The organism is Paenibacillus sp. LC231 (assembly GCF_001860525.1).
Classification (GTDB): Bacteria; Bacillota; Bacilli; order Paenibacillales; family Paenibacillaceae; genus Paenibacillus_AQ.
Genome location: NZ_JFOM01000056.1, coordinates 1 through 115343, shown reverse-complemented (window position 1 = coordinate 115343; position 115343 = coordinate 1). Strand labels below are relative to the sequence as shown.

Below are 115343 nucleotides of genomic sequence, written 5' to 3'. Positions count from 1 at the left end.
ATGATCTCCGTCGCGATCATGACCGTCTGGATGAATCTTGGATTTAATTACATCCTCATGCTGAGCGGCATGCAGGGCGTATCCGAGGATATCTACGACAGCACCAAGATCGACGGCTCCGGTCCGCTGGGAACCTTCTTCCGGATTACGATGCCGCTGATCTCCCCTACGTTATTCTTCACATCCGTCGTGTCGGTCATCGGCGCCTTCCAAGCGTTCGGACAGATCAACATCCTGACCAAGGGAGGTCCGATGAACAGCACCAACGTCATTGTATTCAACATCTATCAGGATGCCTTCGTCAATTTCCGCTTCGGCATCGGCAGTGCGCAAGCGCTCATCCTGTTTGCGATCATTCTGCTGCTGACCATCTTTCAATTTAAATTCGTGGAGAAGAAGGTGCATTATCAATGAACATGCGTCTCATGCCCAAAAGCTTCATCTACACCGCGCTGCTTCTCTGTTCGCTGATCATTGCCTTTCCGCTCCTGTACACCTTGTCGACATCGCTGATGAGCGAGGCTGAATCGGCTGTTTATCCGCCGCCTCTGCTTCCGGAAGCCATCAATCTGTCCAATTTCGCCAAGGTGGTCGATACGATCCCTGTCCTAACCTTTATCGGGAACAGCCTTGTCGTCTCCATTGCCATCATGGCAGGTCAGATCGTGACCGCAAGTCTGGCGGCATACGCCTTCGCCTTCCTGCGGTTCCCGGGAAAAACGCTGCTGTTCAGTCTCTTTCTCGCCACGATGATGATTCCGTGGGAAGTGATCATGATTCCGAACTATTTGACGGTCAAAAGCCTGAACTGGCTGGATACCTACCAAGGACTAATCATTCCATTCCTGGCAACGGCGTTCGGAACCTTCCTGCTCAGACAAGCCTTCCTGCAGCTGCCGAAGGAACTGTTTGAAGCGGCCCGCGTGGACGGCTGCGGACATGTCCGTATTTTCCTCAGCATGGTCCTGCCGTTATCCATCCCCGGAATCGCCACGCTGGGCGTGTACTCGTTCCTGAACCATTGGAACATGTACCTGTGGCCGCTCCTGACAACGAACCGTGTCGAGATGCGAACCGTCCAGATCGGGATCGGGATGCTGCAGTTCGAAGAGATGAATTCATGGAATCTGATTCTGTCCGGAGTACTCCTTCTGCTGCTGCCTTCCCTGCTGCTGCTTGCACTCGGTTTGAAGCCGCTAGTCCGCGGCATTACGGCAGGTGCGTTGAAGGGCTAACTGGCCCATATGCCAGAGCTTTAATGGATCAGCCTTGCGTGCCGGTTATCGGTAAGAAACGGGCCGCGCAATTTCTGATAGATCTAAACCATACTATATTTTCAAAAGGGAGAGATTAACCGATCATGAAACGTTTTGGTAAAAGGTCCTTCGCGCTGCTCCTGCTTTCCTGCTTCATGCTGCTCAGCGCCGCTTGCAGCAATACGCCAGCCGCTGGAGAAACGACCGTTGCCGCCGGCAGCGAGCCAGCCAAAGAGCCCGTTAAGGTTGTATGGTGGCATTCCATGAGCGGTGAGCTCGGGACCGTCGCGGACAAGCTGATCTCCGATTTTAATGCCGCCCACAAGGACATTCAGGTTGAGGGCGTGTTCCAAGGAACGTACGATGAAAGCTTGAACAAGCTGAAGGCCTCCTTGGGATCGAACAGCGGCCCGACCATGATTCAGGTGTACGAGATCGGCAGTCGTTTCATGATGGATACCAAGGCAATCCGTCCGGTCCAGGACTTCATGGATGCTGAAACATACGACATTTCCTCCTTGGAACCGAACATCAAAAATTATTATACATTCGACAACAAATTGTACTCGATGCCATTTAACTCCTCCAACCCGATCCTTTACTACAACAAAGATGCCTTTAAAGCGACGGGACTGGATCCGGAAAATCCTCCAAAAACCTACGAAGAGGTAGCGGAAGCAGCCAAGGCGCTAACGAAAGACGGCCAAACCGGCGCATCCTTTGCGATCTACGGCTGGTTCATGGAGCAATTCCTCGCGAACCAAGGTGTTGAACTGCTGAACAACGGCAACGGACGCACGTCCCCGGCAACCGCTTCGCAAGTCAACCACGCCGCTGCCGTGAAGACGCTGGAATGGTGGAAGCAATTGCTGGACGATAAGGTCCTGCTGAACCTGGGACGTAAAACGGACGATACCAAAAAAGCATTTGCAGCGGGTCAAATCGCCATGACGCTGGACTCGACGGCTTCCCTCCGCGGGATCGTCAGCGCAGCGGAAGGCAAATTCGAAGTTGGTACGGCGTTCCTCCCTAAACCGGCTGACGGCGGTGACGGGGGCGTGATTATCGGCGGTGCTAGCCTGTGGCTGATGAACAACAAATCGGAAGAAGAGCAGCAGGCTGCCTGGGAATTCATGAAGTATTTGGCCGAGCCGCAAACGCAAGCTTACTGGCATGTCAACACCGGTTACTTCCCGGTAACGACCAAAGCTTATGAAGAGTCCCTCGTCAAAGAAAACCTGGAGAAATATCCGCAATTCCAGACGGCCGTTGATCAATTGCATCAAACGACGGCCAATCTGGCAACGCAGGGGGCTGTGATGGGCGTATTCCCTGAAGCCCGCCAGCTGACGGAAACGGCCATCGAGGAAGTGCTGAATGGTCAAAAAACGGCGCAGGAAGCACTGGACAAAGCCGCTCAGGAAATTAGCTCCAAGATCGAGACTTATAATAAGACGGTAAAATAAACGTTCGAGCATGCCGCATAGGCATGCGCTGAATCATAAATCGAATTGCACCTATTTCACACCCTTCATGCTGTATCATGGGGCCTTCTGCGGTCATTCCATGAATCATGCATCAAGGGTGTTTTTCTCTTTGATCCAAAACCTTCCATATTGATCAGCTTGTATAGGGGTTTGCCCAAGTCACTCAGCCGGCTTCTGAATACACTGATACAAAGTGGAGGTGAGCCTATGATGAACAATCTTCCGTCCACCGTAACCATCGTCCCGGTGCCGTTTGACCGGGGTGCTACCCGCCGCGGCGCAGGCCAGGGACCGAACGCGATTTTCGGAGCCGGCCTGAAGCGCAAGCTTGACGCACTCGGAATATCCTATCAGGTTGATGAGCTTGCTGGACTCCCCGAACATAAGGATGGAACGCACCATCCTCAATTGAAACATCTGAAAGAAGTCATAACGATTAACGAGCAGCTCGCCGCTCATGTTTCCGCCCTGGCAGAATCGGGTGTCTTCCCGCTTGTCCTCGGCGGTGACCATAGCATTGCAATCGGTACGCTAGCCGGGCTTACCCGGCACTACCGAAGCCTGGGCGTCATCTGGATCGATGCCCACTCCGATCTCAACACGCCCGATACGACCCCAAGCGGCAATATCCACGGCATGTCGCTGGCTGTCAGCTTGGGAAGAGGCGATGCCCGGCTAACAACGATCGGCGGCGCAAAATCAACGATCAAGCCCGAACATGTAGTGCTCATTGGCGCGCGCTCCCTCGACCAGGGCGAACGGGATTTCATCCGCCGGGAAGGCATTAGCTGCTTCACGATGCAGGACATCGACCGCATGGGCATGTTCCGCGTCATGAAGGAAGCCATCCGCATCGCGTCAACGGGCACGGATGGCGTACACCTCTCCTTCGATATCGATAGTGTCGATCCGAAAATCGCGCCCGGAACGGGAACCCCGGTTCAAGGCGGACTCAGTTACCGGGAAGCGCATCTGGCCATGGAGATGCTGTCGGAATCCGGCATTCTGACCTCGGCCGAATTCGTGGAGAACAACCCGCTGCTGGACCGCGGACAGACAACGTCCCGGCTGCTTGTCGGCTTAATCGGCTCCATGCTGGGCGAGAGCATCTTGTGATGCGTCCTCATGCTTGATGACGAGAGGCCTTTTTGGCGCGATTTACGGTGCCATCCGCCGGTTAGGTTTCTTTAAACTCCCAAGGAGGTAACGCTATGGACCCTTCAAACCCGCATATCGAGAAAGCCGAAAAGTACGGTGCGAGAAACTACCATCCCCTCCCCATCGTAATTGCCGCAGCGGCAGGCATCCATGTGACGGATTCGGACGGCAAGCGGTATATCGACATGTTAAGCGCCTACTCGGCGCTGAACGCAGGACATTGTCACCCCCGAATTATCGGGGCTTTAAAGGATCAAGCAGATAAGGTAACTCTGACCTCGCGCGCATTCCATCATGACCAATTGGGCGAGTTTTACGAGAAGCTGTCTGCTATCACCCGCAAAGATATGATCCTTCCCATGAATACAGGGGCCGAGGCTGTTGAAACGGCGCTCAAGGCAGCACGCCGCTATGCTTACCGGAAGAAAGGTTTACCGGCCAATCAGGCCGAAATTATCGTCTGCGAAGGCAATTTTCACGGACGCACGATCACCATCACCTCCTTCTCCTCATCCAGTGAATATCGGGAAGGCTTCGGCCCGTTCACGCCGGGCTTCAAAGTCATCCCCTATGGCGACCTGGAAGCGCTGAAGCAGGCGATTTCACCGAATACGGCCGCCTTTCTTGTAGAGCCGATCCAGGGAGAATCCGGTATCGTCATCCCTCCTGACGGATACCTGAGCGGCGCAATGGAGCTGTGCAAGCAGCATCGTATCCTTCTGCTCGCGGACGAAATCCAGACCGGCTTCGGCAGGACGGGGAAACGGTTTGCCTGCGACTGGGAGGATGTCGTGCCGGATATGTACATCCTCGGAAAAGCGCTTGGCGGCGGCGTCTTTCCCGTCTCTGCCGTAGCGGCGGACGCCGATATCCTCGGTGTATTCGAGCCGGGATCCCACGGATCTACCTTCGGCGGGAATCCCCTCGGCTGCGCGGTGGCCATTGCCTCCATGGATGTATTCCTGGAAGAAGGGCTGGAATACAACTCCAAGGTGCTCGGCGAATATTTCCTTCAGCAGCTTCGTTCCATCCGGCACCCCGATATCAAGGAAGTGCGCGGCAGAGGCCTATTTATCGGCATGGAGCTTAACGTCCCAGCCAGAACCTACTGCGAGAAATTAAAGGATCTCGGCTTGCTCTGCAAAGAAACCCATGAATCCATTATCCGCTTCGCCCCTCCGCTCATCATCACCAAAGCGGAGCTGGACCAGGGCGTCGAGATCGTAAGGCAGGCGTTTGCATGACGAATCGATACCGATTGCATGTGCACAAAAAAATTTTTTCGGTTTATTCCAAGCCCTGCAGCTTATCCTGACGGTGCTCAGAGCCGCCGCGCAACGTTGATCGTGCGGCTCTGAGCACCGTCAGGTAACCGACTTCTGTTTCATTCTTCTTGTTACTAACAGCAGCTGGGATACAGCGGCAAGCACAGGCAGTTCGATCAGCGGTCCGATGACCAAGGCAAGGGCAATCACCGGCTGGTCCGGAAAGGCCGTAACGGCGATCGCGAGGGCTACCGGGGAATTCCGGGCAATGATCGTTAAATGGAGGCTGACCGAATCCTCATAGGTGAAACGCAGCATGCGGCCTACCGCGCTGCCCAGCATATAATTCATCGTGAAATAAATCAGGATCGGAACAATGAGGATATATACCATGTCCATATTATTCAATAAGTATGACCCTTGAGACGCAAACATCGCAACAATGGCAAGACTCAGAAAGACAATCTGTGCCCTGCCGAAGAACGGCATCACCTTGTGCTCCAGCACCTCTTTCCTGGTTCTCAGAATGAAACGGGTGAGATGCGCAAGCGTGAACGGAACGACGAGCACAAGCAGCACGCTTTCGATCAGCGTTGCCATCGAAATCGTTTCGATCGTGCCGGAGAACAAGAGCAAATACAGCGGAAGCAGCAGCACCTGTAGGATCAGGTTTATAGGAAGCACCGAAGCTCCCAAGGGCACGTTTCCCTTGGCAATCGAGGTAAAGACCAAATACCAGTCTGTACAGGGGGTCACCATCAGCATGATGAATCCGATCCAAAGCGCCGGGTGGTCCGACAGAAAGACAGCACCGAGTCCCCAGGCAAGCAGCGGCGTCCATATAAAATTAATAAGCGTGCTCGCTCCCAGAAACCTGATGTTCTTAAACGCCTCTCGCAGCTGCCGCAGCGGTATCGTCAAAAACAATCCATATAACATCAGCAGCAAAAAAGGAACGATCGTGTATTCCGCATACTCTGCGGCGAACGGCAGCTGTCCCACTACCAGCCCAATCGCCACCGCGCCCATAATGATCAAGGTTTGAAATTTCTCTACAAGTCCCATCCCGCACTCCTTACCCTTTCGAATTATGAACAAACTAAAGAAATATCATCTAATGGTATCATACCGCATTTCCAGTATAATGGATTGTATAATACTGGATTTAGCATCAGGTAAGAAACGCATCCCGGTATCCTTCTCCGCTCATTTCAATCGATGAGGGGCAACGATTCTTAGCCTTGTTTTGTCAGGGTTGATGATAACTTTTACAAGGAGGTTCAACCATGAGAATAGCCATTTGCGGAGGCACCGGTTTCATTGGAGAGGCATTGTGCAAGCGTTGGCAGCAGGGCGGGCATGACATGATCATCGTCACAAGATCGAAACCGGACAATCCCCAACCCAGCAGGCCTATATCCTATCTGACCTGGGATGAGATGAAGTCCCATCCCGAGCGGTTCGAGGGTCTGGATGCCCTCGTTAACCTTGCAGGCTCTTCCCTGAGTCAGCGCTGGACGCAGGAAGGCAAGCAGAGAATCCTTCAGTCAAGACAACGAACCGTCTCCTCCGTAGCCGAGCTAATGGACCGCCTGGAGTTTAAACCTCCGGTGGTCATTCAGGCTTCGGCGATGGCCATTTACGGCACATCCGAGTTTGAAACCTTTGATGAGGAAAGCCCTGCCACGATTATGGATTTCCCGTCCGAGGTTGTGCAGGAATGGGAGCAAGCGGCCGACTGCATCCCGGTTGACCGGTTAATTAAGCTGCGCATCAGCGTTGTTCTGGGCGGTAAAGGTGGAGCCCTTCCCAAAATGCTGCTGCCCTATAAACTAGGCGTTGGCGGTAAGATCGGCAGCGGCAAGCAATGGCTCTCCTGGATACATATCGACGATATCGTGGATTTGATCGATTATTGCATCCAGCACGAGGGCATATCCGGAGCCGTGAATGCGGCTTCCCCGCATGCGGTCACGAACGATGAATTCGGCAGGAGCATCGCCAAGGTCTATCGCCGTCCGCACTGGCTCCCCCTGCCTGCTTTCATGCTTCAAGCCATCCTGGGCGAAATGTCGCTCATTCTGCTAAAGGGCCAGCGTATCCTTCCGGCCAAGGCACTGCGTCACGGCTTCCAGTTTCGATATCCGGAAGTGACGGACGCTCTGAAGCAGATCAAAGAAAGCTGAGCCGTACGGCCATATGCATAAAAAAACAATCGCTCTCATGGTATAGAGAACGATTGTTTTCTTATTTTTCATAAAACTTCTATTGTACGGGGGCCAGCTCGCTTTCCGTCACCCACTTATGATTCTTGACTTCTTCGCCGGTTGTCGTCGTGAAGTCCACCATATAGACCGTCGTTTGTTCGGCGGAATCGATAACGGCGGTGGCTCCCTTCATGCCCTCCATATGATCCGCATTCACGACAGCCTGCGTTCCGGGCTCCAAGGGCTCCTTCCCGGCATCCTTCAGCTCCTCATGAATCACCCATTTATGATCCTTCACTTCGGGTCCGCCGCTCATCGGCGTATACGATATCGTGTACACCGTCGTATCGTACGCCCCGACAATCGTTGCCTTTGCCCCCTTCATTCCGGGCATGTGATCGGATTCAATGATCGCTTGGGTCTGGGGCGCATAGGTCGGATTCTCTGCCGCTTTCAACCCTTCCGGGATCTCGCCCGAGCCGGAATGGTTCATGCTGCCATGATCCATGCCATCCATGTCCCCGGTGGCTTCCGTATTTCCCTTGTTATCGGGGTTTGGACTCTTCGTATTGCCGCAGGCACCCAGTATGAGGATGAGGGATGCCAACGCTACCAGAATAAGCGGCTTCCATCGTTTCTTGGCTGACATATGATGAACTCCTCTCTTATATTGAATGCTCATAGCATAGCAGCTACTTATGAAGAACTTGTGTAGCTGTCTAAACATGACATCACTTACCCATTTATTCAATAAAACCTATCTGTGATATACAATAGAGAGTGACTAGAAGTCCCATTTTGTCCTATATTCTTGGCAGAGATATTAAGCCAATTCCGAGAAGGAGCACCATCTCCCATGCAAATCAATGACGAAACTTTCATCCCGTTATTCAAACGGGCCAATTCCATATTAAACCGAACCCTGAACTCCATTGAACAGCAGGAACTGAGCGTCCGGATCCACTACTGGGGATTTATGCCGCGCCACTACGATAATACGGAGCATAAGCATTCTTTTTTTGAAGCTTGTTACGTATTGACAGGCTGCGGCTCGTATATCGAAAACGAGACAGAGTTCCATCTTCATCCAGGCACCCTGTTCCTCTCAAGGCCGGGCATCCAGCACCAAATTAAGAGCAGGGAGGGCTTGGCCTTATGTTATGTTGCCTTTGAACTGGATGAATCAGCAAACAGCGATCTCCATACGGCTGCTTTCCGCAGGTTAGCCATCCAAGGCATTCCGGTGCTTCAGGAAGATGCCGGGCAAGCGTCCGGACTCTTGTGGCTTTCGCTGCTATCGATGTTTCAGTCGGGCTCTGGCGGTAAGCAGCACCCGCCGCATATGCTGAACAGCTTGGCAGCTTCACTCATATTATCGATTCTGGCTGCCCACGGTCCCGGTTTCTACCAAGAACCTTCCGATCTTGGAGCACGCGAAGAAGGAGCTTCGATGTTTCATCAGGCCGAATTGTTTATCCAGGATAATCTGGGCGAGCCGCTCTCGCTGGAGCGGGTGGCTGGCCATCTTCACGTTACGACCCGTCATTTAACCCGGCTGTTCCGTAAATACGGACATCAATCCTTTGTTCATTATGTGCAGGAGCAGCGCGTGCAGCAAGCGAAACACCTGCTTCTGAATACAGACCGGCAGATCAAAGAAATTGCCGTCTCCTGCGGATTTGAGTCCGTGCACTACTTCACCCGGGTGTTTACGTCCAAGCTCGGCGTAACCCCGGCCCGCTTCCGGCGTTCCCAGTTTTCGGAAGGCCGTTACGACTCCGAGCTTTAGCGACTAGAGACGTCGATGTCCTGATCGTACAAAAACACTTCCTCTTTTTATAAAGACGGATCCTCCCCTTCCTCCTACAATGAAGTCGTAACCGACATTCCGGAAGGGAGGATCCATTTATCCATGAAACCTGCAACGACCTTTCAATCACACCCGATCAACCACTTGGACTTTGGCAGCGAAGCCCAATTTATGAAGAATGGGATCGACGCTTGGTGCTCGTATATCCTGTCGACCTATAAACAAAAAAATTCCCAGCATGAAGCACAGGAAAAACGCAGTATCTTCATTACGCTTGACGGAACACACGGCGCCGATTTCGATAAACTGCTGGCCAAGCTTCAGCAAGCCTGTAAGCAAGAAGGCATCGCCTTCGCATGCGATTCCACCTCCGATTACGTCAAACCCGAAGCCGAGCTCCGGGCTGAAATGGCTCCATATCTTACGGATAACCGGGCATTCGGATATAAAGCAACCGATGTCCGCCCCATTCAATATTTTCAACAGGATGCACGGCCAGCCTTGAATAAAAAAGCGCTTGAATTTGACGCGATGCGCGGCATATACGTCCTGCACGGACCCGGCGCTTCGCTGCTTCAAGGCCGGACCCCAGACCTTCGTTTCTACGCCGATTACTCCCGCGAGAACCAGCAGCGGCGCCATGCCCGGCATATGGGCAGCTTCGGCTTGGGCAGGTCCTTCGACAAGGTTGAGACTTACAAGAATTGTTTATTTCTCGAATGGCCCGTCTGGGAGACCTACCGTCGCGACTGGTTAGCCCATCATACCCATGCCCAACACTCCGACAACCAAGCGTATTACATGGACTTAAATCGTCCGGAAGAGCCGGTGTGGCTGCCGGCTCCCGCCTTGGCAAACGTACTGCACAAAGCAAGTCAGCAGCCGTTTCGGGTCAAGCCTTTTTTTGCCCCGGGAATATGGGGCGGTCAATATCTTAAGGAATTATGCGGTCTTCCCGGCGAATGGCCAAACTGCGCCTGGAGCTTTGAGCCTATCGCTCCCGAGAACACGCTTCTGCTGCGCGTGCAGGATATCACCTTCGAGGTTCCGTTCACATTGCTCATGGAGGCAGCGTCTCAAGAGATTATGGGAGCGCGTAATGTCCGGCTATTCGGCGACTACTTCCCGATCCGGTTTGATTATCTGGATACGATGCAGGGCGGCGAGCTGTCGCTTCAGGTGCATCCGCTGCAGGAATATGCAGAGTCGCAGTTCAATGAGCATATGACGCAGCAAGAATCGTACTACATCATGCACAATGCCCCGGAAGCCAAGGTGTATCTCGGGCTGAAGGAAGGAATAAGCGGCGAACGGCTGCTTGCAGCAGTGGAAGACGCCCAGCTTCGGGAAGAGCCGCTTGAGCTCTCCGACTACGTTAACGAGTACAACTCGCAAACAGGGGATCTCTACCTCATTCCACCGGGCACGGTCCACTGCTCCGGCAGGGATAATCTGGTACTGGAAATTTCCTCGACCACCTGGTGGTTCACGTTCAAGATCTACGATTATCTGCGGCTGGACGCCGATGGCAAACCGCGCCCGATGAACCCTGAGCATGCGCGCCACAATATTAATGACGCCATGAATACGCCTGCGGTAGAAAGCGGGCTTATCGCCCGGCCAACCGTCGTAAGCCGTCAAGGGGGCAGCTCGGAGGAGCTGCTGGGTCAACGGGAAGATCTTCTGTTCCAGGTCAGCAGGCTGAATCTGCAGGAAACGTGGAAAGCGGACACCCAAGGAGAATTCGTCATGTACAATCTCGTGGAAGGCGAACGCGTCCGCCTTGTACCGGCAGCGGACGAGGATGCGGCCGTTGAATGGGGTTATGCGGAATCTTACATTGTTCCGGCATGTTTAGGCGAATACCGTCTGGAGAATCTGTCCGGGTCCCCATGCGCATTGATTGCAGCAAGGGTCAATCCCGATTGGGATTCTCCACTGCTTCCGCCTTCCCGGCCAACAGAAAGCGGGGAATTTGCATGAACCGCAAGGATAGCGCCGATCCAGAAAGCGTGCCCTCCCCTGCCCCCATTACCATCGCGCTTGATGCCGGCGGCACCGCTTTGAAGGGAGCCCTCATCGTGAACGGGCTGCCAATCCCCGGCTCGTTCATAACCCGGCCTTCGGAATCGCACGGAGCCGCGGTGGATACGATTGCCAGCTTCGCCCAAGCCTGTCATGATCTGATCCACTATCACGTCTCGGCCTTCCGGCCGTTGGATTATCATGATTCAATCCGGATCGGCTTTGCTTTTCCGGGGCCCTTCGATTATGCAAAAGGCATTGCGCTTCTTCAAGGCCTAGGCAAGTATGACGCTCTGTTTAAGCAATCGGTTCGGGATCTGCTCCGTACCGAATTTCAGAGACTCAAGTCATCCTTCCCGGGTGTCACGATGAACCGTCTGACCGCCGCTGATATCCGGTTCGGCAATGATGCCTTCATGTTCGGCCTTGGGGCCTCCACCCGGTTCCCATCGGAACGTCTCCTATGCCTTACGCTCGGTACGGGCCTCGGCTCTGCCTTTGTTGAGAATGGTCAAATCGTAGCCGGCAGGCATGGTATCCCAAGCAGCGGAATGCTGTTTGCGGAGCCTTACCGGGATCATATCGTGGACAGCTATTTCGGGAAAAGGAGCATTCTGAACATGGCTTCGGAGCGGGGACTCCTGGCTGACGGGATCGACGTAGCCGACCTCGCTGAAGCTGCCAAGAGCGGTAACGCGCAAGCTCAGGATGTATTCCGCGAATATGGCAGCAAGCTCGGAGAGATGCTCCTGCCTTATTTATCCGAGTTCAAACCGAGCCGCCTAGTGCTGGGCGGGCAAATCTCGGGCAGCTTGCCCTTATGGGAAAAGGATATCCAGCTGGCTTTGGGCAGGCACGCCGTTCCTGTTCACGCTCTCGCAGACGGAACGGCGGCTGTGTTTAACGGCATTGAGAAGCTATTCGAGGATACGGATCATCATGAATCCGCTCCCCATTTTAATCTATAGGAGGTCACTAATAATGAACCTATCCACCCAAGGCGGTCATCGACCCGCCCGTCCCTGGACGATCTATGTCATCCATCATTCCCACACGGATATCGGCTACACGGAACGCCAAGAGAGAATCGAGCAGTATCATGTTGATTTTATCCGCCAGGCACTAGACATCACGGAAGCCGCACAACGCGGGGAGCGCCCGGAATGGGAATCGTTCCGCTGGACTTGTGAGACCTTCTGGGCCGTAGAGAAATTTCTCGAAGCAGCAACTCCTGCAGAAAAAGCAGCTTTTCAACAAGCGGTAAAGCGTGGCGACATCGAACTGTCCGGAACTTATCTCAATATGACCGAGCTCCCGGATTTCGACCTCCTTCTGCGGAATCACGGCAAGGCGCAAAGGTTCGCGGAGTCCTTCGGACATCGGATCGACAGCGCCATGACCGCCGACATTAACGGATACAGCTGGGGGTATGCCGAAAGCCTGCTGCAAAATAACATCGAGCATCTGTTTTCCTGCATCCATACGCATCACGGCATGTATCCGCTGGGACGCAAACAAACCCCGTTCTGGTGGGAAAGTCCGAATGGCGGCAGGCTGCTTGTCTGGAACGGCGAACATTATATGTTTGGCAACGAGCTCGGGTTCTGCCCTGATGCACTGGGCAAATATATCATCAAGGACGAGCTTCAGCATAACCTGATGGAGCCTGAACAACCTCATAACGAGATCGCTGCTTTACGGATTAACCGGTATTTATGGAATCTCGAGCAGGAGTCCTATCCGTATTCCTTCGTTCCGGTCATGGTCTCCGGTCTGGGCACGGACAATGCATCCCCGAATGCGGATATCGCGGAGTGGATTACGAAATGGAATGAACAATACGGCGACCAAATCACCATTAAGATGGCTACGCTGTCCGAATTTTTTGCGGCATTGAAACAGGAGGACCTGTCCGCACTTCCGGTACACCGGGGGGATTGGCCGGACTGGTGGACGGATGGGGTCGCTTCAACAGCAATGCATACCCAGATTTACCGGGATGCCCAGCGCACGCTTCGCAAAGTCAAGCGGCTAGATCCGGTCCATGGTGCGGCAAGCCTGGCCGAGGTCGAGGAAACGTCACAGGCGCTGACCATGTATGCCGAGCATACATGGGGCTATCATTCCTCCGTATATGAGCCATGGCATCCGCAGGTGCAAATGCTCGAGGTGCGGAAGCAGGCCTATGCGGCGGAAGCCAGCAAGCTGGCTTACCGGGCGCTGGATAAAGCGCTCGTGGCCCGTCAAGGCGCGCTGCTCGCTCCCCACCGTCCCCTGCGCTACGAGGTGATCAATACGGAACCGGCCGCGGCGACGCTGCAGGTCGCCATTCCGCTGGATGGCTGGGAACACGTGATCCTGAAGAAAAAGTTCGAGCTCATCGACGAAGCGACCGGGCAGGCGCTGCCGTACCAATTGGCACACACGGGGGCGCTTGTCGCGCAGCTCTCGCTTGAGCAGGATGAGTCCCGGATCTTGTACATCCATCCGCACGAAACACCGGAAGCACTCTCCGCCTCCGGGAACATGGTGACTGCGCGCAACACCGAACCGATTGCGTGCGAAGGAATCGCCGACATCCAGACACAGCCCATAACTCCTTATCCGATTGTGGTGGGCAAGCGTTCAATCGAATCCGAATCTTTCCGGATCGAATGGGAGATGAACGAAGGCATCACGGCCTGGATCGATAAGACGCGTTCAGCAGACCTGCTGGACGGCGCACGCGAGCACGCGCCTTTCACCCCCATCTACGAGGTAACGCCGGCACAGGATGAGCATAATCCGTCCGAAATATGCTCAACCCGCCGCCGCATGGGACGCAACCGGAAGGGCACGAACGTCCAGCGGGATACCGGACGCTTGACCCGAGTCACCGTGCTGGACAACGGACCGCTATTTGCCCTGGTCGAGCTGGTGTTCGACGTGAAGGGACTAAGCTACTATGCCCTCCACATCAAGATGTTTGCCAACCAGCCCCGGGTCGAGGTGTCCGTCCGCTTCCACAAGGACAGCGTCTGGCTGCCGGAAAATGTCTATGTGGCTTTGCCGTTCTCCATGGGCACTGAAGCCGAGTTATACGTGGAAAAAGCCGGTTGTCATTTCCGCCCTTGGAAGGATCAAATTCCCGGAAGCTGCCTGGATTACACCAGCGTGCAAGAGGGAATATTCTGGCACTCGGCTATAGACCGGGAAGCGCTGGCCCTGTCCATGACGGACACGCCGCTTGTACAGCTGGGAACGCTGGAGCACGCGCCTCGTCAGCTCCACACCATGCAGCCGGCGGACAGCCGTCCTTCCACGTATGCCTGGATATTGACCAACTACTGGGAAACCAACTTCAAAGCGACGCTTGGCGGCTTCTATGAGTTCCGTTATGCGGTAGAGCGGCATCGCCAGCTGGACCCGGAGCAGGCTGCGAAGACCCTGCACGCTTCAACCGGACAATTCACGGTACACCGAATTAAATAATTCATGATGAAAAACAGCTGCCCTGGTTTCAAGGCAGCTGTTCTCATTATGAAAGGGAGGATGGCGCTTAAGCCGGTCTCTCTGTCCTTATTATTTTTTTGCTCAACAAAACTACGTCCACGCCCACATGAATCCGTCGCGATCCCAAGCAATCCGTCCGCCATGCAGTTTGCGGAATGCCTTCTTCACGTCTTTGGACAGCGAGGCGTTTCCGTTTTCGTTCACGAAAACAAATTCTTCCCCGAAGTTCTCGCGTACATAGCGGATGGCCTCCGTCTGATACAAATTACCCGTAAACCGGATTTCCTCCACCATCCATTCGGCCACCTGCTGCGCTGTATATGTCATTAACATCGTTCCCTTCTGTATACCTTCACTTATTATAACAGAATGGACGATGGAATCGATTTTTATGAAAACGGCAGACTACATCAAAATCATGGACAGCAATAAAAACTGGACGGAACCTACAATCTCGATGATTCCGACCTTCATCGGTTTCATTATTTTTCCGGAATACAGTAACGTCTTAATGAACGGAAATAGGAATGGCAGACACATCCATGGATTCCCGAAGAAAATCGGCAGAACCAACATCACAGCATGATATAATTTTGCGTATACGGTCCAGCGTCTGTTTTTGCGTTCACGGAAGACCGATTTGACAAAGAACACGGTCCCCGTAAAATAAAGGAAATTATACCCAATGACGGCGGCAAGGATCGGATCGAAACCACCGCCTCCCAGCATATAAGCAGCGGCACCTCCGGTACAGAACAGCAGAATCGCGCAAATATCATTTAACAGCGCACGCTCCGATTTCTGAAGGACATGCCAAACATTCACCATGATCAGGATGAGCAGCACAGGTGCAAACCAGAGCATCATCGGTTTGAAGACAAGCACCGGAATGAGAAACGCAATAGCGATAAGGGCATAAACGATCCCCCAGGATAACCATGTTTTACGTTGGGATGTTTTCTTTAAGGATTGCAGAAACGGATAGGATGCCATATATAAACCTAACCACGCCAAAAATAGCGGAAGGTGCAGAAGCACCGGCTTGGCGGCCGCCATTCCTATGATATAGGGTACGCTGACCATAGCCCAGCCACCATGCTCCCGGGGTATGACAAACCTCGTCTTTTTCATGTGTCTCTCCCTCTCCAATCCATAGACTCATACCCGGTACGATCCATATCTTCAGCCATTCGAACAACGGCCAGGCGGATGATAAGTAATATCGCTGAAGGTGCCCACATACTGAACGATGTCACCTGATTCGTCCTTTACCGCGTTAATCGTTAGCAGCTCCAAGTACTCTTCCCCGTTCTTCCTGCGGTTCCAAATCTCCCCCTGCCAGCTTCCGTGTTCCATGATTTCAGACCACATCGCCTGATAAAACGCCGGTGTTTGTCTTCCGGATTTCAACACGCTCGGATTCTTGCCAAGTACTTCCTCCTCCGAATATCCGGTTAACTTCGTGAATGCCGGATTGACGGCATTGATCTTTCCGCTTCGATCCGTGACCAATATCCCCTGGCCGGTGGAGTTAAACACCTCGGATTGTACGGAGAGTTTGTCCTGATAGTACATCCATACCACAATAACGAAACTGGCAAGCGCTACCTGCGATAAAGCCATGAATCCAATGGAATACTGCCCTGTCGCCGAATGGATAAAGGAAAGCATCAGCGGCGGGAAGAATCCGCCAAGACCGCCCATCATGGACACGATACCGTTCACAATGCCGGCCTGCTTGTTGAAATAAAGGGGCACGAGTTTAAAAATAACCCCGTTTCCAAGTCCGGCACCAACGGCAATGGTTAAGCAGCCGGCCGTATACAAGCCAATGGACGGAGAGAATGCCAACAGGATGGCCGCAGCCGTGAGCCCTATGAATACGCCCATTAACAAGAACAAAGGTTTAAACTTATCTGCAAGCCAGCCGCCTACAGGACGTAATATTGTTGCTACCAAAATGAACCCTGCCGTCCGCATCCCGGCATCCACCTTCGCAAGCTCGAAATGGGTAACCAGAAAGTTCGGCAAGTACACCGTAAAAGCTACGAACGAACCGAATGTAATAAAATAAAAAAGAGAGAAAAACCACAATTTTTCATTTTTATATACACCCTTGATCTGTTCCATAATCGGTGTTTTTACTTTAATTTCTTTACGGTCGCCTAAGATTACATTTAGCACGGCAAAGATCAGCAGCAGAACCAAATACAGCTGGACGGTTTTGGACCATCCGATCTGAGTCGCGATGACCGGTGCAGCAAACGTGGTAATGGCGGTGCCGATGTTGCCCATCCCGTATATCCCATTTACGAGTCCGAGCTTCTCTTTCGCATAATATTTAGGCAGTGAGGTCACGCCGACCGAGAACACGGCCCCCCCGATCCCAAGGAACAAGCCGCCGATTACCAAATGCGTAAAGGAGGTAGCCGAGCTGATAAAATAGACCGGAAACAGCAGCAGGATAAAGCTGGCGATAAAAACAATTCGTGCTCCCACCACATTGGCATAATAGCCAAGCGGAATCCGGAGGACCGAACCCAGCACCACCGGAATAGCCGTCAGAATAGCGAGGCGGTCGGCCGTAATGGAGATATCCTCGCGAATAAACGGCAAGAGCGCGGAGATGATGACCCATACCATAAAGCCAAGCACCAGATTCATTGTTTGCAGCGGAAGCTGCACCTTTTTGATCATTTCCATCACCTTTTCTAAAGCGTAATGAATGGCATATTGATCCCCAGCTCCTATTGTACGTGCACCCATTCACAATGCTAATAGGGAAGTTCCCTGAATCTCTCCGGGGAACTTCCCTATTCCTTTAAGCAATGACCCTTTATTGCGCCCTGTTGTATAGGTAAGACTAAAAATCCAGCAATTTTTTCTTCAGCGCATATTCCACTAACTCCGGGCGGCTTTTCAAATTCAGCTTTTCCATAATTTTGGCCTTGTGAGCCTCCACCGTCTTGACCGATACGAACAGTTTTTCCGCAATCTCCTTATTGCCATAGCCCTTGGCGATTAGAGGCAGGATCTCAATCTCCCTTTTGGACAGGCTGTTAAACGGATCCTGCTCCGCGCTCTCACTATCTTTCTTAATAAACTCCCGAACCAGGGAGGTCGCCATCTGGGGATGAATATAGGTCCCTCCCTTATGCACCATGCGGATGGCGGAGATTAATTCATCATCCGGCGCATTTTTGAGCACATAACCTGAAGCCCCGTTTTTTAAAACATGAAACAGGTAATCGTCATCATCATACATGGTTAGAATCAGAATTTTCGTTTCCGGAAATTCGCTGCTGATCTTGCCGGTCGCAATCAGCCCGCTTTCGCCGGGGGGCATGCTTAAATCCATCAACAGCACATTCGGCCGATGCTTCGCCACCATGGTGTAAGCCTCCATACCGTCTGCCGCCGTCGCGACAACCTCCATGTCTTCCTGGTAATTCAGAATCATGGAAAATCCGCTGCGGACCACGGCATGATCATCCGCAATCACAATTTTCACGTAACCATCACCTCCGGCTTGTCGTCACCATTCGTAAGCGGAACGTTGAGCTGAACCGTCGTACCCTCACCGGGAGCGGACAGCAAAATAAACTGACCCCCGACGAGCTCCGCGCGTTCCCGCATCCCGTACAGCCCCAATCCGGTTCCCTTGGCTTCATCAATGACCATATTAAACCCAACTCCACGGTCACGAACGGTTAGCTGAAGGTAGCCATTCACTTCGCATAATCGTACATGCACCTCGTCCGTTCCTGAATATTTCATGGCATTCAGCACCGCTTCCTGACATACCCGGTACACAACCGTTTCAATCTCGCTGCCGTAGCGGGCTGCCGCTAACTCCGCAGAGAACTCAACAAGCACTCCGTAATTCTTCCCGATCCATTTAAAATGGGAGCGGAATGCAGCCTCAAGCCCCAAATCATCCAATGAAGCAGGTCTGAGTTCAACGGATAAATGCCGGATGTCATCCAGAAGCCTGGTTAAAGACACCTCGGTCTGATGCAGCTTCTTGAGCACATCCTCGCCTACATCCATATATTTAACGACACGCAGGTCGACCAGTGAGCTGAGCAGCTCTTGAGCCACGCTATCATGGAGTTCGCGGGATATCCGCTTACGCTCGTCCTCCTGTGCCTTGATGACATATTTCAGCATATTCGTCCGCTGCAGCATTTCCTGTGTTTTCTGCTGCTTCGTCAGGTCAAGGAGCATCATCACCCGGATGCCGCGGGCTTCATCGATGATATGGTAACTGGCCGCATAGGGAACGATGCCTTCGCCGCGCGTCTTAAGATAGACCTGGAACGATGAAAACTCTCCATCCGGATAGTCCAAATAGCATGTGGAGCAGGTTATGAGATCCTGTTCATCGGTATAGCCTTTGCAGGTTTGGCAGAAGGAACCATCCGCACCGGACTGCATCCTCTCAATCACATCAATGTCAAGGATGTTCTCCGCAGCCGGATTCATAGCCACCACGCTGCCCTTTTCGTCGATAAAAAAAATGGCCTCCATGCTATTCTGATACATGCTTCTAAGCAATTCGCTTAAATGCTCATCCGTCATCTGAATCAAGGCTGTGATACCTCCTTGGCATAAAAAGCACCAAATTCCGTTCCTATTCCTTCCTGAAACGACTCAAAGGACCTTGAATCCAGCACGTTTTCCTTGCGATATCCCACAAGCAAAACTCCCCTGACGCGAGAGCCTTCCCACAGCGGTACTGCGCCAAGGCTTTTCAACTGCTCTGCAACGATTATCGGATAATTATACAAGTCCCTTGATTCAATATCGGCATTCACGTTTTGAATCAGCATCGGTTTTCCGGTCTTAAATACCATGCCCGCGATGCCTTTGCCGGAATGTAAAACGATACGCTTGTACCTCTCGTTTATATTTCCCGAGGCATACTGCCAGGTCAAAACAAATCGGTCTTCAGCCGGCTGCACCAACGCCATGGACACGAAATCGAATTGAAACCGGGCTCGAAGCTTATCCATTTCACTTTGGTAATTAAAGATCGGCTGATTCTTCATTTCCATTACTCCTCTGACGTAGAAAAGAAGGCCACACAGCCTTCTTCCGCTCTACGATTCAAATTTACGGTGCTTTCTATACAGAATATATCTTCTCCCCACATAATTCAACGGAACACTCCACACATGCACCAATCGGGTAAACGGCCATAAGCCAAAAATGCCGAATCCGGCCAGAATGTGAATTTTAAACGACAGCGGCACGTTCACCATCAACGAAGCATCCGGACGAAGCATAAACAATCCACGGAACCACACGGAGACCGTTTCCCGATAATTGAATTCCGGCTGCACCGCGTTCGTGACCAGCGTGCTGTACATCCCCATAAATACGATAAACAGCAGAAGGACATTAACCAGCATATCCGAAGCGGTGCTGAGTTTTCGGACATTACGAATGGTGAACCGCCTGGCGGTTAACAATACCATGCCTCCCAGCGTTAGAAAGCCAAATGCGCTTCCAATATACACCGCCCCGATATGATACATATGGTCGCTGATCCCCAGTGACTCCATCCAGGATTGAGGGATAGCTAAGCCTGCAACATGCCCTCCGATAACAGGAATGATGCCTAAATGAAACATGAGACTGCCCAGCTTGAGATGCTTCTTCTCGATAAACTCGCTGGATTTTGCTGTCCAGTTAAACTGGTCTGTACGGTAACGGTAAATATGACCGACAATAAACACGGCAAGGCAGATATAGGGGGAAATGACCCACAGAAACTGATTAATCATGCTCATGAGCCGCCTCCTCCTGATTGAAACATGCTTTGAACGTCTCGCGAAGGCCTTGAATGAGATAAAGATACGGACTCTTATATTTCTCCAAAGCTTTCAGCAGATGATAGGTGCCGTCCTCCATGACAGCCAGCATCAAATCCAGGCTCTCTCCAGCTTCCTTCTCGTGCCCCTGCCAATTCGCTGCATATAGAAACTCGCACATCAGCGGGAGATAATCCGATAGTTCCGAGCCCGCGATGCCCAGACCAAACATTTCATACGTCTCTTTAAGTTTGGCGAGCATCTGGCCACGTTCCCTGCCATCCTCAAATTTATAAAAGGTCATATACAATGTGGACTTCGACTGAAAGTCGAACGTCTGGACGTACAGCTCTTCAATCTCTTCCATGCTGTATTCATGCATGGTCGTCCAGTACGTTCTGACGGATTCATAGGCCGGGTCAGAGGAGTCAAGCGACTCCTCCATAACCGACGGGTGGAAATCCAGCTTTTCCGGGTACGTGAGCTGCTGGGCGAAAAAACCGAAAACATGTTTATAATCATGCAGCTTTCCGAGATTAATCACGCCAGATCCCCCCGTAGAAGTTTTCTTCGTACAGCTCTTTGCCCGTTTTGCCCTGCAGTCCTTCCGGTCCGCAACCGCCGCAGCTTGCGCTAAAACCTTCGGAACCCTGCGAACGGTAAACATCCATATGGCTTTCCTTATGCGAAGTCGGGACAACAAACCGGTCATCGTATTTCGCGATGGCAAGCAGACGGTACATCTGCTTCATTTGGTAGGCGGTCAAGCCAACCCGTGCTAACCGTGTCTCATCAAACTCAGCCCCCGACGATTGCGCGCGCATATAAGAACGCATCATCGCCATTTTTTGCAGGGCATCCTTCACCGTCACCGTGTCCCCTGCCGTGAGCAGATTCGCGAGGTACTGAATCGGTGTGCGCATCTCCTCAATTGCCGGGAAAATCATGTCCGGATTCTCGATCGAATCTCTGCCTTCAAAATAGTTCATGATTGGACTGAGCGGCGGTACGTACCAAACCATCGGCAGCGTCCGGTACTCCGGATGGAGCGGAAAGGCCAGCTTGTATTCAATGGCTAGTTTATAGACAGGCGAATTTTGGGCAGCTTCGATCCATTCTTCGGTTAATCCGTCCTTCCGCGCCTGCTCGATCACTGCCGGATCATGCGGATCCAGGAACAGATCGCACTGGGCCTGATAAAGATCCTTCTCATCCGGCGTGGAAGCTGCCTCCTGTACCTTGTCGGCATCGTACAGCAGCACGCCCAAATACCGGATACGTCCTGTACAGGTTTCGGAGCATACCGTAGGCAGACCGGCTTCAATTCTTGGGAAGCAGAAGGTGCATTTCTCGGCCTTGTTCGTTTTCCAGTTGAAATACACCTTTTTGTATGGACAGCCCGTCATGCAGTACCGCCAGCCGCGGCAGGCTTCCTGATCCACCAAGACGATGCCGTCTTCATCCCGCTTGTACATCGCACCGGAAGGACAGGACGCTACGCAGCTCGGGTTCAAGCAATGCTCGCACAGGCGGGGCAAATACATCATGAACGCCTGCTCGAAGTTGAATTTAATCTCTTCCTCGATTTTTTCGATATTCGGATCCTTCGGGCCGGTGACATGGGCTCCCGCCAGGTCGTCTTCCCAGTTCGGACCCCATTCCAGATTCATCGTCTCGCCGGTTACTGCCGATTTCGGACGGGCCACCGGCTGATGCTTCTTCTCCCCGGCATTCGTCAGATGCTCATAGTTATACGTCCACGGCTCATAGTAATCTTTCATTTCCGGCATATCCGGATTGTAGAAAATTTTGCCGAGCGCGATTTTGGACAGCTTGCTGCCGGATTTCAGCTGCAGCTTGCCTTTTTTCAGCGTCCAGCCTCCCTTGTATTTCTCCTGGTCTTCCCAGCGGATCGGATAGCCTATGCCCGGCTTCGTTTCCACGTTGTTGAACCACATGTATTCCGCGCCCGGACGGTTGGTCCAGGTGCTCTTGCAGGTGACGCTGCACGTATGGCAGCCGATGCATTTATCCAAATTCATGACCATGGCGACCTGCGCTTTAATCTTCAAGCCAATCCACCTCTTTCATTTTGCGGACAGCCACGTACACATCCCGCTGGTTGCCGATCGGTCCGTAGTAGTTAAAACCATAGCTGAGCTGGGCATAGCCCCCGACCATCTGGGTCGGCTTTACATGGATTCTCGTCGGCGCGTTGTGGCTGCCGCCGCGATCCTTCGTAATCTCCGAGCCCGGCACGTTGATGTGTTTATCCTGCGCGTGATACATGTACATCGTGCCTTTCGGCATCCGGTGGCTGACGACGGCGCGGGCGGTGACAACGCCGTTGCGGTTGTACACTTCCAGCCAATCGTTGTCCTGGATATCGTTTGCCGCCGCATCGTCATTGTTAATCCATACCGTCGGACCTCCGCGGAACAGCGTCAGCATGTGCAGATTATCCTGATAGGTGCTGTGAATGTTCCATTTGCCATGCGGCGTCAGATATCGGAGCACGAGTGTATCCTTCCCCCCGGTAATCTGCTTGTCGCGCGGTCCGAATACCATTGGCGGAAGCGTCGGTTTATACACCGGCAGCGCCTCTCCGAACTGCAGGAAAATTTCGTGGTCGATATAAAAATGCTGTCTGCCGGTCAGCGTACGGAAAGGTACGAGCCGTTCAATATTCGTCGTGAACGGGGAATATCGTCTTCCCATTTTGTTCGATCCGCTGAATACCGGCGTCGGAATGACTTCCCGCGGCTGGGCCGTAATGCTCTGGAACGTGATGCGCTCTGCAGCGCGGTCCGCGGAAATGTCTTTCAGCTGCACGCCGGTGTCCTGCTCCGCGGATTCCCAGGCTCGCTGCGATACCTTGCCATTCGTGGCCGAAGACAGATTCAAAATGGCGTCCGCCGCATTTCTTGCCGTATGAAGTTTAGGCAGGCCGTTTTTGATGGTGTCGTCGTAATACGTTCCGTTCAAACGCTTCAGCTCTTCATACTCTTCGGCGACCGAGAAGCTGACGCCGTGCGCTCCGACTTTGCCTGTAGCCAGGTTCGGACCGAGCGTAATATATTTGTCGTGAATTTTCGTATAGTCCCGCTCAACCACCGTCAGATTGGGCATTGTTTTGCCAGGTACGGCCTCAATTTCACCCTTGCGCCAATCCTTCACCTCACCGTATGGCTGGGCGATCTCGCTTATGGAGTCATGAGAGAGCGGAGTGGTGACCAGGTCCTTATATATTCCCGGAAGATGGGTCTTTGCCATGTCGGAGAAGACCTCGGCAATCGTTCTGTATATATCCCAGTCCGACCGTGATTCCCAGAGCGGATCTACTGCCGGGTTAAACGGATGCACGAAAGGATGCATATCGGTTGAAGACAAGTCCGTTTTTTCATACCAGGTCGCTGCAGGAAGGACTACATCTGCGTACATTGGCGTTGATGTCATCCGGAAGTCCAGCGCAACTAGCAGATCCAGCTTGCCTTCGACTTCTTCGCGCCACACCATTTCTTCCGGCTTATCCTCTTCATTCGGCGTCGAGAGCAGGCTGTCCGAAGCGCCCAATAAATGCTTCATGAAATATTCCTGACCCTTGGCCGAGCTTGAGATCAGATTCGAGCGCCATACGAACAAGGATCTTGGGAAGTTTTCAGGCGCATCGGGATCTTCGGCCGCAAACTTGGTATCTCCAGAGACGATTTGCGCAAGCGTATGCTTCACAATGTCCTCATGGGTGGTTTTCCCCAGCTGTGCTGCCTCCTCCGCAAACTTCAAGCTGTTTTTGTTAAACTGCGGGTAAGATGGAAGCCACCCAAGTCTCGCGGCAAGCACGTTGTAATCCGCCGGATGCTGGTAACGGATTTCCCCGCCCGTTGGCGATTTCAGCGAATCGGCCCCCAGTTCTTCGTATTTCCATTGGTCGGTCGCAAAATAAAAGAACGAGGTCGCATTTTGCTGACGCGGCGGTCCCTGCCAATCTTTCGCGAAGGCGACCGTGGACCAGCCCTCGATCGGGCGGCATTTCTCCTGGCCGACGTAATGCGCCCAGCCGCCACCGTTTACGCCTTGAGACGCCGTTAGAATGACCAGATTCAAAATGGAACGGTAGATCGTGTCACTGTTAAACCAGTGGTTAATCCCGGCGCCCATGATGATCATCGAGCGTCCCCCGGTCTCCAACGAATTCTGCGCAAACTCCCGGGCAATCTGGACGACGACCGATGGTTTCACACCCGTGATTTTTTCCTGCCAGGCCGGGGTATAGAAGGAATCCGCATCCTTGTATCCGTCTGCATCGAGCTCGCTGTCTGCCCGCCCTATTCCATACTGGCTCAGCATCAGATCGTATACCGTTGCCGCCAGACGCTTCGTTCCATCCGCCAGCTGAATGGTCTTCGCCGGAATTAGGCGTTTGAAGGTACCGTTGGCGTTGTTGTCAAAGAACGGGAAGGAAATCGTCTGCCATTCCCCACCCTGAGACTCCACGGACAGCGCCGGCGCAATAACCGAGCCGTCCTCGCGCTCCAGGATCAGGTTCCATTTCTTATCCTGCTCCCAGCGCTGCCCCATCGTTCCGTTCGGAACCGTGATTTCATTGGTGTTCTCGTCGATGACCACCGGCTTCCACTCGGCATGCTGCGTAATATCGCCCAGATCGCTTGCCCGCAGGAAGCGTCCTGCCTTGTACCCCCCCTCAAACTCATCCAATAGAATCAGGAAAGGCATATCCGTATATTGTTTCGCATAATTCAGGAACATCGGTTCCTGACGCTCATGATAGAATTCTTTTAAAATGACATGCGTCATGGCCTGCGCAATGGCCGCATCCGTTCCGGGATTCGGAGCCAGCCAGTTATCGGCAAATTTGACGTTCTCGGCATAGTCCGGCGCGACCGACACAACCTTGGTGCCTTTATATCGCACTTCCGTCATGAAGTGGGCATCCGGCGTCCGCGTTAACGGTACGTTCGAGCCCCACATAATCAGGTAACCGGCATTGTACCAATCGCTGGATTCCGGCACGTCGGTCTGCTCTCCCCAGATTTGTGGAGATGCCGGCGGCAAGTCCGCATACCAGTCATAGAAGCTGAGCATTTCGCCGCCGAGCAGAGAGATGAATCTGGCCCCTGAAGCATAACTGATCATCGACATGGCCGGAATCGGGGTGAAACCGGCAATGCGGTCCGGCCCGTATTTGCGGATCGTATAAATGAGCTGCGCGGAGATCAGCTTCGTGGCCTTCTGCCAGGACACACGGACATGACCGCCTTTACCCCGTGCTTGTTTATAGGACTTCGATTTCTCCGGATCTTCGACGATGCTGGCCCAAGCGGCGATCGGATCGCTGTGTTGGCTTAAGGCTTCTTTCCACATATGCCATAGCCGGCCGCGCATATAAGGGTATTTCACTCGCAGCGGACTGTATTCATACCAGGAAAAGGAAGCTCCGCGCGGGCATCCGCGCGGTTCGAATTCCGGCATATCCGGCCCGCAGGAAGGATAATCAATCTGCTGGTTTTCCCAAGTGATGATCCCGTTCTTCACAAAAACCTTCCAGCTGCAGGAACCTGTACAGTTCACGCCATGCGTCGTCCGCACCACTTTGTCATGCGACCAGCGCTTGCGGTACATATCCTCCCATTCCCTGCTTTTCTCCTCCAGAACGGACCAATTGTCAGAATAGCTTTCGATCCTCTTGAAGAACTTCAGCCCCGACTTTCGTTTCATAGGACAGTTCAACTCCTTCTGCTTGAATGACAATGATTGGGGAATCAATGTGCCGTCCTTCGTATAGCTTTATTATGGGTGGCTTCTTCCCCGGTTCCTATTAGGGAAACACCTATATTCCTAAGAGAATTCCCTTGTTGATGGCTTGTCGCCCGGCAACCCCATCGAAGGAACGATTCGTGCACGGAGCGCTTTTTGAACATAAAAAGGGATGTCCCATAAGACCTCAAGATCTTTTGGGACATCCCTAAGGCAATCATTATGAATCTGGTTGACGAACATAAGAAAAACGTCGATCGTTTTCAGACAGACCGCGGTGAGGGGTTGATGATCATTCCCCAACCTTTACCGGTACTCCCGTTTCGGCTGATCGCAAAGCCGCATAGGTAATTTCCATCGTTTTGACGGCATCCTCATAGGTCGATAAGATTCTGGAAGCATCGCCTGTGCGCAGCGCATGGATGAAAGCTTCATTCTCTCGAAGATAAGGATTAGCTGCATTGCGGATTTCCGTCATTCTTCCTTTATCCTTGACGATGAGTTTATCGGATTGAATGCCGATGACCCCCTGCTCCGTATAGATATCCAGGCCAACCTTATCCGACTCCGGCAGCAGGCAGGTATTGGATATCGTTGCCACCGCCCCGCTCCTTAATTTCAGCGTCGCGGTACCCACGTCGTGTACCGTTACTCCCTCATGAATGTCCTGCATGGCTCTATGGGCAAAAGCCGCATACACTTCATCGGCTTCACCCAGCAGGCAGCGAAGCAGATCAACCATATGGGTGGTTTGCTCGATGAATTGTCCCCCGGAGCCTTCCTGCTGTCTCCACCAGGCCACCTGCGGCATGTCCCCCATCCAGTAGCCAAGCGCCATCCCGATCTTCCGGCCTTCCAGCAGCTCGGCAGCCTTGATGGCTGCATCCGAATAACGGAAATGATACCCGGCGGACGTAATCAAACCGGCCTTCTTCACCTCATGCAGAATCTGCCTTGGCGTATCAAGGTTAGTACCCAGCGGCTTCTCAACCAGAAAAGGAATGCCCCTCTGCACGAGCTGTAATTCGATCTCGCCATGCGCAAACGGCGGAACGCAGATGTAAACCGCATCGGGCTTGGTTTCATCCAGCATTTGCTCAACGTTGCCATAAGCCTTGGCCGCAGCATAGCCTCGAACCGCTTGTGCCGCTTTCTCCAAACTTGTCCCGACAAAAGCCGTTACGTCCACTCCGTCCATGTTGGATAAAATATCTGCGTGGACCTTGCTAAACCAGCCTGTGCCAATGATTCCAATTCGTAGTGTCATGTAATCCTATGACCTCCCCTTCGATTAGAGACGCTATGGCTTTCTTCTCCGCCATTGATACATAAATCCTGCAGCAATTACAACCAGCCTCAGGGATGTAGGCTTTGTGACGATCTCCGTGGAGCTGATGTCTCCAGATTACATCAAATGGCCCTGAGTTCCAATGATAATCATGAATAACACATAGGCTCCAACTTCTTCACCCCTTGCTTCTTGATTCAACTCTATAATAGAGGATGTCTGCGACCGGCGCTGAAAGATCAGGATCATGTGTGCGGGTATGGAACCCGGAAATCTCCGTTTCCGCTGATTTAAAATTCGCCTTCGCCGTGATGACCGTATTCGATCGCGACCATTGGACATCCGCCTGGGCCTTTGCCCTAATAAAAAAGGCTGCTTCCCGTACATAGTACTGGAAACAACCTGTTCAGTTATTTAAAGATCATCCATATTACAATAAATGCAATCAATGATACCACATAAATGATGAGCAGCTTCGTGAGGTTGGTCCTCGTTTTCCGCTCGTAATTCGGATTTGCCTTCTTATTCTCCTGGGATAAACCTACAAGAAGCGTCGAAACTCCTCCAATTAATGCCAGTGCGATGACGATAATATACATAACCAACCACAAACAACCCCATTCGATATTCATTATATACATTCTATTATAGAAGCTGAGGCTTCAGGATCAATCTATTTCACCATGAAATGGTCATTTCTGCCTCATTATAATGAACAATCGGCTAATGCACACCATCCAATTGCACGGCAGTTGTGACCATCCAATTGGATGGTCAGTCACCATCCACTATTCTCCCTCAATTCGACGCAACCCATTGAAACATCCGTTCCAATGCGTCTTCGGCTTCAGGCATAGGGAACAGGGGCCACACATGCATCATATTCTCGTATTCCCAGTATTCGGTATCAACACCTTCACGGACCATTTTGTCCTGCAGCCGACGGGCGTCCGGCAGAAGGCAATCATCGGTTCCGACGAGAATGACCGTACGGGGCAGGCCTCTCATCTCGCCAAACAATGGACTTACTGCTGGGTCGTCCAGGAGAAGGCTTCCCCCATACATCCTTCCTACCTCGCCCAGCCCGGCCGGCTGCAGAAAGATGTCACGGCGCGGTATATTAAGACCGGCAATCAGCGGATTGTCCGTGGCTGCATCCGCCCAAGGCGAGAGCAGAATTAATCCTTTTGGCGTAAGTGGCGATTCTTTGACCGATTGGGCCATATCGAGCGCCAGCGCACCGCCGGCCGAATCGCCCATTAGAAATACCGGACTCTTAACCAAAGCGAAGACGTACTTGTAAAATTCGCGCATCAGCCCCGTCAGCTTCTTCGCATCAATAGCTGGGACCGTAGGATAATTGGGTGTGATTACGGTAAATCCGGTCCGCTTCGTCCACTGTTTGGCAAAAGCGAAATGGGGCGGAAGGATCTCCTCGATATAAGCTCCGCCGTGCAAATATATGACGGTTCCCTGTTCCAACGCACCATGCGATACATAATAATTCATACTCATTCCGGATTCACTCTGGAAACAGCGGGTTTCAAACCCCTCCTGTTCCTGTGAAAGTGCAGGATAAGAAGGCAGTGCTTCGATATATTGCTGAATCGTTCCGGCATTCTCCCATTTTAGATTAAATCCCTCAGCGGTCAGCAGCTCTTTTATAGCCATGCTTTCTTTACTCGGCATATGGTTTAATCCCCTTTGCTGGACGTTATCAATACATGACAGGTTAAGTAGGTCACAGCTTCAATATATCACCGCGCGCGCCGTGGGCGCTGTGGCAATTGATACAGAGGCCGGCATATAAAAGAGACCTCACTCTGTCACGACATACAGGTGAAGTCTCTTTATCGCTATTCCAGCTCCTTGATCTGACCAAAACCCGCACATGTTCCTACACTTCAGCTTCAATAGGCGGGTCTACATGAATGTCGCTATCCGGTTCAGTCCTCACCCAATGCGTGAATGTTACGTTCAGTCCGGTACGGGTCGGCGAGCAAACAAAAGGTCCGGCCTGACTTTCAGTCCCGGCGGGGAATGGGGCAACACGAACGGTTCGCCAAGGATGCTTGCCGGTTCTTGCCCTGATGATAACTGCATCATTCAGCCTCGAGGCACGGATCGTGACACGCTCGCCAACCCACTCCGGCACCGGCGCGAGCGACCAATCCGAATATCCATCTGTGACGACCGTGGCAAGCTGCGGGATTCCGTCATTAATCTCGATCCCTGCTTTGATCCACTGTCCCGGAGCGTTCATAAGCATAATCCCAGCCTGATCGTAAAGTTCTGTAAAGGAATCCAATTCAAAAGTGACCTCCATGGCCGCATCCTGATCCCATAAGGTAAGCAGTGAATGCCCGCTGTCGCGTTGAAAACCGTACAAGGTTTTCTCCCAATAGTCACTGCCTTCTCTCGACTCTACCTTCAGATGCAACCCTTCCTTTGTAACGGATACCGGTTTGGTTGTCCATTCGCCTGAATCCCAATCCATGATTCTTCTCGTCATTCGACCACGACTCCTTATATTAGTAACTGATCCGCACTGTGCTGCAGAAGCAGGCAGAAGGAACGGTTATGTCCGATAAAAAACGACGACACGTCATAGCGGTTACGGGCAGGCTCATAGGTAATCAGCGCGCGATGCCTCATGTTCCCCAGAAGAATGTCAGCGAACCGCTCTGCAGGCCCGTTCGAGAAAAAAGTAAGGTAGGCGTAAAGGGAATGATCAACGGGTTCATCTAGAGGGCTTACACCGGCGCAGGAAAACTCGGTTACCAATCCCGCTTGCTGCAGCAGGATCAATATCGGATATAACTGCTCATCGACAGGGGCATTACCGAATAACCGGGTCCGTTTAGGCTGTTGACGCACCTTGGGTCTGCTGATCCATTCGTTTAGCTCCTGTCTTCTCCGCCTCCACTGTTCCGGGGTATGTGTGCTTAGGAGCAGCTCACCGCTGGAATCGTTTCGTTCCTGGTTCATATACGTCCCCCTCGCTCGCATGGCAGCATTCTGCTACTTTTAAGTGTAGTCTCATTTCGCTTGAAGTCAAATAAGCTGGACGATAAGTCCGGCTTAGGATACTTTTTTAACGGGTTTCCCGATGAAGTGTCACTCGCTTCAAGCGCGGACAAGATTGTCATCGTAATGATGAAATTATGAAAACCCTTAATTTGTACATAATGCTATGATTAAGATTACGGACAGGAACTTCCTGAATATGTCGCGAAAGGATGAGGAAGATGTGGAAGCCGGATCGTAACAGCACACAACCTCTATATCAGCAAATCGCTGATAATCTGGAGCAAAGAATATCTTATGGTGAGTTTCCACCAGACAGCTTACTCCCATCCGAACGAAAACTCGCAGAGTTGTTAGGGGTTAATCGAAGTACCGTGGTTCTGGCATACTCGGAGCTTCGGGCGCTTGGAATTATAGAGAGCCGTTCCGGAAGCGGAACACGGGTCAGCAACTCCAAATGGGGAGCCACGCCCAAGCATACGCCGAACTGGCACCGCTATGCGGAGGGAGGGAACTTCCTGCCTAACCTCCCTTTTCTCCGTCGAATTCGGGAAGCGTTGACGCATGATCCCTCTTTGATTGATTTTGCCAGCGGAGAGCTTGCGGGCGATTTGGCGCCGATCAAAGAAATGAATACATTGATGAGTCAAAAACCGAACACGTCCTATCTCGGTTATGATAATCCGCAAGGATATGGTCCACTCCGAGAAGCGTTGGTTACATATCTAAAAAAGTATCGTGGAATCCATACAACCGAATCGTCCATATTGATCACGTCAGGATCTCAGCAATCGCTGTATCTCATCACGCAGTGCTTGTTGTCACCTGGTGATGCAGTGGCTATTGAGGACCCGTCGTATTGCTACTCCCTGCCTATGTTTCAATCCGCGGGACTTCGATTGTTCAGGCTCCCTGTTGATGAACGAGGGGTACAGCCGGAGGACCTTCGCTCTCTGTACAAGAAACACCGGATTAAGATGATCTTCATTAATCCGAATTATCAGAACCCGACAGGCACCGTGATGGCCCAAGAACGAAGGTCGCAGCTGCTTGATGTTGCAAGTGAACTCGGGCTCCCCATCGTGGAGGATGACCCCTACAGTTTAACCGCCTACGAATGTCCGCCGCCTGCCCCTTTGAAATCCGTCGATTCCGTCGGGTCGGTGCTGTACATCGGGTCACTTTCGAAAATAGCTGCATCCGGCCTCCGAGTAGGCTGGATGGTTGCCCCGAACACGGTTGTGGAGCGGCTCGCAGACGCCAGGCAGCAAATGGATTTCGGACTGAGCGTGGTGCCCCAAAGCCTGGCCGGTCACTTTCTCAACTCATCCTATTTTGCTCCCCACCTGGACAGGCTGAGAGCGAGCCTGCTATATAAGCGGGATTTACTGATAGAGGCCCTTCAGAAAGAACTGCAAGGCCTGGTTCATTTTCATGTACCGGAGGGCGGCTTGCATCTCTGGTGCAAAATCGTACCGGAAGTGAATGACAGCAAGCTGCTGGAAACCTCCATTCACAATGGCGTTATTTTCGCGCCGGGAAGCGTGTACGGTTCAGCTTCCGGATATGTGCGATTCACATACGGCCGTGCCAGAGCTGAGGATATCCCATTCGGAATATCCAAGTTCGCTCAAGCTCTGCGCTCCGTGATTCAATAGGCCTTCAAAGAGCCTTCATGGAAAAAAGCCGGGAAAGCTCCCGGCTCAAAATCCTGTTATATTACTCGCCGGTTTCAGCGAATGTTTGAATACGCTCGCCGATTTGATCGCGAACACGCTGAAAAACAGCCCATTTTTCTTCATCGGTGCCCTGTGCCTTGGCAGGATCGTCAAATCCCCAATGCTCGCGGCGAACATGCGGAGGTGTCACTGGACAACGATCGGCAGCATCACCGCATAAGGTGACCACTAGGTCGGCTTGATTTAGCAATGCCGGATCAATGACATCGGACGTTTGTTTCGAAATATCAATACCTACCTCATTCATCGCTTTCACAGCATTAGGGTTCAGGCCGTGTGCTTCAATGCCGGCGCTGTATACATTCCAATCATCACCCAGATGCTGCTTGGCCCATCCCTCCGCCATTTGGCTGCGGCAAGAGTTGCCTGTGCACAAGAAATAAAGTGTCTTTTTTTCCATATTTGTGTCTCTCCCCTATCGTTTGAATTAAAGTATGGTCAACCAGATATATAAACCTAGGAGGGTTATAAATAACGTTGGGATGGTTAATATGATCCCTGTCTTAAAGTAGGTTCCCCAGCTGATCTTCACGCCTTTGGTCGAAAGGACATGCAGCCACAGAAGGGTAGCCAGCGAACCGATCGGCGTGATTTTGGGACCTAAATCGGCGCCAATAACATTCGCATAAATTAATGCCTCTTTGATAGCAGCCGACGTGTTTGTCGCATCGATGGCGAGTGCATCAATCATCACCGTTGGCATATTGTTCATGATGGAGGAAATTATCGCAGCGATAAATCCCATCCCCATCGTTGCCGCAAACAGTCCCTGGTCCGCTATGCTCTGAATGACACTGGCCAGAAGATCCGTAAGACCCGCGTTACGTAAGCTATATACGACCACATACATGCCGATGGAGAAAAACACGATGGCCCAAGGAGCACCTTGGAGTACTTCCTTTGTTTGCACAGCCGGACTTTTTCTTGCCATCAGGAGGAAGAAAATCGCAATCACGCCAGCTACGATCGATACCGGAATACCAACAAATTCACACACAAAGTAACCGATAAGGAGCACACTCAACACGATCCAGGATAAACGGAACATGGCAGGGTCTTGAATTGCCGTTGATGGATGCTTAAGCTGGGTGTCGTCAAACTTTCGTGGAATGCTTTTGCGGAAAAACAGATACAGCACCAGGACACTCGCTGCTAAAGAGAACAGATTGGGAACCAACATACGACTCGCATATTCGGTAAACGTAATTCCGAAGAAATCGGCCGATACGATATTCACCAGGTTGCTGACCACAAGCGGAAGAGAGGTCGTGTCCGCAATAAAGCCGCTTGCGATGATAAAGGGGAATACCTTCTTTTCGTCGAAATTCAGCGCTCGGACCATAGCCAGCACAATCGGAGTTAAGATCAGAGCCGCACCGTCGTTTGCGAAAAAAGCGGCGACAACAGCTCCAAGAACGGATACGTATACAAACATCCGGATCCCGTTTCCTCGAGCAGCATTCGCCATATGTAAGGCAGCCCACTCGAATAAACCGATCTTATCCAAGATCAATGAAATGATAATAATCGCGACAAAGGCGAGCGTTGCATTCCATACGATCTGAGTGACATCCCATACATCCTGAAAGTCGACTACTCCAACGAGCAGTGCCGATACTGCCCCCCCGCATGCCGACCATCCAATGGATAGATTTTTAGGCTGCCAAATGACAAAAACTAATGTGACCAGAAAAATGATGCTAGACAGAACAACAGAAACCAATGTTCAAACCCTCCAATTACACACTGAACTAGAATAAATGTTTTTTCAAGAATCAATATATAACTATATTCTTATATGATGAGCAGAGATAATCGTTTACATCCCTCAATTTTATGCTAAATATCCCTATTAGCATGATTAATCACAAGCACACTTAATTTCCCTATTTAAGGATGACAGTATTTCTTGAGAGCTTGGCATCTCATTCAACACCGCTTGGATATATGGCTTATCCGCAACATGCAGTGAATAATAAACCCATTGGCCTCGTCTGGCTTCAGTCACGATCCCTTGAGACTTAAGCTTTCTTAGGTGCTGGCTGATAGCAGGCTGCGACATATCAAAAATATCGACAAACTCGCAAACGCACCATTCTCTTTCCTTAAGGAGCGTCAACATGGTAAGCCTAGTTTTATCTCCAAGCAATTTGAGTTTCTCGGCCATTTCGTACATTTGCTCCAATAAGGCTCACTCCTTTCTTGATAGATCACTTCGACAGAAGCATAACCATATAACTTAATGCTTATATACTAATCGAAAGCGCACTTGATTTCAAGTGTGTAAACTCAACTCCCAATAATTTCTCATTCAAAAACACCAGCGTGCATCCTGGTTTCCTGCGACACATTTCCCGATGGAATCAACTTACATCGCCCTAATCGAAACTAACCAAACAATAAATCCAGAATTTTTTCATCTGCCTTTCTATTTTTTCCGATGTAAGGATAACAGTGGATATGGATCGCTGGATTGAAGTTGATTTCAATAATGCTGTAATTGGTATCGGTGGCTTCTTCCTCTAAAGAATCAATCATCATATCCACACCACATAGGACCGCTCCTGCAGCTTTAGCTGATTGAACGGCAAGTTCCTTATAGCTATTTGGCATTTCATCCGTAAAATCGATACTGTCTCCACCCGTGCTAATGTTCGAATTTTCTCTTAGATAGATAACCTCCCCTTGTTGGGGAATATCGTTCCAACTCATAGCATGATTTTTCAAAAACATCGCTTCTGCTTCCCCTAACTGAATTTTCTCAAGGGGAGTCTTATACCCTTTACCTCGAAGTGGGTCTTTATTCTTCTCATGAACAAGCTGTTCGATCGTGTGAACACCGTCACCGACGACATTTGCAGGAACACGATGCAGGACCCCTACAACTTGATCACCCATGACCAGAAAGCGATATTCTTTTCCTGTCATAAATTCCTCAAGAAGAACCGTTTGATCGTGAGTAAATGCGATTTCAAACGCTTTTTCCATATCCTCTCTCGAATAATCTTGATTGAAGATCGTAATGCCCAACCCAAAATTGGTTGATTTGGGCTTTATCACTATGGGATTACCGCGATAGGTTTCATAGGTGGACATTGCTTCATCCAAGCTCTGAAATGCTTCTCCTGACGGTACACGAATTCCATGTTGTTTGAGAACTTTTTTCGTAACCACCTTATTTTCCATCATTAACACCGTACTATAGGAGTCCAATGAAGTTTTCGTAGCTTGCTTCACATACTCTTGATGATTACCTTTTGAAAGTAATACAAAATTCTCGTCCCGATCCATCCACGTAAAGCGTATGCCGCGTTTAACCGCTGCCTTTAAGAGCAGTTGGGTTGATAATTCGAGATCCTCATACCCTGCAAAACGGTATCCGTTTTGCATACTGTCCTGGGCATATTTTTTCGCCTTTTCCAAATGGTATGTCAGATAGGATGATTTTTGAATGTCAGACTTCACCCTGGATGCAACATTCAGCTCCGTATGAAGAATCTTTTGCTTTTCATCGTCCAGAATGTGCTGAAAATCCTCATTTTTAGGAAACAAAAGCTGCACCATATCCTTCATTTCATCGATAACAGCAAGTGCCATTTCCTCCATCGTGAACTGACTATACTCCGGCTCGTTTAAATAACCTTTAATACCTTCCATAATCACCTGATCTTGGTTTTCTTCAGCTATCCTTTGATCTTCCTCATGGAAGGATTCATCTACTTTAAGCAGCATAAAGAGAATAAACAAATGTATAAAGTGCATGATTTCTTTACTTATTCCAATCTTGTGAAGTGGATTGATATCCATAAATCGAAGCTCTAAGTATGCTACCCCATCTTCCACAAGCTCCTGGCAGGGGTTGATCCCCTTAGCGGTTTTTAAGCGAACGGGGCTGTAAAATTCCTTTACGCTCAGTAATTCATTCTGTTGAATCAGCCTGTTTAAGTCATGAACGTACTCTTTGGCCGAATTAAAAGAAACATAATACGATTTTTCATTCCGATAGCCGCACATACTATTCCGAAGTGAGTTCATGATCGGAAAATAATAACTTTTATTGTCATGGGTATTCGCTAATTTAACACATTGCTCAATATAGGTATTGTCAAAAACAGGACTTGCCCCTGTTAAATAAATAAGCAGCCAACGGTACCTCATCAAGTTACGGGCTACTTTAAAGTAAATTGCATCTTTGAACTCCTTAAAGTCTTTGTGCAGCACCTGGGTATTATATAGTTTTGTAAGAAATTTCTCATCAAACGAGAAATTATAATGAATTCCGCTTAACAACTGTCTTTTACGACCATACTTATCCGCCAGTTCACTTCGATAATCGTCCGCAATGGGATCGCTCATGTTGGCAATAGGAATTTCTTTCTCTTCGGGCAGCATAGGAGGATTGCTGCTTGGCCACAAATATTCCCCTTCTAATTCCACAGAAACAATGTCTTGCAAGGCTTCCATGAAATGATAAGTCTCTTCAATCGACTCAAACGCGGGGGTTATTAGCTCGATTTGACTCTCTGAAAAATCAGTTTGAATATAAGGGTTATCCGTCTTATTCCCAAAGGCTTCTGGATGGGGTGTCAATGCAAGTTTTCCATCTTGATCGACCCGTACATTTTCTTTTTCTAAACCGAAATGACCCCGAAGTAGATCCTTTTGAAGTGTATGGTCTATTACAACCTGTATAAGTTCACGATTCAATAAATTCATCATGTATATGACCCCTTCATATTAATTGCATTCCGAAGTAGATGAGGCAGCAGGCATACAACAATCGTTGGCATTCGGAGCACTGCTAATTCCACACACGCCGGTCTCGGGCAGCTCTAATTCAACTTTTAGCGCGGATTCCATATCTCCATCGAGATATGCCGCAATGGATCTAACCTGTTCGTAGCCTGTTGCCATAAGGAAGGTTGGTGCCCGGCCATAACTTTTCATTCCAACGAGATAAAAGTTCTTGTCTACATGACGCAGCTCTTTTTCGCCATGGGGTCTTACGGTTCCGCAGCTGTGCACGTTGGGATCGATTAGGGGCGCAAGCGCTTCAACACTCTCCGTAGCAGGATCAATGCTAAGTCTAATCTCACTCAAGAATGAGAAATCCGGTCGGCTTCCTGTATTTACGATCATTTCGTCGATTTCTTGGATATCCTTAGTTTCGCCATTTACATTCCCCTTGATTGTCATTCTTCCATCGTTTTTGGAAAGCCCTTCGATCATGAATGGAGTAACCACTTGGATTTGGCCGGCATCAATCAGCTGGTGAATGTGGCTTCCAAGTGCTCCTCGTGCCTCTAATTGGTCATTCTCTTCCCCACCGTAAGCTTCTTCCACCGATTTCTTTCTCATCACCCAAATGATTTCCGTATCCGAATCCGTCTCTTTAAGCTTGGCTAGATCCAGTAATGTGTTGATCGCCGAATGCCCGCCTCCTACAACTGCTACACGTTTCCCTGTATACTTCTGCCTTTGTTCTCCTGATAAATCCGGAATTCCATAATAAATGCGATCTTTCAGATCACGCTCTTCACGTGTCCATATCCCGTCTGCATGCAGCGGATTCGAATGACCCCAAGTCCCGGAGGCATCGATCACCGCCCGTGCTTCAAACCGCTCGGTGGAGACGCTTGTTTCAACATATAGTACAAATGGCGCAGCTTCACGATTTGCGGATTTCATTTTATCTGTGTTCTTCTTCGTTATGGAGATGACTTTGGAATTCAACCTAATGTAAGGCTCTAATTCAGGCAATTTTGCCACAGGCTCCAAATACTGATGAACCAACTCTTGACCAAGAGGCAAATCCGTTAGAACGGGAGGCTTCCACCCATGATTGCGTAAAAGACGCTCAGCGGCTTTATCGAGGTTATACTTCCATGGTGAAAAAAGACGTACATGTCCCCATTGCAGGATGTTTTGACCAATGCTGGGCCCGGCTTCAAAAAGGATGAATTTTTGTCCTCTCTCCGCCAAGTGCGCTGCGGCTGCCAAGCCAATCGGACCGGCACCGATAATCGCGACCGGCAGATTATTGTTGTAGGAAGCATGCTCCTCCTTGACCGTTTCTTTAGTTTTAGTTGTTACCAGGGGTGTACAGCAAGATGTTGGAGCTACCTTAAATTCAATGTTTTTCATACATAAATCCTCCTGCATTTCTACTTATCAATTTTTTTTGATTTATTGACTAAATAAAGAAGAAATCTGTTTTAAACTATAAACAAAACTTAATAACTTGTATTTTGCAAGTATAAGTTAAATTAGGAGTACAGTAAAAAACCAACAGTTCTTGCGGATCTTATGAGCAGCATCCACTCTGCTTGGCATCCATTGTACGGAAAATGCAGCACAAATCCAGTGAAAGCAGCCGGTTGACTACAGCATGATTTAATTCATAATAGCTCCAGGTTCCTCTGGTCTCGAGAGTGACCAATTGGGCATCGAGTAGGACTCTGAGGTGATAGGATAGCTTAGACTGAGGCATTTCCATAATTTCCATCAGGTCACAGACGCAGACGCTTCCTTTTTGGCTGAGTTCATGCATGATTTTCAGTCTTTTCTGATCCGCCAATGCTTTGAACTTAGCCTCGTATTGGGTAAAATCAACAGTCTCGCTGGATCCCTGGATAACATTCAGTTCTTTGATCATAACCGTAACCTCCATTTAGCAGCAGCAACAAACAGCGGCTGGTTGTACAGTGATATGGGCCGAAGACTTCATCGTCGTCATTGGACATTCCACCATCCATCAATTAATTTTGATGAATGAAGCATATCATGATGTAATTTCATATTCAAGGACTAAATCAAAATATTTTGATTTAATAATTATTCACCCAGCTTATTGAACTGCAAATCATTATATTATATGGATTAATATTTATTTGCATACTGCAAGTGTATGTTGTATAACTATGACAAGAGGTGATTTAGCAATGGAAAATGCTCGCGAGTTGTTTCAGATCATGACCCGAAGATTTGGTCTACTTAATAAAAACTGCTGCAGTGTTGGAGGAAACGATGTCACATTAGTACAAAGCCACATCCTATACGAAGTGGATCGGCAGCACAACCCTTCCATGCAACAGATTGCAGTTACGCTTGGAACCGACATTACGACGTTTAGCAGACAGGTACAATCCCTAATCAAAATGAATTTAGTGAAAAAAACTCAGGATCCGCAGGACCGAAGAGTTTATACGCTGGCTCTTACGACGGAGGGAAAGTTTATAGCGACTACCATTGATCAACAAATGAATGACTACCTGAACGAAGTATTTTCGTATATGACCGAGTTCGAAAAAGAAACCGTGCTTCACTCCGTTAAGATTTTCAACGATGCAATGGCCAAATCCAGTAAATGCTGTGGCCCAATATCTGAATAAATAATTATGATTTATAGGGGGAACCAACAGTGAACAACACTTTGATTAGAGCAGCGGTCAATGACGATATGGAACGAATATTGAACATTTATAATCAAGGAATCGAGGATCGGATTGCAACCCTTGAAACGGATGTAAAGGATATTGCATATATGAATAACTGGTTCCAACAACACCAAGATCGTTACGCTGTCATTGTAGCCGAGTTCGCTGGCGATGTGATCGGCTGGGCTTCCCTCAACCCTTACTCGCAGCGATGTGCTTATGACGGTGTTGCCGACCTGTCCATATACATCGATCGGGCATTCAGAGGCCAAGGAATCGGAGGTTTGCTGCTTCAGCATCTTGAGGTAATTGCAAAGGAACAAAGGTTTTATAAAATCGTGTTGTTCACCTTTCCATTTAATCAAAACGGTCAAGGCCTATATCATAAACTGGGATACCGCGACGTCGGTGTTCTTGAAAACCAAGGCATCTTAGATGGAGAGTTCGTAGACGTCAAGATTATGGAGAAGTTATTGAACAAGGGGACAAATCCCTCGCTTTCTTTCATCAGCAAAAATATTTGAATTTAATAAAAGGAGGCTGTCCCATAGAGACATCCCTCCTTGCTGATACAACACATACGTTTGTTTTTACACCGATAATCCTGCCGCGACCGTCCGGTTCCGCCCTTCCCCCTTCGCCCGGTATAACGCCATATCCGCCGCCTGGAATACGTCCTCTCGGTTCCCGCCATGTTCAGGATATAAGGATACGCCGATCGAGACGGTAAGCGTTCCGGAATAAGGGATCGGGGAAATCAGGATCGTGCTGCGTATCCGCTCAGCGGTGAGGTATGCCTCGTCCTGGCTCCGCTCGCGAAGAAGAACGACAAATTCCTCCCCGCCAAAACGGGAGCATACCGCATCCGCTGGAACGCATTCCATCATGACGGCTGCCACCAGCTTCAGGACCCGGTCGCCGGTTTGATGGCCATAAGTATCGTTTACGCTTTTAAAATGGTCAATGTCCAGCATTATAACGGCATATGGATCCCCGAGCGCTTCCCATGAATCAAGGCAGCGTTCCAGCTCTCGGCGATTGGACAGCCCCGTCAATGGATCCGTGATGGCTTCCTGCTGTAACGAAAGGGTCTGCTTGGCCAACGATTCGGCAGCAGCCCGCATAATCTGATTTAATTGATCCGCTTCCCGATTCCAATGCGGCCGGAATTCCTCGGAAGACACCGTTTGGCCAGCTGCTACCGATTTCGTTAATTTATACAGCCGGGTAAACGGAGCGGCAATTCTTGCAGCCGTATAGGCGGCTATGACCAGCATAAGCACGATCGGAAAAAGCATGCTTCTCAATTGGTCTTCCAAGTTGCGATTGACATCGGCCAGGATGGAACTTACCGACGTCTGCATGACAATCCCCCAGCCATTCATCGTAACGCTGGCATAACCGGCCAAATAATCGTCACCATGCGTATTCATGACGCGTTGCATGCCGCTCTCGCCGCCCATGAGCCGCTTCACCACGACATTAGAACTGACATCCTCACCTACCCGGCTTTTATCCAGATGATAGAGCAGAATCCCACCGGAATCCACGATGTAGGAGTAGGATTCTTCTTCATTCCCCGCACCGGAACCGAAGATCCGATGCAATATATTGTTTTCTTCCAAGTAGATTGTGCCGCCAATCATACCGTGATACTTGCCGGAGCTGTCAAAAATCGGCTCGCTCGCAAGGACAATCCAGCGTCCGGCAGGAGTTCTATACGGTGCAGATATATAGGACTTTCTATCCTGTAGCGCCTCCGTAGTCCCCTCCGTTTTTAATCGGGCCTGATTCAAATTATTCCCCACAGGAGAAACCACGCGAATGGTACCCGCTTGATCGGCCCAAAATACGGAGTTGAAGTAAGGGCTGCTCTGCAGCATCAGATCAAAAATGACCTGCAGCTCCTTCTGATCGGATGCCGCGCTGGCCTCAATAGCCGGATTGTTGGCAGAGGCGCGAAGACTTTGGCGCATCCCTGAGAAAAGAGCTTCAATGGTAACCGCCATTTTTTGTGCGGAGGATAAATTAAGGGACATGGTGTTGTTGTATAAGGATCGTTTCTCGTTTTTATACTGGATATAGAACATAATCGACATCGTCATGAGAATGGATAATGAAACCAGCGCAGGCATAACCATGGCTAGACTGATTTTGATGCGTTGTTTAGGTATGTTCACGGCGGCTGCTCCCCTACTCTTGATGAAAAATATTGCCGGATGATTATACGATCTTTACATATTACTTCACAATCGTTTATGCGTCCATATATGGATGAAGCGTTTTGTGTTAAAGGCTGCGACTTGTCATGGAGTAACACGTACTTTATTTATCGCTTATCGCTTTATAACAAACATATGTTCGTTATACAATGTAGAGGAACAGTCTCCATTTTTGATAAGGATGTGATCTCACTTTGAACGACAACATATATGCAGAGGCAGACAACCATCTCCTCGGACAAAAAACCACCATCCCTGGCCAGCTTCTGCAGTCGATGCTCTGGAACAGGCACGATCTCCCCTCTCTGGAGCATGGCCGGCTCTATCGCCACCATACCGGGTTCACGCTCACCGGAATGGTCGTAGCCGGTCTGGATGGCCGGCCGCTCCATTGCTCCTATGAGGTTGAAACCACCCGCAGTTGGCAGACCCGGAAGGTAAAGATTAAGCTCTCAAGCGGCACGGAAGTTCAGTCCCTTCACCTGGAGCGGGATGATGACGGCCGCTGGTGGAACGGCGATACTGAGCTCACCGGATTTGCCGGCCTGACCGACATTGATCTCGGGATTACCCCTTCAACCAACACCCTGCCGATCCGACGCTTGAAGCTGAAGCCTGGAGAGAGCACGTCCATGACGGCCGTCTGGATTCAGTTCCCGAGTCTAACCATTGCCCCCCTTCCCCAGCAATATACGCGTACGGGCGAGTATACCTACCGTTATGAGAGTAACCATGGTGCCTATCAAGCGGATTTGGAGGTTGACGAGCACGGCCTCGTCACGAGGTACGCCGACGTATGGAGCCGAGCTCGCTGAGCCCTGTGCGTCCATGTCCACCAGAAGGAGGATCCCTGTAACCGGACGAAAACAACAACCCGGAACCGTTCATTGCAGCATCATCTCGACCGTTACAAGCAAGCCTCACGCTCATTTTCGGTGAAAGTATCCATCGGCGAGAATTCGGTGATCGGCTACAATACTTATCGGCATGCCAAAAATCCCCTGCCGGGTCTGCTTAGACCTTGTAGGGGATTTTCATGCGCCTAATGCTCCTGAATCAATGAGGGACAAAGACTAGCTGCAGTACGAACAGCACCGCAAAAATATACATCAACGGGTGAACCGCCTTCCACTTGCCCTTGACGATTTTCATCAGTGGGTAAGAAATAAAACCGAGCGCGATCCCGGTCGCGATGCTGGACGTAAGCGGCATGGTCAGGATGACGAGAAACGCGGGGAACGCTTCATCAAAATCATTCCACCGGATGTGCTGAACGCTGCTCAGCATCAGGCAGCCCACTACGATGAGCGAGGGTGCCGTAATGGCGGACAATCCGGCAACTGCGCCGATCAGCGGACTGAAAAAGGCGGCAACCACGAACAACGCGGCAACGACGACCGCCGTCAATCCAGTCCGACCGCCTGCGCCAACGCCGGCTGCTGATTCAACATAAGCGGTGGTCGGGCTTGTCCCGACCATGGATCCGGCCACGGTTGCCACCGAATCGGAGAACATGGCACGTTCTGCACGAGGCAGCTTGTTATCCTTCATCAGCCCCGCCTGCTCCGCCACACCAACTACCGTACCTGTGGTATCGAACAGCGTCACCAGGAGGAACGAGAACACAACGGCATAGAGCCCATGCCTGATCACATCCGAGGCAGCGGTAATCGGGTTCCATACCAGAATGCCTTCCGGCAGCGTAGGAACCGACATAATTCCGCCCGAAAAGGACAGCATATCGGCAAAATAAGCAATAATGCCGGTAATAATCATACCGATAAACAAGGCACCCTTCACATCGCGGGCCAGCAGCACAAGCGTAACCGCTAGTCCTACCAAGGCGAGCACAACCGATGGCTGGTGTAGATCGCCGAGCGCTACCAGATTGTCCGGATGCGCTGTAATAATGCCGCTCATCCGCAAACCGATAAAAGCAATAAACAGGCCGATACCGACCGTGATCGCATGTTTCAGATTCGCCGGGATCATCTCAATCAGCCTGCGCCGCAGGGAAGTCATCGATAACACCAGAAACAGAATACCGGCTATAAAGACGGCCGAGAAAGCTTCAATATACCCAAGTCCGGCATGTCCTTGAACAACGGAATAGGTGAAGTAGGCATTCAAGCCCATCCCCGGCGCCACAGCGATCGGGTAGCGGGCTACGAGCCCCATCAGCAGTGTACCAATCACAGCGGCAATAATCGTAGCCGTGAAGCTCTGCTCAAAAGGCACACCCGCTTGCGATAGAATCAGCGGATTCACAACGGTCACATACGCCATCGTGAAAAACGTCGTGGCCCCGGCAACAACTTCTGTCTTAACCGAGGTACCGTTAGCTTTTAAATCAAACACGAAAAATCCTCCATTCATGATGCTTGGCCTGGCTACGCGCCAGCCCCTTTTGGTAAGTTACGCATTATTTGATATACTCAAACACAAATGTATTGTAAATCTCTACATAGCATTTCGTCCTGAACTCGATAAAAATCTTGATTAGACAATCTATTCAAATCTTAAGGGACAGCAAATGACAGGAGGCTTGAAACGATGTGCGGACGCTTTACCCTCACGGTCACTTGGGAAGAACTGATGACCAGGTATCTCATTGATCCCGAATCGGTATCTCCCTTTCACATTCCCCGGTACAACATCGCTCCTACGCAGATGGTCACGGCGATTATTAACGACGGCAGCACCAACCGAATCGGTCAGCTGCAATGGGGGCTTGTCCCATCCTGGGCCAAGGATTCCTCGGCCGGAGCCAAAATGATCAATGCGCGCAGTGAAACGCTGGAAGACAAGCCTGCCTTTAGGATGCCCTTTTATCGGAAAAGATGCCTGATTCCTGCAGACGGCTTTTACGAATGGCAAAAAAACGACAATGGCAAGCAGCCCTTTCGCATCGGTTTGAGGAACGGTGAAATATTCAGCATGGCCGGTCTGTACGATACCTGGATCACCCCTAGCGGAGATAAGCTCAGCACTTGCACCGTCATCACCACCGCACCCAATCAACTTATGGAGCCGATCCATAACCGAATGCCGGTCATTCTGAGACCCGCAGACGAAGCCCTATGGCTTGAACGACAGACGTCTTCCCATACCAATGATAGCAGCCCTTCCTTCCTGCAATCCCTCAAAGAGCTTCTGAGGCCTTACCCCGCGGAGGAAATGCAGGCCGTACCGGTCAGCACCACCGTGAACTCCGTTAAAAATGACACGGAAGATTGCATCCGCTCCATTACGGGCGGCTAAAACTGTTGGAAAGGTTCGGGATTCCTCTTCAAATTCAGCTTTTTCTCAACTTGCCGGTTGCTTTTCTATCGATTGGAACATAAATCAAAAACTCCATTTGCGGAAAAACGTCAGGAACGTTTCATCCCTGCACATCCCAAATCAAAAGCCCCTGCTCATAAGGAGAATACACTCCCGAGAGGGGCTTCTTCTATGCAAAGTCAATCCTTGATGTCATCCAATTGTTATCGAAACATCCCCCACAGCTTGATCAAATGGAAGGTGTTGTTCGGATCGATGCGCTGTGCAAGCACGAATTGAACCATTTGCTGCTCCTGCGTGGAGCTCAGCTTTTCATTCAAGATGCCGCTGGCAGTCCGGATCAATTGATGGACTTTTGCGCTATTTTGAAGATCTGCCTTGGTCAACCCCTGAGTCAGCCCTTTAATTCTGTCCTTGACCGCCGGGTTTTTCATTTTTAGCTTGATTCGTTCTACCAGCTGCGGACTAATCCCGTACTGCTGATAACTCAATGTTGAAGCACCTCCAGTCATAAATGCTGCTACCTTTTTTGAGTATATGACGAAGGTCTGTCCATTGTGCCAACAGATTCATGTCATTAATCCATGATATCGCCCTGAAAGATCTTCTCCTGCTGCAAAAAGTCGCGCAATGGCTCATATTCAGGAGACGTCCAGAAGGAACTGTCGCTGACAAGAGCCGCTGCATCGCCCCTGGCCTCCTCCACTACTTTGAAGTCGGCGACCATGTCGGCCAGCCGGAATTCCGGCAGTCCGCTCTGCTTCGTACCGAAAAAGTCGCCAGGGCCCCGAAGCTCCAAATCCCTCCGGGATACCTCGAAGCCGTCCTCGGTTTCGGTCATAACCTGCATCCGCTCCTGACCCACTTCCGATTTCGGATCGGCCACAAGCACGCAATAGGATGCATGCTGCCCACGGCCAACGCGGCCCCGAAGCTGGTGCAGCTGGGACAGACCGAAGCGATCGGCATCCATAATGATCATCAGGGTTGCGTTCGGCACATCGACGCCAACCTCAACGACCGTCGTGGAAATCAACAGCTGGACCTCATTGCTGTAGAATTGGCGCATGACCTCATCCTTCTCGGCAGGCGTCATACGGCCGTGCAGCAGCCCCACAGCATATGCAGGAAAGGCCTGCTGCATCTGGACATGCAAATCGATCGCATTCTGAACGTCCAGCTTGTCCGATTCTTCAATCAAAGGAGCAATCAGATATGCCTGACGTCCTTGATTTACTTCCCGGGAAATAAATCCGAGCACACGGTCCATGAGTTCATGTTTGACCCAATAGGTCGTAATGGGAATACGACCTTTCGGACGCTCTGACAGCGTGGATACATCCATATCGCCAAAGGCGGTAATTGCCAGCGTCCGTGGAATCGGCGTCGCCGTCATCGTGAGCACATCCGGGTTATAGCCTTTACGGCGGAGTACGCTTCGCTGATTCACGCCAAAACGGTGCTGCTCGTCCGTCACGACGAGTCCCAGCTCCCGGAAGTACACATCATCCTGGATGAGAGCATGGGTACCCACGACAACGTCCGTCAACCCCATCTGTAAGGAAGCCAGCAGGTCTTTACGCTTCTTCCCCGTTACGCTGCCTGTCAACAGGCCCACAGTAATGCCAAAAGGCTCAAACAGCTTCTGCAAGGAACGCATATGCTGTTCGGCAAGAATCTCTGTCGGCACCATCAAGGCCCCTTGAAAGCCTGAGCGTACCGTTGTAAACAGAGCGATGGCGGCAACAATCGTTTTTCCCGAACCGACGTCTCCTTGAAGCAAGCGGTTCATGCAGTAAGGGGAGCGCATATCATGCAAAATCTCCAGCTCCACCTTCTTCTGCGCATCGGTAAGCTCAAACGGGAAGCTGCGCACGAACTCCCGGATAGTTGCATTGTCAGCCGTATGTACAACACCGTCCATCCGACTCCGGTTCAGCGCGCGGAACGCCTGCATTTTCAATTGGAACAAGAAGAGCTCCTCGTACACCATCCGGCGCCGCCCTTCCTGACCTTCCCGGGAATCGACAGGCTGATGAATCGTCATAATCGCCGCTTTACGGGGCATTAGATCATATTTCCTGAGCAGGGATTGCGGCAAAATCTCGGGAATCATCTCCCCGTATTGCTCCAATGCCTGTCCCATCGTTTTTCGGATCCAGGATTGCGTGATCTTCCCGCCGATGGAATACACCGGCTGCAGCGTTCCGCTGCGAAAGGCTCCCTTATCCGGGAACTCGGATTCGGACACCGTAAGCTGCATTCTGCGCTGATCCCATTTGCCCGTCAGCACGATCTCCCGGCCGGCCGTAAGCTGGTCCTTCAGAAAATGCCGGTTAAACCAGGTCGCGGTGAACATCCAGTTTTCGGCCAGCATTTTGCAGGTGAGACGGGATTTACGCCCGTAGCGCTGCAGTACCGGCACGCTGGCGATCTTGGCTTGAATGGTAATTTTGTCTCCGTCCTTGACTTCACTCAGGGAACGGAGCCGGTAATCCTCATACCGGAAAGGGTAATACTCCAAAAGATCCTTGACCGTAGAGACGCCAAAGGCGTGAAGCTCCCCCTCTTTCAGGGCGCTCACGCCGTTGATCTGTCTGACGGATATTTGATCGAGTTTGAGACTCATATCATCTACCTCACTTAAGCAGGCCATATATATGCTGCAATGGTTCCCGGTCCAACGTGCGTGCCGATAACCGGACCGATCTCGGAGAACACCGTTTCCTCGATCGTAAACACAGCGGACAGCTGCTGCAGAAAATCCTCAACCTGAGCAGGGTCAGCTGTATGACCCACAGCCACTTTAATATTTTTCACACCGGATAGATCCTGTTGAAACAGCTCAATGATTTTGGCCGTCGCTTTCTTGCGACCGCGCACCTTGTCTACCGGAAAGATAATCCCTTCGCCGTCAATGGACAGGATCGGCTTAATGTTAAGCAGGGTTCCAAGCACAGCCGAAGCCTTGCCAATTCGCCCACCCTTCTGCAAATACTCCAGCGTGTCTACCAGGAAGTAGAGACGGCGCTTGGAGCGAAGATCCTCAAGCGACGAAATAATATCTGGAACAGCCGCACCTGCTTGTGCGAGCTTCGCTGCATGAACCACGAATAGTCCGAAACCGTAGGACGCCGATTTGGAATCCCATACGGTGATATCCGCTTCTCCTTCGATTAGAGAGGTTGCAAGCAATGCGGACTGATACGTTCCACTCAAGCCGGATGAGATGTGAATGGACACAATGGAGCAGCCGGGGTGCTGTTCCAGAATGGACTCATACACAGCTACAAAATCTGCGGGTGAAGGCTGGGAGGTCGTTGGAAGCTGGGGCGATTGCACCAGCTTTTTGTAGAACTCTCCCGGGGTAATTTCGACTCCGTCCAAATACGTATCTTCCCCGAACATAAGTCTCAGCGGCACAATATGAATGTTGTGTTGCTTCGCCAGGTCTGCCGGAATATCCGCTGTGCTGTCTGTCACAATAACGGTCTTATTCACCGGAACCCCTCCTAAAATGTACCTTGCATAATGTCAAAGCGTTGTTTATCAAGACTCAACGGAGAACAGATAGGAATAGATCGGCTGTCCGCCGTAGTGTACCTCAACCTCTGCGTTAGGGTACTGCTCGCCGAGCCACTCCGTGAGTGCGTTGGTCGATTCTTCGCTTGCGTCCGCCCCTGTAAGCAGAGTCACGATTTCATCGCCGGACTCCAGCATTTTACCCAGCAAATCTTGGGAGGTCGTAATCAAATCCTCATTCGCTGCAACGATATTGGAATTGCGAATGCCGATGAATTGACCGGCCTTGATCTCCAGATCATCAATCGTTGTGTCCCGAACAGCATAGGTTACCTGACCTGATTGCACACGAGTGATCGCATCCAGCATGTTGTCGGTATTCATATCCGCATTCTCATCTTCCTGGAAAGCAAATGCAGCCGCGATCCCCTGCGGAATCGTCTTGCTCGGAATGACCGTTACACTGCGCTCGCCTTCGAGAAGCTCTCTCGCCTGCTGGGCAGCCAGCACGATGTTGGAGTTGTTCGGCAGAATGTAAATCTGCTGAGCCGAGATCGAAGAAATCGCATTGACAAAATCCTCGGTGCTCGGGTTCATCGTCTGTCCTCCGGAGAGAACGACGTCAACGCCCAGACTTTTGAATATGTCAGAGATGCCTTCCCCTGACGATACTGCAATGAACCCGTACGGTGCGATCTCGTCTGCCGGAGGAACAGCCGGAGCTTCCGGTGTTACGGTCTCTGCCGGAATATCCGCAAACAACTCGGGCATCGGTGCGATGTCCATTCCCGTTGTGAGCAAATCACGGTGCTGCTCGCGCATATTCAATATATGAATCTGGGTGATTTCTCCATACAGTAATGCCAGGTTCAACACTTCGCCCGGAGCTTTGGAATGCACATGAACTTTGATGGTCTCGTCATCGGCGATAACAATGATGGAATCACCATTCACTGCAAGCGCTTTCCGGAACTTATCTTCATCAAAGTCTGCACCCGTTCCTTCCCCGAGCTGCCTATTAATAAAGAATTCCATGTCATATAAAAATTCAATGTCCTCTGTGGATAGTCTGGACTGGGCTGAGGCCGGAGCTTGAACCGCCGAGAAGTCAGGAACCGCTTGGAAGGCTGGTGCCTTGCTGCTCTGTTCAGCTTGTCCTTCCGCAACAGCAAACGATCCGGACGGAGCGTCTTTTCTTAGCACCTGCAAGAAACCTTCATAAATGTAAACCAGGCCCTGGCCACCCGAATCCACAACGCCAACCTGCTTCAGAACAGGGAGCATATCAGGCGTCTGGGACAGTGTTTCTTTGGCTTTGGCCAACACCTGCTCCATCAATTCCACGATATCGTTGTTGCGGCGGGAGAAATAGACCGCATGCTTGGCCGCTTCTTTAGCTACGGTAAGGATGGTGCCTTCAACAGGCTTTACAACAGCTTTATACGCAGCTTCTACGCCTGTCTGCAGCGCTGCGGCGAATTGATGAGAATTTAGTTCTGTATAAGGTGCCGCATATCGGCTGAAACCGCGGAACAGCTGGGACAGAATAACCCCCGAGTTCCCTCTGGCTCCCATCAGAAGCCCCTTGGATAGCACACCGGCACTATGCCCGACGGACTCCGAGTACTTACTCTTCAGTTCTGCCACACCTGCAGTCATCGTCAAATTCATGTTGGTCCCCGTATCGCCGTCCGGCACCGGGAACACATTCAGGGAATTGACGTGTTCTGCATGCTGCTGCAGCTGCTCCGCTCCGGCTAGGACCATCGCGGTAAATTCTGTTCCATTCAAAGAACGCTTACTCAATGAGAATTCCCCTTCCTGGCTTGATACCCATAACACTTCTTGTCGTAAATTTCATATCTATTTCATAGCTTATAGCTGACGAAATGCCCAAGCAGTAAATAAAAGACTTATCATGATTAATGGATCATAAATCTATGATGGGCTATCCTCTCGTCCTCTACGCTTTGCGGCGGTTCCCAAGCTTCTTGAGAGCCATGCCGACCAGCCCACGAACTATTTGTTCGGAAATATTATGGACTAATCAACATTGTACTATAATGGCAAAGAGAAATAAATGTTTTTAGGACAGTTGACGGAGCAATTTTTACTGTGATATTATATTTAAGTATTGTTTCATGCAGGGTTAGGAACAAGGAGGTGTAATGAATGGCTCGCAAATGTTATGTAACTGGCAAGAAACCAAGCAGTGGTAACCATGTTTCTCACGCTAACAATCACAACAAGCGTTCTTGGGGTGTCAACGTTCAAAAGGTTCGCATTTTGGTGGATGGCAAGCCAAAACGTGTATACGTCAGCACTCGCGCTTTGAAATCCGGTAAAGTGACTCGCGTATAATCATCTTGTGTTATATGAAGAAAAACTTCTTAATCTCCAGGCACCATTTGTGGGCGATCCGGGACAAGGAAGTTTTTCTTGCGTTTAGATACATATTCTCCTTCTAAACAAAAAGCACCCTTAGCAGTTAGCAGGTGCTTTTTTTATTTAGATATAAGAAAGATGAAAGAGCATAACTTCCGCTTTCTTATATCGCAAGAAAAACTTCCGGTCGAACGCGGTCTGTCCTCGATAAGTACGTCGCTAGACACTCTTCTTTTGATATAAGAAAGCGAAGGAGAACTATCGCGCATTTTGGCTTTCTTATACCGCAAGAAAAACCTCCGCATGCAGCTGCGGTATGTCCTCCATGCGCTCTATCGGAGTGTTCTTGCCTCTTTCCCCAGAACCGGCTAGGCGGCGTCAGTCCCAGGCGGAGGTTTTGTTACGCCGGGACAAGCTGTCAGCTCTTGTGAAACGTATTTAAGATGGCCTTCACAAAACCTCCCAAAAACTTCGGCAGCTTGAACGTATAGAATTTCATGTCTCACCCTCCCCATCATTCTCATGCCTTCCTAGATTATGTTATGCACCAAGCCCATAGATGTGAACACAGACAAAAAAGGCTACATGAGAACCCAGCTCATGTAACCATATTTATGCGGGAAACCCGCGCCCTATGCATCCCGTTGTTCACGTACTGGTCAAGATGTTACGCTGTCGCGGATTTTTGCAATAGCTGCCGCGCGATCCGGCTTGCCGAATACGGCGCTGCCCGCAACCAGGACATCCGCTCCCGCTTCCACCACAAGCGGCGCTGTCTCCGCTGTAATGCCGCCATCCACTTCAATATGGATGCTCGGGTTGTCGGAGTTTGAAATCCATTCACGCAGCTGCGAGATCTTGTTTATGGTCCGCTCGATGAAAGCCTGTCCGCCAAATCCAGGATTCACGGTCATTACCAGGACCAAGTCCAAGTCAGGGAGCACTTCCTGAAGGACATGGGCCGGCGTAGCCGGATTGATCGCGACGCCTGCCTTCACGCCAAACTCTTTGATCAGATGGATGACCCGATGAAGATGCGGGCAGGTCTCGGCATGAACGGTGATCAGGTCAGCTCCAGCCTTGACGAAGTCCGCAATATACAGCTCCGGCTGTTCAATCATCAGATGCACGTCAAGCGTCAGGCTCGTATGAGGCCTGATGGCTTGGACGATCGGTGGGCCCAGCGTAATATTAGGTACAAAGTGTCCGTCCATGACATCCACATGAATCCAATCGGCTCCGCCGGCCTCGGCTTCCTTAATTTCTTGTCCCAGCTTCGCAAAATCCGCTGACAATATGGATGGGGCAATTTTTATCATCATTCAGTACCTCCGTTTCTTCTCTTTCATCTCCGTATAAAACTCCACATAATGCTCATAACGGCTAGCCAGGATGATTCCATCCTCTTTGGCTTGGAGCACCCGGCAGCCCGGCTCATGCAGATGACTGCAGCCTCTGAATTTGCATTCGGCAGCATAAGGAGCAAATTCTCTAAAACAGGTCGATAACTCCTCGACACCCAACTCCAGAAAATCCAGTTGGCTAAAACCGGGGGTATCGGCGACATACCCCCCGTTATCAAGCTCAATCAGCTCTACATGGCGTGTCGTATGCCGACCGCGGCCAAGACGCAGGCTGATTTCGCTCGTCTCCAGCGAGAGGCCTGGCATTAACGCATTCAGCAGGGACGATTTCCCGACACCGGATTGACCGGAGAAGACACTGATTCGGCCGGCCAGCCGTTTCTTTACCTCTTCGGTCCCGATCCCTTGCAGAGAGCTGGTAATCAGCACTTCGTAACCAATCTCTTCATACTGACGCTTCACCTGCTCCAGCACATCGTCGGAGGCGTCCACAAGATCCTGCTTCGTCAGACAGATCAATGCCTCAAGGCCCTCATGCTCTATATGTACCAGAAACTTGTCCAGCAGATGCAGGCTCAGATCCGGTTCTTTGACCGAAAACAACAGCACCGCCAAGTCGACGTTTGCGACAGGCGGGCGAATTAATTGGGAAGACCGTGGAAGAATTTCGTCCACGGTCCCTTCCCCATTTTCAGTCAATGAATACATAACGTGATCTCCAACGAGCGGAGAGATGCCTTTCTTTTTGAAAATGCCGCGGGCTCTGCATTGAACCGCTGGGTCCTCCCCGGATATAATGTTGCCATCCTGCATGGGTTTGACATAATAATATCCGCTTAGTGCCTTCACGATCAGTCCCTCTAGCATATAATAGGCCTCACCTTTCTTGTTGAAATTTAGTATTCTCACGACTTGTTTCTAATCGTTATCATTACCTTTGCCATTACCCTTGCCGTTTCCATTGTTACCATTGTCCCAATGGTAAGCAGCATCATCTTCCTCATTCGAACCTTCCTCGCCATTTCCTTCATCCGGATTAGTGTCCACCGGTACATCAGGTTCAACAGGCGGTTGTTCAAAGGTCGGCTGCGGCACGGTGCCGTTCTTGACGTCGCTGTAACTTACGCTGTACGTATCCACCTGGCGACCGTCACGGAAGATCATGACCGTTGCATGCTTGTCGGGAGCCAGCAGCAGCTTAACAGGTACCATTTCCGAGGTCGTAATGGTCTTGTTCACGGCTTCCTGGTTTTCTCCCAGCGCGTCCGTGAAGACGACCCGTATTTTGCTTTCTTGGCCTTCCGTACTTGGTGAGACCGGTACACTGTAATTATACTCAAGCGCATCCGAAGGATAGCCTGAGCTGACGAACAGCGTGATTTTGGAGCCTGGAGCAACCTGTTCATTGGCCTCATGCGGCCACTGCTCTACTACGATACCTTTCTTCACTTCATAACTGGATCTCTCTTTGATTGCCTCAACCGTAAAGCCATTGGACTCCAATATATTGACGGCATTCTCCTGCTCTAAGCCAACCACGCCAGGCATAGGAACAAAATTCTTGCCCTCGCTTACCGTTACGTTGATTACTTCCGTTTCCGGATCGATTTTTGTAGCGGCTTCTGGACTTTGTTTAAAGATCTTGCCTTGAGGAACTTCATCATTTTTTTCGGACGATCGTTTAATGGAGGTTTCCTTAACGCCAATTTTTTTTAACGCAGCAACAGCCTCATCAAACGTCATCCCATTAAGGTCCGGCATTTCCGGAAGCGGCTTCGCATCCCCAACCGACAATTGAACTGGAGACCCCTTCTTCAGCATGGTCTCAGCTTCCTTGTCCTGTGCAAACACGATGCCTTCGTCCACATTCGGTTTATATTCACGAATGACTTCCTCATTCACCGTCAAGCCTTTGGCCTCAAGCTCGCGGATCGCATCCTCCTCCGTCATGCCTACAACTGGCGGCACCTTAACCTCCGGTACCTCCAGCATATTGTTCACATACATGACGACGCCGAACATAAGGCCGAGGAACAGGAGTACCGAGCCGATGATGATGGTCGGCTTGACCCATTTTTTCTTCGGTTTGCCGGTCGGCTTTTCCTCAAACTCGTCGTCATCCGAGTCGTCGTCATCGTCTTGATGATGCTGACTGCTGCGCTGCATCGTTTTGAGTGCGGGCATGACCAGGGTAGAATCGGCATCGTCCTCAAACTCCATCTTCGGTTCGTTGAGTCGCATCGGCATCAAGCACGTCTCAAGATCGTCCATCATCTCTTCCGCGGACTGATAACGCTCCTCCGGGTTTTTGCGCATGGACTTCAGGATGATGTTCTCCACGCTTTGAGGAATGAGCGGGTTTACTTCTCTAGGCTCATCAAATTCCTCCTGGAGATGCTTCAGAGCAACACTAATCGGGCTCTCGCCCAGAAAAGGAAGACGGGCCGTGAGCATTTGATATAACACAATACCAAGGGAGTATAAATCCGATTTCTCGCCCGTCACGACGCCCTTGGCGTGCTCCGGCGAGAAGTAATGCACAGAGCCCACAACAGAGCCTGTCTGCGTAATGGTTGTCGACGTGACCGCCCTGGCAATGCCAAAGTCCGTTACTTTGACCCTCCCATTACGGCCAATCAGAATATTATGCGGTTTAATATCCCGGTGAATGATCTGGTTATGATGAGCGTGTCCCAGCGCATCGCAAATCTGGGTAGCAATCCGCACAGCTTCTTCTACCTGCAGCGGTGCCCGTTCTTTTATGATTTCATTCAAGTTCTGACCTTCGATATATTCCATGACGATGTAATGCACATCTTCCTCTTGGCCCACATCATAGATGCTGACCACGTTGGAATGCGACAACGAAGCCGCTGATTGTGCCTCACGCCGGAAACGGCGGATAAATTCCTCGTCGTGCACAAACTGCTGGCGCAGCACTTTGATCGCTACATTCCGGTTCAGCAAAATATCCTGAGCCTTGTAGACCAGCGCCATGCCACCGCCACCGATGCGTTCTATAATCTTATAACGACCAGCCAATTCATGTCCGATCATGAATCCCACCCCTTTATACGTTGCCCGACAACTTCCTCTTGATGTTCAAACATTGCGACCGTGATGTTGTCCTCACCGCCAGCAAGAAGTGCCAGTTGAAGCAGGCGATCCGCTCTTTCTTCCAGAGGAAGGTCAAGTGAACCGGAAATTTGTCCGATCAGCTCGCGGCTGACCCGGTTGCTGAGCCCGTCACTGCAGAGCAGCAGCACTTCGCCTTCTCCGATCGTAACCGGTGTAAGCTCAACCGTCACATCCACATCCGTTCCAAGTGCCCGGCTTAATACGTTTTTCCGGGGATGGGTTTCCAGTTGATCTTCCGTAATCTGACCACTCTTAAAAAGCTCATTAACCAATGTGTGATCATCTGTGAGTCGAATCACTTGTCCGGGAACGACTTTGTAAGCCCTGCTGTCCCCGATATGTCCGATATAACCTTCGGAACCCCGCAGCAGCACCGCTACAATCGTCGTGCCCATATTGTGAAGCCGCTCATCAGCCGAGGCTTCCCGATAGATAACTGCATTGGCATGCAATATGGCATCACCAAGCGCAGCCCGAATACTTTCCATGGACATGTCCTCCTCCAAAGAGGACAGATCCTCGGCCACGGTATCTACCGCAAGCCTGCTGGCGGTGTCACCTGCAAGGTGACCTCCCATACCGTCAGCAACCACACCCAAGGTATAGCCATGCTCCAGTGTGCTAACAAATACCGAATCTTCATTAACAGGACGAACGCGTCCCACATGGCTTACATGAACCGTCTTGATCAAATCTTCTCACCTCAACTCCATATGCTTGGCCCGCAGCTGACCGCAAGCGGCAGCGATATCATGGCCTTGTTCACGACGGATGGTCACATTGACCCCCTTGTCTGCTAACGCACGTTGAAATTTGAAAATATCGTTACGCGATGTGCGAACATATTTCCGTTCCGGCACATGGTTAACCGGAATCAGATTGACGAAGCAGTTCATATCCTTAATGACGTCCGCAAGCTCTTCGGCATGCTCAACCTGATCATTTACGCCGCCGATCAAGGCGTATTCAAACGTAATGCGGCGTCCGGTTTTTGCTTGATAATAACGAAGAGACTCAATCACGTCGTCAAACGGGAACCGACGGTTCACAGGCATCAGCTTGGAACGCAGCTTATCGTTCGGTGCATGAATGGAGATGGCCAGATTAATCTGGGTATCCTCTTCCGTGAATTTATAGATGTTAGGCACAATGCCACTCGTCGAAACGGTAATGTGGCGCTGGCCGATATTCAATCCTTTTTCATGGATCATCGTGCGCAGGAACTTCATGGTCGCTTCATAATTCTCAAACGGTTCACCTGAGCCCATGATCACGATGCTGCTAACACGTTCTCCCGTCTTATCGAGAATCTTCTGCGCCTGGACCACTTGGGCAACAATTTCGCCGGAGGTCAAATTTCGCTTCAGGCCACCCAGTGTGGATGCGCAGAACGTACATCCGATACGGCAGCCAACCTGCGTTGTAACGCAGATGCTGTTGCCGTAATTGTGCCTCATGATGACGGTCTCGATTGCATGGTCATCATGCAGGCCGAACAGAAACTTGACCGTTCCGTCCTTCGACTCCAGCTTGGTGATTTCCGTCAAGGTAACGAAACTGAATTCCTGCTCCAGCTTGGTCCGAAACTCCTTGGACAGATTCGTCATTTCTGCGAAGTCGTTCACCCGCTTCACGTACAGCCAGTCATAAATCTGGGTTCCCCGAAACGCGGGCTCCCCGTTCTCTTGAGCCCATGCTTGAAGCTCTTCCAGTGAATAATCATATATAAAAGGTTTCATTCTCACCACACCTGTCTAATTTAGAGGATGTCCAGCCAGTATTCTTCCGAACGCTCCCTATTACATTCATATGCATCTCTTTTTTCATTCTTCCTATTCTAACATAAATAAAAGAGACGGTAAAAGAGGAAAACCCGCCGGCATTGGCGGGATACGACTATAGTCATGGCGGCGGGGCCCTTAAGAGGGACGTCTGCCGAGTCTTGCAATGTAAAATCCGTCACTATGGTAATGCTGGGGCAGAATTTGAATCCCGCCTCCCCGCTGAAGCGATATCCCTTCCAGCCGGCTTAAGTCTCCAAGACCATCTTCCGCGATTCCAAACCCGGAATGGCTATCCAGAAAAGCAGATACAACCCCTTCATTCTCCAGCGGCTCAATCGTGCACGTGCTGTACACCAAGAGCCCTCCGGGACGAAGCAACGTGGAGACCGACTCCAGCAGCCTGAGCTGCAGCGCCGCTATTTCATGGATGTCCTCCTGTGACTTGCCCCACTTCAGATCGGGCTTGCGGCGGATGACGCCAAGACCCGAACACGGAGCATCCAGCAAAATTCGATCAAAAGACGCAGGCTCGAAGCGGTCAACCAAATCCAGCGCGTCCCCGGTCACGATCGAAATGCTGTCCAGTCCCAGACGGCCTGCCTGATCCGATATCAGCTTGCCTTTATGAGCATGAATGTCGTTGGCAACAATGCTGCCCACATCCTTCATCAGCTCGCCCATGTGGGCACTCTTCCCGCCCGGGGCTGCGCAGCAATCCAGCACCCGCATTCCCGGCTCAGGGTTAACAGCCTCAGCGACCAGCATGGAGCTTTCATCCTGGATCGAGATCATTCCATCCCGGTACCAATCGGTCAAGGCCATATTACCAGCTCCCCTTACAACAATCCCGTAGGGACTAAGAGGCGATGGGGCAGCTTCAAAGCCTTGGCTGCTCATTAATTCCAGCATATCGTCGCGGCTGATCATCGTAGTGTTCACTCTCACGCTGACAGCCGGCGGTTCGTTGTTTGCGGCACAGATTGCCTCTGCCGTCTCGATCCCGTACTGGGATATCCAGCGCTCCACCAGCCACAACGGATGGGAATGCTGCAGGGAAATGCGCTGGGCCGGCGGCATATTCTCAGGGATCGCCAAACTTTCCTTCTGGCGCAAAATATTCCGAAGCACCCCGTTTACCATGCCGGAGATCCCTTGATGCCCGCGGCGCTTCGCCAGATTAACGGCCTCGCTGACAACCGCGTGATCCGGAATCCGATCCAGATATATGACCTGATACAGACTGATGCGAAGCAGTGCTCTTACCCACGGCTGAAGCTTCTGTACCCCTTTGTTGACAAACTTGTCCAAAAAATAATCGAGCGTGTTGAGTCTTGAGATCGTGCCATAGATCAGCTCTGTGGCAAGTCCCGCGTCGCTCTTTGCAAGCGAGGACTTCTGCAGAGCGGAGTTGAGCAGGAGATTGCTGTACGCCCCCTCCTGCTCAACCTGAGTCAATACATCCATCGCCAGCTCCCGAGGAGAGTCCAGGCGTCCCTTCGGCCTGCGGTTCCCGCTCACGTCAACACCGTCCCGACCGTCAGGCTCGTCCCGCGCACGAATTGCGCCGCATCCATTGCCTTTTTGCCGCTGGGCTGGACGGTTAACAGCGTTAGCGTGCCATCGCCTGTTTTCACGACGATCCCCTTCTCATGGAGCTTAAGCACGGTTCCTGGCTGTGCATCGTTAGATGGGGTTTGTGCGCTGTCCGGCTTAGCCGCTGCCCATACTTTAAACACATCCCCGTTCCACAGCGTAAATCCGCCGGAGTAAGGAACCAGACCGCGAATTTGATTGTAAATTTCGCGGGATGTGCGAGTCCAGTCGATTCTTTCGTCATCGCGGGTCAGGTTCGGTGCATACGTTGCCTTTGTGTCATCCTGGGGCTCGGCATCCACCTTGCCCTTCACAAGCCGCGGCAGCTCTGATCGCAGCAGCTCCGCGCCGGCTTGGCTCAGCTTCTCAAACATGGTTCCTGCCGTATCGTCATCCTCAATGGGAACCTCGGTGCGGGCGATCATGTCGCCCGTGTCGAGCCCCTCCGCCATATACATCAGCGTGATGCCTGTTACGGATTCTCCGTTGATGATACTGCGCTGAATCGGAGCTCCTCCCCGGTAAGCGGGGAGCAGCGAGCCGTGGACATTGAGACAGCCCAGTGACGGCATATCCAGCACCGATTTCGGCAGAATTTGGCCATAGGCGGCGGTGACAATCATATCAGGCTTATACTCGGCCAGCTCGGCCACAGCTTCCGGATTCCGCAGGCGCTGAGGCTGCAGAACAGGAATGCCGTGACGAAGAGCGGCTTCCTTAACCGGCGTTGGGGTCAGCACCTTTTTACGCCCTTGCGGGCGGTCAGGCTGCGTAACGACGGCGACAATGGAATAACCTTCGCTAATCAACATTTCAAGACTGGGTACTGCAAAGGCCGGGGTGCCCATAAATACGATATTCATCGGTTCTCCAGCTCTTTTCTCGGCTGTTCCGGAACATACTCATACACCCGGTCAGCGATCTCCGTAAACAGCACCCCGTTCAGATGATCGATTTCATGCTGAAACGCTCGCGCAAGCAGCCCGGTACCTGTAATGACAAGCTCGTTGCCTTCGCGGTCAAGCCCCTTAACGGTCACTTTCTCCGCACGGCGCACATCTCCGTTCCATCCTGGAATGCTCAGGCAGCCTTCCGGCCCGAATTGCTCGCCTTCGCTCTCCACGATCTCCGGATTGATCATTTTGATCAAGCCGTGCTCGTCACCGGCGTCGATCACGATCAGACGCTTCAGAATGCCGACCTGCGGCGCAGCCAGCCCGACGCCTTCCGCATCGTACATGGTATCCGCCATATCGTCCAGGAGCTTTTGAACGTTCGGCGTAATTTTGGTAACTTCCTTTGCCTTTTTATGAAGAACCTCATCCGGTTCTTTAACGATAATACGAATCGCCATGTCTATGACACCATCCTTGTGCTTTTCATCATTGTATGCTGTATTACATTAACATTTGCGGATCTACGTCAATACTGATCTGGAGCTTGCTGTCCCGCGCCGAATCCTGCAGCTTCTCGGCAACCGAGCGTACCAGCGTGACAGCATCCATCGTTCCCCGCCATTTTATCATACATTGAAATCTGTATCTATTTTTTAGCCGCGGAATAGGGGAGGCTACCGGACCCAATATATCAAGCGCGCTTGCGTCGAATCGGTCCAGGCTTCCAAACCATCCCCGGCGGTCGGATTCACTTTTAATGGTCGCAGCAAAATTCTCCGCCATTCTTACCAGCAGCGGCAGCTGCTCATGCGACAGCGTCACCAGGATCAGCCTGCAATACGGCGGATAATGGAGCGCTTTGCGGTGCTTCAGCTCGTCCTTGACGAAGGATAAATAATCATGGCTGCTTGCATGGATAATCGAATAATGCTCCGGCGTATAGGATTGGATAACCACTTCACCCGGCAGCTGATGGCGGCCAGCTCTTCCGGCAACCTGAGTGAGCAGCTGAAACGTCTTCTCGGCCGCCCGGAAATCGGGCAGGTTCAACGCCGAATCGGCCGTTATGACGCCGACCAAGGTGACATCAGGGAAATCCAGGCCCTTGGCGACCATCTGGGTGCCTAGCAGCACGTCCCCTTTTTTATCCCGAAACTGCTTCAGCAGCCTCTCGTGAGAGCCCTTCTCGGTCGTGGTATCCACGTCCATCCGAATGACGCGAATGCCGGGAAACAGCTTGGCCAATTCTTCCTCGACACGCTGTGTGCCTGTGCCGAAATAACGTATATGCTCGCTTCCGCAATCCGGGCAAACCTCCGGAGCCTGTGCCGCATAACCGCAATAGTGGCAGCGTAAGTTATTCGATTTCTGATGGTAGGTCAGCGAAATGTCGCATTCCGGACAGCCTGCAACATATCCGCAGCTCCGGCACATGACAAACGTGGAGTAGCCCCGCCGATTCAACAGCAGCACCGTCTGTTCCCCGCGTTCCAGCCGCGCCGAAATCGCGGCATGCAGAGAGCGGCTGAACATGGAGCGATTGCCTTCACGTAGCTCCTCCCGCATATCCACGACCTGGACCTCGGGCAGCTTGTTGCCCAGCGCACGGCTCGGCATCTCCAGCAGGTGAGGCGCAAAATCATCCTGAGCTTGCGATCTCGCCGCATGGTAACTCTCCAGCGAAGGCGTTGCCGAACCCAGAATGACGGCTGCGCCGGTCAGCTGGGCTCGGTGAATCGCAACATCCCGGGCATGGTACTTCGGTGTTTCTTCCTGCTTATAAGAGCCTTCATGCTCTTCATCCATAATGATCAATCCCAGACGGTTAAACGGCGCGAATACCGCCGATCGAGCGCCCACGACAACGGACGCCCGGCCTTCTCTTATTTTCCGCCATTCATCGTAACGCTCTCCATCTGAAAGCCGGCTGTGCATGACAGCCACACGATCGCCGAAACGGGCTTTGAACCGTTCCACCATTTGCGGTGTCAGCGATATTTCGGGCACCAGCACAATCGCCTGACGCTCCTGTTCGAGGCATCGCTGAATCGTCTGCAGGTAGATTTCGGTCTTACCGCTGCCCGTCACTCCGTGCAGGAGAAACACGCCATGCTTGCGTTCATCCAGCTTGTGCACGATGCTGCGATACACCGCTTGCTGCTCCGGTGTGAGCGCCAATGGGGTGCTAGGCGTGAAATGCCGCCCTCGATACGGATCGCGGAACACTTCGATATCCTCAAGGGTAATCAGCCCTTTGTCAGCCAGTCCCTTCACGGTGCCTGCGGTGACACCCAGCGTCTGGAGCAGATCCTTCTGCGATATCGGCAGAAATGCTTCCATCTCCAAAATATATTGGAGCACTTCCTTCTGACGCTGAGCCTTGGCCGGAAATGAAGCCAGCGCCTGATGCGCTTCCTCACTCGATACGGCAAGCTCTACCGCTTTTATCGTTTTTTTCTGCAGTTTATCCTTGATTTGCTGAAATTCGCTAAGCCGTCCTCGGCCGATCAGCGCTTTAATGGTCGCAGCGCCATCCGGAAATGCCCGCGTTAACTGCTGGAGCGAAACCTCGCCTTTCTGACTGACAAAGCGGATGATCTCCTCCTCCGACTCACTTTCGGGCAGGAGCGCAAATAATCCGTCGGTTTGATCCGTCTGCAACGTGTCTGAATCGCCAATGGAAATGTACCGCTCCGCCTTCCCTTTCAGCGCCGTAGGCAGCATCGACTGCAGGACCGATATATATCGGCATGCGTAACGCTCCTTCATCCATTCACCAAGCTCAATCAGCTCAGGTGAAAGCGGCGGCATCACATCGAGGACTTCCTGAATCGGCTTCATTTTCGCCGTATCCATCTCGGGCCGGGGATGCAGAGAGATCACGAATCCCTGGAGCGTTCGGTGCCCGAACGGCACGCCGACCCGGCTGCCTACCTCGACCCAGGGCCGAAGTTCCTCAGGAATCAAATAATCAAAAGGCCGGTCCGTATCCTTGGACGGCACGTCCACAATCACTCGTGCCATTTCCATCAGGATGACCTCCCGGATAACCGATCAGCCGCCAGTGTTAACAACCTCTGGGCCACTTCCTCCTTGGACATCACTGGAAGCTGCAGGACCAGCCCTTCTGCATCAAAGATATGAACGCTGTTCGTATCCGTGCCAAAGCCCGCTCCTGCCTGTGTAACATCGTTAGCAACGATCAGATCGCAATTTTTGCGTTTCAGCTTTTCTCTGGCGAACTGCTCCACTGTATCGGTCTCCGCGGCAAATCCGATTAAGAACTGGGAGGTTTTTTGGCGTCCCAGGCTCTCCAGAATGTCGGTTGTTTTGACAAGATCCAGCGTCATGGTCTCCCCTCGCTTTTTGATCTTAGACGTCGCTACTTCAGCTGGGCGATAATCGGCAACAGCGGCCGCCTTGACCACGATATCACTATGCTCGAATACGCGCTGCACCGCATCGTACATATCTTGGGCCGATTCCACTCTTTCCACCTTGATTCCCACTGGTGGAGCTTCATCGGTATGAGCGGCAATGAGGTGAACATCCGCTCCCAGCTGCTTGGCCGCTTTTGCAATCGCAAATCCCATTTTCCCGGAAGAATCATTCGTTATATACCGGACAGGATCAATGCGCTCAATGGTGCCGCCGGCCGTGACAACCACCTTTTTGCCGTGCAATATGCCTGTGGAGCTGCTCTCTTTATCCTCATTCAACGCCACAGGTTGTGCCCCGCGATCTCGGAAAAACCGTTCAACCACGTCAACAATCGTATCAGGCTCTTCCATTCGTCCCTTTCCAACATATCCGCAAGCCAGAAGCCCCTCTCCGGGTTCAATCATGGACACCCCGCGGGAAACCAGCGTCTCCATATTGGCCATGACGGCCGGATGCGTGTACATATGCACGTTCATTGCCGGCGAGATCATGACGGGAGCCGTCGTCGCGAGCAGCGTCGTGGTCAGCATGTCATCCGCCAGGCCATGTGCCATCTTGCCGATAACATTGGCTGTGGCCGGAGCGATCAATACCAAATCGGCCAGATCGGCCAAGTGGATATGCGAGACGACCGAGGGATCCCGTTCATCAAAGGTATCGCTATAAACCGGGTTTTTGGTCAGCGTTTGAAGCGTTAATTCCGGAATGAACTGCTTCGCGGATTCCGTCATAATGACATGCACATCCGCTCCCCTCTGGACAAGCCTGCTGCATAAAGTCGCTGCTTTATACGCGGCAATGCCACCTGTAACGCCAAGCACAATGACTTTTCCGTTCAACATGACAATCCCCCGCTTTCCATTGTATAAAGGCTACATTCTCATATCTTCTCAAAAAAATAACAACCTTTCGGTTGTCACATTTTCGCGCGCTAACGCATGATATTCAAATATTGAAAAAAAAGCCTTAGTCCTGTCCCTTCTCGATTTTCACGTAATCGCCATAGATTTCTTCCAGAGCGACACCGACAAACTTATGGGATTTTGGATGTTTCAACTCGCTGACTCCGCCTTCACGCAATTGGCGTGCACGGCGGGAAGCCGCAACCACAAGAGAATATTTACTGTCTACTTTATTCATCATTTCATCAATGGATGGATATAACATGGTCGAATCACCTCTTCTTCTTTTACTTGAAAGTTAGCACCGTCTATGAAAAGACAGCTTACTTTCTCACCTTACAATGTTCGGCAATAATGATAGATTGTATTCTCTCACAAGCGAGATTGATTTCATCGTTCACTACCGCATAATCATAATGCTGCAGCAAATTGATTTCGTCAACCGCTACGGACATGCGGTGGTCGATGGTCGCTTGGCTCTCTGTTCCCCGGCCCTGGATCCGATCCTTCAGTTCATCCAGCGACGGCGGCATCAGAAACACAAAGATACCCTCCGGAAACTTCTCCTTGACCTTCAGTGCGCCCTGCACTTCGATCTCCAGTATAATATCCTTACCGGAGGCTAAAGTTTCTTCCACAAAATCACGCGGGGTTCCATAATAGTTCCCGACGTATTCCGCATATTCGAGAAGCTGGTCGTTCTCAATCATATCCATGAATTGTTCCCGACTTTTGAAAAAATAGTTCACACCATGTACCTCACCGAGCCGTGGCGAACGCGTCGTTGCCGACACCGAATACACCAGCTCCGGAACCCGGCTGCGAAGTGCCGTACAGACGGTTCCCTTACCCACCCCGGAAGGACCGGACAATACAATCAATAATCCTCTAGACATAGTACTCCTCATCTTATTCGTCGTTGTCGTCATCTTTGCTGGACAGACGGTGAGCCACCGTTTCTGGCTGCACAGCCGATAAAATCACATGATCGCTATCCGTAATGATAACAGCCCGTGTCCTTCGGCCATATGTAGCATCAATCAGCATATGACGGTCCCGTGCTTCTTGAATGATCCTCTTGATCGGAGCCGATTCAGGACTCACGATTGAGATGATCCGATTGGCCGATACGATGTTTCCGAAGCCAATATTAATAAGTTTGATTGCCATAGTGCGGTTGCTCCCCCTATACATTTGACTCTTACTTGCCGATGAAGCTGCGGTCATTCCACATTAGCGGCTTGTTCACGAATCTTCTCCAGTTCCGCTTTCATTTCGACAACACGGTTTACCAGAGTCAGATGATTGGCTTTCGATCCAATCGTATTGACTTCTCTGTTCATTTCCTGAATCAGAAAATCCAGTTTACGGCCTACAGGGCTTTTCTGATGAAGCAGCTCTCTGCATTGTTCCAAATGGCTGTGAAGGCGAATCAACTCCTCGTCCACATTGGAACGTTCAGCAAACAGAGCGACTTCCATTCCGAATATATGTTCATCAACAGCAAGCGACCCGTCATCAAGAGATTCTATGCGCTGCCTCAGACGCTTCCGGTACTCTTCCGGAACTTCAGGAGCAAGTTCAGTCATTTCTCGGTGAAGCAGCTGTAATCGGTCAAGCCTCTGCTCGATATCCTTCACGAGAAAAGAACCTTCCCTGCTGCGCATCTGGATCAGACCCTCCAGCGCTTGTTCAAGACCTTGAAGAAGCGCATCATTCCATAACTTCTGCTGCGCTTCATCCATGGGAAGTCCGCTCGGACTAACAAGAACATCTGGCAGCGACAAAATATCCCGCACCGCCAGATCTCCCTTGATTCCATATGACTTCAAATCCTCGGCTGCCTGTAAATACGCCTGAACCATGGTGTGGTTCAGCACGGCACCCTGGGACTCGCCGTTGTTTTCCTTGTTAATATAAACATCAATCCGTCCGCGTCCGATTCGGCTCTGTACCGTCCGTCGAAGTGAATCCTCGAAGCACGCCCATTCACGGGGCATACGAAAGACGATTTCACAATACCGATGATTGACCGACTTCACTTCGAAAGAGACACTGTAACCTTGAAAATCGACAACGGATTGCCCATATCCGGTCATGCTCAATGACATCGGAATCACATCCATTACACTATTGTAATTGATAATTATTAATGAAACAAGGGGGTCAATCGACGGCCCGATTTCTCCCAGACATACTCCATTAATTGTACGCTCATTTCATAGAACATAAACGGCGTCATCAAATATATGCCGTTAAAGTGCCCTGTTGCAACATCCAACAGCTCCTTGCCGATCTTGACACCCATTGCCCGGCCCGCTTCGCCTTCAAGCCCTGCCATGCGGCTGCGGACTTCATCCGAGAGCTGAATGCCCGGCACCTCGTTATGCAGATACTCCGCGTTCCGTCCGCTTGCCAGCGGCATGATGCCGATAAAGATCGGGATATCCAGATGTGCCGTCGCTTCTCTCAGCCTAACCATTAACTCGGGATCGTACACGGGCTGCGTCATCACATAATCCGCACCGGAGGCAATCTTCTTCTCCAAGCGAGCAACCGCCTTGTCAAGATGCCTTACATTGGGATTGAACGCTGCGCCGACAACGAATTTGGCCTTCTGCTTCAGCGGCTTTCCGGAAAAAGCAATGCCGTCGTTCAGCTGTTTGATCATGCGGATGATTTCAAATGAGGTCATGTCGTAAACCGAGCTGGAATCCGGCAAATCCCCGAAGCGTGCCGGATCCCCGGTCACCGCAAGCACATGGTCGATGCCGAGCGCATCAAAGCCCATCATATGCGACTGCGTGCCGATCAGGTTTCGGTCACGGCAAGCGATGTGGATCAAAGGCCGAAGTCCCGTGCGTGCTTGTACCAGATGTCCGAGGGCCATGTTGCTCATGCGGGTTACGGCCAGCGAGTTATCTGCAAGGGTCAGCGCATCGGCCCCCGCTTTTTTCAAAGCTTCCGCGCCTTTCATGAACTTGGTAATATCCAAATCCCTTGGAGGGTCCAGCTCCACGATAACGGTATGCCGCTCCTTCACGATATCAACAATCGTCGGCTCCCCGCTGCGCTCGTAAAATTGCTCTTGGGCCGTCTCGTGAATCACGATCCGGTTGACTTCAGCCTCCTCGACGATCGGAAGCGGCGCAGGCACGTAACCGGACAACGCCGATGAAATTTCAGCAATATGCTCCGGCGTCGTTCCACAGCACCCGCCGACAATCCGGGCGCCACGATCCGCAAACTCCAGTGCCGTCTTTCCGAAATACTCGGGACTCGCACCATACCGGTATTCCCCGTCCACATAATCGGCGATCCCTGCATTCGGATAGACCGAAGCCGGAAGATTCATAATACCGTTCAAGGTTTCCAGCGCGCGCATGATGCCGTTTGGACCTGTCCGGCAGTTAAAGCCGATCACGTCCGCGCCTTCTTGACTCAGGATGCGGTAAGCATCCGGCATTGTGAAGCCGTCCAGCGTGCGGGCAATATCCTCCACCGCAAACTGGCAGATCACCGGCAGGTCGCTTAGCATCCGGGCCTGCGCCAAAGCCAATTGAATTTCATCCACGTCATAGAACGTTTCGAGCAGAATGCCGTCAACGCCTTCCGATATGAGAACCGACAGCTGCTCTTCGAAATAACGCTTGAGTTCGCTCGTGGAAATGTTGCTTCTTTTGCCCGCGCGGATGGAGCCTACCGCACCCACAACATATCCGCTATCGCCAGCGGCTTCACGCGCAATTCTTACGCCTGCGCGGTTGATCTCTCCTACCTTCGCCTCCAAGCCGTATTTGGACAGCTTGTCATAATTGGCAGAGAACGTGTTCGTCTCAATGACCTGCGCACCAGCCTCAACATACTGGCGATGAACGTTCCCGATGACCTCCGGGGAGGTTAAATTCAGTTCTTCATATGATATGCCCACAGGAAATCCTTTTTGATATAAATAAGTACCCATCGCGCCGTCACCGACCAGTACCTGATTCTCCCATGCCTTCCGAAGATTCGGTTTCATCGCGTTTCTCCTCCACCCGACGTTTATTTTCAACTAATGTATCATAAAACCTCTCTAAAGATAAAGAGACAAAAGGGAGGCCTTCAGAAGGCCTCCCTACCGTGTCCACCCCTACAGGACAAACTTTACAACATACCGTTTTTTTGCTTTTGCGGGTGGGGATTGTCATGGCTGGCGGATCCTCTATCAGGCGAGCGTTCCTGCGTACACGACCTCGGCCGGCCCTGTCATGTACACATGATTGTCGGACTCCTCCCACTCGATGAACAAGTCTCCGCCTTTAAGAGAGATTGTCGCGCTGCGATCTGTCAATCCGTTCAGCACCGAGGACACCAATGTTGCGCAAGCGCCGGTGCCGCAGGCCAAAGTCGGCCCTGCACCGCGCTCCCATACCCGCATATCTGCTTGCCCCCGTGAGTTGACCGTCGCAAACTCCACGTTGATCTTTCTCGGGAAGAGCGGATGCACCTCAAGTTTGGGCCCCCATACGCCGAGATCGAAGTTAATGGCATCGTCCACATAAATGACGCAGTGCGGATTCCCCATGGATACCGCGGTGAATCGGAATTCCCGGCCGTCCACTTCAATGGGATGATTCACCACCGGATGGAGATCGATCAATGTAGGCACGCTCAGTCCATCCAGGACCGGTTCACCCATATCGACCCGCACGCTGCTTACTTGACCGTCCTGAACCGTAAGGCGCACTTGCTGTACTCCGGCGCCGATGGTTTCAATGGTAATCTCCTCTCGGTCAATATGACCGTGATCATACACATACTTCGCGACACAACGAATGGCGTTGCCGCATTGTTCGGCTTCGGAACCGTCTGAGTTCATGATCCGCATCATAAAATCAGCCTTCGTGGAAGGCAAAATATATACAAGTCCGTCTGCACCGATGCCGAAAAAGCGATTGCACAGCTTCACGGCCTGTTCGGATGCATTGGATGGAAGTTCCTGTTCGCCGTATACGACAACGAAGTCGTTGCCAAGTCCATGCATTTTCGTAAATTCCATCATAAAACCCATCTCCTCTGCAATTGCTATTCTCGTGCTTAGCATATCGCAGAGGTGATGGGCTATCCATTCAATTTATGCCGAAATATTTGCACTCTTCGTCATCATGTTGCGGCGGTTCCGGTTGCGGTTCCGTCTGCCACCCCACACGCTTCCCGCTCCCATCAGGAAGGTAGGAATGCCGGCAGCCACGAGTGTCAGTGCCCATTCTTTCAAATCCAATGGAACGGTCTTAAAGATCGGCTGAAACGCCTCGATGTACATGACGCCGAGCATCAGCAATACCGAGGACAGCACAGCAAGCACCAACGCTTTGTTCTGAAGCGGATTGCGGTGGAAAATCGAACGCGAGCTGCGGCAGTCAAACACATGGATCAGCTGCGCCATGACGAGTGTGGCAAAGGCAACGGACTGCGCTTTGGCCAACTGATCCGGATCATTCGGCGCGATGCGAAGCGTAATCCAAAATGCGCCAAGTGTACACAGGCCGATCAATATGCCGCGGCTGATGATTTTCCAACCAAGCCGTCTGGCAAAAATATTTTCCTTGGCCCCGCGCGGCTTGTGCTCCATCAGATCCTTCTCCGGCTGGTCCACCCCAAGCGCCATGGCCGGGAGCCCGTCGGTGACCAGGTTTACCCACAGAATCTGGATCGGAACGAGCGGAAGCGGCAGTCCCATCATCATCGCAAAAAACATCGTCAAAATCTCGCCGACATTGGAGGCCAGCAAATAGCGGATGAATTTGCGGATATTTTCATAAATGCTCCGCCCCTCCTCAATCGCCGAAACAATCGTGGAGAAATTATCGTCACTGAGCACCAGCGACGACGCTTCCTTCGTTACGTCTGTACCGGTAATCCCCATGGCTATTCCGATATCCGCCGCTTTAATGGCTGGGGCGTCGTTCACGCCATCCCCCGTCATGGCAACCACATGCCCCTTACGCTGAAGCGACTTCACGATGCGGAGCTTATGCTCAGGGGATACGCGGGCATACACAAAGGTCTGATCCACTCTCGCATCCAGCTCTTTGTCATCCATCCGGGATAACTCCTGGCCTGATAACGACAGGCCGTTCCTTGGCAGGATGCCCAGCTGGGCGGCGATCGCTTCCGCCGTCGTCCGGTGGTCGCCCGTGATCATGACGGTCTTGATGCCCGCGCGGCGGCATGTAGCAATCGCTTCGCGCACTTCACGGCGCGGCGGATCGATCATCCCCGCCAGCCCGACAAAAATAAGCTGGCTCTCGGCCTCTTTCTCCGTTTCCGGCTTGTCATAGGAACGCAAATCCCGATAAGCCAAACCAAGCACGCGCAGCGCGTCAGAAGCCATGCCTTCATTGGCGGCAAGCACCTTTTGACGGAGCGTAGCGGTAAGCGGCACAACGTTTCCGTCCCACATGATATAAGTGCATGCATCCAGCAGGACATCGGGTGCGCCTTTCGTGCAGAGCAAGCGCCCGCCCTGATGGCTGACGATGACGGACATCAGCTTTCGCTCCGAATCAAACGGAAACTCCTTGTCTCTCTGATAGATGGAGTTCAGGCTTCCCTTTGTCAATCCCATCTTGGACGATAGCGTCAGCAGCGCTCCTTCCGTCGGGTCCCCTTTTAATTCCCAGGCAGCGGCTGCCGGTTCTTCCTTGCTCTTGCGCTTGCTGCGCGATTCTTCCTGCACGTTCTCATAAATTTCGGCATTGTTGCACAGCCCGCTGATTTGCAGTAATCTGCGCAGTCCCTGGTCGGACCGAAGCTCCACGGGTTTGCCCCTATGAAGGATCTGACCCGTCGGGTCATACCCCTGCCCCGTCACTTCCAATGAGCGACCACCCAGCCAAACTTGGGTTACGGTCATTTTATTCTGCGTGAGCGTCCCGGTTTTGTCCGAACAGATTACGGATGCACAGCCCAGCGTCTCCACGGAAGGCAGCTTGCGTACGATCGCTTTGCGCTTAATCATGCGCTGCACGCCGAGGGCGAGCGCAATCGTAACGATGGCCGGAAGCCCTTCGGGGATGGCCGCAACGGCAAGGCTGACTCCAGCGAGGAACATGCCTGCGGCAGGCTGTCCATGCAGAATGCCTGCTACGACAACCAGAATCGTAAGCCCCAGTGAAACGGCGATCAGGATTTTACCCAGCTGTTCGAGGCGATGCTGCAGCGGCGTCTCCTGCGACTCCGTGTTCTGGATCAAATCGGCGATCTTGCCCATCTCCGTATCCATGCCGGTTCGGATGACAACGCCTTTGCCCGTACCGCGAGCCACCATCGTGCCCATAAAGCCGATGTTCTTGCGGTCGCCCAGCGGAACGTCCGCATCGCGAATCGGCTCGGCATGTTTGTTCACCGGCAGGGACTCACCGGTCAAGGCCGACTCCTCGACGCTGCAGCTGTTGATCTCGAGCCAGCGAACATCGGCCGGAATGCGGTCTCCGCTCTCCACGAGCACGACATCGCCAGGTACGAGTTCTCTAGCAGCAACTTGTACCACTTTGCCGTCCCGGATGACCCTGGACGTCGGCGCGGACAGCTGCTTCAAAGCCCGAAGCGACCGTTCCGCCCTGAATTCCTGGACGAAACCGAGGATCCCGTTGATCAGGATGATGGCCACAATCGTTACGGCATCCAGATACTCGCCCAGCAGACCGGATACCAGGGTGGCTCCAAGGAGGACCAGCACCATGAAATCCTTAAATTGATTCAAGAACAGAACAAATGGAGAAATTTTAACGCCCTCGGAGAGCTCATTATAGCCGCTTTGTTTTCGTCTCTCCCCGGCTTCCTCTTCCGTGAGGCCCTGCTCCGGATGCATTTGCAGCACTTGCTGCAATTCATCCGTATCCATCTGATGCCATTGCTTTTGTTCCATGCTTCCTTTCCCTCCCGGTTGTTTTGCTCCGGCGGATGACAGCTTTTCCACCCTTTCTACGTAAATGTATTCGGACAGGTCCTGAATTATCACAGAAGGGGCCTTAAGTTTTTGAAGGAAATATGGCATCATAGAGAAGTACGATAGGAAGGGTAACAGACAGATAGGAGAATGAAGGATGGCATTAGACGGCATTGTCACGCGTGCGATCGTGCATGAGCTTCAATCATGCCGGGGCGCACGGATCAATAAAATATATCAACCGAACGATCGGGACATCGTGTTTCATATACGCACCCAGCAGGGAAACGCCAAGCTGCTGCTATCCGCAAACCCCACGTATCCCAGGGTGCACCTGACGCAGGAGACCTTTCTGAATCCGGCCGAAGCCCCTATGTTTTGCATGATTCTGCGCAAGCATTGCGAGAGCGGCATCATCGAGGACATCCAGCAGGTGGGGATGGAACGAATTATCCATATTACGATCCGGCAGCGTGACGAACTCGGGGATATTTCCTCCAAGAAAATCATCGTCGAGCTCATGGGCAGACACAGCAACATCATTCTGCTCGATCCCGCAAGCGGCACCATTCTGGACGGCATCAACCATGTGACGCCCGCCATCAGCAGCTACCGCGTGGTTATGCCGGGATTCTCCTATACGAATCCGCCGGAGCAGCACAAGCTGAATCCACTCGAAACCTTGCAGGAAACCTTCCGGGAATCCTGTCTGATGAACGAGGAGCAGGCCGTTCCATGGCTGGTCGGCGCGTTCAGCGGCCTCAGTCCGCTCGCGGCCCAGGAAATTGCCAACCGCGCAGGGGAAGGGAGTCCAGGTGAGCTTGAAGGGGAAAAAGATTGCGGAAGTCTGTGGAGCGCATTTGATGAGGTCATGGAACAAGTACGCAACCATCAATATACGCCGGTTACAGGCGTCAATGCCAAAGGAAAGTCGGTGTTCTCCGTCATTCCGCTGACCTTGCTGGTGGACGAGACTACAACGTACGAGTCGGTCAGTCGATGCATGGAGGATTATTACGGGGATAAGGCGCAGCGGGATACGGTAAAACAGAAGGTCAGCGACCTCCTCCGATTCCTGCAGAATGAACGGACGAAGAACATCAAGAAGCTGGATAATCTGAACAAGGACTTGGAAGAAGCCGGGGATGCCGACCGGTATCGCATCTTTGGCGAGCTTCTCTTCGCCTCACTCCACCAGATTCAGAAGGGCGACCGTGAAGTACAGCTTGTCAACTTCTATGATGAAGAGCAGGCGACCGTCACCATTCCGCTCGATCCGCTCCTGACTCCGTCGGACAATGCGCAGCGCTATTTCAAAAAATATAATAAATACAAGAACAGCCTCGCGGTCATCGACGAACAGTTAATCAAAACCCGCGAAGAGATCAACTATATCGAGAATCTTCTGCAGCAGCTGTCGCATGCTTCCTTGAGCGACATCGATGAAATCCGGGACGAGCTGATCCAGCAGGGATATTTGAGAGACCGCAATCGTAAAGCGAAGAAAAAGAAGAAAAACGACAAGCCGACGCTGCATGTCTATACTTCATCCGAAGGCATCGAGCTTTATGTTGGAAAAAACAACCTCCAAAACGAATACGTAACCAACCGTCTCGCTTCCTCAAATGATACATGGCTGCACACCAAGGATATCCCGGGCTCTCACGTGGTCATCCGAAGCAGCGAGTACGGGGAGGCAACGCTGCAGGAAGCGGCACAGCTGGCGGCTTATTACAGCCAGGCCAAAGAATCCAGCAGCGTGCCTGTCGACTACACGCTCATTCGCCATGTACGCAAGCCGAATGGAGCCAAGCCCGGGTTTGTCATTTATGACAATCAAAAAACGCTGTTCGTCACGCCGGACGAGCAGCGGATCAAGGCGATGCCCAGTTCGGTAAAAAACAATCGCAATTAAGATGAGCAACGAACTCGATATATCGTTAATTAAACCACAAAACGGGTATCCGAAAGGTCGTATGACCTGCCGGAGGACCCGTTTTTTCTTACTGTCATGCCCCGACTCTCCTATACGAATCCGCCGGAGCAGCACAAACGGATTCCGCTCGAAACCCGCGCCGTGTTGTCGAGCTTAGCTCCTTGCCCGCGCCTGTTGAAGCTCATCCAACACCTGGATGGATACCTGGCGGCTGCCGATATCCCCATGGAACACCTGGCCCTGCCTCTCGCCATGGTAATCGGATCCGGCGGTCACAATCAAACCGTATGCCTCGGCCATCTCCAAATACCGTTTCTCCTCTGCTGCCCCATGGTCCGAATGATAGACTTCAATCCCCTTGAAAGCAGCCTCTTCAATGACCGCTCTCACCAATGCATCATCGCCGTAGAGTCCAGGGTGCGCAAGCACCGGCACCCCCCCGGCTTCGCGTATCCATTCGCAGGCTTCCTTGGGATGAATCCGCGGCTGTGGCACATATGCAGCTGCGCCCTGTGCGAGATACCGGTCGAAGGCATCCCTTAGATCGAGGGCATGACCCTTAAGAACCAGGGCATCCGCAATATGCGGGCGGCCGATGCTCTCATCGGGTTCCAGCGGCCGCCCCAAGCCTCTGATCACTTCCTCCATCGTCAGCTCGATGCCAAGCCCTCTCAGCTTCGCCATGATCTTCTCATTGCGCTCCACTCTCGTACGACGGAGCTCTGCCAGCCGCTCCAGAAACACGGGGTCCCGGTAATCTATGTAATAGCCCAGGACGTGAATATCCGTCCCGCCTGCCATGGTGCTGATTTCTACGCCAGGGACCACGATCATGTTGAGGCTTTCTCCGGCTTGCAGTGCCTCCTCGACACCGGCCACCGTGTCATGGTCCGTTATAGCTAGAGCCCCAAGTCCCCGCTCGAAAGCAAGCTGCACGTTCTCCGAAGGCGTGTTCATCCCGTCCGAAGCCTGGGTGTGGGAATGGAGGTCGCAGCCTGTCCGATTCATCGATTTATCTATGTCAATCAATCCCCTTTCGTTGTAAGTTCGGGTGTGCTTTATCGCTGGTTTTGCTGACGTTCCTTTAAATAGGCCAAAAACGTCATCGCCGACATCGGCAGCAGCGCGGACCGCAACTGAATGGAATAAAAATTCCGTTTAAACGAGGCATCCGCAATATCAATCATTTTGACTAAACCGAGCGCGGTTTCATGCTTGACCGTTGAGGTCGATAGCATCGTGATGCCGAGCCCTTCCTCTACCGCCGATTTCACCGCTCCCGTGCTCCCAAGCTCCATGACCGTTTGGATGCTTTCGGGATCATACCCCCGCATAAGCAGCACATCCTCCATCACCTTCCGTGTGCCAGACCCCTTCTCGCGAAGCACAAACGGATACTTCAGCACATCCTCCAAATATATCGCATCTTTCCTTATTGCTAAAGGATGGCCGGAAGGAACGATCAGTTTCAACTCATCCTCCATGACCGAATCGAGGACCATATCCGGATGCTCCACAGGTGCCTCGATCAGCCCAAAATTCAGTTGATGGCCGGCGATTTCCTCGAGGATCTGCGTGGTGTTCATCACTTTCAGCATAATGGATATATCCGGATACTCCCGGCCGAAGGGCCCCAGCAATCGGGGCAGCACGTATTCCCCGATGGTCAGGCTTGCCCCCAACTGCAGCCTTCCCTGAAGCTTATTAGAGAAAGCCGCCATCGCCGCGTCCGTTTCCTGCGACAGCTCCAGGCTCTTCCGGGCAAAAGGAAGCAGCGTCCTCCCGGCCTCGGATAATTCCATGCGCTTGGTGGAACGAATGAGGAGCTTTGTCCCAAAATACTCCTCGAGCGATTGTACCTGCATCGTCACAGCCGGCTGGCTCATATGAAGCGCCTGGGCAGCAGCGGAAAAACTCCCGCGCTCTGCTACCGTGTAAAAAATATGTAGCTGATGAAAGTTCATAACATTGGTTCCCCTCTCGCTGCCGCTTTTGTATTTATCATTGTAACGGATCGCGGCGGAGCATACAAAAAAGACATCCGCGCTTACGCTCGCATGCCATATGAAAACTCTATTTCTTTATTTACGTTTACGGCTGTTCTTAATCAGTGTCATGCGACGTGAATGGCGAAGCCATGAGTAATAAGACTTCAGGTCTCGAAGCTCAATGGTTTCTGACATACGTCCCAAAAAAGTTACAATAATCATCCGATGCAGCGGGTTGCCAATCAGATCACGTTCATGCTCCAGCTCCGAGAACTCCGCCACTACAACCAGGTCGTCGTCAATCAGATAGACATCCTGCTCGTTGCGGTAATACGGCACGATCCGGTCCTGCTTCAGGCACTCCCACATCCAAGTCCCGATTTCCTCATGGGACGTGTCGTTACCTTGAACCCGGTCCGTATAACGGCTCTTCGCATGATTGGTAATGACGATGTCGGCGACCTTTTTATCATTTAACGTAATATAAAACGGCTCATAGGTGCTCCACCGCTCAGTCCCTTTGTCGCGCATGGAATATCACTCTCCACCAAATGGGTCTTTGTATCTATGTATATATACCCAACATATTACATCATTCCACTGGCATTCACAAGATTGAAACCTCGCTTCTTGTGAACAATCACCGAAAATTTAGAAATATCTCTAGTTGTATCCTGTGCGTTGAGGCGCAGACGCCCGAATGGAATGATGGGTTTGATTAAAATGTAAATTGTACCTTACTTATACTATTTTATCAAACAAGATTCCGAATTATGCCAATCTATCGTCATCAATCCCTAATAAACTTTATAAGACCATGCCAACGCTCCAATTTTATACTTTCCGATAGCTTAAAAAAAGCGGCCCTGAGGGGGCCGCTTTACGCTCTTCTCGCTAACTTATGCGATTTGCGTTAGATTCTCGATCAGGACATCATGCTAAGGTCCGTAAAACTTCGCTTTATCCGGCCCTTTGCTGCTGTACTCCGTCTTAATCTCATTCCGGTAGGAGCGCTCGATCTTACGAACGTAGGACAATCTCCGGATGTTCTTCATTGTTTCCTCGGCGCGGTCAGCATTGACGTACATGACAACATAATGCATGCGGCGTGATATATAGTGCACACTGCCGTATTTCTCCAAATTCCTTGCTGCCTTTACATCGCTGACCCATATAATAAAACCGGTCCGTTCAGCCAACATCCTAAGCTCCTCGCCTCACTTTCGTCTCTATCTCTAGTCTATGCCTATTATCCGCACGAACAAGCTCCGCCGCTACCGCACCCCTTCTTGGGAAGAGGATCGTTGCCCGGAACCTTGATGCTCTCCGAAACCGAAAAAGCAATCTTCTCCGACATCGAATGCAGCAGATCGTCCAGATTCTTCTCCGCCTGCTTGAACCGGGCTACAGGCTCGAAAGCCTCAAGCTCGGCTTCCACTGCGGCTACTTCATCCTTGGCCGAATGGTAGTTCGGGTGAAAGTGACCGAACCGCTGAGTCTCTTCAAACAGCTCTTTCTTGGACTCAAGCTTTTTGATCAAAGCCTGAATCATAGGATCACCCTCAACTGCCTGCTTCCAATATAGATAATCCGCCACTTCGACGGAAGCATTAATCATGTCGCCTATTTCATAGGCATAGGTGAGCACCTCGGCCATATCGACCGTATTTATTTCCGATACGCTCATGAACTCATCCCGCTTTTCTATTAGTTTGGCCCACGCTTTGTTCGTGGACTCTTTCATCATAGCATAACGCTCGTATCTTAAGAAGGGGGAATTCATACGCTTTTACGGAATCACAAGCCGCATTTCCTTCCATTCCCCTTCGCCTAACTTCACCACGGTTTCCGTCATTTCGGAATCAGATTCGGAGTCCGGATCGTATAACGCCCCCGAAATTTTCCATGGCTGCCGCTCGAGCTGGAATGGAATAAACTCCATCCGGCTGCCATCGACCGCAATCTCTAATTTAGCTGACAATTCAAGCGCCTGCTCCATCATTTGCTTGGCCGTCGAACCGTGATAAGAGCGCCAATCCCGTGTCCACATGATGGGAATCCGGTTCAAATCCGGAACGATTGACGTTATATCCGGAAGGCTGTGGTCCAATTCAAGAGCAAGCTCGCTGCGCGCAGGGCGAATCAAACTGCTGGATGGGCTGCCAGGATAACCCGGCATGACGTAACGGTTATCTTCTTCATCACAGGCCCCGGGTACCGCTTTATCTTTCGGAGCTGCGCCGATAAATCGTAAAAGCTCATCCTTACCCGTTCTTTCAAGCTCTTTGCCCCACTGATATAAGGCAGCCTGCACGTTCTCCGGGATTCCCGCCGCAGCATGCTCCGTAAAAAATGCCGTCATCGCTTCCAGACCCATTCCTGCTGTCGCTGCCTGAGCTACCGAATCCCTGGTCAGACGATAGACCGTCATTACGTCATCCGAGATGCGCTCCGTGCACAGGGCAGCCGTAAACTTGACCGTGTAAGACACGTCAGGCGGAATCAATATGTCAAAATCCGGCTGGATAAACAGCCCCGAAGATCCGGTGTTAGACTGGCTGCTTCCACTCAGCAAGGAGCAGGGATCCATACGCCACCGGAACAGGAATTGGCCATCGTGATCCATGCCAAGATCGGTGTAACCGCAGCCGGTTAATAAACGGAGCCATGAAGCTGCGTCCTCCGCGGACAATTCCCTTCCGCTACTTGGCTCCAAGTTCTGGGGCTCCTCGCCATATGCCAATGTGTGCTGAGCATAGTACCACATCCCGCCGATTCGTGATGAGTGACAAATCCTCCATGTGAAATGCTGATACTCGGCCGAACTCGGAACATAGCGTTCCATCATGCGCAACAGAACCAATCGGTCCATCGCTTCGCGCGTGAGTGTAAGCCAGTGGCGCAATGCGGTCATGTTCAGTCTAAGCTCCCCTTGCTCCAGGGCGACCAGATCAAACGAAAACAGCAAATCCAATACAACCGCAATATGTGGTGGGTAAACATCAGCGTGATCATATTGAAGTGCGAGCCCCTCAACATCGGATGGCGATAATCCCACCACGCTTCCCAGCTTCTGAATAAATTTTTTATGCAGAACCCCTTTGGCGGTCACAGCCCCACGATTCTTGGCGACATATACGAGAACGTTGAACATATCGACTGCTATCCCGCTTCTTCCCTCCTGCTGGAGCTTCACGGCAGCTGCCGGAACGGAACCCGCCTCGAGATCGGCAAAGGCCTCCTGGAGAATCTGAAGCTTATCAAAAGGGATGAAATACAGCCTCTCGCCCCAGCCCTGCTTCACCGCATGAACCCATCGCTGCTGCCTCAAGGATAAGAAAGCGAGCTGCACTTCCACGCCGCTCAAGCGCCGAACGCGCAGCGAGCGAAGTTTGTCGTCATCAAATCGCTGCCCGGCAAAACGGCTCCAGATATGATGAAGGACCGACCGCTCCTTCGGAAGAAGCCGTTCTAAACTTATGGCATCCGCCACGTCCTGCTGTTCCATCATCTCCACGAGGCCTCCTTCCCGTCAGGAATCTGCAGGCGATGCCTATGCCGCATCGATGCCAGGTCAAGGAAGGCCGGGGGGTTCGCTTGAAGCGCGTGATATTCATAACCCTGCTCAATCAGGAACAGCTGACGCCGGATCGCAAACATCTCCTCCCGGCTCTCCTCCGTTACCAATGCATAAAAATAAGCCCGGTTCTCCCCCTGCTTCGGCCGCAGCAAGCGTCCGAGACGCTGCGCCTCCTCCTGCCTAGAGCCGTAACTTCCCGATACCTCGATCGCCACGGAGGCATCAGGCAGGTCAACGGCGAAGTTAGCCACTTTCGAAACGACAAGTACACGGACGGTTCCTTCACGGAAAGCCTTATACCATTCATTGCGCTGATCCTGCGTCATCTGCCCCGTAATGAGAGGGGCCTGCAGCTCTTCGGCAATGGCATGAAGCTGATCCAGGTATTGCCCAATGATCAGCGTCTGTGCATCCTTGTGGAAATCCACGAGCTGCCGAATCACGCGGAGCTTGGACGGATTCTCGGCAGCCAGCCGATACTGATCCCTTTTGCCCGCCGTCTCGCAGGCTGCTCTGATCTCATCCGGCAGCGGCACCTTAATCTCCGTACAGTCCACCGAAGCAATCCAGCCCTGCTCCTCCAGCCTTTTCCACGGCATTTCATATCGTTTGGGGCCGATCAACGAGAACACGTCATGCTCCCTTCCATCCTCTCGAACCAGGGTGGCGGTCAGTCCAAGCCTGCGGGTCGCCTGAATATCAGCTGTCGCACGAAATACCGGTGCCGGAAGAAGATGGACCTCGTCATAGATGATTAAGCCCCAGCGACGTTCATTAAACAGCTTCATATGCTGCTGTTCATCCCCCTTGCCTTGTCGATGGGTCAGGATGTGATAGGTGGCGACCGTTACCGGCCTCACCTCTTTGCGCTGACCGGAGTATTCACCGATCTCCTCCGCGGTCAGCGAGGTTTTCTGCACCAGCTCGGCGATCCACTGCCTTACAGACGTTGTGTTGGAGGTGAGGATCAGAGTCTCGCACTGCAGATCGCGCATCGCAGCGATGCCAATGACCGTTTTCCCGGCACCGCAAGGCAGGACAAGCACCCCGTTGCCGCCTTCACCGCCGACATCCCTGAAGGAATCGGCAGCCTTCCGCTGATAGTCGCGGAGCTGAAAGCGCTGATCGTTGGATCCGCCGTTGGAGTCTTCAAGACCCCCACTGTCCGATTTTTCACCACGCCAAAGAATGTTCAGATATTGCCCGTCCATATATCCCGCGTGGTCCAGCACTGGATAGCCGAGCCGGGTCAGCTCCTGCTTCAATAGGCCACGTCGGTCTGAAGGCACTTCTGCTTCCATCGGCGAAATCAATCGAACGCCGATTTCCTTCAGGGAGCGATGGGACATCAGCTCCTGCATCAAGGCTTCCTCATGACTAGATAGCAGCAATGAACGGTCAAGCGTGGGATGCGGGAGCAGCGAGAGCTGTCCGTAACGCCCAACGAGCTGGCGAACCTCTTCGAGCAGAGCTGCCGGCACATCCCATCGTGACAGCGACCGAAGGCTCGAACAAATCGACTCAGCCGTCATTCCTCCGGCAGCGGCGTTCCATAAGGATAACGGGGTGAGGCGATATGTATGAAAAGACGTAGGACTTTTGATCAAATCCGCATACTGGGCCAGTTGTTTGCGTGCGGCCTCAGCATCCGCATGAGCGGTTTCAAGCAATATGGTCCGATCCCGCTGGACGATGCATGGCTTGTTATGCACCCTATTCCCTCCTCGTAACGTTTGGTCATCTAAAAAAAAAGAAGCCCACATCCATGTCCATGGATCTGAACTTCCCCTATGATCTATAGGATTTCCAAATTACGAGCGTTCATGCGCGATGATTGCGATTTTCTTAAAGTCTAGCCCCCGTTCTGATAGCTCGACACCAACTCGACCAGCAGCTTCGCCCCATAACGCATGGCATCTTCATCAAAGTCGAACATCGGATGGTGGTGCGGATAGATTGCCGCCTTATCCGGGTTACCGGCTCCAACGAAAATGAAGCAGCCCGGGATTTCCTTCAAGTAGTATGCAAAATCCTCTGCCGGCATCAGTTTGGGTGACACCTTGACCTGATCCGCTTCGAATACCTTAGGGGCCGTACGGAAGAAGCGAGCGGTTTCGGTCTCATCATTCACCAAGGGTGGATAACCGACGAGATATCGGACCGCTGCTTTCGTGCCGTAGGTTTCCGAAACCGTCCGGGTCATATGCTCGATCCGCTCCCGTATTAGCGTCCGGGTAGGTTCGTCAAAGGTGCGTACCGTTCCCGTGATCCGGCAAGCGGAAGCAATGACGTTTTGCGCCGTTCCGGCTTGCATCGTTCCTACCGTAACCACGGCAGGCTGCAGCGGATCTACCGTGCGGCTTACAATGGTTTGAAGCTGCATGACCAGCGCTGCTCCCGCTACCAGGGCATCGGCTGTCACATGCGGCATACCGCCGTGTCCCCCGCGTCCCGTAATATCAATGAAAAACTCATCCGCAGCAGCCATCAGCGGACCGGGCGCGCTCGCCGCGGTACCTACTGGAAACGGCGTCCATAAGTGGAGACCATAGACAACGTCGGCTCCGTCAAGCGCTCCATCCTTGATCATCTCTACCGCACCGCCGGGGCAGACTTCCTCCGCTGGCTGAAACATGAACCGAATCTCGCCCTGGACTTCTTCCGGGTACGTGCTGTAGTAAGCCGCAGCTCCCAGCAGCATGGAGGCATGCCCGTCATGCCCGCAAGCATGCATCACTCCTTGCACCTGCGATTTGTAATCGCAGCTCTTGCCGTCTTCAATCGGCAGGGCATCCATGTCGGAGCGCAGCACAACGGTCTTGCCGGGTTTATCTCCTCTTAGAATTCCTATCACTCCATGACCGCCCACGCCTGTCTTGACCTCCAGACCAAGCTCCTGCAGCCGGGTTGCTATAAATGTCGAAGTTTCCTTCTCCTGGAACGAAAGTTCCGGGTGCATATGTAAATGACGCCGCCACTCCACCATCCGTGGATACCATTGTTCCCAAAATGCTTCCTTCATCAAGTTCCATCATCCTTCCCCGCTATATGCGGCTCAATCGATCGCAAGAAATCCGTGAAGCTTGCTCAGCAGCAGCCCGTGCCCAACCATGGCATCCATTCGGCCGCTTTCCTTCATCTTGCGATACACATCCCTGAGCGGGACCCACATAGCTCTAACATCTTCGTCCTCATCTTGATTCGACTCTTGGCTAACGGACACCTTCAAATCGTCGGTGAAATAATAATGAACGTTCCGGTTGGCCAGAGAAGCCATCGGATAAGCGCTGCCCATGTAGGACAAGTCCTTGCACAGCACACCTGCCTCTTCCTCAAGCTCCCGCTTCACGGCAAGCTTCCGTTCCTCACCGGGTTTCACCGTTCCGCCAGGAAGCTCCCAAGTGATCTCATCCACCGCTTCCCGGTGCTGGCATACCAAGAGCAGACATCCTTGATAAACGGCCACAACCGCTGCCGATTCCGGAATCCGGTCGATCACGACAATTTCCTTCTGCCCGTTCTCTTCCACTACATAATAATCCGTGCGGTAAACGACGCGGTTCATCGGCCATATCCACCCTTCGCTTGAATTGAAGTCCTATGAATATATAACCACCTGAATGGAAAGCGTACATTTCACAGCGTTTTCACTTGCTTTTATTTTAGCAGAAAAGAAGAATGCCTGTCGTTATCAAAAACTCATCTGGATAAAAGGTCTCAATTGAAGCGTGACGGGCGGTACAGGCTTGCACAAGTTCCTGAAACATACTATCATATTAAAGAACTTTGCAAGGACTATTAAGGGGGTTACGACCACATGATTTTCGAAAATACAGGCTTGGACGGATTGCACAGCGATTTAGCTTACCTCGATGAATGTGCCGAAAAAGTAGGCTTCATTCGTTGGCAGTGGGAATACTACCGCGCTACATATGACTTGAAAATCGAAGATAAAAAAAATCAGGCTGAATACTTCCTGCGCATTAACACCCGCGCTGTTGAAGGCAAGCTGGAAAAACCGGACACCATCCTCAAAATCGAAGCGGTATACCTGGGCAAAGCCACGTTCCCGCACGGTCTCGAGTATGAATCCATGGCTCCACAGCCCGTTATGAATGTGGCCACCAAGAAGCTTCAAGAGCTCAAAGCTCTTCTGGAAGCGTAAGGTCGAACATTATGAATACGACCAAACCTCAGCCGAAGAGAGGGACGCCTGATTTTCAACTGCTGATCCTTACCTTGCTGTTGGTGGGATTCGGACTGATCATGGTGTTCAGTTCCAGCTCCAGCTTGGCCGTTTTCAATGAAAAATTCAATAACGATCCGCTGCATTTCACGAAGCGGCAAGTCGCGTTTGCCGTCCTTGGCACATTGGTTATGTTTGTTGCCATGAACATCAACTATAAAAAGTACAAGAAGCTATTCATACCGGTGTTTTTTCTAACCTTAATGCTGCTGATTCTTGTGGTGATCATCGGTTCCGCAACCAACGGAGCCACAAGCTGGTTTAACCTGGGGAAATTCGGCATCCAGCCGACCGAACTGGCCAAAATAGCGACCATTGTCTATCTGGCAGCGTTGATCACCAAAAAAGGGGAACGAATCCGTCAATGGAAGGGCGGTTTCTTCCCCGTACTCATTATTGTAGGGATCGTAGCGGGACTGATCATGCTTCAGCCGGACCTGGGCTCCTGTTTCATCCTCGTGGCTACCAGCGGACTGCTGATCTATGCCGGCGGCGCCAGCCTCAAGCATATCCTCGGATGTATCTCGCTTGTCGCGCTTGGCCTGGTGCTCACACTGGGCGTCGGATCGCTCTTTAACTCCGGCGGAGATCAGGAAGAGGCTTCCAAGAACTATAAGATGGGCCGGATCGAGGCTTTCATGGACCCGTTCCACGATGAGTCGGACACGGGCTACAATTTGGTTCAATCGCTGATTGCCATCGGCCAGGGCGGTGTCACCGGAGCAGGTTACGGGGAGAGCGTGCAGAAGCTGCATTACCTGCCGAATCCTTATAACGACTTTATCTTTTCGGTCATCGGCGAAGAATTCGGTTTTATCGGAACCGCGATATTCCTCCTGCTCTACTTATATTTTATCCTGCGAGGGATCATTGTTTCGCTTCGCTGCTCGGATCCCTTCGGTACCTTGACCGGCGTCGGCATCATGGGACTGATCGCCATTCAGGCCTTCATCAATATCGGCGGGGTGACCAATACCATCCCGATAACGGGCGTTACCCTCCCGTTCATCAGTTATGGCGGATCCTCGCTGCTGGTCATGATGCTGAGTATGGGAATCGTGCTTAGCATATCCAGGGACAGCAACCGTCCGATGAAAGAGGAGCAGGTTAAATCCGTAATTAAAAAAGACTACCGGGCAACCCGGTAGTCTTTTTTTTCGATTTTTTTCATAATTAGCGGGGCACGATCCCCTAGGGTTCGTCTTATTTGGCTCGAAGCTGAATATCGTCGATTTCATCGTCTTTAAACGCTACGCCTTCGACCTTCACGTTGACCTCAACCACACGAAGCCCTGTCATGCTCTCGACAGCTTCGCGGACATTCTGTTGAAGCATGCGGCACACTTCATGTATTGGTGTCTCATAGAGCACGATAATCCGCAGGTCGATCGCCGCTTCCAGCTGACCTACTTCCACGGTAACACCTTTTTGCACATTTTTGCCGCTCAGTCTCTTAGCCCAGCCCTCGGACAATCCACCGGACATGGCTGCAATACCTGGGGTTTCCAAGGCAGCCAATCCGGCAATTTTCGAGACGACATCATCCGATATTCGAATCAAACCGTTATCCAGTTGAAGTTGTTCCGTCATGCCATATCCTCCTTCACCTCATTATCCGTTATTGTAAATCGTAACGGACCCAAAAAGCAAATGCTCCCTTCAGAAAACAAGGATAATTTTTCGAAAAATTTGGGTATATTGTAGAAAGCGATGCGAGAATCGTCGTTTCCACTCGCAAGAACTCATCAGTACATAAACCATAAGGTAGGTGTCGGTTATGAAAAAATGGCTAAATCCCGCGCTTCTCATCTTCACTTTTTTACTCAGCGCGCTGGGACACTTTGCGAACTGGAACTTCACGCTCCAATTCATTTTGTCTTCTATCTCGGTTATTTTTGTCGCCGGTTTTCTAGGCAAAGCAACCGAAAGCGTTGCGCATTACGCGGGTCAACGACTCGGGGGATTCCTCAACGCTACCTTCGGTAACGCGGCAGAGCTGATCATCGCCATCCTGCTGATCAAGGAAGGCTTGTACGATATGGTGAAGGCAAGCATCACCGGCTCCATTATCGGCAACTTGCTGCTCGTTCTCGGGCTCAGCCTGTTTGCCGGGGGCCTCAAGTTTAAAATCCAGAAATACAATGTGACGCTGGCAGGTCTGAACGGATCCCTGATGACGCTGGCCATTATCGCGCTGTTCATCCCTGCGGTCTTTCTGAATACCCACTCCATAACGGAGGGTGAGACCAAGACGCTCAGCCTCATTGTAGCGGGAATTCTTATCGTGTCCTACATCGCATGGCTTGGATTCTCAATGATTACTCACAAAAATTATTTGGCGGATGTCAGCGACGATCACGACCAGGATGCACTGCCGCACGAGCACGGCCCCACCTGGTCCAAGAAACGCTCGATTCTGTATCTTGTCGTCGCCACCGTCATGGTCGCGTTTGTCAGCGAATGGCTTGTTGGGGTCCTTGAGCCTATCAGTCACGAGTATGGCCTCAGCGAGCTGTTTATCGGGGCCTTCCTGGTAGCGATTATCGGTAACGCCGCCGAACACAGTGCAGCCATCATGCTGGCGATGAAGAACAAAATCGGCGCCGCCGTTGAAATTGCCGTTGGCAGCAGCCTGCAGATCGCCCTGTTCGTCGCTCCCGTGCTTGTGTTCATCAGCTTCTTTCTCGGAGATACGATGGATCTCGTGTTCACCACGCTGGAGCTGGTCGCCATCGGCGTCGCCGTATTCATTGCCAGATCCATCACGCAGGACGGTGCTTCCAACTGGTATGAAGGCCTTCTGCTGCTCGCCGTATACGTCATACTAGGCGTCTCGTTCTTCCTCGTCTAAGCTTAGGAACGGTCCGCCCGCACAGCTGCATTCATCGAACGCGTTCCATCCTATCCACAAGAAAAAAACGCATGCCGCCTGAGTGCGACATGCGTTTCTCTATGTATGCGCCTGTACGAGTACAGGCTATTTGGATTGATTCATGGCTTCGTACAGGACCGCCAGATTGCGTTCAAGCTTGCTGATCAGCTGCTTTCCCGTACTTTCCGGAAGAAGCCCGGCCCGCACCGCGAAATCAACCTCTTTTGAAAAACCGTACATTTGGGTATCCAGCACTTCCTCATAGAGAGGGCAATAACGGGTCGCCAGATTCTCCATCTGTACTTCAATAAGCTTTAGGATTTTATCTGCATCTTCATGAAGAAGACTGATCGCTTTGAGATTCAGCTGTTCCTGTAAATCAGATGAAGTCATGATCTTCCCCCCTATGTCAAAAATCACAGCACAGTTACTATCTTTAATATTAGTCGAAATCGTTTCTCAATACAAGGACCTGAACAAAATAGACCCTTTCTCTACAAAAAAACACCCTTCCATTCTATGGAAGGGTATTTTTGGCGACTGTTATTCAGCCACGACGGATACATTCAAACCATGCTTGGTGAATACGTCGATCATTGCCTTTTTAGCTGCATCAGCATCAGGTCCGTGTACATGCAGTTCATAGCTTTGGCTGTTGACAAGCGTTGTGAACAGACCCAAGATGCTCTTAACATCAATGTACTTGTTCTCCGCCTGTAAAACGATGGAGGATGAGAATTGGCTGGCGGTTTGCGAAATTTCTACGATAGATTGATTGTTATTGGACATACGAATCCCTCCGTAACTTTAGGATCTGAATAAAGCTCATCACTGCACCTTCATGATACATTGAATCCGTTTTCTTATGCAACATTTTTTCCAATCTATTTAAGATTTTCCGGATTTAACGCTGCCAGTTCTGGAATAACAAATATACCATCCTTGCGAATGAGACGGTCATCAAAGTAGATTTCCCCGCCGCCGTACTCCGGACGCTGGATCAGCACGAGATCCCAGTGAATCGAGGAACGATTGCCGTTGTCTGTTACATCATATGCTTGACCTGGCGTAAAATGCAGGCTTCCCGCGATTTTCTCGTCAAACAGAATATCTTTCATCGGTGTCAAAATGTACGGGTTGAAGCCGATGGCAAACTCGCCGATATATCTTGCACCTTCGTCCGCATCAAGGATCTCGTTCAGCCGCTTCGTGTCGCTGCCTGTTGCTTCGACGATTTTTCCGTTTTCAAAGCGGAATTTAATATTTTCGAAAGTGACGCCATTGTAAAGAGTCGGTGTATTGTAAGCGATCGTTCCGTTAACCGAATCACGAACAGGCGCTGTGTATACCTCGCCATCCGGAATGTTTTTCTGGCCGGAGCATTTCTCCGCGCCGATGTTCTTGATCGAGAAGCTGAGGTCCGTTCCCGGTCCCACGATGCGAACCTTGTCGGTATTCCTCATCAGCTCGGCCAAAGGATCCTGCGCGCGGTCCATTTTGGAGTAGTCCAGATTGCACACATCGAAGTAGAAATCCTCAAACGCCTCCGTGCTGGTGTTGGCAAGCTGCGCCATGCTGGCGTTCGGATAGCGGAGAACCACCCATTTCGTACGCTTGACACGCTCTTCGCTATGTACGGGATGCGAGTAAAGTGCATTGTACAGCTTCATGTTTTCCTCAGGCACGTCAGCCATATCGTTGACGTTCTCGCCTGCGCGGATACCGATGTAACAATCCATTTTCTTCATGCGCTCAAGATCCAGCTCAGCCCACAGCTCAAGCTGCTCCTTGTTTGCGTTCTTCAGCATTGCCCGTTGAACCGTGCGATCTGTCAATTGCACGAACGGGCGGCCGCCTTGATTCGAAACCTCCTCAATGATGGCATTCAGCAGATCGCGCTCCGATCCGATCATTTCAATGAGCACATTTTCGCCTGGCTGCATATCTACCGAATAGTTCACGAGATTTTGAGCCAGTTTTTGAATTCTGGGATCACGCATATGTCATATCCTCCTTATGATGACTGTTCCCCTACATATGAATTGAACAGCGGTAAATTTATAAATTATTGTAGCATGCAACCAACACGAAGTCAGCGTTCATCGTTAAAAAAATTTTCATGGCTGATCTTTCAATAACCGGTAAAAGTAACATCGGACAGCAGCGTTTCCGTGCGGGTTCTGCCCTGCTCGTCAACAAAAAACAACGTTCGTTCCATAGTCAGTTTGGTAGGAAGCTGTTTTTTTTTGTTAATCGTTACATGAGAGACCGAAACGGCATCCGCCTTGCTGAGCATGTTCTTCATTTCATTATAGTCTCGCTCCCAGACGGCCTTCAGTCGTTTACGAACCTTAGGATCTGCACTGTATAGCGGATCCCCTTTGCGTTCAATCCGCGCAGCCAGCGCCTTCATCTGCTCATCCAGCGATCCATAGACCATATTGGCTGCCGCCTCGGGTGACAGCTCGATTCGCAGCACCTTGGTTCCTCTTGCCGCCCCCAGTTCCTGGGTCACCGTCTTCTCCGACTTTCCGATATACTCCAGCAGTTCCAGCGGATTCAGGCGGGTGATCCACATTTCTTCGGCATGTTCCGATGACAGCGTGCTCCACTTGCCTTCTTTGCGCTTCAGTGCCACTGTAAGTCCATCTGATTTATATACCGAATCCGCTGATACCTTATCCTTCTGTATTGTTGTCCCTTTGTCCCTTGATGATAGTGTCAAATCCGTATGATGCTGCAGATTGCCTTCAAATGCCAAACTTTGCTGAAACGGTCCGTTTTCTCCGGTCCGAATCGCTGCTTCTCCCCGAAAAGAGAAATTATCAACGCCCGACAGCCCCGACAGGGCACGGTTAAACGACTCTTCGGCAGACAACTGCTCCTGCCAGGCACATCCGGTTAGGCAAAAGACGAATAAAACCATTCCGATGACGCTCCGTGATCTTCTCATTCTCATAATCATCAGCCTCTCGTTGATCTTGCTCTTAGGCTATCCGCGGCCCCTTACATTATGCAGATTACAGAAAAAACCCTGCAGCCACTAAATAGCTGCAGGGTATTTAATCCAGTCCGATTTCAGCTTCCGCCCTCTCCACGACAATCCGGTTGCGGCCGCCATTCTTCGCTTCGTAAAGGGCCATATCCGCTCGATAGAAGAGAGACTCTACGCTGATCTTGTCATTGGTCCAGTTCCATTCGGAAATTCCGCAGGACACCGTTACGCGGGGATCGGTCTCTTCCGATACCCTTATGCGAATCCGTTCGGCGACCTGCATCGCCTGTTGAATGCCGAGTCCCGGCAAATACACGGCAAGCTCTTCACCGCCCCAACGGGCTGGAATATCGCTGTGCCGTATCGTTGTCTTCACGATGCTGCTGACCTGCTTCAGAATTTTGTCCCCCCGCTGGTGACCGAACGTATCATTGACCTGCTTGAATTCATCGATATCCACAACGATGAGAGAACCGCAAAAATCACGGTTCTGACATTCATGGATCATTTCGTCAAGATAATGTCTCGCATACAGTTCAGTCAGCATATCCCGGTTAGCCATTCTCCTCACTTCCGCATGCAGAAAAGCATTGCCGATAGCCAGACCAATATGGCTGGTCAGAGCTTGAAGCAGCCGATAGCTGTCATAGGAAAAATAATGCGGCTTCGCATGGGTGAGAAGAACAACGCCCCGTACTTCACCGTTAACGGTTAGCGGAGTAGCAATCATCGAGCTGGAATGGGTACTCTCCATCAGTCTGGATTCCGCCGGACGTTCTTCGTGATAGTCTGACAGGATGAGGGGCTCCTTCGAATGATAGACTAGGCCGCCCAAACCATAATCCTTCTCAAAGACCTCCTTGGAAAGCCACTCAGCGTTGCAGGATACCACTTCAAGACCGCCAAGCTCCTCGTTATAAATCAAAATGCAGCAGTAATCGGCTTCAAGAATCTTTAGCAGCTCATGGTTGGCAAATTGAAATATCTCCGCCAAATGCAGGCTTTTGTTCAACCGCTGTGTCAATTCATTAATCATACGGAGCTCATGAATCATCAGATTGGACTGCTCGTACAATTTGGCATTCTCAAACGCGGTGCCGGCAGCGTCGGCCATCATCCCGAGCAGCTCCAGATCCATATCGGGCAGCTCGGACTTGTCCACTTCCACATGGAGTACGCCATAAACGCCCTGCTTGCCTCCCATGGGAATCCCGATTTCCACGATCGAATCGGATTCCTCATGTTCATCAATCGTGAGGGTACCCTCCATGAATGTCCGCACATAAACCTCTTTCTGCCAATGATGAAGCAGCAGAGGACGTACAAGCGGATGTCCACTCTCATGGTCCTGAGACATAAACAATTCGACTTTGGCCTTGGGATACAGCGCCAGGACACTGTCGATAGCCTCCACCAGCACGCTGTCCACATCAATCTGGACATGCATCCGTTTGACATACTGAAACATGATGGAACGCCTGTGCACCTCACGCTCAGCTTGGGTGTGGACTTTCTCCAGATCATCAGCAAACACGTACTCCAGCTTCCGATAGAAGCAGGAACGAAACAATAAGGCGTATGTTTCTGTCAGCATAAGTGATTGTTCCGGCTCCATTGCCTGCGAGGAAACACTGACCATCACCGCAAATACATCACCATGAATCCGAGTGAAGAGCGGGACAGCGCACAGCACGCTTCCCTCAAACGAACCCCTTCCCATTCCTTGGGCCGCTTCCTTGGAGTTCAAAGCAAGCGATAATGTCTCATCTTCACTTCCATTAAGGTATTCCGTTATATCGGAAGCCCCTGTCAGCCAAGCTCCCTCATGAGAAAGAAGGGCCCAGCTGAATTTCTTCATCGCCTGTGTGCCTGCGCTTTCTCTTAGCCACTCCAGATAGCTGTCTGATATGAGAGGCTGAATATAAGGGAAATCATGAGGTGTAATATCCAAGCTCTGAAGCCAAAAGCAAGGCTCGTTTCCAGGAATTGGCCCGGCATCATGAAACATAACTGCAGAACCGGGAGAGCTTTCATACACTTTCCGTTGATCTTCTGACATATTGGGCGCTCCTTTGCACCATTATAAAAGGCCTATCCAAGACTGGCGTTCCGATTCATAATGTAAGGATCCATTGGCTGCCGCATAAATGGCGGTAACCCAGCTGTTCAACATGTTGGGAAGGTGCTACTTAAACACCAGATAGGTGTTACAATATGTAACTAGATAAATGAGACTACTTAATCCAATACCATCTTACTCTTTTCTACCCATTTTTGCATTAAAATTTATGCGTTTTTCACAATAATTTTAGGTCCATGGACCTATCGACAAAATTAGACAAAATCCAAGTTATAGTAAGTTGCAGGTTGAACTTGACTTTATATCATTACTTCATATAATATTTATTGTTGAGTAAGAATGCAATGCATTCCATGAATTTGGGCGGGTTGTGTCACCCTCACGTTATTTGTTACTGACAGGACAGCGGCTGAACTTTCCTGGCAGATCTTCCGGCGATTTCGGTAGAGCAAACAAATACGGCGCAAATAGAGCCCTAATGAAACTTTAATTAAAAAGGAGTCTATATAACATGGCACGTTACACCGGTCCTAAATTTAAATTAAGCCGTCGTCTGGGAATCTCCCTGAGCGGTACAGGTAAAGAATTGGCTAAACGCCCTTTCCCTCCAGGTCAGCATGGTCCTAACCAACGGAGAAAAGTCAGCAACTATGGTATGCAGCTTCAAGAAAAGCAAAAGCTGCGTCATATGTACGGCTTGGGCGAGAAGCAATTTAAAACCCTGTTTAACAAAGCAACTGGCATGAAAGGTATCGCTGGTGAGAACTTTATGTTCCTGCTTGAGAGCCGTCTGGACAACCTGGTTTACCGTCTTGGCTTCAGCAACTCCCGTGCGGGTGCTCGCCAATTGGTAGCTCACGGCCACGTGACTGTGAACGGCAAGAAAGTCGATATCGCTTCTTACGCTGTAAGCACTGGCGATGTAATCGGTCTTCGTGAAAGAAGCCGCGGCCTTTCCTCCATCAAGGAAGCTTTGGCTAACCGTGTACATCTTCCAGCTTACCTCGAGTTTGATGAAGCAGCAATGGAAGGGAAATACATCCGTCTTCCAGAACGTTCCGAACTTTCCCAAGATATCGATGAGAAGCAAATCGTCGAATTCTACAACCGTTAAGATTAACTCGGAACCCAAAACCCTGAAGGCCTCGGCCTTCAGGGTTTTTTTATGGTGAATCCTCTGAATTTTAAAATAACCTCAAAAAAGCTTCAGTCTGGCAAATTTACGCCTGCCCACTTGAACCACATCCCCATCTAGAGGAACGATCTCACCGTAAATGTCGCTGCATTTCTCTCCGTTCCATTTTACGGCCCCCTGCTGAATGCTCCGTCTGGCCTCGCCATTGGAAGCGGCAAAACCGAGCAGTGTCAGCAGATGGATAAGCATCATCTTTCCTTCCTTCAATTCTCCTTTGGGTACCATGTAAACCTCAATGTCTTCAGGAAGTGCCTTCTGCTGGAATACGGTCACAAAATGCTGCTGTGCAGCATCCGCAGCCTCCCGCCCATGATACATGCGAACGAGTCTGTGCGAGAGACTCATCTTGGCATCCCGGGGATGGACGATTCCGTCCCGGAGCCCCTTCTCCAAGCTGGTTACCTCCTCACTTGCCATATCCGTGGCCAAGCTGAAGTATTTGAGCAAGAGCTCATCCGGAACGGACATGGTTTTACCGTACATCTCATTCGGCTCTTCATCGATACCGATGTAATTGCCCAAGCTCTTACTCATCTTCTGTACGCCGTCAAGCCCTTCAATAAGCGGCATCGTGATTGCAACTTGAGGCTCTGAGCCATACTCCTTTTGCAGGGTGCGTCCCATCAGCAAGTTAAACTTCTGATCCGTCCCGCCAAGCTCGACATCGGTCTTAAGCGCCACGGAATCCATCCCCTGCATCAATGGGTAAAAAAATTCATGGATGCTGATCGGAAGCCCGCTCTGATAACGTTTTGTAAAATCATCGCGTTCCAGCATCCGTGCCACCGTCACCTTTGCCGATAAGCTGACCACATCGGCAAAAGTCATCGGCGCAAGCCACTCGGAGTTGTAATATACCTTCGTTTTTTCAGGAGCCAATACCTTGTATATTTGTTTTTTGTACGTTTCCGCATGCCGTCTAACATCTTCTTCCGACAGCTGCTTACGCGTTTCGGATTTGCCTGTCGGATCTCCGATTCTGCCGGTAAAGTCCCCAATGATGAGCTGTACTTCATGTCCGAGTTCCTGGAATTGACGCAGCTTCTGCAGCACGACGGTATGCCCGACGTGAAGATCGGGCGCTGACGGGTCCATCCCCAGCTTCACGCGCAGCGGCTCGCCGGTTACAACCGATTTTATCACCTTCTGCCTCATCGCTTCTTCCGGGATGATCTCCACCGCGCCACGGGAGATCACCTCCATCTGCCGTTCCACCTCTTGCTGCTGAACGTTCGATAAAACATCCCATTTCATGTTTCCGCACGCCTCCCTCTATTTATGAACGCAAAAAAGCTCCTACTCATCCCAAGGGACGAGTAGGAGCGCTCGCGTTACCACCCTAATTAGAACCCGTTACCTCAGGAACGGATTCTCACTTCATTGCCATAACGGGTTGTCATCCCGGAACCGGACTACTGTAACAGCCGCTCAGGTGTACGGCTCTTTTTCCCCCGGTCAGCTCCGGACGGTAATTCAAAGGGGCTCGTTATCGGTTTGCACCACCCACCGACTCTCTGGAAACGAAAGGCTCCGCCTTCTACTGGGGTCCTTCAAAGCTTTTCACGATATGAACTTTCCATTATTTGTATCACATGCTTTCCGCAAAAGTCAATCTTCCTCAAAAAAGGACACGCTATATAGGGACACATGATTCAAAACCTTCGATTTATGCTATAATAGGTGCGTTAAAAGGAGGAGTATACATTCATGGTTGAGGAGAAAAAACAAGAGCCTGAAAAACAGAAGAAACCGCGTAAACGGTCCTTTCTGCGGGTGCTCGGATCCGTCATCGGATGGCTCTTTGTGGTGGGTCTGATGGGCGTTTTGTTCGCTGGAGGAGCCGTAGCAGGCTACGTGACCTCTATTGTTGAGAATGAGCCGGTAAGATCCAGGGCTCTCATCGAGAATACGGTGAACGACAATGCCATAACGGGCTTCGCCTACTTCGCGGATGGCTCACCGATCGGGCAGCTTAGAACCGAAGAAGACAGACGACCTGTGGAATTCAAGGATATTCCCCAGCTTGTTAAGGATGCCGTCGTATCCATAGAAGACAACCGTTTTTATACACATAAGGGTGTTGACATAAAAGGTACCGCTCGCGCCGTAAAGGAACGCGTGCTGAACGAACCGGTTCAAACCGGCGGCAGCACGTTGACGCAACAGCTGGCCAGGCTCACTTTTTTAAGTCGCGACAAAACCGATAACCGCAAGGTAAAAGAAATGCTGCTTGCCATGCGGATGGAACGCTTTTTGAGTAAAGACCAAATTTTAACAGCCTACTTGAACAAGGTTCCTTACGGCAACGGTTCCAGCGGATACCAGCTGTTCGGGATCAAGGCTGCCGCAAAAGGAATATTCAACATTAACAAGCTGGATGATCTGAACGTGGCTCAAGCTGCATATTTGGCAGGTCTGCCGCAGCTTCCATCCTCCTACTCGGCCTTCAACGGCAAAGGAGAATTTGACGAGAAAGCATTTAACCGGGCAGTAAACCGGCAACACCGCGTGCTGGCAAGCATGCTGGAAGAAGGCAAAATAACGCAAGCCGAATATGAAGAGGCCAAAGCATTCGATATCAAAAAATCGCTTGCTCCTCGCACACAGAAGGCCTATGTGACTTATCCTTATCTCATGATGGAAGTAGAACGTCAAGCATCGAATATTCTGATGCAGCTGAGCGAGGAAGCGGAAGAGAACGCAAAAGGCACGCAAGCGAACTCCGATCTGATGGATGCTTCCCGGGCCCAGCTCAGCACCGGCGGTTACCGTGTTTACACCACCATCGACCGGACATTATACAAGACCATGCGATCCATTGCTGAGGATGACAGCAATTACTTGCCTGACAGCCAGGAAAAAGGAATGGAACAGACCGCCGCGATGATGATCGACAACAAAACCGGCGCCATTCTCAGCATGATTGAGGGCAGGGATTTTAACACAGAACAAATGAACTACGCCACACAAATGAAACGACAACCTGGATCTGCCATGAAGCCTATTGCCGCCTATTTACCGGCACTCGATTCGGGAGGGATTCAACCTGCCAGTGTGGTGGACGATTCACCGATCATCTTAAAGGACTACAGCAAAGTGTTCCATATTCCCAAAAACTCGTACAGCGGGTACAGAGGATTGATGACGGCACGACAGGCATTGAACGATTCGACCAATACGGTGGCCCTGAAACTGTTTAACAACACGGTCGGAATCGAGAAGGCTTGGGAGTTTTCCAAGAAGCTGGGTATCACGACCTTGGAGGAGGACGATTATAACGCTTCAACAGGTGTACTCGGCGGGCTTCATTATGGCGTGACAGTTGAAGAACTCACCAATGCATACAGTTCCATCGGCAATCAAGGCAAATTCACGGATGCTTTCATGATTGAGAAAATCGTGGATTCCAAAGGCAATATTGTCTATAAACATGAAGTAAAACCGGAGCAGGTATTCTCCGAGCAGACAGCGTATCTTATGACGGATATGCTCCGTACCGTCATCACGAACGGAACAGGCAGCAAGGTCAGAGACACGTACAAGAAATTCAATGAGGTTCCGGTCGTTGGTAAAACCGGATCTACCCAGAACTACGGGGATGTCTGGTTCATGGGATACTCGCCGGATGTGACGCTTGGCGTATGGGTCGGATACAAAGAACAAAAAAATACGCTCGTTGGAGACCAGCGCAAGCACGCCCAGGCCATTTGGGCAAGAATCATGAACGAAGCAACCGACGTTAAGCCGGATCTGTTCCCAACCAAAACGTTTGAGAAGCCTGAAGGCATAACCTCCAAAACGGTTTCGGCGTACAGCGGCAAACTGCCGACCGCCTTAACGGACAGATTCGTAACGGATCTGTTTAATGTGAAGTTTGTGCCTACCGAAAGCGATGATGGCATCGCAAAAGCGAAATATATCACCTATCGGGGTGTAAATTACATTCCACATGAAGCAACGCCTCTGGATATGTTGAGAGAACAAATCGTAATCAAGCGTGAGAAACCCATTGATGAGCTGATTATAGAGCTGCAGAACGCCCTGAAGGTCATGAAAGGTGAAAAGAGATCACTGGAATCTTATCTGCCGCAGGACGCGAAGAAAGGGATGCCAAGCAGGCTCGACCCTAGAACGGATGATGGCAAAGCCCCTACTCCACCGAAAAACGTACATTATTCGATGGGCAGCGGCTCGATCAGCTTTAATGCCAGCGGATCTCCTGATGTTGTCGGATACCGGCTCTTTAAGTCCGTTAACGGAAGTCCGTATACACACCAAGGGCAGGTCGTGCTTGGCGATGAGAGTCTTGTCTTCTCGGGACTTGGAGCTGACGGAATGTTTACTTCCTATTACGTTGTCGCCGTTGACGTTGCCGGCAAAGTATCTGAGCCAAGCGCTATTGTGGGCGGCACAGCGCCTGGATTCGAAGTACCGGGCGACAACGATGCGAATCCGGATGACGACATCGATAATCCGGATGACGGCTTGACTGAGGGAGATCCCAATATCGACCTGGAACTTGGGAATGAAGGTGCTGCTACCGTACCGTCTGCACCAGGTCAGCCGACCCTTGTAGCTACCCCTGAGGGCTTTCAGGCCACCTGGAGCGGCAATGCTCCAGAGGAAGAGGTTATGGTCTACAACATCTACATCAGTCCAAATAGTGACGGCAATTACCAGATTCTTGGCTCAAGTAAGAGCACGGAGTTCTATTACTCCTCTGGTAACCCAATCGGCGGTACCTTTAGAGTAACTGCCGTAAATCCAATCGGTGAATCTGCTGCTTCACCGGCCGTATATTTTGAGAAAAAATAGATTGAAATATTAAAAAGCCAGCCCCTCTACAGAGATCATCTGTTGGAAGGGCTGGTTTTATTTTTGCTTAAGCAGAGGCTTCTGGTTTAGTTCATCTTTTTAGGTAGAAGAAAAAAACGCCCGTCTATAAAAAAACTGACAATGAAAATGGTGGTCACCATCTTCATTGTCAGCCCTGTCTTGATCACGCTTTTTAATCTTCAATCGTGGACAGATCACCTGTCGGAAGATCCAGCTCCCACGCTTTCAGTACGCGGCGCATGATCTTACCGGAGCGCGTCTTCGGAAGTTTATCCTTAAACTCAATTTCACGAGGCGCGGCATGAGCGGAGAGTCCTTCCTTCACAAATCGGTAGATTTCATCCTTGAGCTCCTGAGTGGGTGTATACCCCTCGCGTAAGGAGATAAAGGCTTTAATGATCTCGCCACGAGTAACATCAGGCTTACCGATCACGCCTGCTTCAGCAACAGCCGGATGTTCAACCAGCTTGCTCTCGACTTCGAACGGCCCGATTCGCTCACCGGACGAATTAATCACATCGTCGATTCTGCCCTGGAACCAGAAGTATCCTTCTTCATCCATATATGCCGAATCACCTGAAATGTACCAGCCCGGAATTCGGAAGTATTCTTCATACTTCGCCTCGTTATTCCAAATTTTTCTCATCATGGACGGCCAAGGTGTCTTGATTGCCAAATTCCCCATCGTGTACGGAGCCACTTCTTTCCCCTGATCGTCCAGGATAGCCGCTGTAATGCCCGGCACCGGGCGCCCCATGGATCCTGGCTTGATCGCCATGCCCGGGTAATTACAGATCAACTGTCCGCCAGTCTCTGTCATCCACCATGTGTCATGGATACGCTGCTTGTAAGCCTTGTGTCCCCAACGCACCACCTCGGGATTAAGCGGCTCGCCAACGGATAAAATATGCCGTACATGGCTCAGATCATATTGGTCGATAAGCTCGGAGCCGGCACCCATTAACATGCGGAAGGCGGTCGGAGCGCTGTACCATACCGTTACCTTATTGTTCACCAAAGTGCTGTACCAATCCTGCGGACTGAAACGGCCTCCGCGAATGACATTGGTAACCCCGTTCAACCACGGTGCAAAAATACCGTAGGACGTACCGGTAACCCAGCCCGGGTCCGCCGTGCACCAATATATATCATCTTCCCTTAAATCCAAAACAACCTTGCCCGTATAATAATGCTGAATCATGGCATTCTGCACGTGATACACGCCCTTCGGTTTCCCGGTAGAGCCTGACGTATAGTGCATGATCAATCCATCTTCCCGTTCAAGCCATTCAATCTCCAGCTCACTTGATGCAGCTTCAACTTCCTCGTGGTAGCTTACTAGCCGCGGGTCCTCCTCTTCAATCTCGCCCACGACAAAAATATGCTTCAGTTCAGGCAACTCGTCTCGCTTCACGCGTGACAACAGTGCAGGCGTCGTAATCAGTGCAATCGCTCCACTGTCCTCCAGACGATCCTTTACAGCCGTCTCCATAAACGCCTCGAACAATGGGCCGACCACGGCGCCAACCTTCAGAATGCCCAGCAAACCGGCATAGAGCTCAGGACCGCGCGGCATAAAGATAAATACCCGATCACCTTTGCCAACGCCATATTTACGAAGTACATTACCGAACTTGTCGGATTTTTCTTTCAACTGCGCATAAGTAATAGATTCCTCACGATTGGCGTCACTATACAAGAGAGCTACCTTATCTCCTCGCCCCTCTGCCACATGACGATCTATAGCTTCATAGGCCATATTCACTTTGCCCGTCTCATACCAAGTAAAATGTCTCTCGATTTCGTCCCATGAAAACTCGGAGCGTGCCTGCTCGTAACTCTTCATATTGGAATGTGAAACTTCACTTGGCAATATTTCGCTATGCGTTTGATTCATGATAACATCCTCCTCATTCTCAAATCGGTCTCCTCATAGTCGACAGCGCTTACAAAATGATTGAATGAAACATACTTTTTACACATTGCGGTGGGTCGTCACGTTGTCGCAGTCATCGAGTCATTAACCCCTGAATTCGCAAGGAAACATATCGTTAAGTACGACACAAATGTGAAGATTTTATGTCGAAAAGATTATATCATAGCTCTCGTTTGCCTGTCATTGCTTTTCATTTTTTTATTTTTTTGCTATAAGTAGGGTATGGAATTGAAAGGAGCGTAACGGATGGAACACTGCAAGGTATACCAGTCTCATGTTTTGTTCCCTGAAGACCGCCGCCTGATCATCGAAGGACCTGTACCTCCCGAGCAACTATCCGAGCTAACCATGCACCCTGATCTCAAGGCTTTTCGTCGTCCTGCGGAGCAGCATGAGGCATTGGTGGAAATTGCAGGCCTGCCCGAAGGCAGAATCATTATCACGAGAGACCAAGATATGATCGTTGGATATGTAACGTTTCATCACCCGGATGAGCAGGAACGCTGGTCTGAGGGCAATATGGAAGATTTGATTGAACTTGGAGCCATCGAGGTAGCGAAAGATTACCGTTCTCTGGGACTTGGGCAGCAGATGATAAAGACTGCATTTGAAGAAGAGCAGATGGAGCGTTACATCGTGTTTACGACCGAGTACTACTGGCATTGGGATCTTAAAGGAAGCGGCCTTAACGTATGGGATTACCGCAAAATGATGGAACGGTTAATGAAAATCGTAGATATGGAGTGGTACGCAACCGACGATCCGGAAATCTGCTCCCATCCTGCCAACTGTCTCATGGTCAGAATCGGACGGCACGTACCGCTTTCATCACAAGAACAATTCGATCGTATCCGTTTCAGACAGCGGTTTATGTATTAAGTCGATACCCAATAAATAAAAAACAAACTCCCCAAGGGCTTGTCCTTGGGGAGTTTGTCTGTAGAGGTGCATACTGGATATGTATGCCTGCCACTTACACAAAGTTTTTACTAGAGTTTGCCGAGCATGTAGCTCACGATTTCGTGTGAACGCTTGGAAGCTTTCACGGTAAACTCAGGGAAGTTGACATGCGCAGATCCGTCAGCCTTATCCGACATGGATCTGATCACCACATAAGGCACACGGTTCATATAACATACCTGGGCAACGGCAGATCCTTCCATTTCCGCGCAAACCCCGTTCAGATCCTCGTGAAGCGTCCGTACTGTATCACGACTGGCAATGAACTGATCACCCGAAAGAACCTTTCCGATGACGTAATGATTCGCTTCCTGCTCTTTGCACGCTTCCTCCGCCAGCTCGATCAACGAAGGATCAGCAGGAAAATCAGACACTGCCTGATACGGAATCACGCCGCGCGCAAAGCCGAGCGGCGTCACGTCCATATCGTGCTGCATGCAGGAGGAAGAAATGACGATATCGCCAATGTTCAGCTCCGGATGCAGCGCGCCCGCTACGCCGGTAAACAATATTTTGGAAACGCCATAGGCATCAATCAAGATTTGCGTGGTAACCGCGGCATTCACCTTACCCACTCCGCTCTTGCATACAACGACGCGCTTGCCATGAATCGTTCCCGAAGCATATGTAACCCCTGCACGAACTGCCGTTTCTTTATTCTCCAGTTGACTGAGCAGCATTTCCACTTCTTCGTCCATGGCCCCGATTAGGCCGATAACCTGTGTTGTCATACCGATATCCCTCCTGAATTCAAGACCACAAAATAATCCCACCAGAAAAAAGCCCCTTTAAAACCAGGAGCTTTCTTCAAAATGGTAAATTGCTTTCATTCACACTTCTTACTCGTTCACATGACTAACCGAAAGCCGAAGAATCGTTTCATGCGGCAGAATCACGCGAGGATTCTCCACATTCTCCTTCTTCATCAGCTTGGTAAGCAAGCGCATAGCTACGGCTCCCAAATCATACATCGGTTGAGCTACCGTTGTCAGCTGTGGACGAACCATCGAAGCCATCCGAATATTATCTACGCTGATAATAGAGAAATCATCCGGCACTTTGTAGCCTTCATCCTGAATGCTATGAATAGCGCCAATTGCCATCTCATCGGTAGCAGCAAAAATAGCCGTCGGTTTCTTCTTAAGTCCCAGGAAGTATTTCATCGCTTCCACGCCGGACTCATAGCGATAGTTACCAATACGCACCAGATCCTCTTGATATTCGATGCCGGCAGTTTCCAGTGCCTTCTTGTAGCCTTGGAAACGTGCATAGCCATTCGCCGGATCCTGAAGCGTGCCGCTGATCATGGCAATCTCACGGTGCCCATGCCGGATCAGAGTGTTCACTGCATCAAACGCAGCCTGTTCATGATCAATGTCAACGGAAGGATAAGAACCTCTCTCGTCACTTGTCGCACATAGAACAATCGGCACAGCCGATGTCTGGAACGCCTGGATATGCTCGTCCGTCACCGTTCCACCCATAAACAACAAACCGTCCACTTGCTTCTCAAGCAATGTGTTGATAACGCGGATTTCTTTTTCCTTACGTTTGTCGGCATTACACAAAATTATATTATAGTGGTACATGTTAGCAATATCCTCAATACCACGGGCAATCTCCGCAAAGATCGAGTTCGAAATGTCAGGGATCACAACGCCGACGGTTGTGGTCTTCTTGCTGGCCAAACCTCTGGCTACCGCATTCGGACGATACCCTAAACGTTCAATCGCTTCGTATACTTTTTTCCGGGTCTGAGGCTTAACGTTCGGGTTATTGTTTACAACCCGTGATACCGTCGCCATGGAAACGCCTGCTTCGCGCGCAACATCGTAAATGGTTACCGTCAAATTCCTTCTCTCCATTGCCAATAGATTTTCATTCGTTCAATACCAATTGAATTTATGATACGACAAATTACTGCTTTGTGCAACGACACGGCATTAGATGCCGTCCAATTGAGCTTTCAGCGCTTCAGTCGTAATATGGGAATGGGATGTATGCCAGACTGGCGCTCCTTCTTTTACAAGAATAACTTGTGGCGATTCGTGCTGTATGCTTAGAGTTTCCGCAGCTTGACTCGACACCGGACGGTCCGCAATGACATCGATCCATACATAGTCGATCCGCTCGTTCGGCTGGTCCTCCAGGTAAGCTTGCACTTCCTCATAGGCTCCGGCGCTAATTGGGCATCTGGTACTATGTTTGAACAGCAGCAAGGGCCTCTGCTCCGAAGATTCAAGGGTGCTGCGCAACTCTTCTATAGTAGTCATTTTCGTCAACGTCGCCATAGGATATACATTCCCTTCATTGTATTGAAGTTCCTATCCTCTATCCTAACAAAAAGTGCGTGAAAAATCCAACAACCGCGAAAATTTTCTGAAAATTATCTTGCATAATTTCCCGAATTTTCAGGAACGAGAGATTTAATCGTGCTTAACTGCTCGAGCCGTCCCTCAATTTGTCTCATCCAGTCACCGTCGCCCAAGCTCTGGGCATAACGAAATAGATCCAACAGCATATTGATCCGCTCATCAAAAACTTCCATGCAGCGTGTCTGCCATTCTACCGACGAATCATCATCGTATGTACGGAACACTTCTCGAAGTACGTATGCTGACTCATTAACATCTGCGAACGAAACGTGTATTCGTCCGGTCTCATTGCTCATCGATGCGAGATAGCGAAGTAAATCCGGTTTAATAAGAGGCAGAAGCTCATACTTCTTGCAAGCCTGACAGGCATAAACAGGAACATGATATATTCGAGTCCTTCTTTCATGAATCAGCTTTCTTAATTCCAACTTCATCCATTGTCCGCAGTTGCAGGTTTTGAACAAAATGCCCACCCCAAATCCTATCACGTAATCTAATCCCAACAGCCTATGTCACAAATCTGTCACCTAAACTAGTTCTATTCGACTATCATACCAAAGAATCCTGCTAATTTGTGATAATGCTTTATTTACCAGATATGTTTCCAAATGTTTGTTCTTTGCTCGTTCCTATGAAACTGCCCTCCATATTTGTTACAATAAGTACAGTCATACGGACACATGAGGAAATCTGCGAGAAAGGGGTTATATCAATCATGAGATTGGCTGGAAAAAAGGTAATAGCGCTTGTAGACGAAGAATTTGAGGATCTGGAACTCTGGTATCCCGTTTACCGGGTCCGTGAGGAAGGGGCGGAAGTCCATCTTGCCGGGTTGGAAAAAGGAAAAACTTACACGGGCAAATATGGTGTTCCCGCTCAAGCCGAATATTCATTTGAAGAGCTGAACAGCAAGGATTATGATGGAATTCTCGTTCCGGGCGGCTGGGCTCCGGATAAGCTGCGCCGTTATGATAAAGTGCTGCAACTGGTTAAAGAAATGAATGCGGACAAAAAACCGATCGGACAGATCTGCCACGCCGGATGGGTACTCATCTCCGCCAAAATCCTGGACGGAGTCACGGTTACTTCCACACCGGGAATCCGCGACGATATGGAAAATGCCGGTGCAATCTGGAAGGATGAAGCGGTCGTGACCGACGGTCATATTATTTCCGCCCGCCGTCCACCGGATCTGCCGCCGTACGGCAAAGCCTTTTGCGATGCGCTGGCACATCAAGGCTAAAAGCTCCCCTGCACCACACAAAAACAGCCGCTCATTTCACCAAGAAGGACTCCTGGTGAGATAGGCAGCTGTTTTTGATTTGAGTATATGTTAGCTTGTCCACTCAAAAAAGAAACATAAAAATTGTAAAGTTATCCTTCTTCTTGAGGTTGTCTTGTTAAGAGGCCGTGCTGTCCGTACCGTTAGTTCCGTTCAGATAACTGCTGCGTTCGGCAAACGCGCTGAGACGCTCTTCGACAGCGGAGCTGGTACGCAATTTGAAGCAGGCCGCTGCCTCCCCCTTCGCTTCTGCCGCATTGGTATTCAAGATGCGATGCTTCACGCGAAGCAAGGATTGCGGCGACATGCTTAAATCCTTAACGCCAAGCTCCAGCCATATCGGAATCGCCCGCTCGTCCCCGGCCATTTCTCCGCACACGCTGACCGGTATGCCTGCCGCATGCGCAGCCTCCACCGTCGTCCGAAGCATGCGCAAGACCGCAGGATGAAATGGATGGTACATATGCGCGATCTGCTCGTTCATCCGATCCACCGCCAGCACATACTGTACCAGATCGTTCGTCCCGATGCTGAAGAAATCGGCTTCCTCTGCCAACATATCCGAGATGGTAACTGCTGCCGGCACTTCAATCATGATGCCAACCTTAATGTTTGGATCGTATGCGATGCCGCGTTGGTCCAAATCGGCCATCGCACGCCGCAGCACGGCATTAGCCTGCTTGACTTCCTCTATCGAGGATATCATCGGATACATGATTTTGACGTTACCAAAAGCGCTGGCCCTCAGAATGGCGGACAGCTGGGTCTGGAACGGTTCTGTGCGATCCAGGCTGATACGGATGGCGCGATAACCCAGGAAAGGGTTCTCTTCTTCCGGCAGCCCGAAATAATCCAGCTGTTTATCGCCGCCAATGTCCAGCGTACGGATCACGACCGAGGACTCACCTGCGTTCTCGGCAACCAGTTTATACACTTCAAACTGCTCTTCTTCCGAAGGAAAGTTGTGGCGATCCATATATAAAAATTCCGTCCGGAACAATCCGACTCCCTGTGCGCCGTTCTTCAGCGCAATCTCCATTTCTTTAACGGAGTTCATATTCGCGGCCAGATTAAAATAGGTTCCATCTTTCGTAACCGCATCAACGGTTGCCAGGAGCTGCAGCTGCTCTTTCTTTTTCCGTTGCAACTCGCGGATCCCTTCGTAACGCTCTACAACCAGCGTGTCGGGCTCCAAATACAGCAAGCCTTCATCCCCATCCACAACCAGATGCTGTCCGGTCTGGATCGGATGATCCAGCTTGTTCTCAATCCCGGATACAAGTGGTATGCCGAGAGCGCGGGCCATTATCGCCGAGTGAGAGGTCTTGCCACCCGTCATCGTCACGATGCCAAGAACGTGGGAAGGGTTAAGGTGCACAAGCTGAGACGGAGAAAGCTCCTTTGCAACCAAAATATAAGGCTGCGTATCAGCCGGAAGCTTGACTTCCGGAGCACCGAGAAGATGCTTGAGCAGCCGATTACCAACATCCTTAATATCCAGCGCCCGCTCCTTCATATACTCGTCGTCCAGCAAATCGAACATGGATACGAAATGATCGATCGCCTCTTTAACCGCCACTTCGGCAGCCTTGTACTGGCGCTCGATGATCCCTTGAATTTCGTTCATGAATACGGGATCCTCCAGTATGGCCAGATGCGCATCAAAGATCTGCGACTCCTCGTGCCCCACCATTTCCTTGAATTCGTTCTTGATATATTCAATTTCATTCTTGGAGGTTCGTATGCCTTCATATAAGCGCTCGAACTCTTTGGCTAAATCGACAGCATCCATTTCGGAATCCGGAAGGTCCAGCTCCCAATGCGGCAGTACGAAAGCCTTACCGATCGCTACGCCTGTTGCTGCGCCAATGCCTTGTATCATGATTCTCTACCCCCAGCATTACTCTCATTTAATACGACGGACATGACAGATGACTGTCCTCTCTTAACGGACTTGAATGGAGCAAAGCTCCAAGATCTTACTTTATCGGGATTGGTGATCACCATCGGTGTTGCCAGTGATGCGGCATGTGTCTTTAAATATGCCAGATCGAACTTGACCAGCAGTTGCCCCGGCTCAACGGTATCCCCTTCGCTTACCACAGCTGAAAACGGTCCTTTCAGTTGAGAGGTATCGATCCCGATATGAATCAACACCTCGAGTCCATCCGGCGTTGAAATGCCAATGGCATGCATCGTCGGATAGACATGCATCACGGTTCCGTATACCGGAGATACAAGTTCGCCTTTTTCCGGAATGAACGCCACGCCGTTGCCGACAAGCTTGGCGGCAAAAATATCATCCGGCACTTCATCAATCGGAAGCATGCGTCCCTGTACGGGCGCGCTGAACAGAACGCGCGGTAAATCTTGCTGCATCAGCTTATTTATCTCTTCGCGGATGAGCTCGGAATACGTCCCGAATACCACCTGGACATTCCCGCCGCCCAGCTTGATGATGCCGGCTGAACCGAGCAATTTCAATGCGTCCGAATCAATCTGGCGGTCATTGTATACGGTCAGTCGAAGACGCGTCATGCAGGATTGGACCTGAACGATGTTGTCTTTCCCACCAAGCGCTTCCAGAATAAGCGGTGCCTGATAGGGGATGTCTCCTGCCCGGCCTTCCAGCGCCGAGCCTTCTTCACGCCCGGGTGTCGGGATTTCGAAGGTGCGAATGGCCCAGCGGAACAGAAAATAGTAAACGATGCCGTATACAGCCCCGATGGGTATGATGATCCAGGCGTTCTGCGACAAGTGAAAATTGAGTACGTAATCGATAAATCCGGCCGAGTATGAAAACCCGTGATGGATATCAAATGCATAGGTAAGCACCATCGCGAAACCGGCCATCAGGGCGTGGAGTACATACAGATAAGGAGACGCAAATAAGAATGCGAATTCAATCTGCTCCGATACCCCGGTCAAAAAACAGACGAGCGCGGACCGCATAAACGTTTTTTTCACCTTCGGCTTCAAATCTTCCCGTGCCTCTTGAATAATGGCAAATGCAATCGCCGGCAGGGCAAACATCATAATCGGGAATAAGCCGGCCATGAAGTCGCCCGCTGTCGGATCACCCGCGAAGAATCGGGGCAGATCCCCCTGAACAACGGTACCGTCTTCCGTCTCGTACGAGCCCAGCTGAAACCAATAGACGTTATTCAACAAGTGATGCAGACCAAATGCCGTCAGTACCCTGTACAAAATTCCGTAGAGAAATAATCCGAATGCCCCCATATGTACGGTCAGATCATAAAAAGCATCTAAGCCGCGCTGTACCATGGGAGCCATCCCCAGCATGATCCATGCAAATATCGTGGAGAACAGTCCCATGAACAAAAGCACAAATCGGGAGCCCCCAAAAAACTGTATAGCTTCTGGAAGCTTAATATGTTTGAACCGGTTATAAACGTAACCGGACATTACCCCAAAAATAATACCAATCAAGGTCGAGGGCTGTACACTCCCGTCTCCGAGACGGGATATTACCTGATCGTAGATGAACATGCCAGCCAGAGCGGCAAGCCCTGCGGGTCCTCCCTGGTTCGAGAGCCCCCATGCGACACCGATGGCAAATAAATACGGCATATAATAAAACACACCGTGCCCCGCTGCCTGGGCAATCTCGCCCAAGGTTCCGAAGCCCCACGCCGACCATGGCAGACTCCCCACGCTAAGCAGGAGAGCTGCCGCCGGAAGCGCCATTGTAGGGAGCATAACTGCTCTGCCCAGCTGTTGTAATGATCCCAACCAATTCAAGGCGAGCCCTCCTTTCTATCCTTGATGGTAAGCGCTGCGCCTGTTTTTGTCAAAAAGAAATCAGGGCAAATGCCACATAGAAAAGCAAGCCTCACGAGCAGTGCCTCGGCAGGCCCGGATCGTGTCCAGTCTGCCAGCGGCTGCTTCAACATAAGGCTTGCTCCTAATTCCAACTCACCAATTCAAATCTTAACGCCCGCCCAAAGCGATGGAATCCTCCACCTTAATGCAGCGGTCCATGATGGCAATCATGCCGCTCTTCTCCGCGATGGCCGCCGCCTCTTCACTGATAATGCCCTGCTGAAGCCAGAGCACCTTGGCTCCAATCTCGGCAGCTTCCCGCGCCACATCGGCACAATATTCACTGCGTCTGAACACATTGACGATATGGATCGGCTCCGGAATGTCCTTCAGGGATGGATAACTCTTCTCCCCAAGTATTTCTGTTGCACCAGGGTTAACCGGGATAATCCGGTATCCGCGCATTTGCATCGCAGCAGAAACCATATGGGAAGTACGATCCGGCCGGTCAGACAGACCGACAACAGCGATATTGCCTGCGTTTCGCAAAATATCCGCGATTTCTTCGCGCGTAGGATTTTCAAATGCCATGCTTCATGACCACCTTTCCATTCGTAATAGACGAGCCTCTTGGCTATTCCTTTATTTTACCCATTCTACATTGGCTCCAAGCGCCTTCATGTGATCAAAATATTGCGGGTACGACTTGGCCACATGATGCGCATCCTTAATCCGGATCGGCTGATGTGCGCGAAGTCCGACCACAGTCAGGGCCATAATGACCCGATGATCATAATGGGCATTGATCTCCACACCGCCCTCGACGCCTTCCGGACGGCCGTGAACGATGATCTCGGCCTGGCGTTCCTCAACGTTGGCTCCGGCTTTGCGCAATTCATTCAAATAATCCGTAATCCGGTCGCATTCTTTATAGCGGAGATTCTCCACATTGTAGAATCGAGAGGTTCCTTCCGCAAACACAGCTGCCGCTACCATCGCAAGTACCGCATCCGTCGCCGCATCTCCGTCGAAATCCAAAGCCTTCAGGGTTCGGTTTCCCTGGACATGGACATTACCGTCCTTGTGCGTGAGGGGAACATCCATCATCCGCAGGACGTCAATAATAGCCCGCTCTCCCTGCTTGCTGTCCTCTGACAGATTGCGGATGGTTACATCCGACTGCGTGACAGCAGCCGCCGCCAGGACGGCAGCAGAGCCCGGATAATCGCCTTGAACGGTATAGGTCTTCGCTTCGTAGGATTGACCGCCAGGAACCCGGAAGAATGTATAATCATCCGCTGCGTGAATCGTAATGCCCGCTTGCTCCAGCACTTCCAGGGTCTGACCGATAACGACCTTGGATTTCAAATCACCGGTAACGGTAATCTCGCTGTCCTCGGCAAGCAGTGGCGTTAAGAACAACAGTGCGCTTAAGTACTGCGAACTTACTTCGCCAGATACGGTGAGCTTTCCGCCTTTCGGCTGACCGCCACGAATCGTGATCGGCAGTTTGCCTTCATTATGCTCGACTTCCACGCCCAATTGACCAAGCGTCTCAATGAGATCATCATGAGGACGTTTGCCCAGTGATTCCGGATAAGTATTGACAAAGGTAACCTCTTTAGACAACGCCGTGACGCCCATCAGGAAGCGCAAAACGGCGCCGGCGTTACCGACGTTCAGTTCCTTCACATCCCGCGGCGATTTGCCAAAGCCCGTAATGACCGCCTTCTCCTCGTCCTCCTCGATCACGGCCCCGAGATCCCGGATACAGCGTCTCATGGCGTCGCTATCCTCGCTATGAGCTGGGTAATAGATCGTGCTCGTTCCTTCGGCAAGTGCAGCTACCAGCAAGTAACGAGTTGTATAGTTCTTGGAGGATAGCGCTCCAATCTCTCCGTTTAATATAGGCGTAGGCTTGACGATTACATCCATCGTATGTATCTCTCCTTGTAATTATTAGGTTATGAATAACAACCTTGAAATCTCCCTTAGTATAAATTGACAGGGAAAGAACCGCTTGGTTATCATAGTTCATGTGAACTGGAAATTCAGATCGTTACGATCTTAATCATTTATTATCAGAAAAGAGGTCTATATGATGAAACCGATCCCTCAAATGGAAACATCGGAGCTTAGAAGCCGGCTTCAAAACGGCGAAAATGTGTACATGATTGATGTCCGCGAGGACGAGGAAGTTGCAGCAGGCATGATCAGCGGTGCCAAGCATATTCCTATGGGCGAGATTCCGAATCGTCTGGACGAAATTCCGCGCGATCAGGAGGTCGTCTTCATCTGCCGCAGCGGTGGTCGCAGTCAACACGTATGCGAATTTTTGAATCACCAGGGCTTGACTAATGTAATCAACATGAAGGGCGGCATGCTTCAGTGGCATGACGATGAAGAATAGACAGGCCATGAAGAAGGTGCGGGATGATCGTGATTCCCGCCTTTTTTGCATGCTCCGACCCAAGTACAATCTACAGATGCACCTTAGAGACTGATTCATGATCATCGCCTCAAGGCCGTTCGCTGACCATCTTAGCCGCGGTAATGCGTTAAAATGTCAGCCGCTACTTCCCCCGCGGGTCGGCCAACCGTATCCACTATGACATCCGCAAACTGGTATTTGTCCTTTCGTTCATCCAGGATACGCCGAACTCTATCTTCGACATCCCCCGCAAGCAGCGGCCGATTGGCATCACCACGTACCCGTTCAACAATGCTGGAAGCATCCGCTGTAAGAGCAACGACCCAGCCACCGCGTTTCATTACATCACAGTTCTCGGAACGAAGCACAGCTCCTCCGCCGGACGCTACGACAATGCCTTTCCGTTCTAAAACGCTGCGCAGTGCAACAGATTCTGCCTCACGAAAATACGGCTCTCCATCCGCTTCAAACATCTCGGAAATCGTTCTGCCTTCCACCCTCTCAATTTCCGCATCCAGATCGATCAGGGTGTAGCCGAGCGTGTCTGCCAGGAGACGCCCAACGGTTGACTTGCCCGTACCCATCATCCCGATCAGAATGATGTTCCTACCTATCTTATCCAATTTGACACCCCATTTGCTGCTTCACTGTAAAGGTTGCTCATATCATACCACAGCCCCAAATCTTTCGACAATGGACCTGACTCTCTAAATTGTTCTTATACGAGTAACCCCCAAGTAAAGCTCCAATTTTATCGAGTCTATCTGGTTCCCTATTGTCATATACTAATTACAAGAATACAAGATTAGAAGAAAGGAGTGAATATATTATGTCTTTTCGTCCAACCGGTCTCTCTTCCGCTGCCAAGCGCATCCGCCGGATTCTCGACCCCGCCTACCCGCTATGCCGCGAAGATGTGATCTGGGTGCTTCATTTTGTCCAAAAAAAAGTGGCTCTGAAGGATCCTGCACTGCTGGATCTTTCAAAGCCACGTTTGCTGCAAAATTTCAACAGTTACTGCGAAGCCGCGCTGCTCTTGCTCGGAAGCGGAAACCACATCCATACAAAGAACCACGACATCCGCACCTGTCTCTTAGAAGCCATGCACGGACTTCCTGAGCTGGCGGAGGCGCACTCCCCTTCTCAAGCCCGTACGGTTGAATCTCTGATCTCTCCCCCGGCGAACGGAAATCATTCTAGCTCCCCAGAGTGAAATGGCTCCATCAGGGATGGCATTCATGCTGCCATAGAGAGCAGAATTAATCCATCCAGGGAGGATGGCATTCATGCTGCTAGAAAAAGCAGAATTAATCCATCCAGGGAGGATGGCATTCATGCTGCTAGAAAAAGCAGAATTAATCCATCCAGTTATAGTGGAAGGTGCCTTCTTTGTCCACGCGTTTAAACGTGTGAGCTCCAAAGTAGTCACGCTGAGCCTGCAGGAGGTTTGCCGGCAGGTTTGCGGTGCGATAGCTGTCGTAGTATGCAAGCGCGCTGGAGAACCCAGGAACCGGGATGCCCAAGGATACCGCGGAAGCAACAACCTTACGCCATGCATCTTGATAGGATTCAATAATATCGGTAAAGAACGGATCCAGCAGCAGGTTCTTCAGCTCAGGATTGTTCTCATAAGCATCCGTGATGTTCTGCAAGAAACGGGAACGGATAATGCAGCCGCCGCGCCAAATTTTAGCGAGGTTGCCGTATTGCAGGTTCCAGCCGTACTCATCGGATGCCACGCGAAGCTGTGCAAAGCCTTGAGCATAGGATACGATTTTGCTTGCAAACAGCGCTTTGCGCACATTTTCAATGAATTCGGCCTTGTCGCCGTCAAATGCAGCTGCTTTTGGACCATTCAGGATTTTGCTTGCTGCCACACGCTCTTCTTTCATTGCGGACAAGAAACGGGAGAATACGGATTCGGTGATCATGGACAGCGGCACGCCCAGATCCAGGGAGCTTTGGCTTGTCCATTTACCTGTTCCTTTTTGGCCTGCCGTATCCAGAATCACGTCAACCATCGGCTTGCCGGTTTCTTCGTCATATTTGGAGAAAATGTCAGCCGTGATCTCGATCAGGTAGCTATCGAGTTCGCCTTGGTTCCACTCTGTGAAGATTCCGTGCAGATCCTTCGCATCGAGGCCGAGTACGTCCTTCAGCAATTGGTAAGCTTCGCAAATAAGCTGCATATCGCCATACTCGATACCGTTGTGAACCATTTTTACATAATGGCCGGCACCGTCTGGTCCGATATATGTACAGCAAGGCTCTTCGTTAACTTTAGCGGAAATGGCCGTCAAAATAGGCTCAACCAGCTTGTAGGCACTTTCTTGTCCGCCAGGCATGATCGATGGACCTTTCAATGCGCCTTCTTCGCCGCCGGAAACCCCAGCACCGATAAAGTTAAAGCCTTTTTCAGCCAGTTCTTTGCTGCGGCGCTGTGTATCAGGGAAATAAGCGTTACCGCCGTCGATGATGATATCGCCTTTGTCCAAATGTGGAATCAGCTGTTCAATCGTAGCATCCGTAGCTTGTCCCGCTTGTACCATGATCAGGATTTTACGAGGAGTTTCAAGGGAATCCACGAATTCTTCGATCGAGAACGTCCCCTTCACTTGCTTGCCTTCGGTTTCCTTCAGCATATCTTCCGTTTTTTGCGGAGAGCGGTTATATACGGAAACGGTGAAGCCTTTGCTTTCGATGTTCAGGGCCAGGTTTTTTCCCATTACAGCAAGGCCAATCACACCGATTTGTTGTTTTGACATCTGGTTCTCCATCCTTTGCTCCAATATATTTTTAAACAAACCTATCCCTATCCGAGATGATTTGCAATAATCTTATATTAACGTTTTTCATTTGACAAGTGAACCCCTGTCACAAAATCAGAACACGCGCGAAAACACCCCTTCTGTTTCGGAGTGTTGTTCGTGCTTTAAACTTGTATCCGGGTTGAAGTCATTACCACTCCAGCCTCATCAGCTCCAAGGAAAGCTCACGGAGTCTATGCTTGCAAGCCGAAATTTTGTCTTCGTCCCCCTCTTGCAGCGCCGCATGGAGCTTCTCAAGCTCATCATCGGTTTCCAGTCTCGACAGCAGCAATCGCTGTTCCCCTACATCCGATTCAAACAGCCGCAGCATTTCCTGCTCCGTCATCGGCGTTCCCTTCTGAAACAGCACCCGCTGCCGGTAACCGGATATTTCCACGAGCCTTATGACCTCACCAAACAAAATATTCTCGATCAAAATTTGCCGATCCTTGAAACGTTTGACGACAGCATGGCCACGGGTATTCTCGATCAATTTCTCCATCCATTCCGCGAGTTTGGGATCACGAATCATATAATCGCCTACCAGTTTAAAACCGCTTCCTGTTCGTTGAAACCGCAGCTTTACCAGCTTGCGACCTGTTCGGATTGAAATGACAAACTGCGTATCATTCTCGCTCCAATAAAGCGAATATCCTTCCTGGATCAATTCCTTGATTAGGTCCTGGATATGCCGGCGATCAAACCGGAGCTCCAGGTTGCAATACTCCACTTCCTCGCTCTTATTCACGGCACTCCCTCCTCCGGTTTACTACCGATCATTAAACGGCGGTGAAGATTTCCCCCATGGCTGCTTTTGATGTTGTCTTATCTATATCTTATACTCCATCTTATGTAACGGTAACTTGGTTTATTGACTATTTTTAACCCACATGAACATACGGTGAAGCTTTTCTGGGCAATGCGTGATGTCCGTTTGCCTTATGGTATAATAAGTTATCCAAAAACCGAGTTTAGTAACGATATCATCAACAACAGGGAGGCCATCACATCCTATGACGGTTACCGGATTTACAGATCAAGATTTCGACGTATTCTCCGTTCCCGGGCTTGAGGCCCGTATGGAGGTTCTCATTGAACGTGTAAGACCCAAGCTGGAGGCGTTAGGGGCTGAGTTGTCACCTTATGTATCGGCATTGGCTGGGGAAGAAATGTTTGTGCATGTGGCGAAGCATGCAAGACGCACTGTCAATCCTCCCATTGACACCTGGGTCGCTTGGGCTGCCAGCAAACGCGGCTACAAAGCACTGCCTCATTTTGAGGTGGGCATGTTCGGAACCCATCTGTTTGTCATCTTCGCGATTATTTACGAGAGTCCCAACAAGACCGTGTTTGCCGGCAACCTGGAAGCCAAGCTGAAGAAAACCGCGAAGGCACTGCCTAAACATTTCTACTGGTCCATGGATCACATGAACCCTTCTGGCACCTCTCATCAGGATATGAGTGAAGAGGATTTCACGCGTCTGATTGAGAAGCTGAAGCAGGTGAAAAAGGCTGAGGTCATGTGCGGACTGCGCATCCCGCGCGAGGAAGCCGTCAAGCTTGAAGGGGACAAGCTGGTGCAAAAAGTGCAGGAGACGTTTGAGACGCTGCTGCCGCTTTATAAAATGGCGTTTTAATGAGCATGATATATTGATGTAAAGGGCTGCTGTTGTGGTCATAGCCCCGTCAAGTAGACAATAAAAAAAGAGAAATTTTATTAAGCGGCGACTTTCTCCCGAAACTCAATCGGGGAGAGGTCGCCCAGTTTGTTTTGGAAACGTTCCTTGTTGTAAAACAA

The 115343-nt window shown here is 51.0% G+C and carries 103 protein-coding genes and 1 other annotated feature (1 of these 104 running past the window's edge); of the genes, 27 read left to right on the top strand and 76 right to left on the bottom strand.

All coding sequences use genetic code 11. The features are described 5' to 3' along the window. The 5 genes from AK95_RS30930 to AK95_RS30910 all read left to right on the top strand — a co-directional run. On the top strand, positions 1-414 hold the end of the coding sequence (locus AK95_RS30930; protein WP_071223745.1) for a carbohydrate ABC transporter permease. Its footprint begins 567 nt before the window's first position; only the last 414 of its 981 coding nucleotides appear in the window; its start codon lies beyond the left edge, outside the window; the stop codon is at positions 412-414. After that, entirely contained in the window at positions 411-1235 is an 825-nt protein-coding gene (locus tag AK95_RS30925; protein WP_071223744.1) for a carbohydrate ABC transporter permease, read from the top strand. Before AK95_RS30930 ends, AK95_RS30925 begins: the two co-directional genes overlap by 4 nt. 125 nt (positions 1236-1360) lie before the next feature. Next, positions 1361-2722, top strand: a complete 1362-nt coding sequence (locus AK95_RS30920; protein WP_071223743.1) for an ABC transporter substrate-binding protein — start codon at positions 1361-1363, stop codon at positions 2720-2722. 228 nt (positions 2723-2950) lie between these two features. Further along, positions 2951-3859 carry an arginase gene (gene rocF / locus AK95_RS30915; RefSeq protein WP_201259453.1) on the top strand — a complete coding sequence of 303 codons (909 nt, stop codon included), beginning with the start codon at positions 2951-2953 and terminating at the stop codon, positions 3857-3859. A gap of 95 nt (positions 3860-3954) precedes the next feature. Then, complete coding sequence (locus AK95_RS30910; protein WP_071223742.1) at positions 3955-5145, top strand: ornithine--oxo-acid transaminase; 1191 nt, start codon at positions 3955-3957, stop codon at positions 5143-5145. Positions 5146-5265: 120 nt separating this feature from the next. On the opposite strand, the gene AK95_RS30905 is transcribed toward AK95_RS30910, so the two are convergent. Next, positions 5266-6231 (bottom strand): arsenic resistance protein, encoded by a 966-nt coding sequence (locus AK95_RS30905; RefSeq protein WP_071223741.1) that lies wholly within the window; start codon positions 6229-6231, stop codon positions 5266-5268. Positions 6232-6452: 221 nt separating this feature from the next. Between AK95_RS30905 and AK95_RS30900 the strand changes: the two genes are divergently transcribed. Continuing rightward, positions 6453-7352, top strand: a complete 900-nt coding sequence (locus AK95_RS30900; RefSeq protein WP_071223740.1) for a TIGR01777 family oxidoreductase — start codon at positions 6453-6455, stop codon at positions 7350-7352. A gap of 79 nt (positions 7353-7431) precedes the next feature. On the opposite strand, the gene AK95_RS30895 is transcribed toward AK95_RS30900, so the two are convergent. Continuing rightward, the gene (locus AK95_RS30895) at positions 7432-8022 is read right to left on the bottom strand and encodes a YdhK family protein (protein ID WP_071223739.1); all 591 of its coding nucleotides are present in this window, start codon (positions 8020-8022) and stop codon (positions 7432-7434) included. Positions 8023-8229: 207 nt separating this feature from the next. On the opposite strand from AK95_RS30895, the gene AK95_RS30890 reads away from it, so the two are divergent. The 4 genes from AK95_RS30890 to AK95_RS30875 all read left to right on the top strand — a co-directional run bounded on the left by AK95_RS30890 (position 8230) and on the right by AK95_RS30875 (position 14679). Further along, complete coding sequence (locus tag AK95_RS30890; RefSeq protein ID WP_071223738.1) at positions 8230-9162, top strand: helix-turn-helix domain-containing protein; 933 nt, start codon at positions 8230-8232, stop codon at positions 9160-9162. A gap of 123 nt (positions 9163-9285) precedes the next feature. Further along, positions 9286-11166, top strand: coding sequence for a class I mannose-6-phosphate isomerase (locus AK95_RS30885; protein WP_071223737.1), 1881 nt, complete (start codon positions 9286-9288; stop codon positions 11164-11166). Beyond that, a complete protein-coding gene (locus AK95_RS30880; RefSeq protein WP_071223736.1) occupies positions 11163-12176 on the top strand; it encodes an ROK family protein in 1014 nt (337 codons plus the stop codon). The genes AK95_RS30885 and AK95_RS30880 overlap by 4 nt, the downstream gene beginning before the upstream one ends. A 13-nt stretch (positions 12177-12189) precedes the next feature. Then, positions 12190-14679, top strand: coding sequence for a glycoside hydrolase family 38 N-terminal domain-containing protein (locus AK95_RS30875; RefSeq protein WP_071223735.1), 2490 nt, complete (start codon positions 12190-12192; stop codon positions 14677-14679). A 111-nt stretch (positions 14680-14790) separates the two neighbouring features. Here the strand turns inward: AK95_RS30875 and AK95_RS30870 are convergent, their stop codons facing one another. The 15 genes from AK95_RS30870 to AK95_RS30795 all read right to left on the bottom strand — a co-directional run bounded on the left by AK95_RS30870 (position 14791) and on the right by AK95_RS30795 (position 30567). Continuing rightward, a complete protein-coding gene (locus AK95_RS30870; protein ID WP_041621962.1) occupies positions 14791-15027 on the bottom strand; it encodes a DUF6953 family protein in 237 nt (78 codons plus the stop codon). Positions 15028-15105: 78 nt separating this feature from the next. Next, positions 15106-15831, bottom strand: coding sequence for a YwiC-like family protein (locus AK95_RS30865; RefSeq protein WP_071223734.1), 726 nt, complete (start codon positions 15829-15831; stop codon positions 15106-15108). A gap of 51 nt (positions 15832-15882) precedes the next feature. Next, positions 15883-17397 (bottom strand): nitrate/nitrite transporter, encoded by a 1515-nt coding sequence (locus AK95_RS30860; RefSeq protein WP_071223961.1) that lies wholly within the window; start codon positions 17395-17397, stop codon positions 15883-15885. Between the two features lie 166 nt (positions 17398-17563). Further along, positions 17564-18211 carry a response regulator transcription factor gene (locus tag AK95_RS30855; RefSeq protein WP_071223733.1) on the bottom strand — a complete coding sequence of 216 codons (648 nt, stop codon included), beginning with the start codon at positions 18209-18211 and terminating at the stop codon, positions 17564-17566. Then, entirely contained in the window at positions 18208-19290 is a 1083-nt protein-coding gene (locus tag AK95_RS30850; RefSeq protein WP_083397778.1) for a sensor histidine kinase, read from the bottom strand. The genes AK95_RS30855 and AK95_RS30850 overlap by 4 nt, the downstream gene beginning before the upstream one ends. Next, positions 19287-19751 carry a GAF domain-containing protein gene (locus tag AK95_RS30845; RefSeq protein ID WP_071223732.1) on the bottom strand — a complete coding sequence of 155 codons (465 nt, stop codon included), beginning with the start codon at positions 19749-19751 and terminating at the stop codon, positions 19287-19289. Before AK95_RS30845 ends, AK95_RS30850 begins: the two co-directional genes overlap by 4 nt. A 51-nt stretch (positions 19752-19802) precedes the next feature. Further along, positions 19803-20495: a respiratory nitrate reductase subunit gamma gene (narI, locus tag AK95_RS30840; protein WP_071223731.1), complete on the bottom strand. Its 693-nt coding sequence runs from the start codon at positions 20493-20495 to the stop codon at positions 19803-19805. Then, positions 20482-21060 carry a nitrate reductase molybdenum cofactor assembly chaperone gene (narJ, locus tag AK95_RS30835; RefSeq protein WP_071223730.1) on the bottom strand — a complete coding sequence of 193 codons (579 nt, stop codon included), beginning with the start codon at positions 21058-21060 and terminating at the stop codon, positions 20482-20484. The genes narI and narJ overlap by 14 nt, the downstream gene beginning before the upstream one ends. Continuing rightward, positions 21053-22588, bottom strand: coding sequence for a nitrate reductase subunit beta (gene narH / locus AK95_RS30830; RefSeq protein ID WP_071223729.1), 1536 nt, complete (start codon positions 22586-22588; stop codon positions 21053-21055). Before narH ends, narJ begins: the two co-directional genes overlap by 8 nt. Then, positions 22578-26252 carry a nitrate reductase subunit alpha gene (locus tag AK95_RS30825; RefSeq protein WP_071223728.1) on the bottom strand — a complete coding sequence of 1225 codons (3675 nt, stop codon included), beginning with the start codon at positions 26250-26252 and terminating at the stop codon, positions 22578-22580. Before AK95_RS30825 ends, narH begins: the two co-directional genes overlap by 11 nt. 331 nt (positions 26253-26583) lie before the next feature. Continuing rightward, complete coding sequence (locus tag AK95_RS30815) at positions 26584-27558, bottom strand: Gfo/Idh/MocA family protein (protein WP_071223726.1); 975 nt, start codon at positions 27556-27558, stop codon at positions 26584-26586. Positions 27559-27989: 431 nt separating this feature from the next. After that, positions 27990-28211, bottom strand: a complete 222-nt coding sequence (locus AK95_RS30810; protein WP_235613268.1) for a hypothetical protein — start codon at positions 28209-28211, stop codon at positions 27990-27992. Positions 28212-28377: 166 nt separating this feature from the next. Continuing rightward, positions 28378-29268, bottom strand: a complete 891-nt coding sequence (locus AK95_RS30805) for an alpha/beta hydrolase fold domain-containing protein (protein WP_071223725.1) — start codon at positions 29266-29268, stop codon at positions 28378-28380. Between the two features lie 208 nt (positions 29269-29476). Next, positions 29477-30091: a DUF1349 domain-containing protein gene (locus tag AK95_RS30800; protein ID WP_071223724.1), complete on the bottom strand. Its 615-nt coding sequence runs from the start codon at positions 30089-30091 to the stop codon at positions 29477-29479. A 14-nt stretch (positions 30092-30105) separates the two neighbouring features. Next, the gene (locus AK95_RS30795) at positions 30106-30567 is read right to left on the bottom strand and encodes a hypothetical protein (protein ID WP_071223723.1); all 462 of its coding nucleotides are present in this window, start codon (positions 30565-30567) and stop codon (positions 30106-30108) included. Between the two features lie 260 nt (positions 30568-30827). Here AK95_RS30795 and pdxR point away from each other — a divergent pair, with 260 nt between their 5' ends. Next, a complete protein-coding gene (gene pdxR, locus AK95_RS30790; protein ID WP_071223722.1) occupies positions 30828-32264 on the top strand; it encodes a MocR-like pyridoxine biosynthesis transcription factor PdxR in 1437 nt (478 codons plus the stop codon). Positions 32265-32325: 61 nt separating this feature from the next. Here the strand turns inward: pdxR and arsC are convergent, their stop codons facing one another. From arsC to AK95_RS30760, 6 genes are all read right to left on the bottom strand, one after another. Further along, positions 32326-32745 (bottom strand): arsenate reductase (thioredoxin), encoded by a 420-nt coding sequence (gene arsC, locus AK95_RS30785; protein WP_071223721.1) that lies wholly within the window; start codon positions 32743-32745, stop codon positions 32326-32328. A gap of 27 nt (positions 32746-32772) precedes the next feature. Then, positions 32773-34068 carry an arsenic transporter gene (locus tag AK95_RS30780; RefSeq protein WP_071223720.1) on the bottom strand — a complete coding sequence of 432 codons (1296 nt, stop codon included), beginning with the start codon at positions 34066-34068 and terminating at the stop codon, positions 32773-32775. A 138-nt stretch (positions 34069-34206) separates the two neighbouring features. Next, positions 34207-34521 (bottom strand): ArsR/SmtB family transcription factor, encoded by a 315-nt coding sequence (locus tag AK95_RS30775; RefSeq protein WP_201259458.1) that lies wholly within the window; start codon positions 34519-34521, stop codon positions 34207-34209. A 212-nt stretch (positions 34522-34733) separates the two neighbouring features. Continuing rightward, positions 34734-37064 carry a bifunctional glutamate--cysteine ligase GshA/glutathione synthetase GshB gene (gshAB, locus tag AK95_RS30770; protein WP_071223718.1) on the bottom strand — a complete coding sequence of 777 codons (2331 nt, stop codon included), beginning with the start codon at positions 37062-37064 and terminating at the stop codon, positions 34734-34736. A gap of 18 nt (positions 37065-37082) precedes the next feature. Next, complete coding sequence (locus AK95_RS30765; RefSeq protein ID WP_071223717.1) at positions 37083-38489, bottom strand: FAD-dependent oxidoreductase; 1407 nt, start codon at positions 38487-38489, stop codon at positions 37083-37085. 160 nt (positions 38490-38649) lie between these two features. After that, positions 38650-39000, bottom strand: coding sequence for an ArsR/SmtB family transcription factor (locus AK95_RS30760; RefSeq protein WP_071223716.1), 351 nt, complete (start codon positions 38998-39000; stop codon positions 38650-38652). A gap of 286 nt (positions 39001-39286) precedes the next feature. Between AK95_RS30760 and AK95_RS30755 the strand changes: the two genes are divergently transcribed. Both AK95_RS30755 and AK95_RS30750 read left to right on the top strand, forming a co-directional pair. Further along, complete coding sequence (locus AK95_RS30755) at positions 39287-39736, top strand: MarR family winged helix-turn-helix transcriptional regulator (RefSeq protein WP_071223715.1); 450 nt, start codon at positions 39287-39289, stop codon at positions 39734-39736. Positions 39737-39765: 29 nt separating this feature from the next. Next, positions 39766-40305 (top strand): arsinothricin resistance N-acetyltransferase ArsN1 family A, encoded by a 540-nt coding sequence (locus tag AK95_RS30750; RefSeq protein WP_071223714.1) that lies wholly within the window; start codon positions 39766-39768, stop codon positions 40303-40305. Positions 40306-40371: 66 nt separating this feature from the next. Here the strand turns inward: AK95_RS30750 and AK95_RS30745 are convergent, their stop codons facing one another. Further along, the gene (locus tag AK95_RS30745; RefSeq protein WP_071223713.1) at positions 40372-41961 is read right to left on the bottom strand and encodes a sensor domain-containing diguanylate cyclase; all 1590 of its coding nucleotides are present in this window, start codon (positions 41959-41961) and stop codon (positions 40372-40374) included. Positions 41962-42197: 236 nt separating this feature from the next. Between AK95_RS30745 and AK95_RS30740 the strand changes: the two genes are divergently transcribed. Further along, the gene (locus AK95_RS30740; RefSeq protein WP_071223712.1) at positions 42198-42818 is read left to right on the top strand and encodes a putative glycolipid-binding domain-containing protein; all 621 of its coding nucleotides are present in this window, start codon (positions 42198-42200) and stop codon (positions 42816-42818) included. A gap of 241 nt (positions 42819-43059) precedes the next feature. Here the strand turns inward: AK95_RS30740 and AK95_RS30735 are convergent, their stop codons facing one another. Continuing rightward, the gene (locus AK95_RS30735) at positions 43060-44361 is read right to left on the bottom strand and encodes an NCS2 family permease (RefSeq protein ID WP_071223711.1); all 1302 of its coding nucleotides are present in this window, start codon (positions 44359-44361) and stop codon (positions 43060-43062) included. Positions 44362-44556: 195 nt separating this feature from the next. On the opposite strand from AK95_RS30735, the gene AK95_RS30730 reads away from it, so the two are divergent. Continuing rightward, entirely contained in the window at positions 44557-45264 is a 708-nt protein-coding gene (locus AK95_RS30730; protein ID WP_071223710.1) for an SOS response-associated peptidase, read from the top strand. 224 nt (positions 45265-45488) lie between these two features. On the opposite strand, the gene AK95_RS30725 is transcribed toward AK95_RS30730, so the two are convergent. The 4 genes from AK95_RS30725 to AK95_RS30710 form a co-directional block, all read right to left on the bottom strand. After that, positions 45489-45776 (bottom strand): stage VI sporulation protein F, encoded by a 288-nt coding sequence (locus AK95_RS30725; RefSeq protein ID WP_071223709.1) that lies wholly within the window; start codon positions 45774-45776, stop codon positions 45489-45491. An 86-nt stretch (positions 45777-45862) separates the two neighbouring features. Further along, positions 45863-47914 carry an ATP-dependent DNA helicase RecG gene (gene recG, locus AK95_RS30720; RefSeq protein WP_071223708.1) on the bottom strand — a complete coding sequence of 684 codons (2052 nt, stop codon included), beginning with the start codon at positions 47912-47914 and terminating at the stop codon, positions 45863-45865. A 14-nt stretch (positions 47915-47928) separates the two neighbouring features. Continuing rightward, positions 47929-48786 (bottom strand): DegV family protein, encoded by an 858-nt coding sequence (locus AK95_RS30715; RefSeq protein WP_071223707.1) that lies wholly within the window; start codon positions 48784-48786, stop codon positions 47929-47931. Between the two features lie 48 nt (positions 48787-48834). Then, positions 48835-50613, bottom strand: coding sequence for a DAK2 domain-containing protein (locus AK95_RS30710; protein WP_071223706.1), 1779 nt, complete (start codon positions 50611-50613; stop codon positions 48835-48837). 366 nt (positions 50614-50979) lie between these two features. Between AK95_RS30710 and rpmB the strand changes: the two genes are divergently transcribed. After that, positions 50980-51168, top strand: coding sequence for a 50S ribosomal protein L28 (gene rpmB / locus AK95_RS30705; protein ID WP_006209230.1), 189 nt, complete (start codon positions 50980-50982; stop codon positions 51166-51168). Positions 51169-51610: 442 nt separating this feature from the next. Here rpmB and spoVM read toward each other — a convergent pair whose 3' ends face one another. From spoVM to AK95_RS30615, 18 genes are all read right to left on the bottom strand, one after another. Beyond that, entirely contained in the window at positions 51611-51691 is an 81-nt protein-coding gene (gene spoVM / locus AK95_RS30700) for a stage V sporulation protein SpoVM (RefSeq protein WP_034273235.1), read from the bottom strand. Between the two features lie 160 nt (positions 51692-51851). Then, complete coding sequence (gene rpe, locus AK95_RS30695; RefSeq protein WP_071223956.1) at positions 51852-52511, bottom strand: ribulose-phosphate 3-epimerase; 660 nt, start codon at positions 52509-52511, stop codon at positions 51852-51854. 3 nt (positions 52512-52514) lie between these two features. After that, positions 52515-53423 (bottom strand): ribosome small subunit-dependent GTPase A, encoded by a 909-nt coding sequence (gene rsgA / locus AK95_RS30690; protein ID WP_071223705.1) that lies wholly within the window; start codon positions 53421-53423, stop codon positions 52515-52517. A 51-nt stretch (positions 53424-53474) separates the two neighbouring features. Then, positions 53475-55613, bottom strand: coding sequence for a Stk1 family PASTA domain-containing Ser/Thr kinase (gene pknB, locus AK95_RS30685; protein WP_071223704.1), 2139 nt, complete (start codon positions 55611-55613; stop codon positions 53475-53477). Beyond that, the gene (locus tag AK95_RS30680; protein WP_071223703.1) at positions 55610-56386 is read right to left on the bottom strand and encodes a Stp1/IreP family PP2C-type Ser/Thr phosphatase; all 777 of its coding nucleotides are present in this window, start codon (positions 56384-56386) and stop codon (positions 55610-55612) included. Before AK95_RS30680 ends, pknB begins: the two co-directional genes overlap by 4 nt. A gap of 6 nt (positions 56387-56392) precedes the next feature. Beyond that, the gene (rlmN, locus tag AK95_RS30675; protein WP_071223702.1) at positions 56393-57433 is read right to left on the bottom strand and encodes a dual-specificity RNA methyltransferase RlmN; all 1041 of its coding nucleotides are present in this window, start codon (positions 57431-57433) and stop codon (positions 56393-56395) included. Between the two features lie 180 nt (positions 57434-57613). Then, the gene (rsmB, locus tag AK95_RS30670) at positions 57614-58942 is read right to left on the bottom strand and encodes a 16S rRNA (cytosine(967)-C(5))-methyltransferase RsmB (protein WP_071223954.1); all 1329 of its coding nucleotides are present in this window, start codon (positions 58940-58942) and stop codon (positions 57614-57616) included. Positions 58943-58992: 50 nt separating this feature from the next. Beyond that, positions 58993-59934, bottom strand: a complete 942-nt coding sequence (gene fmt, locus AK95_RS30665) for a methionyl-tRNA formyltransferase (protein ID WP_071223701.1) — start codon at positions 59932-59934, stop codon at positions 58993-58995. Beyond that, positions 59931-60425: a peptide deformylase gene (gene def, locus AK95_RS30660; RefSeq protein ID WP_071223700.1), complete on the bottom strand. Its 495-nt coding sequence runs from the start codon at positions 60423-60425 to the stop codon at positions 59931-59933. Before def ends, fmt begins: the two co-directional genes overlap by 4 nt. A 43-nt stretch (positions 60426-60468) precedes the next feature. Next, positions 60469-62997 (bottom strand): primosomal protein N', encoded by a 2529-nt coding sequence (priA, locus tag AK95_RS30655; protein ID WP_071223699.1) that lies wholly within the window; start codon positions 62995-62997, stop codon positions 60469-60471. Then, positions 62997-64250 carry a bifunctional phosphopantothenoylcysteine decarboxylase/phosphopantothenate--cysteine ligase CoaBC gene (gene coaBC, locus AK95_RS30650; protein ID WP_071223698.1) on the bottom strand — a complete coding sequence of 418 codons (1254 nt, stop codon included), beginning with the start codon at positions 64248-64250 and terminating at the stop codon, positions 62997-62999. The genes priA and coaBC overlap by 1 nt, the downstream gene beginning before the upstream one ends. Positions 64251-64374: 124 nt before the next feature. Then, the gene (gene rpoZ / locus AK95_RS30645) at positions 64375-64575 is read right to left on the bottom strand and encodes a DNA-directed RNA polymerase subunit omega (RefSeq protein WP_071223697.1); all 201 of its coding nucleotides are present in this window, start codon (positions 64573-64575) and stop codon (positions 64375-64377) included. 58 nt (positions 64576-64633) lie between these two features. Continuing rightward, a complete protein-coding gene (gmk, locus tag AK95_RS30640) occupies positions 64634-65206 on the bottom strand; it encodes a guanylate kinase (protein WP_071223696.1) in 573 nt (190 codons plus the stop codon). Between the two features lie 13 nt (positions 65207-65219). Next, positions 65220-65480 (bottom strand): extracellular matrix/biofilm regulator RemA, encoded by a 261-nt coding sequence (gene remA, locus AK95_RS30635; RefSeq protein WP_006209218.1) that lies wholly within the window; start codon positions 65478-65480, stop codon positions 65220-65222. 53 nt (positions 65481-65533) lie between these two features. Then, on the bottom strand, positions 65534-66421 hold the full coding sequence (locus AK95_RS30630) for a YicC/YloC family endoribonuclease (protein ID WP_071223695.1): 888 nt from the start codon (positions 66419-66421) through the stop codon (positions 65534-65536). A 38-nt stretch (positions 66422-66459) separates the two neighbouring features. Further along, complete coding sequence (locus tag AK95_RS30625) at positions 66460-68331, bottom strand: bifunctional homocysteine S-methyltransferase/methylenetetrahydrofolate reductase (RefSeq protein ID WP_071223694.1); 1872 nt, start codon at positions 68329-68331, stop codon at positions 66460-66462. 186 nt (positions 68332-68517) lie between these two features. Next, entirely contained in the window at positions 68518-69351 is an 834-nt protein-coding gene (gene dapF, locus AK95_RS30620; protein WP_071223952.1) for a diaminopimelate epimerase, read from the bottom strand. A 75-nt stretch (positions 69352-69426) separates the two neighbouring features. Further along, positions 69427-72222, bottom strand: coding sequence for a calcium-translocating P-type ATPase, SERCA-type (locus tag AK95_RS30615; protein ID WP_071223950.1), 2796 nt, complete (start codon positions 72220-72222; stop codon positions 69427-69429). Positions 72223-72400: 178 nt separating this feature from the next. Here AK95_RS30615 and AK95_RS30610 point away from each other — a divergent pair, with 178 nt between their 5' ends. Next, positions 72401-74158 (top strand): Rqc2 family fibronectin-binding protein, encoded by a 1758-nt coding sequence (locus AK95_RS30610; RefSeq protein WP_071223693.1) that lies wholly within the window; start codon positions 72401-72403, stop codon positions 74156-74158. 174 nt (positions 74159-74332) lie between these two features. Here the strand turns inward: AK95_RS30610 and AK95_RS30605 are convergent, their stop codons facing one another. The 9 genes from AK95_RS30605 to AK95_RS30565 form a co-directional block, all read right to left on the bottom strand. Next, on the bottom strand, positions 74333-75187 hold the full coding sequence (locus AK95_RS30605; RefSeq protein WP_162487680.1) for a PHP domain-containing protein: 855 nt from the start codon (positions 75185-75187) through the stop codon (positions 74333-74335). Between the two features lie 50 nt (positions 75188-75237). Beyond that, entirely contained in the window at positions 75238-76143 is a 906-nt protein-coding gene (locus AK95_RS30600) for a selenium metabolism-associated LysR family transcriptional regulator (RefSeq protein WP_071223692.1), read from the bottom strand. 117 nt (positions 76144-76260) lie between these two features. Beyond that, the gene (locus AK95_RS30595) at positions 76261-76698 is read right to left on the bottom strand and encodes a hypothetical protein (protein ID WP_071223691.1); all 438 of its coding nucleotides are present in this window, start codon (positions 76696-76698) and stop codon (positions 76261-76263) included. A gap of 407 nt (positions 76699-77105) precedes the next feature. After that, positions 77106-77369, bottom strand: coding sequence for a YlbG family protein (locus AK95_RS30590; RefSeq protein ID WP_006209210.1), 264 nt, complete (start codon positions 77367-77369; stop codon positions 77106-77108). A gap of 47 nt (positions 77370-77416) precedes the next feature. Then, positions 77417-77854 (bottom strand): YlbF/YmcA family competence regulator, encoded by a 438-nt coding sequence (locus AK95_RS30585; protein ID WP_071223946.1) that lies wholly within the window; start codon positions 77852-77854, stop codon positions 77417-77419. 102 nt (positions 77855-77956) lie between these two features. Next, the gene (locus AK95_RS30580) at positions 77957-79678 is read right to left on the bottom strand and encodes a helicase-associated domain-containing protein (protein ID WP_071223690.1); all 1722 of its coding nucleotides are present in this window, start codon (positions 79676-79678) and stop codon (positions 77957-77959) included. After that, entirely contained in the window at positions 79675-81459 is a 1785-nt protein-coding gene (locus AK95_RS30575; protein ID WP_071223689.1) for a DNA repair helicase XPB, read from the bottom strand. The genes AK95_RS30580 and AK95_RS30575 overlap by 4 nt, the downstream gene beginning before the upstream one ends. Positions 81460-81599: 140 nt before the next feature. Beyond that, positions 81600-82769, bottom strand: coding sequence for a M20 family metallopeptidase (locus tag AK95_RS30570; RefSeq protein WP_162487676.1), 1170 nt, complete (start codon positions 82767-82769; stop codon positions 81600-81602). A gap of 33 nt (positions 82770-82802) precedes the next feature. Beyond that, positions 82803-83312, bottom strand: a complete 510-nt coding sequence (locus AK95_RS30565) for an NUDIX hydrolase (protein ID WP_071223687.1) — start codon at positions 83310-83312, stop codon at positions 82803-82805. A gap of 252 nt (positions 83313-83564) precedes the next feature. Here AK95_RS30565 and AK95_RS30560 point away from each other — a divergent pair, with 252 nt between their 5' ends. Then, a complete protein-coding gene (locus AK95_RS30560; RefSeq protein WP_009589628.1) occupies positions 83565-83912 on the top strand; it encodes a YugN family protein in 348 nt (115 codons plus the stop codon). A gap of 11 nt (positions 83913-83923) precedes the next feature. Further along, the gene (ftsW, locus tag AK95_RS30555; RefSeq protein ID WP_071223686.1) at positions 83924-85141 is read left to right on the top strand and encodes a putative lipid II flippase FtsW; all 1218 of its coding nucleotides are present in this window, start codon (positions 83924-83926) and stop codon (positions 85139-85141) included. Positions 85142-85196: 55 nt separating this feature from the next. On the opposite strand, the gene AK95_RS30550 is transcribed toward ftsW, so the two are convergent. Then, on the bottom strand, positions 85197-85583 hold the full coding sequence (locus tag AK95_RS30550) for an Asp23/Gls24 family envelope stress response protein (protein WP_009589611.1): 387 nt from the start codon (positions 85581-85583) through the stop codon (positions 85197-85199). A gap of 187 nt (positions 85584-85770) precedes the next feature. Here AK95_RS30550 and cax point away from each other — a divergent pair, with 187 nt between their 5' ends. Further along, positions 85771-86844 carry a calcium/proton exchanger gene (gene cax / locus AK95_RS30545; RefSeq protein WP_071223685.1) on the top strand — a complete coding sequence of 358 codons (1074 nt, stop codon included), beginning with the start codon at positions 85771-85773 and terminating at the stop codon, positions 86842-86844. Positions 86845-86970: 126 nt separating this feature from the next. Here the strand turns inward: cax and AK95_RS30540 are convergent, their stop codons facing one another. The 5 genes from AK95_RS30540 to AK95_RS30520 form a co-directional block, all read right to left on the bottom strand. Continuing rightward, positions 86971-87258, bottom strand: a complete 288-nt coding sequence (locus AK95_RS30540; RefSeq protein WP_009589686.1) for an Fpa/YlaN family protein — start codon at positions 87256-87258, stop codon at positions 86971-86973. Positions 87259-87408: 150 nt separating this feature from the next. Beyond that, positions 87409-87654 (bottom strand): HPr family phosphocarrier protein, encoded by a 246-nt coding sequence (locus tag AK95_RS30535; RefSeq protein WP_071223684.1) that lies wholly within the window; start codon positions 87652-87654, stop codon positions 87409-87411. Between the two features lie 95 nt (positions 87655-87749). Next, positions 87750-88865 carry an aminopeptidase gene (locus AK95_RS30530; protein ID WP_071223683.1) on the bottom strand — a complete coding sequence of 372 codons (1116 nt, stop codon included), beginning with the start codon at positions 88863-88865 and terminating at the stop codon, positions 87750-87752. A gap of 131 nt (positions 88866-88996) precedes the next feature. Next, on the bottom strand, positions 88997-89824 hold the full coding sequence (locus AK95_RS30525) for a hypothetical protein (protein ID WP_083397776.1): 828 nt from the start codon (positions 89822-89824) through the stop codon (positions 88997-88999). 103 nt (positions 89825-89927) lie between these two features. Continuing rightward, entirely contained in the window at positions 89928-91919 is a 1992-nt protein-coding gene (locus AK95_RS30520; RefSeq protein ID WP_071223681.1) for a sensor domain-containing diguanylate cyclase, read from the bottom strand. 532 nt (positions 91920-92451) lie between these two features. Between AK95_RS30520 and rpsD the strand changes: the two genes are divergently transcribed. Continuing rightward, a complete protein-coding gene (rpsD, locus tag AK95_RS30515; RefSeq protein WP_071223680.1) occupies positions 92452-93054 on the top strand; it encodes a 30S ribosomal protein S4 in 603 nt (200 codons plus the stop codon). 81 nt (positions 93055-93135) lie between these two features. On the opposite strand, the gene tyrS is transcribed toward rpsD, so the two are convergent. Next, positions 93136-94389, bottom strand: a complete 1254-nt coding sequence (tyrS, locus tag AK95_RS30510; protein ID WP_071223679.1) for a tyrosine--tRNA ligase — start codon at positions 94387-94389, stop codon at positions 93136-93138. 51 nt (positions 94390-94440) lie between these two features. Continuing rightward, positions 94441-94698, bottom strand: a binding site (T-box leader). Positions 94699-94842: 144 nt separating this feature from the next. Here tyrS and AK95_RS30505 point away from each other — a divergent pair. After that, positions 94843-97950: a penicillin-binding protein 1A gene (locus tag AK95_RS30505; protein ID WP_071223678.1), complete on the top strand. Its 3108-nt coding sequence runs from the start codon at positions 94843-94845 to the stop codon at positions 97948-97950. Positions 97951-98143: 193 nt separating this feature from the next. Here the strand turns inward: AK95_RS30505 and acsA are convergent, their stop codons facing one another. After that, positions 98144-99868: an acetate--CoA ligase gene (acsA, locus tag AK95_RS30500; RefSeq protein WP_071223677.1), complete on the bottom strand. Its 1725-nt coding sequence runs from the start codon at positions 99866-99868 to the stop codon at positions 98144-98146. Positions 99869-100153: 285 nt separating this feature from the next. Between acsA and AK95_RS30495 the strand changes: the two genes are divergently transcribed. Continuing rightward, positions 100154-100786 carry a GNAT family N-acetyltransferase gene (locus tag AK95_RS30495; RefSeq protein WP_071223676.1) on the top strand — a complete coding sequence of 211 codons (633 nt, stop codon included), beginning with the start codon at positions 100154-100156 and terminating at the stop codon, positions 100784-100786. Between the two features lie 110 nt (positions 100787-100896). On the opposite strand, the gene AK95_RS30490 is transcribed toward AK95_RS30495, so the two are convergent. From AK95_RS30490 to AK95_RS30475, 4 genes are all read right to left on the bottom strand, one after another. Further along, on the bottom strand, positions 100897-101598 hold the full coding sequence (locus AK95_RS30490) for a 5'-methylthioadenosine/adenosylhomocysteine nucleosidase (protein ID WP_071223675.1): 702 nt from the start codon (positions 101596-101598) through the stop codon (positions 100897-100899). Between the two features lie 108 nt (positions 101599-101706). Beyond that, on the bottom strand, positions 101707-102717 hold the full coding sequence (gene ccpA / locus AK95_RS30485; protein ID WP_071223674.1) for a catabolite control protein A: 1011 nt from the start codon (positions 102715-102717) through the stop codon (positions 101707-101709). 93 nt (positions 102718-102810) lie between these two features. Next, entirely contained in the window at positions 102811-103158 is a 348-nt protein-coding gene (gene ytxJ / locus AK95_RS30480) for a bacillithiol system redox-active protein YtxJ (protein WP_071223673.1), read from the bottom strand. Positions 103159-103253: 95 nt separating this feature from the next. Then, the gene (locus tag AK95_RS30475) at positions 103254-103730 is read right to left on the bottom strand and encodes a hypothetical protein (RefSeq protein WP_235613267.1); all 477 of its coding nucleotides are present in this window, start codon (positions 103728-103730) and stop codon (positions 103254-103256) included. 227 nt (positions 103731-103957) lie between these two features. Here AK95_RS30475 and AK95_RS30470 point away from each other — a divergent pair, with 227 nt between their 5' ends. Continuing rightward, complete coding sequence (locus AK95_RS30470; RefSeq protein ID WP_201259451.1) at positions 103958-104485, top strand: type 1 glutamine amidotransferase domain-containing protein; 528 nt, start codon at positions 103958-103960, stop codon at positions 104483-104485. 157 nt (positions 104486-104642) lie between these two features. Here the strand turns inward: AK95_RS30470 and ptsP are convergent, their stop codons facing one another. From ptsP to aroA, 5 genes are read right to left on the bottom strand one after another with little or no spacing between them, the layout of a single operon-like run. Further along, complete coding sequence (ptsP, locus tag AK95_RS30465) at positions 104643-106406, bottom strand: phosphoenolpyruvate--protein phosphotransferase (RefSeq protein ID WP_071223671.1); 1764 nt, start codon at positions 106404-106406, stop codon at positions 104643-104645. Continuing rightward, positions 106403-108286, bottom strand: coding sequence for a glucose PTS transporter subunit IIA (locus tag AK95_RS30460; RefSeq protein WP_071223670.1), 1884 nt, complete (start codon positions 108284-108286; stop codon positions 106403-106405). Before AK95_RS30460 ends, ptsP begins: the two co-directional genes overlap by 4 nt. After that, positions 108283-108438 (bottom strand): hypothetical protein, encoded by a 156-nt coding sequence (locus AK95_RS34360; RefSeq protein ID WP_162487675.1) that lies wholly within the window; start codon positions 108436-108438, stop codon positions 108283-108285. The genes AK95_RS30460 and AK95_RS34360 overlap by 4 nt, the downstream gene beginning before the upstream one ends. 37 nt (positions 108439-108475) lie before the next feature. Beyond that, positions 108476-108898 (bottom strand): CoA-binding protein, encoded by a 423-nt coding sequence (locus tag AK95_RS30455; RefSeq protein ID WP_071223669.1) that lies wholly within the window; start codon positions 108896-108898, stop codon positions 108476-108478. 51 nt (positions 108899-108949) lie between these two features. Continuing rightward, complete coding sequence (gene aroA / locus AK95_RS30450) at positions 108950-110242, bottom strand: 3-phosphoshikimate 1-carboxyvinyltransferase (protein ID WP_071223668.1); 1293 nt, start codon at positions 110240-110242, stop codon at positions 108950-108952. 166 nt (positions 110243-110408) lie between these two features. Here aroA and AK95_RS30445 point away from each other — a divergent pair, with 166 nt between their 5' ends. Continuing rightward, positions 110409-110717, top strand: coding sequence for a rhodanese-like domain-containing protein (locus tag AK95_RS30445; protein ID WP_174819205.1), 309 nt, complete (start codon positions 110409-110411; stop codon positions 110715-110717). Between the two features lie 131 nt (positions 110718-110848). Here the strand turns inward: AK95_RS30445 and AK95_RS30440 are convergent, their stop codons facing one another. Next, on the bottom strand, positions 110849-111361 hold the full coding sequence (locus AK95_RS30440) for a shikimate kinase (RefSeq protein ID WP_268801978.1): 513 nt from the start codon (positions 111359-111361) through the stop codon (positions 110849-110851). Positions 111362-111567: 206 nt separating this feature from the next. Here AK95_RS30440 and AK95_RS30435 point away from each other — a divergent pair, with 206 nt between their 5' ends. Then, positions 111568-111951: a hypothetical protein gene (locus AK95_RS30435; protein WP_201259450.1), complete on the top strand. Its 384-nt coding sequence runs from the start codon at positions 111568-111570 to the stop codon at positions 111949-111951. A 142-nt stretch (positions 111952-112093) separates the two neighbouring features. Here AK95_RS30435 and gndA read toward each other — a convergent pair whose 3' ends face one another. Continuing rightward, a complete protein-coding gene (gndA, locus tag AK95_RS30430; protein WP_181469719.1) occupies positions 112094-113503 on the bottom strand; it encodes an NADP-dependent phosphogluconate dehydrogenase in 1410 nt (469 codons plus the stop codon). 193 nt (positions 113504-113696) lie between these two features. Further along, positions 113697-114293: a hypothetical protein gene (locus AK95_RS30425; RefSeq protein ID WP_071223665.1), complete on the bottom strand. Its 597-nt coding sequence runs from the start codon at positions 114291-114293 to the stop codon at positions 113697-113699. 265 nt (positions 114294-114558) lie between these two features. Here AK95_RS30425 and AK95_RS30420 point away from each other — a divergent pair, with 265 nt between their 5' ends. After that, positions 114559-115182 (top strand): YktB family protein, encoded by a 624-nt coding sequence (locus tag AK95_RS30420; RefSeq protein ID WP_071223664.1) that lies wholly within the window; start codon positions 114559-114561, stop codon positions 115180-115182. Positions 115183-115343: the final 161 nt, after the last annotated feature.

Bases quoted from the DNA above. Each gene is read 5' to 3' on its own strand.
- AK95_RS30925 (WP_071223744.1), top strand. From the start codon at position 411: ATGAACATGCGTCTCATGCCCAAAAGCTTCATCTACACCGCGCTGCTT.
- AK95_RS30920 (WP_071223743.1), top strand. From the start codon at position 1,361: ATGAAACGTTTTGGTAAAAGGTCCTTCGCGCTGCTCCTGCTTTCCTGC.
- rocF (WP_201259453.1), top strand. From the start codon at position 2,951: ATGATGAACAATCTTCCGTCCACCGTAACCATCGTCCCGGTGCCGTTT.
- AK95_RS30910 (WP_071223742.1), top strand. From the start codon at position 3,955: ATGGACCCTTCAAACCCGCATATCGAGAAAGCCGAAAAGTACGGTGCG.
- AK95_RS30905 (WP_071223741.1), bottom strand. From the start codon at position 6,231: ATGGGACTTGTAGAGAAATTTCAAACCTTGATCATTATGGGCGCGGTG.
- AK95_RS30900 (WP_071223740.1), top strand. From the start codon at position 6,453: ATGAGAATAGCCATTTGCGGAGGCACCGGTTTCATTGGAGAGGCATTG.
- AK95_RS30895 (WP_071223739.1), bottom strand. From the start codon at position 8,022: ATGTCAGCCAAGAAACGATGGAAGCCGCTTATTCTGGTAGCGTTGGCA.
- AK95_RS30890 (WP_071223738.1), top strand. From the start codon at position 8,230: ATGCAAATCAATGACGAAACTTTCATCCCGTTATTCAAACGGGCCAAT.
- AK95_RS30885 (WP_071223737.1), top strand. From the start codon at position 9,286: ATGAAACCTGCAACGACCTTTCAATCACACCCGATCAACCACTTGGAC.
- AK95_RS30880 (WP_071223736.1), top strand. From the start codon at position 11,163: ATGAACCGCAAGGATAGCGCCGATCCAGAAAGCGTGCCCTCCCCTGCC.
- AK95_RS30875 (WP_071223735.1), top strand. From the start codon at position 12,190: ATGAACCTATCCACCCAAGGCGGTCATCGACCCGCCCGTCCCTGGACG.
- AK95_RS30870 (WP_041621962.1), bottom strand. From the start codon at position 15,027: ATGACATATACAGCGCAGCAGGTGGCCGAATGGATGGTGGAGGAAATC.
- AK95_RS30865 (WP_071223734.1), bottom strand. From the start codon at position 15,831: ATGAAAAAGACGAGGTTTGTCATACCCCGGGAGCATGGTGGCTGGGCT.
- AK95_RS30860 (WP_071223961.1), bottom strand. From the start codon at position 17,397: ATGATCAAAAAGGTGCAGCTTCCGCTGCAAACAATGAATCTGGTGCTT.
- AK95_RS30845 (WP_071223732.1), bottom strand. From the start codon at position 19,751: ATGAAGAATCAGCCGATCTTTAATTACCAAAGTGAAATGGATAAGCTT.
- narI (WP_071223731.1), bottom strand. From the start codon at position 20,495: ATGAGCATGATTAATCAGTTTCTGTGGGTCATTTCCCCCTATATCTGC.
- AK95_RS30825 (WP_071223728.1), bottom strand. From the start codon at position 26,252: ATGAAACGAAAGTCGGGGCTGAAGTTCTTCAAGAGGATCGAAAGCTAT.
- AK95_RS30815 (WP_071223726.1), bottom strand. From the start codon at position 27,558: ATGACACTACGAATTGGAATCATTGGCACAGGCTGGTTTAGCAAGGTC.
- AK95_RS30810 (WP_235613268.1), bottom strand. From the start codon at position 28,211: ATGAATATCGAATGGGGTTGTTTGTGGTTGGTTATGTATATTATCGTC.
- AK95_RS30805 (WP_071223725.1), bottom strand. From the start codon at position 29,268: ATGCCGAGTAAAGAAAGCATGGCTATAAAAGAGCTGCTGACCGCTGAG.
- AK95_RS30800 (WP_071223724.1), bottom strand. From the start codon at position 30,091: ATGACGAGAAGAATCATGGATTGGGATTCAGGCGAATGGACAACCAAA.
- AK95_RS30795 (WP_071223723.1), bottom strand. From the start codon at position 30,567: ATGAACCAGGAACGAAACGATTCCAGCGGTGAGCTGCTCCTAAGCACA.
- pdxR (WP_071223722.1), top strand. From the start codon at position 30,828: ATGTGGAAGCCGGATCGTAACAGCACACAACCTCTATATCAGCAAATC.
- arsC (WP_071223721.1), bottom strand. From the start codon at position 32,745: ATGGAAAAAAAGACACTTTATTTCTTGTGCACAGGCAACTCTTGCCGC.
- AK95_RS30775 (WP_201259458.1), bottom strand. From the start codon at position 34,521: ATGTACGAAATGGCCGAGAAACTCAAATTGCTTGGAGATAAAACTAGG.
- gshAB (WP_071223718.1), bottom strand. From the start codon at position 37,064: ATGATGAATTTATTGAATCGTGAACTTATACAGGTTGTAATAGACCAT.
- AK95_RS30765 (WP_071223717.1), bottom strand. From the start codon at position 38,489: ATGAAAAACATTGAATTTAAGGTAGCTCCAACATCTTGCTGTACACCC.
- AK95_RS30760 (WP_071223716.1), bottom strand. From the start codon at position 39,000: ATGATCAAAGAACTGAATGTTATCCAGGGATCCAGCGAGACTGTTGAT.
- AK95_RS30755 (WP_071223715.1), top strand. From the start codon at position 39,287: ATGGAAAATGCTCGCGAGTTGTTTCAGATCATGACCCGAAGATTTGGT.
- AK95_RS30730 (WP_071223710.1), top strand. From the start codon at position 44,557: ATGTGCGGACGCTTTACCCTCACGGTCACTTGGGAAGAACTGATGACC.
- recG (WP_071223708.1), bottom strand. From the start codon at position 47,914: ATGAGTCTCAAACTCGATCAAATATCCGTCAGACAGATCAACGGCGTG.
- rpmB (WP_006209230.1), top strand. From the start codon at position 50,980: ATGGCTCGCAAATGTTATGTAACTGGCAAGAAACCAAGCAGTGGTAAC.
- spoVM (WP_034273235.1), bottom strand. From the start codon at position 51,691: ATGAAATTCTATACGTTCAAGCTGCCGAAGTTTTTGGGAGGTTTTGTG.
- rpe (WP_071223956.1), bottom strand. From the start codon at position 52,511: ATGATAAAAATTGCCCCATCCATATTGTCAGCGGATTTTGCGAAGCTG.
- rsgA (WP_071223705.1), bottom strand. From the start codon at position 53,423: ATGCTAGAGGGACTGATCGTGAAGGCACTAAGCGGATATTATTATGTC.
- pknB (WP_071223704.1), bottom strand. From the start codon at position 55,613: ATGATCGGACATGAATTGGCTGGTCGTTATAAGATTATAGAACGCATC.
- rlmN (WP_071223702.1), bottom strand. From the start codon at position 57,433: ATGAAACCTTTTATATATGATTATTCACTGGAAGAGCTTCAAGCATGG.
- rsmB (WP_071223954.1), bottom strand. From the start codon at position 58,942: ATGGATGTATTGACTCAGGTTGAGCAGGAGGGGGCGTACAGCAATCTC.
- fmt (WP_071223701.1), bottom strand. From the start codon at position 59,934: ATGAATATCGTATTTATGGGCACCCCGGCCTTTGCAGTACCCAGTCTT.
- def (WP_071223700.1), bottom strand. From the start codon at position 60,425: ATGGCGATTCGTATTATCGTTAAAGAACCGGATGAGGTTCTTCATAAA.
- priA (WP_071223699.1), bottom strand. From the start codon at position 62,997: ATGGAAATGGCACGAGTGATTGTGGACGTGCCGTCCAAGGATACGGAC.
- coaBC (WP_071223698.1), bottom strand. From the start codon at position 64,250: ATGTTGAACGGAAAAGTCATTGTGCTTGGCGTTACAGGTGGCATTGCC.
- rpoZ (WP_071223697.1), bottom strand. From the start codon at position 64,575: ATGTTATATCCATCCATTGATGAAATGATGAATAAAGTAGACAGTAAA.
- gmk (WP_071223696.1), bottom strand. From the start codon at position 65,206: ATGTCTAGAGGATTATTGATTGTATTGTCCGGTCCTTCCGGGGTGGGT.
- remA (WP_006209218.1), bottom strand. From the start codon at position 65,480: ATGGCAATCAAACTTATTAATATTGGCTTCGGAAACATCGTATCGGCC.
- AK95_RS30630 (WP_071223695.1), bottom strand. From the start codon at position 66,421: ATGTCATTGAGCATGACCGGATATGGGCAATCCGTTGTCGATTTTCAA.
- AK95_RS30625 (WP_071223694.1), bottom strand. From the start codon at position 68,331: ATGAAACCGAATCTTCGGAAGGCATGGGAGAATCAGGTACTGGTCGGT.
- dapF (WP_071223952.1), bottom strand. From the start codon at position 69,351: ATGGAATTTACGAAAATGCATGGACTTGGCAACGACTTCGTTGTCGTA.
- AK95_RS30615 (WP_071223950.1), bottom strand. From the start codon at position 72,222: ATGGAACAAAAGCAATGGCATCAGATGGATACGGATGAATTGCAGCAA.
- AK95_RS30610 (WP_071223693.1), top strand. From the start codon at position 72,401: ATGGCATTAGACGGCATTGTCACGCGTGCGATCGTGCATGAGCTTCAA.
- AK95_RS30605 (WP_162487680.1), bottom strand. From the start codon at position 75,187: ATGAATCGGACAGGCTGCGACCTCCATTCCCACACCCAGGCTTCGGAC.
- AK95_RS30600 (WP_071223692.1), bottom strand. From the start codon at position 76,143: ATGAACTTTCATCAGCTACATATTTTTTACACGGTAGCAGAGCGCGGG.
- AK95_RS30595 (WP_071223691.1), bottom strand. From the start codon at position 76,698: ATGCGCGACAAAGGGACTGAGCGGTGGAGCACCTATGAGCCGTTTTAT.
- AK95_RS30590 (WP_006209210.1), bottom strand. From the start codon at position 77,369: ATGTTGGCTGAACGGACCGGTTTTATTATATGGGTCAGCGATGTAAAG.
- AK95_RS30585 (WP_071223946.1), bottom strand. From the start codon at position 77,854: ATGAGCGTATCGGAAATAAATACGGTCGATATGGCCGAGGTGCTCACC.
- AK95_RS30580 (WP_071223690.1), bottom strand. From the start codon at position 79,678: ATGATGGAACAGCAGGACGTGGCGGATGCCATAAGTTTAGAACGGCTT.
- AK95_RS30570 (WP_162487676.1), bottom strand. From the start codon at position 82,769: ATGAAGGAAGCATTTTGGGAACAATGGTATCCACGGATGGTGGAGTGG.
- AK95_RS30565 (WP_071223687.1), bottom strand. From the start codon at position 83,312: ATGAACCGCGTCGTTTACCGCACGGATTATTATGTAGTGGAAGAGAAC.
- AK95_RS30560 (WP_009589628.1), top strand. From the start codon at position 83,565: ATGATTTTCGAAAATACAGGCTTGGACGGATTGCACAGCGATTTAGCT.
- ftsW (WP_071223686.1), top strand. From the start codon at position 83,924: ATGAATACGACCAAACCTCAGCCGAAGAGAGGGACGCCTGATTTTCAA.
- AK95_RS30550 (WP_009589611.1), bottom strand. From the start codon at position 85,583: ATGACGGAACAACTTCAACTGGATAACGGTTTGATTCGAATATCGGAT.
- cax (WP_071223685.1), top strand. From the start codon at position 85,771: ATGAAAAAATGGCTAAATCCCGCGCTTCTCATCTTCACTTTTTTACTC.
- AK95_RS30540 (WP_009589686.1), bottom strand. From the start codon at position 87,258: ATGACTTCATCTGATTTACAGGAACAGCTGAATCTCAAAGCGATCAGT.
- AK95_RS30535 (WP_071223684.1), bottom strand. From the start codon at position 87,654: ATGTCCAATAACAATCAATCTATCGTAGAAATTTCGCAAACCGCCAGC.
- AK95_RS30530 (WP_071223683.1), bottom strand. From the start codon at position 88,865: ATGCGTGATCCCAGAATTCAAAAACTGGCTCAAAATCTCGTGAACTAT.
- AK95_RS30525 (WP_083397776.1), bottom strand. From the start codon at position 89,824: ATGAGAATGAGAAGATCACGGAGCGTCATCGGAATGGTTTTATTCGTC.
- AK95_RS30520 (WP_071223681.1), bottom strand. From the start codon at position 91,919: ATGTCAGAAGATCAACGGAAAGTGTATGAAAGCTCTCCCGGTTCTGCA.
- rpsD (WP_071223680.1), top strand. From the start codon at position 92,452: ATGGCACGTTACACCGGTCCTAAATTTAAATTAAGCCGTCGTCTGGGA.
- tyrS (WP_071223679.1), bottom strand. From the start codon at position 94,389: ATGAAATGGGATGTTTTATCGAACGTTCAGCAGCAAGAGGTGGAACGG.
- AK95_RS30505 (WP_071223678.1), top strand. From the start codon at position 94,843: ATGGTTGAGGAGAAAAAACAAGAGCCTGAAAAACAGAAGAAACCGCGT.
- acsA (WP_071223677.1), bottom strand. From the start codon at position 99,868: ATGAATCAAACGCATAGCGAAATATTGCCAAGTGAAGTTTCACATTCC.
- AK95_RS30495 (WP_071223676.1), top strand. From the start codon at position 100,154: ATGGAACACTGCAAGGTATACCAGTCTCATGTTTTGTTCCCTGAAGAC.
- AK95_RS30490 (WP_071223675.1), bottom strand. From the start codon at position 101,598: ATGACAACACAGGTTATCGGCCTAATCGGGGCCATGGACGAAGAAGTG.
- ytxJ (WP_071223673.1), bottom strand. From the start codon at position 103,158: ATGGCGACGTTGACGAAAATGACTACTATAGAAGAGTTGCGCAGCACC.
- AK95_RS30470 (WP_201259451.1), top strand. From the start codon at position 103,958: ATGAGATTGGCTGGAAAAAAGGTAATAGCGCTTGTAGACGAAGAATTT.
- ptsP (WP_071223671.1), bottom strand. From the start codon at position 106,406: ATGATACAAGGCATTGGCGCAGCAACAGGCGTAGCGATCGGTAAGGCT.
- AK95_RS34360 (WP_162487675.1), bottom strand. From the start codon at position 108,438: ATGTTGAAGCAGCCGCTGGCAGACTGGACACGATCCGGGCCTGCCGAG.
- AK95_RS30455 (WP_071223669.1), bottom strand. From the start codon at position 108,898: ATGGCATTTGAAAATCCTACGCGCGAAGAAATCGCGGATATTTTGCGA.
- aroA (WP_071223668.1), bottom strand. From the start codon at position 110,242: ATGGATGTAATCGTCAAGCCTACGCCTATATTAAACGGAGAGATTGGA.
- AK95_RS30445 (WP_174819205.1), top strand. From the start codon at position 110,409: ATGAAACCGATCCCTCAAATGGAAACATCGGAGCTTAGAAGCCGGCTT.
- AK95_RS30435 (WP_201259450.1), top strand. From the start codon at position 111,568: ATGTCTTTTCGTCCAACCGGTCTCTCTTCCGCTGCCAAGCGCATCCGC.
- gndA (WP_181469719.1), bottom strand. From the start codon at position 113,503: ATGTCAAAACAACAAATCGGTGTGATTGGCCTTGCTGTAATGGGAAAA.
- AK95_RS30420 (WP_071223664.1), top strand. From the start codon at position 114,559: ATGACGGTTACCGGATTTACAGATCAAGATTTCGACGTATTCTCCGTT.